Source organism: Klebsiella sp. K5-306, from assembly GCF_051835185.1.
GTDB classification, from domain to species: domain Bacteria; phylum Pseudomonadota; class Gammaproteobacteria; order Enterobacterales; family Enterobacteriaceae; genus Klebsiella; species Klebsiella oxytoca.
This window is the reverse complement of sequence record NZ_JAIFJY010000017.1, coordinates 1-114,667: the sequence shown is the minus strand read 5'-3', so window position 1 is coordinate 114,667 and position 114,667 is coordinate 1. Positions and strand designations below refer to the sequence as shown.

General features: G+C 53.2%; 115 protein-coding genes, 1 tRNA gene, 1 other RNA gene and 4 pseudogenes (1 of these 121 cut by a window edge). 55 read left to right on the top strand and 66 right to left on the bottom strand.

Going from position 1 to position 114,667, the window contains the following annotated elements:
* The 7 genes from K2184_RS22975 to K2184_RS22945 form a co-directional block, all read left to right on the top strand.
* Positions 1-214, top strand: partial view of an MFS transporter gene (locus tag K2184_RS22975; protein ID WP_004105428.1) — the 3' portion only. It extends 1,124 nt beyond the left edge of the window; 214 of the gene's 1,338 nt are visible here — the last part of the coding sequence; its start codon lies off the left edge, out of view; its stop codon occupies positions 212-214.
* A 13-nt stretch (positions 215-227) separates the two neighbouring features.
* Positions 228-1,106 carry an SMP-30/gluconolactonase/LRE family protein gene (locus K2184_RS22970; protein WP_004105431.1) on the top strand — a complete coding sequence of 293 codons (879 nt, stop codon included), beginning with the start codon at positions 228-230 and terminating at the stop codon, positions 1,104-1,106.
* 76 nt (positions 1,107-1,182) lie between these two features.
* On the top strand, positions 1,183-2,553 hold the full coding sequence (locus tag K2184_RS22965; protein ID WP_004105439.1) for an MFS transporter: 1,371 nt from the start codon (positions 1,183-1,185) through the stop codon (positions 2,551-2,553).
* A 13-nt stretch (positions 2,554-2,566) separates the two neighbouring features.
* On the top strand, positions 2,567-3,742 hold the full coding sequence (locus tag K2184_RS22960) for a glycerate kinase (RefSeq protein WP_126489532.1): 1,176 nt from the start codon (positions 2,567-2,569) through the stop codon (positions 3,740-3,742).
* A complete protein-coding gene (locus K2184_RS22955; protein ID WP_163525461.1) occupies positions 3,739-4,896 on the top strand; it encodes a CdaR family transcriptional regulator in 1,158 nt (385 codons plus the stop codon). Before K2184_RS22960 ends, K2184_RS22955 begins: the two co-directional genes overlap by 4 nt.
* Before the next feature lie 367 nt (positions 4,897-5,263).
* Positions 5,264-6,913 carry an OFA family MFS transporter gene (locus tag K2184_RS22950; protein ID WP_047720700.1) on the top strand — a complete coding sequence of 550 codons (1,650 nt, stop codon included), beginning with the start codon at positions 5,264-5,266 and terminating at the stop codon, positions 6,911-6,913.
* Positions 6,914-7,114: 201 nt separating this feature from the next.
* Positions 7,115-7,555 carry a nucleoside 2-deoxyribosyltransferase gene (locus K2184_RS22945; protein WP_024274674.1) on the top strand — a complete coding sequence of 147 codons (441 nt, stop codon included), beginning with the start codon at positions 7,115-7,117 and terminating at the stop codon, positions 7,553-7,555.
* A 57-nt stretch (positions 7,556-7,612) separates the two neighbouring features.
* Here K2184_RS22945 and K2184_RS22940 read toward each other — a convergent pair whose 3' ends face one another.
* Entirely contained in the window at positions 7,613-8,125 is a 513-nt protein-coding gene (locus tag K2184_RS22940; protein WP_047720699.1) for an AAA family ATPase, read from the bottom strand.
* A 214-nt stretch (positions 8,126-8,339) separates the two neighbouring features.
* On the opposite strand from K2184_RS22940, the gene K2184_RS22935 reads away from it, so the two are divergent.
* The gene (locus K2184_RS22935; RefSeq protein ID WP_064370288.1) at positions 8,340-9,599 is read left to right on the top strand and encodes an MFS transporter; all 1,260 of its coding nucleotides are present in this window, start codon (positions 8,340-8,342) and stop codon (positions 9,597-9,599) included.
* Positions 9,600-9,664: 65 nt separating this feature from the next.
* Here the strand turns inward: K2184_RS22935 and K2184_RS22930 are convergent, their stop codons facing one another.
* The 6 genes from K2184_RS22930 to K2184_RS22905 form a co-directional block, all read right to left on the bottom strand.
* Positions 9,665-10,285 carry a hypothetical protein gene (locus tag K2184_RS22930; RefSeq protein ID WP_004105453.1) on the bottom strand — a complete coding sequence of 207 codons (621 nt, stop codon included), beginning with the start codon at positions 10,283-10,285 and terminating at the stop codon, positions 9,665-9,667.
* A gap of 232 nt (positions 10,286-10,517) precedes the next feature.
* Entirely contained in the window at positions 10,518-11,252 is a 735-nt protein-coding gene (locus K2184_RS22925; protein ID WP_004105455.1) for a fimbrial biogenesis chaperone, read from the bottom strand.
* Positions 11,249-12,598, bottom strand: a complete 1,350-nt coding sequence (locus K2184_RS22920) for a fimbrial protein (protein WP_224227114.1) — start codon at positions 12,596-12,598, stop codon at positions 11,249-11,251. Before K2184_RS22920 ends, K2184_RS22925 begins: the two co-directional genes overlap by 4 nt.
* A gap of 11 nt (positions 12,599-12,609) precedes the next feature.
* A complete protein-coding gene (locus tag K2184_RS22915) occupies positions 12,610-15,162 on the bottom strand; it encodes a fimbria/pilus outer membrane usher protein (protein WP_196552858.1) in 2,553 nt (850 codons plus the stop codon).
* Between the two features lie 26 nt (positions 15,163-15,188).
* Complete coding sequence (locus K2184_RS22910) at positions 15,189-15,866, bottom strand: fimbrial biogenesis chaperone (protein WP_016809688.1); 678 nt, start codon at positions 15,864-15,866, stop codon at positions 15,189-15,191.
* 107 nt (positions 15,867-15,973) lie between these two features.
* Positions 15,974-16,522: a fimbrial protein gene (locus K2184_RS22905; protein ID WP_032729050.1), complete on the bottom strand. Its 549-nt coding sequence runs from the start codon at positions 16,520-16,522 to the stop codon at positions 15,974-15,976.
* A gap of 474 nt (positions 16,523-16,996) precedes the next feature.
* Here K2184_RS22905 and K2184_RS22900 point away from each other — a divergent pair, with 474 nt between their 5' ends.
* Together K2184_RS22900 and K2184_RS22895 are read left to right on the top strand one after the other, a co-directional pair.
* The gene (locus tag K2184_RS22900; RefSeq protein ID WP_163525456.1) at positions 16,997-17,854 is read left to right on the top strand and encodes a winged helix-turn-helix domain-containing protein; all 858 of its coding nucleotides are present in this window, start codon (positions 16,997-16,999) and stop codon (positions 17,852-17,854) included.
* A complete protein-coding gene (locus K2184_RS22895) occupies positions 17,841-18,296 on the top strand; it encodes a hypothetical protein (RefSeq protein WP_049591607.1) in 456 nt (151 codons plus the stop codon). The genes K2184_RS22900 and K2184_RS22895 overlap by 14 nt, the downstream gene beginning before the upstream one ends.
* A gap of 432 nt (positions 18,297-18,728) precedes the next feature.
* Here K2184_RS22895 and K2184_RS22890 read toward each other — a convergent pair whose 3' ends face one another.
* Genes K2184_RS22890 through K2184_RS22870 form a run of 5 tightly spaced genes read right to left on the bottom strand, consistent with a single transcriptional unit; the run spans position 18,729 to position 24,662 of the window.
* Positions 18,729-19,463 carry a fimbrial assembly chaperone gene (locus K2184_RS22890; RefSeq protein WP_163525454.1) on the bottom strand — a complete coding sequence of 245 codons (735 nt, stop codon included), beginning with the start codon at positions 19,461-19,463 and terminating at the stop codon, positions 18,729-18,731.
* Positions 19,429-20,763, bottom strand: coding sequence for a fimbrial usher protein StbD (stbD, locus tag K2184_RS22885; RefSeq protein WP_064406954.1), 1,335 nt, complete (start codon positions 20,761-20,763; stop codon positions 19,429-19,431). The genes K2184_RS22890 and stbD overlap by 35 nt, the downstream gene beginning before the upstream one ends.
* A gap of 4 nt (positions 20,764-20,767) precedes the next feature.
* On the bottom strand, positions 20,768-23,323 hold the full coding sequence (locus K2184_RS22880; protein ID WP_163525452.1) for a fimbrial outer membrane usher protein: 2,556 nt from the start codon (positions 23,321-23,323) through the stop codon (positions 20,768-20,770).
* The gene (locus K2184_RS22875) at positions 23,307-24,065 is read right to left on the bottom strand and encodes a fimbria/pilus periplasmic chaperone (RefSeq protein WP_004105474.1); all 759 of its coding nucleotides are present in this window, start codon (positions 24,063-24,065) and stop codon (positions 23,307-23,309) included. The genes K2184_RS22880 and K2184_RS22875 overlap by 17 nt, the downstream gene beginning before the upstream one ends.
* A 60-nt stretch (positions 24,066-24,125) precedes the next feature.
* The gene (locus K2184_RS22870) at positions 24,126-24,662 is read right to left on the bottom strand and encodes a fimbrial protein (protein ID WP_163525450.1); all 537 of its coding nucleotides are present in this window, start codon (positions 24,660-24,662) and stop codon (positions 24,126-24,128) included.
* 484 nt (positions 24,663-25,146) lie between these two features.
* On the opposite strand from K2184_RS22870, the gene K2184_RS22865 reads away from it, so the two are divergent.
* From K2184_RS22865 to K2184_RS22830, 8 genes and pseudogenes are all read left to right on the top strand, one after another.
* Positions 25,147-25,893, top strand: a complete 747-nt coding sequence (locus K2184_RS22865; protein ID WP_004105476.1) for a winged helix-turn-helix domain-containing protein — start codon at positions 25,147-25,149, stop codon at positions 25,891-25,893.
* A gap of 32 nt (positions 25,894-25,925) precedes the next feature.
* Positions 25,926-26,366, top strand: a complete 441-nt coding sequence (locus K2184_RS22860; protein ID WP_023330024.1) for a hypothetical protein — start codon at positions 25,926-25,928, stop codon at positions 26,364-26,366.
* 58 nt (positions 26,367-26,424) lie between these two features.
* Entirely contained in the window at positions 26,425-27,987 is a 1,563-nt protein-coding gene (locus K2184_RS22855; protein ID WP_077268313.1) for an EAL domain-containing protein, read from the top strand.
* Between the two features lie 56 nt (positions 27,988-28,043).
* Entirely contained in the window at positions 28,044-28,781 is a 738-nt protein-coding gene (locus tag K2184_RS22850) for a winged helix-turn-helix domain-containing protein (RefSeq protein WP_163525448.1), read from the top strand.
* The gene (locus K2184_RS22845; protein WP_004105480.1) at positions 28,754-29,242 is read left to right on the top strand and encodes a hypothetical protein; all 489 of its coding nucleotides are present in this window, start codon (positions 28,754-28,756) and stop codon (positions 29,240-29,242) included. Before K2184_RS22850 ends, K2184_RS22845 begins: the two co-directional genes overlap by 28 nt.
* A gap of 209 nt (positions 29,243-29,451) precedes the next feature.
* On the top strand, positions 29,452-29,988 hold the full coding sequence (locus K2184_RS22840) for an Ail/Lom family outer membrane beta-barrel protein (RefSeq protein ID WP_004105482.1): 537 nt from the start codon (positions 29,452-29,454) through the stop codon (positions 29,986-29,988).
* A gap of 242 nt (positions 29,989-30,230) precedes the next feature.
* The gene (locus K2184_RS22835; RefSeq protein ID WP_004105483.1) at positions 30,231-30,590 is read left to right on the top strand and encodes a DUF4156 domain-containing protein; all 360 of its coding nucleotides are present in this window, start codon (positions 30,231-30,233) and stop codon (positions 30,588-30,590) included.
* Positions 30,591-30,865: 275 nt separating this feature from the next.
* Positions 30,866-31,432: pseudogene (locus tag K2184_RS22830) on the top strand (transposase); the annotation flags it as partial.
* Between the two features lie 83 nt (positions 31,433-31,515).
* Here the strand turns inward: K2184_RS22830 and K2184_RS22825 are convergent.
* The 8 genes from K2184_RS22825 to K2184_RS22790 form a co-directional block, all read right to left on the bottom strand.
* Positions 31,516-32,130 carry a DUF2913 family protein gene (locus K2184_RS22825; RefSeq protein WP_024274688.1) on the bottom strand — a complete coding sequence of 205 codons (615 nt, stop codon included), beginning with the start codon at positions 32,128-32,130 and terminating at the stop codon, positions 31,516-31,518.
* Between the two features lie 66 nt (positions 32,131-32,196).
* Complete coding sequence (hxlB, locus tag K2184_RS22820) at positions 32,197-32,757, bottom strand: 6-phospho-3-hexuloisomerase (protein ID WP_004105486.1); 561 nt, start codon at positions 32,755-32,757, stop codon at positions 32,197-32,199.
* Positions 32,758-32,772: 15 nt separating this feature from the next.
* Complete coding sequence (locus tag K2184_RS22815; RefSeq protein WP_108704569.1) at positions 32,773-33,525, bottom strand: SDR family NAD(P)-dependent oxidoreductase; 753 nt, start codon at positions 33,523-33,525, stop codon at positions 32,773-32,775.
* A 122-nt stretch (positions 33,526-33,647) separates the two neighbouring features.
* A complete protein-coding gene (gene rpe, locus K2184_RS22810; protein WP_024274689.1) occupies positions 33,648-34,292 on the bottom strand; it encodes a ribulose-phosphate 3-epimerase in 645 nt (214 codons plus the stop codon).
* Between the two features lie 18 nt (positions 34,293-34,310).
* The gene (locus tag K2184_RS22805; RefSeq protein WP_004105498.1) at positions 34,311-35,564 is read right to left on the bottom strand and encodes a PTS transporter subunit IIC; all 1,254 of its coding nucleotides are present in this window, start codon (positions 35,562-35,564) and stop codon (positions 34,311-34,313) included.
* Between the two features lie 27 nt (positions 35,565-35,591).
* Complete coding sequence (locus tag K2184_RS22800) at positions 35,592-35,885, bottom strand: PTS sugar transporter subunit IIB (RefSeq protein ID WP_004105500.1); 294 nt, start codon at positions 35,883-35,885, stop codon at positions 35,592-35,594.
* Positions 35,886-35,906: 21 nt separating this feature from the next.
* Positions 35,907-36,356: a PTS galactitol transporter subunit IIA gene (gene gatA, locus K2184_RS22795; protein ID WP_163525447.1), complete on the bottom strand. Its 450-nt coding sequence runs from the start codon at positions 36,354-36,356 to the stop codon at positions 35,907-35,909.
* 357 nt (positions 36,357-36,713) lie between these two features.
* Positions 36,714-37,469, bottom strand: coding sequence for a DeoR/GlpR family DNA-binding transcription regulator (locus tag K2184_RS22790; protein ID WP_004105505.1), 756 nt, complete (start codon positions 37,467-37,469; stop codon positions 36,714-36,716).
* A 381-nt stretch (positions 37,470-37,850) separates the two neighbouring features.
* Between K2184_RS22790 and K2184_RS22785 the strand changes: the two genes are divergently transcribed.
* From K2184_RS22785 to hxlB (K2184_RS22765), 5 genes are read left to right on the top strand one after another with little or no spacing between them, the layout of a single operon-like run.
* The gene (locus K2184_RS22785) at positions 37,851-38,387 is read left to right on the top strand and encodes an RpiB/LacA/LacB family sugar-phosphate isomerase (protein ID WP_004105507.1); all 537 of its coding nucleotides are present in this window, start codon (positions 37,851-37,853) and stop codon (positions 38,385-38,387) included.
* A 3-nt stretch (positions 38,388-38,390) separates the two neighbouring features.
* On the top strand, positions 38,391-39,761 hold the full coding sequence (locus K2184_RS22780; protein ID WP_004105509.1) for a PTS galactitol transporter subunit IIC: 1,371 nt from the start codon (positions 38,391-38,393) through the stop codon (positions 39,759-39,761).
* Between the two features lie 21 nt (positions 39,762-39,782).
* Positions 39,783-40,067, top strand: a complete 285-nt coding sequence (locus K2184_RS22775) for a PTS sugar transporter subunit IIB (protein ID WP_000723161.1) — start codon at positions 39,783-39,785, stop codon at positions 40,065-40,067.
* A gap of 7 nt (positions 40,068-40,074) precedes the next feature.
* Positions 40,075-40,533: a PTS sugar transporter subunit IIA gene (locus K2184_RS22770; protein WP_004105511.1), complete on the top strand. Its 459-nt coding sequence runs from the start codon at positions 40,075-40,077 to the stop codon at positions 40,531-40,533.
* Positions 40,534-40,589: 56 nt separating this feature from the next.
* Positions 40,590-41,111 carry a 6-phospho-3-hexuloisomerase gene (gene hxlB, locus K2184_RS22765; protein WP_064406965.1) on the top strand — a complete coding sequence of 174 codons (522 nt, stop codon included), beginning with the start codon at positions 40,590-40,592 and terminating at the stop codon, positions 41,109-41,111.
* A 30-nt stretch (positions 41,112-41,141) separates the two neighbouring features.
* On the opposite strand, the gene K2184_RS22760 is transcribed toward hxlB (K2184_RS22765), so the two are convergent.
* From K2184_RS22760 to K2184_RS22750, 3 genes and pseudogenes are all read right to left on the bottom strand, one after another.
* Entirely contained in the window at positions 41,142-42,107 is a 966-nt protein-coding gene (locus K2184_RS22760) for a sugar-binding transcriptional regulator (protein WP_004105514.1), read from the bottom strand.
* A gap of 322 nt (positions 42,108-42,429) precedes the next feature.
* Positions 42,430-42,597, bottom strand: a pseudogene (locus K2184_RS22755) (arsenate reductase); the annotation flags it as partial.
* 116 nt (positions 42,598-42,713) lie between these two features.
* Positions 42,714-43,367 carry a LysE family translocator gene (locus K2184_RS22750; RefSeq protein WP_004105516.1) on the bottom strand — a complete coding sequence of 218 codons (654 nt, stop codon included), beginning with the start codon at positions 43,365-43,367 and terminating at the stop codon, positions 42,714-42,716.
* A gap of 218 nt (positions 43,368-43,585) precedes the next feature.
* On the opposite strand from K2184_RS22750, the pseudogene K2184_RS22745 reads away from it, so the two are divergent.
* Positions 43,586-44,050, top strand: a pseudogene (locus tag K2184_RS22745) (aldo/keto reductase); the annotation flags it as partial.
* A gap of 165 nt (positions 44,051-44,215) precedes the next feature.
* Here K2184_RS22745 and K2184_RS22740 read toward each other — a convergent pair.
* The 11 genes from K2184_RS22740 to K2184_RS22690 all read right to left on the bottom strand — a co-directional run bounded on the left by K2184_RS22740 (position 44,216) and on the right by K2184_RS22690 (position 53,515).
* The gene (locus K2184_RS22740) at positions 44,216-44,572 is read right to left on the bottom strand and encodes a hypothetical protein (protein WP_148720820.1); all 357 of its coding nucleotides are present in this window, start codon (positions 44,570-44,572) and stop codon (positions 44,216-44,218) included.
* A 56-nt stretch (positions 44,573-44,628) separates the two neighbouring features.
* Positions 44,629-45,687 (bottom strand): galactitol-1-phosphate 5-dehydrogenase, encoded by a 1,059-nt coding sequence (locus tag K2184_RS22735; RefSeq protein WP_196552860.1) that lies wholly within the window; start codon positions 45,685-45,687, stop codon positions 44,629-44,631.
* Positions 45,688-45,741: 54 nt separating this feature from the next.
* Positions 45,742-46,527, bottom strand: a complete 786-nt coding sequence (surE, locus tag K2184_RS22730) for a 5'/3'-nucleotidase SurE (RefSeq protein ID WP_064372019.1) — start codon at positions 46,525-46,527, stop codon at positions 45,742-45,744.
* 70 nt (positions 46,528-46,597) lie between these two features.
* Positions 46,598-46,870, bottom strand: coding sequence for an HPr family phosphocarrier protein (locus tag K2184_RS22725; RefSeq protein ID WP_196551371.1), 273 nt, complete (start codon positions 46,868-46,870; stop codon positions 46,598-46,600).
* 43 nt (positions 46,871-46,913) lie between these two features.
* On the bottom strand, positions 46,914-47,753 hold the full coding sequence (locus K2184_RS22720) for a class II aldolase (protein WP_098067250.1): 840 nt from the start codon (positions 47,751-47,753) through the stop codon (positions 46,914-46,916).
* Between the two features lie 5 nt (positions 47,754-47,758).
* On the bottom strand, positions 47,759-48,502 hold the full coding sequence (locus K2184_RS22715; RefSeq protein ID WP_064372022.1) for a GntR family transcriptional regulator: 744 nt from the start codon (positions 48,500-48,502) through the stop codon (positions 47,759-47,761).
* 180 nt (positions 48,503-48,682) lie between these two features.
* Complete coding sequence (locus K2184_RS22710) at positions 48,683-49,717, bottom strand: zinc-dependent dehydrogenase (RefSeq protein WP_064372023.1); 1,035 nt, start codon at positions 49,715-49,717, stop codon at positions 48,683-48,685.
* Positions 49,717-51,228, bottom strand: coding sequence for an FGGY-family carbohydrate kinase (locus K2184_RS22705; protein WP_064397276.1), 1,512 nt, complete (start codon positions 51,226-51,228; stop codon positions 49,717-49,719). Before K2184_RS22705 ends, K2184_RS22710 begins: the two co-directional genes overlap by 1 nt.
* A gap of 78 nt (positions 51,229-51,306) precedes the next feature.
* Positions 51,307-52,701 (bottom strand): PTS galactitol transporter subunit IIC, encoded by a 1,395-nt coding sequence (locus tag K2184_RS22700; RefSeq protein ID WP_439237776.1) that lies wholly within the window; start codon positions 52,699-52,701, stop codon positions 51,307-51,309.
* 8 nt (positions 52,702-52,709) lie between these two features.
* Positions 52,710-52,991, bottom strand: a complete 282-nt coding sequence (locus K2184_RS22695) for a PTS sugar transporter subunit IIB (protein ID WP_064372026.1) — start codon at positions 52,989-52,991, stop codon at positions 52,710-52,712.
* Positions 52,992-53,050: 59 nt separating this feature from the next.
* Positions 53,051-53,515: a PTS sugar transporter subunit IIA gene (locus K2184_RS22690; RefSeq protein ID WP_163525441.1), complete on the bottom strand. Its 465-nt coding sequence runs from the start codon at positions 53,513-53,515 to the stop codon at positions 53,051-53,053.
* A gap of 426 nt (positions 53,516-53,941) precedes the next feature.
* Here K2184_RS22690 and K2184_RS22685 point away from each other — a divergent pair, with 426 nt between their 5' ends.
* Together K2184_RS22685 and K2184_RS22680 are read left to right on the top strand one after the other, a co-directional pair.
* Positions 53,942-54,793 carry an aldo/keto reductase gene (locus K2184_RS22685; protein ID WP_163525439.1) on the top strand — a complete coding sequence of 284 codons (852 nt, stop codon included), beginning with the start codon at positions 53,942-53,944 and terminating at the stop codon, positions 54,791-54,793.
* Positions 54,794-54,819: 26 nt separating this feature from the next.
* Complete coding sequence (locus K2184_RS22680; protein ID WP_064356295.1) at positions 54,820-55,809, top strand: aldo/keto reductase; 990 nt, start codon at positions 54,820-54,822, stop codon at positions 55,807-55,809.
* A gap of 24 nt (positions 55,810-55,833) precedes the next feature.
* Here K2184_RS22680 and K2184_RS22675 read toward each other — a convergent pair whose 3' ends face one another.
* The 5 genes and pseudogenes from K2184_RS22675 to K2184_RS22655 all read right to left on the bottom strand — a co-directional run bounded on the left by K2184_RS22675 (position 55,834) and on the right by K2184_RS22655 (position 58,847).
* Positions 55,834-56,727 carry a LysR family transcriptional regulator gene (locus K2184_RS22675; protein WP_163525437.1) on the bottom strand — a complete coding sequence of 298 codons (894 nt, stop codon included), beginning with the start codon at positions 56,725-56,727 and terminating at the stop codon, positions 55,834-55,836.
* Between the two features lie 17 nt (positions 56,728-56,744).
* Positions 56,745-56,819, bottom strand: a pseudogene (locus K2184_RS22670) (Arm DNA-binding domain-containing protein); the annotation flags it as partial.
* A 162-nt stretch (positions 56,820-56,981) separates the two neighbouring features.
* Positions 56,982-57,055: transfer RNA gene (locus K2184_RS22665), tRNA-Gly, on the bottom strand.
* 80 nt (positions 57,056-57,135) lie between these two features.
* Positions 57,136-57,861 (bottom strand): amidase activator ActS, encoded by a 726-nt coding sequence (actS, locus tag K2184_RS22660; RefSeq protein ID WP_163525435.1) that lies wholly within the window; start codon positions 57,859-57,861, stop codon positions 57,136-57,138.
* An 89-nt stretch (positions 57,862-57,950) separates the two neighbouring features.
* A complete protein-coding gene (locus tag K2184_RS22655) occupies positions 57,951-58,847 on the bottom strand; it encodes a LysR family transcriptional regulator (protein WP_016809684.1) in 897 nt (298 codons plus the stop codon).
* Positions 58,848-59,062: 215 nt separating this feature from the next.
* On the opposite strand from K2184_RS22655, the gene K2184_RS22650 reads away from it, so the two are divergent.
* Genes K2184_RS22650 through idi form a run of 4 tightly spaced genes read left to right on the top strand, consistent with a single transcriptional unit; the run spans position 59,063 to position 62,479 of the window.
* Positions 59,063-60,556, top strand: a complete 1,494-nt coding sequence (locus K2184_RS22650) for a UbiD family decarboxylase (RefSeq protein WP_163525433.1) — start codon at positions 59,063-59,065, stop codon at positions 60,554-60,556.
* Between the two features lie 12 nt (positions 60,557-60,568).
* A complete protein-coding gene (locus K2184_RS22645; RefSeq protein WP_163525431.1) occupies positions 60,569-61,147 on the top strand; it encodes a UbiX family flavin prenyltransferase in 579 nt (192 codons plus the stop codon).
* 14 nt (positions 61,148-61,161) lie between these two features.
* The gene (locus K2184_RS22640) at positions 61,162-61,878 is read left to right on the top strand and encodes a DUF554 domain-containing protein (protein ID WP_004105549.1); all 717 of its coding nucleotides are present in this window, start codon (positions 61,162-61,164) and stop codon (positions 61,876-61,878) included.
* 52 nt (positions 61,879-61,930) lie between these two features.
* Positions 61,931-62,479, top strand: a complete 549-nt coding sequence (gene idi / locus K2184_RS22635; protein WP_439237775.1) for an isopentenyl-diphosphate Delta-isomerase — start codon at positions 61,931-61,933, stop codon at positions 62,477-62,479.
* 106 nt (positions 62,480-62,585) lie between these two features.
* On the opposite strand, the gene lysS is transcribed toward idi, so the two are convergent.
* From lysS to xerD, 5 genes are all read right to left on the bottom strand, one after another.
* Positions 62,586-64,103, bottom strand: coding sequence for a lysine--tRNA ligase (gene lysS, locus K2184_RS22630; RefSeq protein ID WP_004105551.1), 1,518 nt, complete (start codon positions 64,101-64,103; stop codon positions 62,586-62,588).
* A gap of 9 nt (positions 64,104-64,112) precedes the next feature.
* Positions 64,113-65,211, bottom strand: a protein-coding gene (gene prfB, locus K2184_RS22625) for a peptide chain release factor 2 (RefSeq protein ID WP_097365639.1) whose coding sequence is annotated in 2 segments (ribosomal slippage) — positions 64,113-65,135 and positions 65,137-65,211 — 1,098 coding nt in all. Because the reading frame shifts where the segments join, the coding sequence is not laid out codon by codon here.
* 85 nt (positions 65,212-65,296) lie between these two features.
* Positions 65,297-67,030 carry a single-stranded-DNA-specific exonuclease RecJ gene (gene recJ / locus K2184_RS22620; RefSeq protein ID WP_024274698.1) on the bottom strand — a complete coding sequence of 578 codons (1,734 nt, stop codon included), beginning with the start codon at positions 67,028-67,030 and terminating at the stop codon, positions 65,297-65,299.
* Between the two features lie 5 nt (positions 67,031-67,035).
* Positions 67,036-67,749, bottom strand: coding sequence for a bifunctional protein-disulfide isomerase/oxidoreductase DsbC (dsbC, locus tag K2184_RS22615; RefSeq protein WP_004105554.1), 714 nt, complete (start codon positions 67,747-67,749; stop codon positions 67,036-67,038).
* A gap of 22 nt (positions 67,750-67,771) precedes the next feature.
* The gene (gene xerD, locus K2184_RS22610) at positions 67,772-68,668 is read right to left on the bottom strand and encodes a site-specific tyrosine recombinase XerD (RefSeq protein ID WP_134883792.1); all 897 of its coding nucleotides are present in this window, start codon (positions 68,666-68,668) and stop codon (positions 67,772-67,774) included.
* 121 nt (positions 68,669-68,789) lie between these two features.
* Between xerD and fldB the strand changes: the two genes are divergently transcribed.
* Positions 68,790-69,311 (top strand): flavodoxin FldB, encoded by a 522-nt coding sequence (gene fldB, locus K2184_RS22605; protein WP_004105557.1) that lies wholly within the window; start codon positions 68,790-68,792, stop codon positions 69,309-69,311.
* Between the two features lie 8 nt (positions 69,312-69,319).
* Here the strand turns inward: fldB and K2184_RS22600 are convergent, their stop codons facing one another.
* Both K2184_RS22600 and sdhE read right to left on the bottom strand, forming a co-directional pair.
* A complete protein-coding gene (locus K2184_RS22600; RefSeq protein WP_004105559.1) occupies positions 69,320-69,730 on the bottom strand; it encodes a protein YgfX in 411 nt (136 codons plus the stop codon).
* A complete protein-coding gene (gene sdhE, locus K2184_RS22595; RefSeq protein ID WP_004105561.1) occupies positions 69,711-69,977 on the bottom strand; it encodes an FAD assembly factor SdhE in 267 nt (88 codons plus the stop codon). Before sdhE ends, K2184_RS22600 begins: the two co-directional genes overlap by 20 nt.
* Before the next feature lie 243 nt (positions 69,978-70,220).
* On the opposite strand from sdhE, the gene ygfZ reads away from it, so the two are divergent.
* From ygfZ to dagF, 8 genes are all read left to right on the top strand, one after another.
* The gene (ygfZ, locus tag K2184_RS22590) at positions 70,221-71,204 is read left to right on the top strand and encodes a tRNA-modifying protein YgfZ (protein ID WP_004115279.1); all 984 of its coding nucleotides are present in this window, start codon (positions 70,221-70,223) and stop codon (positions 71,202-71,204) included.
* A 175-nt stretch (positions 71,205-71,379) separates the two neighbouring features.
* On the top strand, positions 71,380-74,178 hold the full coding sequence (gene dagR / locus K2184_RS22585) for a transcriptional regulator DagR (protein ID WP_023321613.1): 2,799 nt from the start codon (positions 71,380-71,382) through the stop codon (positions 74,176-74,178).
* A gap of 120 nt (positions 74,179-74,298) precedes the next feature.
* Positions 74,299-74,724, top strand: coding sequence for a PTS sugar transporter subunit IIA (locus K2184_RS22580; RefSeq protein WP_004854067.1), 426 nt, complete (start codon positions 74,299-74,301; stop codon positions 74,722-74,724).
* Between the two features lie 12 nt (positions 74,725-74,736).
* A complete protein-coding gene (locus tag K2184_RS22575; RefSeq protein WP_004854068.1) occupies positions 74,737-75,222 on the top strand; it encodes a PTS system mannose/fructose/N-acetylgalactosamine-transporter subunit IIB in 486 nt (161 codons plus the stop codon).
* A 25-nt stretch (positions 75,223-75,247) separates the two neighbouring features.
* Positions 75,248-75,997, top strand: a complete 750-nt coding sequence (locus K2184_RS22570) for a PTS mannose/fructose/sorbose/N-acetylgalactosamine transporter subunit IIC (RefSeq protein WP_004124968.1) — start codon at positions 75,248-75,250, stop codon at positions 75,995-75,997.
* A complete protein-coding gene (locus K2184_RS22565) occupies positions 75,994-76,854 on the top strand; it encodes a PTS system mannose/fructose/sorbose family transporter subunit IID (protein ID WP_014839507.1) in 861 nt (286 codons plus the stop codon). Before K2184_RS22570 ends, K2184_RS22565 begins: the two co-directional genes overlap by 4 nt.
* A gap of 3 nt (positions 76,855-76,857) precedes the next feature.
* Positions 76,858-77,967, top strand: a complete 1,110-nt coding sequence (gene dgaE / locus K2184_RS22560; protein ID WP_016809673.1) for a D-glucosaminate-6-phosphate ammonia lyase — start codon at positions 76,858-76,860, stop codon at positions 77,965-77,967.
* Positions 77,954-78,697: a 2-dehydro-3-deoxy-phosphogluconate aldolase gene (dagF, locus tag K2184_RS22555; protein WP_016809672.1), complete on the top strand. Its 744-nt coding sequence runs from the start codon at positions 77,954-77,956 to the stop codon at positions 78,695-78,697. The genes dgaE and dagF overlap by 14 nt, the downstream gene beginning before the upstream one ends.
* Positions 78,698-78,856: 159 nt before the next feature.
* Here the strand turns inward: dagF and trhA are convergent, their stop codons facing one another.
* Both trhA and yqfB read right to left on the bottom strand, forming a co-directional pair.
* Positions 78,857-79,516: a PAQR family membrane homeostasis protein TrhA gene (gene trhA, locus K2184_RS22550; protein ID WP_004105569.1), complete on the bottom strand. Its 660-nt coding sequence runs from the start codon at positions 79,514-79,516 to the stop codon at positions 78,857-78,859.
* 161 nt (positions 79,517-79,677) lie between these two features.
* Positions 79,678-79,989: a N(4)-acetylcytidine aminohydrolase gene (gene yqfB / locus K2184_RS22545; RefSeq protein WP_004105571.1), complete on the bottom strand. Its 312-nt coding sequence runs from the start codon at positions 79,987-79,989 to the stop codon at positions 79,678-79,680.
* A 50-nt stretch (positions 79,990-80,039) separates the two neighbouring features.
* On the opposite strand from yqfB, the gene K2184_RS22540 reads away from it, so the two are divergent.
* From K2184_RS22540 to K2184_RS22530, 3 genes are all read left to right on the top strand, one after another.
* Entirely contained in the window at positions 80,040-80,768 is a 729-nt protein-coding gene (locus tag K2184_RS22540; protein ID WP_032705250.1) for a MurR/RpiR family transcriptional regulator, read from the top strand.
* Between the two features lie 120 nt (positions 80,769-80,888).
* On the top strand, positions 80,889-82,322 hold the full coding sequence (locus K2184_RS22535; RefSeq protein WP_004105576.1) for a 6-phospho-beta-glucosidase: 1,434 nt from the start codon (positions 80,889-80,891) through the stop codon (positions 82,320-82,322).
* 187 nt (positions 82,323-82,509) lie between these two features.
* Positions 82,510-83,001, top strand: coding sequence for a protein disulfide oxidoreductase (locus tag K2184_RS22530; RefSeq protein ID WP_049128111.1), 492 nt, complete (start codon positions 82,510-82,512; stop codon positions 82,999-83,001).
* A gap of 109 nt (positions 83,002-83,110) precedes the next feature.
* On the opposite strand, the gene K2184_RS22525 is transcribed toward K2184_RS22530, so the two are convergent.
* The 8 genes from K2184_RS22525 to K2184_RS22490 form a co-directional block, all read right to left on the bottom strand.
* Positions 83,111-83,854: an SDR family oxidoreductase gene (locus tag K2184_RS22525; protein WP_004105581.1), complete on the bottom strand. Its 744-nt coding sequence runs from the start codon at positions 83,852-83,854 to the stop codon at positions 83,111-83,113.
* A 60-nt stretch (positions 83,855-83,914) separates the two neighbouring features.
* On the bottom strand, positions 83,915-86,788 hold the full coding sequence (gene gcvP, locus K2184_RS22520; RefSeq protein ID WP_023321616.1) for an aminomethyl-transferring glycine dehydrogenase: 2,874 nt from the start codon (positions 86,786-86,788) through the stop codon (positions 83,915-83,917).
* 144 nt (positions 86,789-86,932) lie between these two features.
* Entirely contained in the window at positions 86,933-87,322 is a 390-nt protein-coding gene (gcvH, locus tag K2184_RS22515; protein WP_004105585.1) for a glycine cleavage system protein GcvH, read from the bottom strand.
* 22 nt (positions 87,323-87,344) lie between these two features.
* The gene (gcvT, locus tag K2184_RS22510) at positions 87,345-88,439 is read right to left on the bottom strand and encodes a glycine cleavage system aminomethyltransferase GcvT (protein WP_049128108.1); all 1,095 of its coding nucleotides are present in this window, start codon (positions 88,437-88,439) and stop codon (positions 87,345-87,347) included.
* Between the two features lie 420 nt (positions 88,440-88,859).
* A complete protein-coding gene (gene ubiI / locus K2184_RS22505; RefSeq protein WP_064372035.1) occupies positions 88,860-90,062 on the bottom strand; it encodes an FAD-dependent 2-octaprenylphenol hydroxylase in 1,203 nt (400 codons plus the stop codon).
* A gap of 10 nt (positions 90,063-90,072) precedes the next feature.
* Positions 90,073-91,251: a 2-octaprenyl-6-methoxyphenyl hydroxylase gene (gene ubiH / locus K2184_RS22500; RefSeq protein WP_064372036.1), complete on the bottom strand. Its 1,179-nt coding sequence runs from the start codon at positions 91,249-91,251 to the stop codon at positions 90,073-90,075.
* Positions 91,248-92,564: a Xaa-Pro aminopeptidase gene (gene pepP / locus K2184_RS22495; RefSeq protein WP_004105594.1), complete on the bottom strand. Its 1,317-nt coding sequence runs from the start codon at positions 92,562-92,564 to the stop codon at positions 91,248-91,250. The genes ubiH and pepP overlap by 4 nt, the downstream gene beginning before the upstream one ends.
* Before the next feature lie 28 nt (positions 92,565-92,592).
* Complete coding sequence (locus K2184_RS22490; RefSeq protein WP_016809851.1) at positions 92,593-93,171, bottom strand: YecA/YgfB family protein; 579 nt, start codon at positions 93,169-93,171, stop codon at positions 92,593-92,595.
* A 165-nt stretch (positions 93,172-93,336) separates the two neighbouring features.
* Between K2184_RS22490 and zapA the strand changes: the two genes are divergently transcribed.
* The 3 genes from zapA (at position 93,337) to K2184_RS22475 (ending at position 94,588) form a co-directional block, all read left to right on the top strand.
* The gene (gene zapA, locus K2184_RS22485; protein ID WP_004105598.1) at positions 93,337-93,666 is read left to right on the top strand and encodes a cell division protein ZapA; all 330 of its coding nucleotides are present in this window, start codon (positions 93,337-93,339) and stop codon (positions 93,664-93,666) included.
* Positions 93,667-93,707: 41 nt separating this feature from the next.
* Positions 93,708-93,891, top strand: a non-coding RNA gene (gene ssrS / locus K2184_RS22480) — 6S RNA.
* A 100-nt stretch (positions 93,892-93,991) separates the two neighbouring features.
* Positions 93,992-94,588, top strand: coding sequence for a 5-formyltetrahydrofolate cyclo-ligase (locus K2184_RS22475; protein ID WP_016809852.1), 597 nt, complete (start codon positions 93,992-93,994; stop codon positions 94,586-94,588).
* 375 nt (positions 94,589-94,963) lie between these two features.
* Here the strand turns inward: K2184_RS22475 and serA are convergent, their stop codons facing one another.
* Together serA and rpiA are read right to left on the bottom strand one after the other, a co-directional pair.
* Positions 94,964-96,196, bottom strand: coding sequence for a phosphoglycerate dehydrogenase (gene serA / locus K2184_RS22470; protein ID WP_064370306.1), 1,233 nt, complete (start codon positions 96,194-96,196; stop codon positions 94,964-94,966).
* A gap of 269 nt (positions 96,197-96,465) precedes the next feature.
* Positions 96,466-97,125, bottom strand: a complete 660-nt coding sequence (rpiA, locus tag K2184_RS22465; RefSeq protein WP_004105606.1) for a ribose-5-phosphate isomerase RpiA — start codon at positions 97,123-97,125, stop codon at positions 96,466-96,468.
* 169 nt (positions 97,126-97,294) lie between these two features.
* Here rpiA and argP point away from each other — a divergent pair, with 169 nt between their 5' ends.
* The 5 genes from argP (at position 97,295) to K2184_RS22440 (ending at position 103,805) form a co-directional block, all read left to right on the top strand.
* Positions 97,295-98,188, top strand: coding sequence for a DNA-binding transcriptional regulator ArgP (argP, locus tag K2184_RS22460; RefSeq protein WP_004105608.1), 894 nt, complete (start codon positions 97,295-97,297; stop codon positions 98,186-98,188).
* 198 nt (positions 98,189-98,386) lie between these two features.
* Positions 98,387-100,531 (top strand): methylmalonyl-CoA mutase, encoded by a 2,145-nt coding sequence (scpA, locus tag K2184_RS22455; RefSeq protein ID WP_163525429.1) that lies wholly within the window; start codon positions 98,387-98,389, stop codon positions 100,529-100,531.
* Positions 100,524-101,519, top strand: coding sequence for a methylmalonyl Co-A mutase-associated GTPase MeaB (meaB, locus tag K2184_RS22450; protein WP_004115304.1), 996 nt, complete (start codon positions 100,524-100,526; stop codon positions 101,517-101,519). Before scpA ends, meaB begins: the two co-directional genes overlap by 8 nt.
* Positions 101,520-101,529: 10 nt before the next feature.
* Positions 101,530-102,315 (top strand): methylmalonyl-CoA decarboxylase, encoded by a 786-nt coding sequence (gene scpB, locus K2184_RS22445; protein ID WP_004105613.1) that lies wholly within the window; start codon positions 101,530-101,532, stop codon positions 102,313-102,315.
* Positions 102,316-102,338: 23 nt separating this feature from the next.
* Positions 102,339-103,805 (top strand): acetyl-CoA hydrolase/transferase family protein, encoded by a 1,467-nt coding sequence (locus tag K2184_RS22440; RefSeq protein ID WP_126468290.1) that lies wholly within the window; start codon positions 102,339-102,341, stop codon positions 103,803-103,805.
* Here the strand turns inward: K2184_RS22440 and srsR are convergent.
* The 7 genes from srsR to epd form a co-directional block, all read right to left on the bottom strand.
* A complete protein-coding gene (srsR, locus tag K2184_RS22435; RefSeq protein WP_024274707.1) occupies positions 103,802-104,698 on the bottom strand; it encodes a LysR family transcriptional regulator SrsR in 897 nt (298 codons plus the stop codon). The genes K2184_RS22440 and srsR overlap by 4 nt on opposite strands.
* Before the next feature lie 120 nt (positions 104,699-104,818).
* A complete protein-coding gene (locus K2184_RS22430; protein WP_004105619.1) occupies positions 104,819-105,574 on the bottom strand; it encodes an oxidative stress defense protein in 756 nt (251 codons plus the stop codon).
* A gap of 90 nt (positions 105,575-105,664) precedes the next feature.
* Positions 105,665-106,300, bottom strand: coding sequence for an arginine exporter ArgO (gene argO, locus K2184_RS22425; RefSeq protein WP_016809856.1), 636 nt, complete (start codon positions 106,298-106,300; stop codon positions 105,665-105,667).
* Positions 106,301-106,448: 148 nt separating this feature from the next.
* A complete protein-coding gene (locus tag K2184_RS22420; protein WP_163525428.1) occupies positions 106,449-107,306 on the bottom strand; it encodes a small-conductance mechanosensitive channel MscS in 858 nt (285 codons plus the stop codon).
* A gap of 189 nt (positions 107,307-107,495) precedes the next feature.
* Positions 107,496-108,575 carry a class II fructose-bisphosphate aldolase gene (gene fbaA / locus K2184_RS22415; RefSeq protein ID WP_004105626.1) on the bottom strand — a complete coding sequence of 360 codons (1,080 nt, stop codon included), beginning with the start codon at positions 108,573-108,575 and terminating at the stop codon, positions 107,496-107,498.
* A gap of 97 nt (positions 108,576-108,672) precedes the next feature.
* Positions 108,673-109,836: a phosphoglycerate kinase gene (gene pgk / locus K2184_RS22410; protein ID WP_004105627.1), complete on the bottom strand. Its 1,164-nt coding sequence runs from the start codon at positions 109,834-109,836 to the stop codon at positions 108,673-108,675.
* A gap of 51 nt (positions 109,837-109,887) precedes the next feature.
* Positions 109,888-110,907, bottom strand: coding sequence for an erythrose-4-phosphate dehydrogenase (gene epd, locus K2184_RS22405; protein WP_016809857.1), 1,020 nt, complete (start codon positions 110,905-110,907; stop codon positions 109,888-109,890).
* A 377-nt stretch (positions 110,908-111,284) separates the two neighbouring features.
* On the opposite strand from epd, the gene K2184_RS22400 reads away from it, so the two are divergent.
* Genes K2184_RS22400 through K2184_RS22380 form a run of 5 tightly spaced genes read left to right on the top strand, consistent with a single transcriptional unit; the run spans position 111,285 to position 114,334 of the window.
* The gene (locus K2184_RS22400; RefSeq protein ID WP_004105632.1) at positions 111,285-111,710 is read left to right on the top strand and encodes a PPC domain-containing DNA-binding protein; all 426 of its coding nucleotides are present in this window, start codon (positions 111,285-111,287) and stop codon (positions 111,708-111,710) included.
* Between the two features lie 22 nt (positions 111,711-111,732).
* A complete protein-coding gene (locus K2184_RS22395; protein WP_004115317.1) occupies positions 111,733-112,311 on the top strand; it encodes an ECF transporter S component in 579 nt (192 codons plus the stop codon).
* Entirely contained in the window at positions 112,312-113,019 is a 708-nt protein-coding gene (locus K2184_RS22390; protein WP_016809860.1) for an energy-coupling factor transporter transmembrane component T, read from the top strand.
* Complete coding sequence (locus K2184_RS22385) at positions 113,007-113,684, top strand: ABC transporter ATP-binding protein (protein WP_004115322.1); 678 nt, start codon at positions 113,007-113,009, stop codon at positions 113,682-113,684. Before K2184_RS22390 ends, K2184_RS22385 begins: the two co-directional genes overlap by 13 nt.
* Complete coding sequence (locus tag K2184_RS22380; RefSeq protein WP_047720690.1) at positions 113,678-114,334, top strand: ABC transporter ATP-binding protein; 657 nt, start codon at positions 113,678-113,680, stop codon at positions 114,332-114,334. Before K2184_RS22385 ends, K2184_RS22380 begins: the two co-directional genes overlap by 7 nt.
* 211 nt (positions 114,335-114,545) lie before the next feature.
* On the opposite strand, the gene K2184_RS22375 is transcribed toward K2184_RS22380, so the two are convergent.
* Positions 114,546-114,667 (bottom strand): transketolase-like TK C-terminal-containing protein (locus tag K2184_RS22375; RefSeq protein WP_074177884.1); only part of this gene is annotated, 122 nt, incomplete at its 5' end.

Below are 114,667 nucleotides of genomic sequence, written 5' to 3'. Positions count from 1 at the left end.
CAGCTTCGGCCTGCTTAACTGCCTCGGGCTGTGCGGGGGCTTTCTCGGGCCGTTTATTCTCGGCGCGTTTGAGGATCGCACCGGCGCGGCAACGTCCGGCTTATGGTTCGCCGTCGCGCTACTGATCATCGGCGCGCTGGTGTCTCTGTTCATCAAAAGTTCGTCATCCCCTGGCAGAGCATCGGCAAAACAAGCCGGCGGCGAAAAAGCGTAATCAGGAGGTCCTTATGCGCATCGAAGTCTTACTGGATTTAAAAACTCGACTCGGCGAAAGCCCGGTCTGGGATGTCGAACAGCAGCGTCTTTGGTGGGTGGACAGCCTCGACGGGCGCCTGTTCGCCTGTAACGCGCAGGGCGGCGCGATTAAGAGCTGGGACGTGCGGCAGAAAATTGGCTCGTTCGCCCTGCGCCAGAACGGCGAAGGCGCGGTGGTGGCGCTACAGAATGGCGTGCATCTGCTCGACTTCGCCAGCGGCGAGCTGACGCTGCTGCACCATCCGGAAGCGGACCGGCCCTTTAACCGGCTCAACGACGGCAAAGTCGATCGTCAGGGACGTTTTCTGTTCGGATCGATGGATATGCGTGAAGAGGAGCCGAGCGGCGCGCTATATCGCCTGGACGCCGATCTGTCACTACACGTGCTGAAGAAAAATATCATCGTCTCTAACGCCCCCTGCTGGAGCCCCTCCGGCGAGACGTTCTATTTTGCCGATACCTGGACGGGCGAAATCTGCGCCTGGGACTACAACACCGCGACCGGCGATCTCTCCGGAGAACGAGTCTTTTGCCGTGTCGATAGCAGCGAAGGCGGCGCGGCGGATGGCGCCACCGTGGACAGCGAAGGCTATCTGTGGAACGCGCTGGTCTACGCGGGCAAGCTGGTGCGCTACACGCCGGAGGGCAAGATCGATCGCATCATTGAGATGCCGGTGAAAAAAGTGACCAGCGTTATGTTCGGCGGCGAAAACCTCGACGTGCTGTACGTCACCTCAATGGCGCAGCCGCCCCTCCCGCGCTTCCCGGAAGATAATCAGCTGCGCGGCAGCCTGTTCGCCCTGTACGACCTGGGCGTGACCGGCGTAGCGGAACGGCGTTTTGCCGGCTAAGCGAACCTCCGGCTCGCCGCGATAACAATAATACCCGGCGAACTGACTCTGACCCTGACACCAGGCGGCGCGCATCATGCTGTCGCGACGCCGCGGAGTAAACACGACTATGACAACAATCAATCACACACCTGCCGGCGAACAAGGTGGAAAAAAGCGGCTGATACATCGTTTCTCCTGGGTTTCGCTGCTGGTTTGCTGGCTAATCTGGGTGCTTAACGCCTACGATCGCGAGATGATCCTGCGCCTTGGCCCGGTCATCTCTAAAGAGTTTTCGCTCTCGCCGGAACAGTGGGGCAACGTCGTCGCCCTGATTATGGTTGCCCTCGCGGTGCTGGATATCCCCGGCTCCATCTGGAGCGATCGCTACGGTTCAGGCTGGAAACGAGCGCGCTTTCAGGTACCGCTGGTGCTGGGCTATACCGCCCTCTCTTTTCTTTCCGGTATTAAAGCGATCAGCCACGGGCTGACGGCCTTTGTGCTGCTGCGCGTTGGCGTCAACCTCGGGGCCGGCTGGGGCGAGCCCGTCGGCGTCAGCAACACCGCAGAGTGGTGGCCGAAAGAGAAACGCGGCTTCGCGCTGGGGGTGCATCATACCGGCTATCCGATTGGCGCGCTGCTGAGCGGCGTGGTGGCAAGTCTGGTGCTTTCCGCATTTGGCGAAGGCAGCTGGCGCTACTGCTTCCTGCTGGCGCTGATCGTCGCCATCCCGCTGATGATTTTCTGGGCGAAATATTCCACCGCCGATCGCATCAACACGCTTTATCAGCATATCGATAGCCAGGGGATGACGCGCCCGGCGACCCAGGAAAGCAGCCATGTTGCCAAAGGCGAAGGGATGAAGACCTTTTTACGCACCCTGCGCAACCGCAATATTTCGCTAACGGCGGGCAATACCCTGCTGACGCAAATTGTCTATATGGGCATTAACGTTGTGCTGCCGCCGTATCTTTATCACGTCTCCGGCCTGTCGCTGGCAGCATCCGCCGGGCTAAGTATTATCTTCACGCTTACCGGTACCCTGGGCCAGATAATTTGGCCCTGGCTGTCCGATAGCTTTGGCCGTAAACGTACTCTGATCGTCTGCGGTCTGTGGATGAGTATCGGCATTGCGCTGTTCTATTTCGCCACCAATATGCCGCGTCTTATCGCCATTCAGCTATTTTTTGGCCTGGTGGCCAACGCCGTGTGGCCTATTTACTACGCAATGGCTTCGGACTCCGCCGAAGAACGCGCCACCTCTACCGCCAACGGCATTATCACCACGGCGATGTTTATCGGCGGCGGCATTTCGCCATTGCTTATGGGCTGGCTCATCCAGTTCGGTGGGGGATGGGAAAATCCGGCGGGTTATATCTACGCCTTCTTTACCATGGCGGGATGCGCGCTGCTGGGGATGTTATTGCAGCTCATGACCACCGATAAAACGCCGCGCAAAGCGCATTAACGCAGGAGAACGCATGAAGATTGTTATCGCGCTGGATTCGTTTAAGGGTAGCTGTAGCGCGCAGGCCGCTTGCGCAGCGGTAGCACAGGGGTTGCGCCGGGTTGACGAGGGGCTGGAGCTGGTCGAAATGCCCGTGTCAGACGGCGGAGAGGGGCTGCTCTCGGCCCTTGCGGAAAGTCCGCAGCTGAAGGGCGCAAGGTGGCAGCAGCAGCGTTGCTCCTCGCCTTACGGTCTCTCCGTAGAGGCCGCGTTTCTGATCCTGCCCGGCGAACGGGCCATTATCGAGATGGCGCAAAGCTGTGGGCTGGAGCTCACGCCGAAAGCGCAGCGGGATGTGCGTCTGGCCAGCAGCTTTGGGCTGGGTGAGCAGGTAAAAGCGGCGCTGGATGCCGGATGTCGGCATTTGATTATCGGGCTGGGCGGCAGCGCGACCAACGATGGCGGTATCGGTTTTGCCCAGGCGCTTGGCGCCCGCTTCTGGCGCGAGGACGGCACGCTGCTGCCGGTTCCCGCGGCGGGTCAGGATCTTGCGCATATTCAGCGCATCGATTTAAGCGCCATGGATCCACGCTTACGACAGGCCGAAATACAGGCCTCCTGCGACGTCACGAATCCTCTGCTTGGGGAAGATGGCGCCACCTGGGTGTATGGCGCGCAGAAAGGCGCGGACGAGGCCGCGCTCAGGGAACTGGAGGCGGGTATGGCGCACTACAGTCGGCAGCTTACGCAAACGCTCGGCTACGACGTCAGCGAACGGCCCGGCGCCGGGGCCGCGGGCGGTATGGGGGCCGCGCTGATCGCTTATGCGGGCGCCACGCTGCGCCCGGGCATTGACCTGGTGCTGGAACTGCTTAACGCCGACCGCCATCTTAGCGATGCCGCGCTGACCATCGTCGGGGAAGGCTGGCTCGATCGTCAGAGCGCCTTTGGTAAAGCCCCGGTGGGCGTGGCGGGCAAAGCGGCGCGCCACGGCGTACCGGTTGTGGCCCTTTGCGGCGGACGCGATGAGAGCAGTCGGCAATTGTATCAACACCATATTGACGCGATGTGGTCTATTTGCCAGCGCCCTATGCCGCTGGCGGAGTCGATGAACACATGCGAACAGCTCCTCGCCGACGCAGCGGAGAATGTTCTACGAACCTTTCTGAGCGGGCGGCGCGGAGAGGCACATAAGCGGATAACTGTATGATTATTACGACGGCGCTGGCTAATGAAATTGTCACCCGGGCAATGGCGATAATTCATCATAACGTGAACGTGATTGACCATCATGGACAGATCATTGCCTCAGGTGAACGGCATCGTATCGGCGAGCAGCATGAGATCGCCCGTGAGGTGATACGCACCGGTAAACGCATTTGTATTAACAACACCGCGGAAGCCGCGCGTTTCCAGAATGTGCATCCCGGTATTAATCATCCCATTATCTATGACGATCGCGTGGTGATGGTGGTGGGCATCAGCGGCGATCCCGCAGCGATCAGCCGCTATGCTGAACTGGCGGTACTCACCGCCGAGCTGCTGGTCCGCCAGGCCATAGAGATGCGGGAAACCAACTGGCGACAGCGTCTGCGCGATACCCTGTTTGGTCAATATCTTGATCAAGGCGCTTCGCCCGCCGGACAGGAAGCGCTTCATCGCCTGGTTGAGCTTGGCTTCGCTTTTGATGCGCCGCTGGTGCCGGTCGTGGTGACCGTGCAGGTTGAACAGCATCAGCTAAGCGAAATACTGAGTACGCTGCTGCGAGAATTCTCGCAGTTGGCCGGGGTAAGAGACGTCATTTTGCTGGGCAGCAATGAGATCCTGATCCTCAATACGCTGAGCGAATCCCAGGAAACGCTGCTGCGGGGCATCGAGTTTGTCCTCAGCAATCAGATCAGCCATTACCATATCGGCATTGGCGTGCAGGCTGACAGCGCTCCAGATATTCGCGAGGCCATCCGATTCGCCCGTTCGGTGATTGAGGTGGGGAGCAAAGTGCAGCCGCAGCGGCAGATCTACTACTTTCGCGAAATGGCGATGCTCTGCCTGTTCCGGGTGCTGGAAGACAGCTATATGGTCAATTTTTTTATCAATAACGTACGCCAGCTGCTTGAGCATGATTCCGGCGAAGTGCTGCTGGATACCCTCAGCAGCTTTATTGCCAATAACGCCGAGCCGGGAAAAACGTCGCTGCTGTTGGGGATTCATCGCAATACGCTCACCTACCGGCTGCAGCAGATTAAAAAGCATATTCAGCTCGATCCGATGGTCTTCACCGACCTGACGCAGCTGGCGGTGTCGGTACACTGCTATCGTCGGCAGAACCCGCGCCAGAGCGAATGGATTGATACCTTAAGCTAACGTGCGCCGGGCGAGCAGGCCGGTACGCGCCCTCGCCCGCCCTTCACAGCAAACACCGTGCCGGTCGCGTTCTGCTGGCCAGCAGAGGAGAGCGCTGACGTCAAAGACGCTCAGCGCCATCGCCACCTCGCACCGCGTATCACTCTGAGATCGACATTTATCAAAATAATAGCGCGCCCGGCGATTTTATCCCGACAGGCGCCTTCGTTGCCGAGGGCTGGCTTTTCGCCTCATCCCTTCAGCGAAGCTTGCTCGCTTCAGTCGCCATTTTTGTACACAAATTAATCAAATGGCACCTTTCTTGCCTTTTATCTACGTTCCCCGACCGCAGCATTCGTCGGCCAATGTAGATAAAAAGGACAGGAAAATGGCGCAAATGAATGAAAACATCGCGACCGCACCGGTCTCTCCCCTACGCGATTTTTTCGCGAAACCACGTATCATCGCCAGGCCCGGTTTTAACCGCTGGCTGGTGCCACCGGCCGCACTGGCCGTTCATCTCTGCATAGGTATGGCCTATGGGTTTTCCGTTTACTGGCTGCCTATGTCGCAGCTCATAGGAGGAAGCGAGTCCCTTCAATGCCCCGTCAATATGTCGTTCTGGCAGCAGCTGTTTACCCGCGATTGCGACTGGAAAATCTCCATGCTCGGCTGGACCTACACGCTGTTTTTTGTTTTTCTCGGCTGTTCGGCGGCGCTGTGGGGCAGCTGGCTTGAGAAGGTTGGACCGCGGCTGGTGAGCTTTATTGCCACCTTATGCTGGTGCGGCGGCCTGCTGCTATCCAGCGTCGCCATCTATTTCCATCAGCTATGGTTGCTGTGGCTGGGGGCCGGGGTCATCGGCGGAATCGGTCTCGGACTGGGCTATATTTCACCGGTTTCGACGCTGTTGCGCTGGTTCCCTGACAAGCGCGGAATGGCGGCCGGGATGGCGATCATGGGTTTTGGCGGGGGAGCGCTGGTGGGGGCGCCGCTGGCAAATGGTCTGATGAATTACTTCGCCGGTCCGACCGGCAACGGGGTATGGCAAAGCATTCTGGCGCTGGCGGCGATTTATGCGCTATTTATGCTTGCCGGTACCTTTGGCTATCGCCTGCCGCCCATGGGCTGGCACCCTTCGGGCGAGAAGGCGCAAAAAACGATCCGCAATAATCCCACGATCCAGGTGCACGTCCGCGTCGCCTGCCGTACCCCACAGTTCTGGCTGCTGTGGATGGTGCTATGGCTCAACGTCACCGCGGGGATCGGTATTCTCGGTATGGCTTCGCCGATGCTGCAGGAGATCTTTGCCGGCAAACTGCTGTCGCTCGATCTCAGCTGGCATGAGCTGAACGGCGAGCAGCTGAAACGCATTGCTACCATGGCCGCAGGATTTACCGGCCTGCTCAGCCTGTTTAACATCCTGGGACGGTTTTTCTGGGCATCGGTATCCGATCTGTGCGGGCGAAAAATGACCTTTGCGATCATTTTCTGCCTGGGCGCCGTGCTGTACGGGACGTTGCCGCTGGTGAATCACGGCGGCTATATCGCGCTTTATGTCTGCGCGATGTGCATTATCATTTCGATGTACGGCGGAGGCTTTGCCAGTATTCCCGCCTATCTGGCTGATGTCTTTGGCTCACAAATGGTGGGCGCGATTCATGGACGCTTGTTAACCGCCTGGTCGGCGGCGGGGATCAGCGGCCCGGTTCTGGTGAACTATCTGCGCGAGTATCAGCTGACGCACGGGGTCCCGCCCGAGCGCGTCTACGATATTACGCTGATGGTCCTGACCGGCCTGCTGGTGTTGGGTTTTATCTGTAATCAGCTGGTGCGTCCGCTGACGGAAGAGCATGCGATGACCGCGGAACAGCAGCAGCAGGCGAAAGGTCTGTATACCATCAATAAGGATGCTCAGCTCACGTGGGAGGCCCGCCCGTCCACGCTGCTGTTAACCGTAAGCTGGTTAGCGGTGAGCGTGCCGCTTTTATGGGGCGTCGGCACCACCCTCCAGCAGGCCGTGAAGTTCTTTATGTAAAGTCTTGCCGCCGATGCCGGGCGGCATCGGCCAGACGAGAGAAAACGCACTTTGCCGCACGTAACATAGTCAGCATCCATCGATAAAGTTATTCTAACGACTCAGGTGAATAGACTAACTGCCTATCAGGGAAGATAGACTGTCAGGCGAACTTTTACCGGTCGACTGCAGCCTTCAATGAATCTTCAGGAGAATCGATTGATGGTAAATATTTATATTGCGAGTCCTTTTTTCAGCGACGACCAGGTTGATCGCGTCCAGCGCGTCGAACAGGCGCTGACCGTCAATAAAACGGTAGATAAATTTTTCTCACCGCGCCTGGCCGATGCGGAGAATCTGGAATACGGCACTTTACCCTGGCGCGATTTCATCTTTAAGAACGATATCAAGCATCTCGACGAAGCCACGGTGGTGGTTGCCGTTGTTGATTTCTTTGACGATCACGTCGATAGCGGTACGGCGTACGAAATCGGCTATGCCCACGCGTTTAAAAAGCCGTTGATTATCGTTCAGGAAAAAGGGAATAAGCTAAACCTGATGATTTCAGAAAGTCTGACTTACTATACCCAAAGCGCTGAAGAGCTGGCGACTTACGACTTTACTCAACTGAAAAAGAATATCTTTACCGGCGACGTTTTCTGATACCACGCGGTCGTCTGAGCGACCGCTTTTTCCCTCGCCAGGGGAGTATTCATAGTCTTACCGGCGGTGCGACTCAATATGCGCAACGATCCGCTCTACCGCCTCTTCGGCGCTCAGTACTGAGGTATCCAGCACCAGGCTGGCAGAATGCCAGGGTTCGTAATCACGGGTGATGACCTTTTGCCAGTCCGGCAGGATATGGCCGCGAATGTCCGCTGCGCGGTTTTCCACGCGATCCCGATGCTGCGTTTGGTCGGAGCAGGTCACTTCTATCTCCAGATAAGGCGCGGCATTCTCGGTCGCGACCTCTCTCCAGGCCTGGCGGGTAATGGCGATGGGATTCACCGCATCGGCAATCACCACGTTGCCCAGCCTGAGGTTATCCGCAGCAATGGCGTAGGCCGCCAGATATCCGGCCGGTCCTATATCGTGCCGGGTGACGGTTTCGGCGCGGATCAGCGCCTGCTCAATCGAATCGATTCGTAACCAGACGGCCCCCAGCCTGGCGGCCAGCAGGCGAGCAATGGTTGATTTCCCGGTACCGGGCAGGCCGCCAAAGATCAGTAACATAGATATCCCGTTATTCAAGAGCCTTTAATGAATGACAACTTCCGGACGTTGATGACAATAGAGCGCCGATTGCCTCACGTCCAGCGCTGATGCGCGCACGTGGTATAAGGCCCAAAAACCACACAAAAAACAGGATTATTTTATCTCCGTTTAGGGTCGGTTGAGTTGGTTTACAGATACTAAGATGCAGGATGGCAGATTCCCCGGAGCCCGCATGAATACCCCGCCACGGCGTTTAATCCAGTACGGCAGCGTCATGTTGTTTCCGCTGGCGATGATTATTTATGATTTTTCGGCTTACCTGACCACGGATCTTATTCAGCCAGGCATTATTCATATCATCAACGAGCTTCAGGCTGATGTCACCCTTGCTCCGGCATCGGTCAGCCTGTATATGGCTGGAGGCCTGGCGCTGCAGTGGCTGCTGGGCCCTCTGTCAGATCGTATCGGCCGCCGCCCCGTTCTGCTCACCGGCGCCCTGGTTTTTGCTCTCTCCTGCCTGAGCATGCTGTTTGTCGCTTCGATCGCGCAATACTTCGTCGCCCGCTTTATCCAGGGAACCAGCATCTGTTTTATCTCGACCGTGGGCTATGTGTCGATTCAGGAAGCGTTTGGGGAAACCGATTCAATCAGAATCATGGCTGCGCTGACCTCTATCGTCCTGCTTGCGCCGGTTATCGGACCGCTGGCCGGCGCGGCGCTAATGACGGTGATGCACTGGAAACTGCTGTTTGCCATTATTGGCGCGCTGGGCCTGGTGGCCTGGGCCCTGCTGCTTTTTAAGATGCCGGAAACCGTTATCTCTCAGGGGCGGGGATTTAAACCGGGGGAAGTGCTGGCTGATTTCATCGCGGCGTTTCGTCATCCCGTGGTGCTGACAGGTTCGCTGGCGGTGGCCTTTGGCAACGTGCCGATGATCACCTGGGTGGCGCTCTCTCCGGTGATTCTGATTGAGCACGGCGGCATGTCTCCCGCGGCATATGCCTGGACTCAGGTGCCGGTGTTCAGTGGGCTGATTATCGCCAGCGCGATCGTGGCGAACGTGGTAAAAGACCCCACTTCGCCGCGCTTTATCTGGCGTACCGTTCCGATACAGCTGACCGGCCTGCTGATCCTGCTGGTCGGTAATCTTATGTGGCCGCATGTCTGGTTCTGGTCGGTGCTGGGTACCAGCATTTATGCGCTGGGGATTGGGCTACTTTACCCGGTGCTGTTCCGCTTCACGCTCTTTTCCCATCATCTGCCAAAAGGCACCGTGTCCGCCACGCTGAATATTCTGGCCCTGAGCGCGTTTGCCGCTTCCATTGAGGCAACCCGTTGGATCTACTTCCATGCTGGTGGCAGAATCGCCTTCCACTGCGCGGCGCTGATGGCCGGTCTCGCCGTGGTAATACTGGTTTCCCGGCTGCTGAAACTGCGTAAGCGGTATCAGGATAGTTCTGCGCCGCCGCAGACCGACGCTCAGAAACTGTAGTGCAAACGAGGAGGTCGTATGCCTTCCTGCGAGAGCGGATGCCAGCGATTTGCCGCGCGCAGGCTCTAGGATCTCCTGGCATTCATCGACACAAAGTTCCCGTCTACGATCCTCTTATAGCGCAAGCCTATTTCATTCATTTCTAATAAATCGCGGCAAAGTAAAAAGCCATTCATTTTCGTGGATTTAAAACCAAATTTTTTTATAGTGTGATTCTTAATGGCATAAACAGCTTTTTGGGTGATATTCAAGGTTTCCGCGAGATCCTTCACACTGGCTCCTGCCGACAGTCCTTTAAATATCCTTTTAGACCGCTGCGAGCTTTTTCTATACACGCTTCTCTTTGCTGATTTTATTTTTTGCAAAAACTCTTTTTTCGATAGGAATGAAGGAATGATCATAGGGTCCTTATCATTGTTGCAATCTGATACTTTACAATGCGTAATAACAAACACCTGCAGATTATAAGCCGCAACAAGGCGTAATAACACTCGTCGTTTCCTGATGCAATGAATATATAAAATAACTTTTTGATCGTAGGTAGCAAAAGATCTCACCACCGCTCTCAGTCCCGATGCATTTATGTCATTGTATAACACGGCATGATTTTCTGCCGCCTCATTCAATAAATGCCTGGCCCCCTGCAAAAAATACACATCGTCGGTAATTATGTTGATGATGTTCAAAGCTATTAAACTCCGGTTTAATATTTATTTATAAACAATATAAATCACCGACCACCAGCCTGTTAATCACAGAAGTCAAAAACAAAGTAAAAAACCAATATAAACAAGAGGCTGCATGAGAAACCAAATGGGTAATTCCCTGCAGGTTTAAGAGGTTAAGAAACTTAAATCATATAAAATGGCGGGGGGGACGTCGTTTAAATTTTCAATCGTTCAAGGCCGTGAGCAGACATCATAACCGAGTATGGTCATTTAGAATGGCACCCCGGTCGTCAACATAGTAGAACTGAATCTCGCTGGCGCTCGTCACCGGTATATTCCCCGAAAGAGCATAACGGCGCTGACTAAAAGGCGCGGTCATCATATCCATTTCCCGCTCAACATGCCGTTGCGTTTTTCCGTGACGAACAATAATGTCCGTAAACGATATATGCCAGGGCGTGGGATTGTCGCACTCCACGTACCAGCGCCCGCCTTCTTGTACTGCCCGGAATTTAAGACGTGCGGCCGCACTCTCGGGAGCGGGAGAGAGACCTTGTGGACGATAAAATATTTTTAACTGGGTGTTCATTGCCAGCTGCAGCCGGGATTGCTCCGGCATATTTTTACTGACGGGCGGAATTTCATAGAGGTTAATCCAGAACACGCTCTCGCGGTCTCGTGGCAAAGGCGTCTGGTTATAGACAATCCGCAGCCCCTGTATTCCTTCCGGCTGCAGGCGAAACACGGAAGGCAGCACAATAAAAGGCGCCCCCGTATAGGCCGGATTGCCGCTGCCGTCATCAACCCAGCTCTGCACAATGACCGGCCAGGAATTGGTATTAGCCAGCATCAGGCTGATTTCCCGGGTTCCTTCGGTATAGATGACTCGCGTGCCGCTCGCTATCAGTCCGGCATAAACGCGTAATGGCGCGAGAAACATTATCAACAGCACCGATATCCAGCCAACGCGGCGAAATTTGTTCACTGTATTTTCACCAGAACATAGGCTGTGGCATAAACTTTACCGGGGGTGACCGCCTGGCCGTCCAGTTTCTGCAGGGTGGCTAAAAATGTGCTGCTGTAGTGCGTATATCCCGCCATGGTGCTTCCAGCGTTATCGGCCGCCTCCAGTACCGGATACCATCCGGCATTTTCGCCACCGGGCGTGGTCAGGGATACCGTCCCCGGCTGACCCACGAAGTTCATTCTTTTCCCCTGCGCATTCTGCAGGGTAATTCCCACGCCCCGGGCCATGTTTTCGCCAAAATAATCATCAGAGACCAGATGCGTCACGCCGCCGCTGCCGTTCACCAGCCCCAGCGTGCTGGCCGCGCTGTATGACCCCGGGGAAACCTGAATACCAATCGCCGTCTGGCCTGCAGCCGTACCCGACTCGGCTGAATCACTGCACTCTACCTGCACGGTGAAGCTGGCGCTGGCGCTCCCCCCCTGTTCGAGTTCAGCAATAGAAATTGTGCGAAATAAAACCTGCGGGGTGGCATTGCGCGCCACGCAGGTAGGCAGGGAATAGAGGGTGTTCGCCAGCCGCATGCCGTAGCCAAAGCCGTTATCCGCTCCCCAGAAATCGTAGTTATAGGCGCTGTCCTCACCCGGGAAATCGCGTGCGAAACTGAAGCTGACGCTGCTGTCGCCGGACAGCTGGATGTAGGCGTTGGGCTGAGTCATGACGGAATTTTGACAGTAATAGTTACGCCCCGTCGCGGAAGCATAGCCAATACCAACCCCATCATCATTGTTGTTACCACAATAGGCCGATGCGGCGGAGGTTCCCGGCAGGCTGCTGATCCGGTACAGCTCGGCGACCAGAGGCGGGATATCCTGCAGGCGGATCTGAATCCTCCCCGTTGAGCTTGTGGCGTATGATGTGATGGGAACCTTCTGCCAGTGGCGGGTCAGCGTGACGCCGGACATGGTCTGTCTGATCCCGACGTAGGCGAACCAGGTGGCATAGACGTCGCTCAGGCCGTCGACCGTGCCGATATCATAAAAACCGCCGACGCGATCGTCGCCATTCGTGGCGACCAGAAAATAGATATTGGGAAGATCCGCGGCATCACATTCCCAGAGTACCGAAGCGCCGTTAGCCCCGCCGTGAGTGTAATTCGTTGGCGGCACCACGATGCTGGCCAGCATGGTACCGACCGGCTGCAGATAAGTATCCGTCAGGTTAATTTTCCCGAACGGTATCTGCGCGACATAGGAGTCTTCGGTCTGGGTAACCAGGGTCAGGGAACAGCTGGCGCCGGCCCGGAGGCTGAAAAGCGTCAGGCAGGCAAACAGCAAGTTAAGCAGGAAAGTTCGTCTTTTCATCATCATTATCTTCATCGCTGCGCATCAGGCGTCTGTCGGCAGACTGCGCTGAGTTTTGTCAGGTGCCGGGTGGTTTCTTTGGGGTTTATGCGGTAGGCCAGACGGCAGCGATCCCGCTCGTCGTCACCCCAGCGAACGATCAGCTCTCCCTCAGCGTGCTCCGTACGTAAATAGAGCTGTCCGTTCTGTCCGGCCATACCGATAATCGTCCCGTCCGGTTCAGTGACATCCGCCCCGAGCGGGACCGGCTCTCCGTCTGGCAGACGAGCATTAATCAGCATGGCATGGCCCGTCCTGGTGCGGAATACCACCCTGACGGCAGCGCCGGCCACCGGCGCGACCCGCCGCTCGCTGTCAACCAGTTCTGCGTTGCCATCAATTCCCTGGGGATCGAGCGTTACCCTGCTGTAACGATAGGGTGTGACGGAGGGCACCAGGGCGTAGCCCTGGCTGTCAATAATCGACTGGCCGGAGTTATATACGCTTGCCCCTGAAGCGCCTTTAGCCTCAACCAGCGCGAAGGTGTCGCTCAGATAAGGTCCGAACGTCACGCCGCCAGAATGAATGGCGAGCGCCCCCTGCGCATTACCCGACGCCTGCCAGTACCCCTCACCCCGGGAGGCATTGAGCCCCACGCTGACGTTGGGCAGCCGTTTTTGCAGGCCGCCGCTTATCGTTGTCTGATGATACTGCTGGTCGCGCATCACCCCCAGGTTATAACTCAGCGTCCGGGCATCATCGATCATGCCAGAGGTATTGCTCTGAAACTGGTCGCCGCCGCCGGAGGCGTGGGTCCAGGAGTTGCTGACAATCTGGGTGTTATTTTTATCGCTGAATCCCAGCGGAAAGGAGACGGATACTGCGGTCACGGTTTCCTTTCTGCCGGCCTCATAGCTCCCGCCTGCGTGCTGGCGGGAAAGGGAAATGTTGAAGCTCATACCGTTATGAAAACTGTTGCTGTAACCCGCCTGCAGCTGCGTATCCCGGCTCCGGCCGTCCCGGTAATTCTGCGTGGAGCCTGAGAGATAAATATTGCCGAAGGAACCAAACCCCTGGTTAAGGGAGATATCAAACCGGGATTGTTGCTGCCAGGAGGTGGAGGTCCAGCGATCGTGGTCGCGCATGGCTTTTCTTACGCCCAGGACGTCACCAAGTTCGCGATAGCCTGAGGTCGAATAGCGGTAGCCCGCCAGCGTCACGGTGGTTGCTGTCGGCTGGAATGTTTTACTCCAGGAAATGTGGGCCATGTAGCCCTTCACGTCATCGCCCTCCGGCATCCCCGCACGGGAGGCGGTGATGTCCAGGCCCAGAGCGCCTACAGAAGAGGCGTAGACCCCACCGCCAATGACCGCCTGATAGTCATCCGCGATCCGCAGTCCCGTATTGAGCGTCAGGGCATTGCTCAGCCCGTACTGCCAGGTCAAGTCGCTGAACAGAGAGTTATCGCCAGCGTCAACGGTACGCCCGACAGCCAGTCCATAGCGTGAGATCCTCGGACGCATGGACTCCGGTACGGCGGAGAACGGCACGCTGAACCGGCTTACGCTGCCGTCGGCCCCAGTGACTTCAACATCCAGATCGCCGCTGTAGCTGGTCGGATAGAGATCGTTAATATCAAACGGGCCGGGAGCGACCGTGGTCTGGTAAATCTGTCGCCCGTTCTGGGAGACCGTCACCTTCGACGTACTGCCTGCCACTCCGCGAATGGCCGGGGCATACCCTCGCATGGAATCCGGCAACATTCTCTCATCGGTGGCCAGGCTTATCCCCTTATAGCTCAGACCTGAAAACAGACGCCCGGTCGTGCTCAGTTCACCGGCGGTAAGCTGGCTGTTGAATGCCGGCAACGGGCGCTGCAGATACCGGCGGAGGGTATTCCAGTTTGCGCCCGAGTCACGATTCCACTGTACATTTGATAACTGGCGGAACTGCCACATCCCCAGATTTATCCCGCCGTTCATGGACAGCCAGCCGGAGTCCAGGTCCCGGGCGTTATTACCGGAGTAAGAGACGTGATAATAGTTTGTGATGTAGTTAATAAATCCCAGAGAACTGCCGGCTTCCAGTTCGCCGGGATCAACATAGCCGCGCGGCCGGATATTCATGTCAGCCTGCGGTATACTCAGCTCGAGCCGCAACCGGGATGTGTCAAAATGGCTGCTGCTGCCTTCAATCAGCGAGCTGAGGGAGAGACAGGTGTTGTTCTCTTTTGCGCCGGCAGGCAGACCGTTGCGGGGCGCAATCCCGGCTGCCGCAAGCTGACCGGGCGTCAGGCACGGCCGCACCTGCCCGCTTTCTGTTTCACTGAAGGTAATATTATCGCTGCTGACGAATCCACCATTCACGTAAACATCTACTTTGAAGTTGCCGGGGGCAATATTTCCCGGTTTGCTCAGCCGCATCAGCGCGGTTTCACTGAAACGACCGCCGCGAAACAGAGCAGGGTCAAAAGTATAATCATTTTCTTCAGCTATCCCTGCCGCTCCGGTAATACTCGTGCCGGAAGCAAACGTTACGGAAGCGGGGATTAAAAGGGTCAGGAGAAATAACCTGATACCTGCCATGGGATATTCGCTCAAATAAAAACGCATTACAATCGACGCTCAGTCACAATATCCACCCCATAGTCGTTAACAAGCACAAGACGTAAAAGAAGGCCTCTGAGGCTGGTTATTTCTGACGACGGGGTAACGACCAGTCCGGATTTAGGTGAAATCATCACCCCTTCCGCGAGGCGAATATCCTTTCCGTTGCGGACAAGCGTGGCCCGACGAACAGAGGCGTGATATTCGCTCTGGTTTACTATCCTGATCTGCTTACCTTCCATGCTGAGATGGATATGCTCTGACGTTTTTTCCGGATGCCCCGAAAGCGACGCCGGGCGGTAGAAAACTTTCACCCGATTAGTGATGGCGAAAATTAACTTATTTTGTTGCGTCGTTCCGGCTTTTAACGACGGCAGCTGGCTGAAATTAAAATAGAAGACAGATTCCCGATCGCCCGGCAACGGCTCTCCGGAATAGGTCAAACGGACAGACTGACCGCTATGAGGCTCCATACGAAAAACCGGCGGAGTGACTATAAACGGGGCAAAACCCTCCGGCGTTCCATTGTCAATCTGTACCTGTACAATATAAGACTGAGACTCCTGGTTGGTTAACTGGAGCGTTTTATCTTTGGCGCCTTCCGGATAAATAATTCGCGTACCCGTTAATATCACGCCTGCATTTGCATAGCCGGTAAAACCGAATATCAACAGAACAAACAATCGCAGTATCAATCGCATCGGGAAAATATTCCGCAAGATTATTTTAATATTAATATCATTTACTTTTTAAAACACAGGCCGGGTATACGGCCTGTGTTTTTATAAACTCAGAGGTAGCTCAGGGTATATTCCGCTACGGCAGTAATCGCACCCGGCGTAGCAGAAGCGGCATCAATAACATAATATTGTGCCCCAAAGGAGTGACTGGTGGAGGTATCTCCCTCGGGTAAAGAGAGGCCTGCAACATCGGTTACTCCTGACAGCACGACAGGCGTCGTTCCGGCATCGGTGGTGGTCAGCTGGATACCATAACCGACCGCAGCATCAGTGACTGCGCGGTTACCCAGCGTACCGCTGGCGCTGTCGACATCAAACCCCAGGAAACGGGTTTTAATCAACTGAGGGCCCTCGCCTGCCGCCGGGGCAGTACAGCCGCTCACCGTCACGGTAAATGGCGTCAGCCCGGCGGTCTGTCCATTCGCCAGGTTTCCGCCAAAGTCAGCGGTAGAGACTGTCGGTAACAGAACAACGGAGTTTGTCTCACCATTGATGCTGACCGAGCAGGTCTGGCTGGTGACTTCGCCCTGGAATGTGACCGTCGGCGTTACCGCAAATGCAGACCCGGATAATGCTGCAAATGAAAATAAAGCCAGCATTGTTTTAATAGAAGTTTTTGTGTTCACTTTTTCCTGTCCTTTGTTTATTGATTGTTTATTGAAATATTTTATGTAGTGCCTAGAATCAATCGTTTCCATGCACTCTGGATTTAGAGTGCCCCCTGGTAGTGACGCCATACTGATGTGATAAAAGTGACTTAAAATTCATAAATCATCTATAATATTTCCTCGTGAAAATCATCAAGAACCCACAATTACCATGGCTGTTCAGGCCTGTGCGCTGGAAGATTCTTATGATGCGGGAAGATTCCTGGTCGGGGTAGTTTATTAACTAAAAATGAATTCAAAATACAATTAAAACAATGAGTTAAAAACCATAACAAAATTTCATCATTAGTTGTCAAAATTATTTTTTTGGCGAATTTTCATATTTTTCCGGGCTCCAGTGAGAGAAAATATTTAAGGTTAAAGGTTTGGAATTTGTTTCATAAATTTTAGTTTTTGGTGATTTTTATGGTTAAATACATCTTGAATAAGCAAGTTATTTTCCTTCCTGGTGAGAAACAATTGTTATCGATAAAGGATGGAACCCGATTTACGATACTTAAGAGTAGTGCCCATTGCCTGGAGTTACTTCTGGAACGGCAGGGACAGCTGGTATCGCACTCTGATTTAATGGTTGCAGGTTGGGGTGAGGATGCTAAGCGTACGGTATCAAATTCGGCTTACTATCAGTCCTTTGTTAATTTACGCAACGTATTAAAAAAACTGGGTTGCCCGGATAACATTCTGTTGACTATTCGTGGCAAGGGTGTGCGGCTGAATGCCTACATTGCCGTGGAAAAGTATGAGGATAATCCACAAAATTCGATAGAGCGTATCCACTCAATCTCAGACGATCGTAATATCTTTCCCGTTACAGATAACCGGTATCAGGATGACCAGCTAGCGGATAAAAAAGGCATACAAACCGGTGAAATTTTCGCGCAGCCTGACACAGTAGCACCGCTTACGCCTGAAAATAAAAAACCCATCAAAATGATCTCGTATTGTCTGGCAATTTTCCTTCCATTGATAGGTTTGTTCGCCTTTTTTTTATATCGTTTCCCTTTTCATCAGGAATTCATTATCGAAGGTTACTCGCATATCAACGGCACGCCACCTTGCTACTTTGCCAATGCCAGAAATATAAATAACGATTTTGCCATTAACTTTATTCATGACGAAGGGTTAGTGTGTAATAAAGACATTAAATATTTCATTTCATATTTTTCAACGTCACCACGGTTAACCGTGTTTACGTGCGGAAAGGAAGCGTCTTTAAAATGTGACTCAACAACTTACATTGTGGCAAAAAATGAAAAAAATTAAATGGCTCGCTTTCTTATTGTTCTTTACAGGGTTACCTCAACAGGTTAACGCCAATGCTAATAACAAAATCGTTTGCGAAGCGAAACACTCTTTATATCATGGTCAATTTGCAATTAAAGCAACTTACCGGTTTATCATGAATGATAACAGCGGCGTTATTTTGATTAATGGTACCGCGCACCTTGGTCCGGAACGATATGCGATAAGTCGCGAAGTCTACTTTAATTATAAAAGACAAAGTGGTGATGACTATCTTCTCACCAGCCAAAGAGTCTATACCAATCCGATTGATACGTTGCCGGAGTTATTAGCGCAACAACACTACCCCTCTTTTTTCCTTAAAGAAAATAAAAAGTTAAACTTCCTCATTAATTCCGTTAATCAAACAGACTATATCATCAGCTTTGTCAGCACGCCTTTGTTTTATTGCAATGGGGAATAATACAGACGGAAACTCAACGATTTTTTTAAGTTATAGCAGGTTCTTACTATTAGATAACCTGGAGTAAACCCAAATATAATTTTATAAAAAACCATATTTGGGTTCGCATCACTCCGAAATGCTCACTCTTGCGCTAACAATGTTGTGCTGGCAGGCTTGATCTGCGGCAGTTTCATCACAGTACACCGCGTCATCCCCCCTGCGGCATGCTGCTCTGCCTGCTTCGTCGCTATTTATTTCTTCCGCCCCCGCCCCCGCCCCGGCGACGTCACCAGAATCATGCGGGTTAGCCCGCTCAAGTGATGCCCGGGTCAATCCTGGTCAATGTTCAACCACAGCCGTCACGCTTATGCAGCCCGGCGTGAGGAAGGGATGCGCGACGGAAACATCCGTTACTGCGGCGCGGGGAGGGATGGGGTAAAAAAACAGGGTTCAACTCTCTTTCGCCATAATGGTTGCGGTATAGGTTCGCCAGTTTCCGGAATCATTGATCACCGCATAGTTTACCGTCGTTCCCACGGCCGGTGCCTGAGAGAGCACCACATCCCGCCGCTCATACGGCGCGAGCATGATGTAACCGCTCCTGATTCCTTTTGTTGCCGTTACTGTCAGGCTCATATACCACGGCGTTGGGTTGGTTATCGTGATGCCCTGCGAAGCGATGCTGAAGCGCAGTTTCTGTTCATCATTGGCGGTGGGCGCCTTTAAACCGGTCGGACGAATAAATACCTTCAACCGCAGCCGTAGGGGTAACACTAGCTTGCGGGTAGAGCTTTTCGTCGCGCTCAGTTCGGGCGGTATCTGGTAAATGTTGAGCCAGAACAGGCTCTCCCGATCCTCTGGCAGACTGCGCCGCGAGCTCAGCATCACGCGAAGTGTTCTCAACTCATCCGGCTGCATTTTAAAGACGGGCGGCAATACCACCAGCGGCGTACGGCTATTATCGGGTGAAGAGGCGGTCTCTCCGGCGTCGGTCCAGACTTGTAACAGCATTGGCGTTACGCTGTCGTTTGCGAGCGTCAGCGACTGGGCAATATCGCTAGCGGCGAATACGAGCCGGGTTCGGTCAACGTTAACCGCAGCAAACGGCGCGGAATTGACGCCTGCCAGCAACAGCAGCGCTAACACCGCCTTACTGAAAACTAACCACTGCCTGTAACTGCGCATTCACGCTCCCTACCGTTACCGGTTGTCCACCGAGCGCCTCAAGGGAGGCGGTAAAATCACCATGCCAGACCTCTACCGAACCACGGTCTTTTTTGCTCGTTAGTACGGTGAGCTCTTTATATCCATACCAGCCACGGGAGTTGCCCGTCCCGGTACTCACTTTGTCCGGCAAAAGGTTAAGCGGCACACCGCCCTGATCGTAAATCCGTATTCCTACTCCGGAAGCCACGCCCTTTCCGCCATAATGCGTGTCCAGTAACCAGGTCAACCCACCGCCGGTGGTCGTCAGGCCAAGGCGGCGCGCGGCGGCCACGGCGCCGGGCTGATTGACTAAAAAACCCAAGGCTACGTTAGCGACACTAGTGGTGGGATGAGTCGAGGACATCGCGCCAGCTTCGCACTCCAGCGTTATGCTGAAAGGCGCTTCGCTGCTTTCGCCAGAAGAGAGCGCCTCCGCTGTAATGGTAGGAAGCAGCACCGTCGCGGGATAATCTTCAATGGAGCAGGCCGCGCCGCGAATATAGGTGACCTGATTGTAGCTACTCCACGCACCGGGCCAGGATTCGGGCCAACCATAATAACTTGAAGCATGATCCATACCGGGTTGAATAGCGGAGGTCAGTAAGCCAGGCCCCTTGAATGCGATATAACCGCGCGGCTGGTTATAGGTGTCTTTGTTAATTCTGTCGTTAAAAATATATTGATCCGAGGCGGCGATTTTAAGCATCTCATACAGGACATTACTAAATGCGCCTGCGGGAATATAAATTGCGCGATCGTCCTGAAACCAACTATCCGCAGTGAGCTGGCGCTGCTTCCAGAAGCGGCTATAGTATTCGCCGGTACTCAGATTCGTCATGCGTACCGCGACGTTACGTTCCGCGTCATAGTAGGCTCCCTCCACTTCTTTCGCCCGACGCCCGCCAACAAAGTAGTTATCGCCGTTGGTTGAATACAGTTCATACAGCTTCCCGGCGTCCTGCAAATCACAGCGGTAAAGCACCTGCTTTGCCGTATAGGGCGTCTGAACGCCTGCAGTGAGGAAATTACCCACCGTACTGGCAAGCACGGTGCCGGAAGGCTGAAACTTATTATTCGCGCTAACGCTAATGACTGACGGCAGACCAAGATGACCGATATTGTCATCAAAGGCGCCGCGCCAGAAGCGCGCGGTATAGCCTGCTTTAATCGCCGCCTCCGAAAGGAAACTATTATCCGTCACTTTAACGCAGTTAGCCCAGGACGCGGTGCTGAAAAGCAGGGTAGCAGCAAGTAGCAGCGTTTGGCGAAGATAACACATGAGACTATTCCCTCTCGCAGGTCGTTGTAAGATAAATCACGTTTTCAGGCGAATGTAGATCGAACTGGTAGGGCACATGGCAACGTCGATCGGTCCCTTTTCCCCAACGCACCAGCAATGAGCCTGAGGGAGTGCTGATACGGGCATAAACCTGCCCACCCTGCCCGACCATCCCAATGACGGCCCCTTCGCTGTTAATGACCTCGGCCCCCATCGGCGGGATGCCGCCATCCGCCATTTTCACCGCGATAAGCACCGCTTTGCCGGTAATCGTGGAGAAGTTCACCCGCGCGATCGCGCCGGCATAGGGAACAACTTGTTGGCTTCCCCCCGTCAGTTCAGCATCGCTGCGCATCTGGCGAGTATCGAGTGAGACGTTGTTGCGACGATACGGAGATAGCGCAGGTAAAATGGCGTAACCGAAACTGTCGATTACCGCCCCCTGACCGTTCTGGACGACTGCGCCCTGCGCGCCATCGGCGTGAATTAATGCAAAAGTGTCGCTGGCGTAAGGACCGAGCGTCACGCCACCGGAATGCAGCACCAGGGTCCCGGAGGAGCCCAGCGCCACCTGCCGATAGTCCTTTCCCTGGTCGTAGCCCGCACGCAGCGCGCCAAAACGGGTGTTTTGCTGGAGATTACCGCCGAAAGTCGTCGATGCCCCTTCGTCCCCATTGCGATAGCGCTCATAGCCGCCATAAACAGACCAGGAGAGTTCGCTCTGCTCGCCACGGGTCCCGGTCATCGACAGGGTTGAAGAGTGATTCGCGCGCGACTGGTTATAGTTCATCGCTACGGATGTCGGGCTATCGCCCCAGTCAAATGGAATGGAGAGAGTAAAAGACAGCGTCGTCTCGGTATATTTTTGCCGCTGGCTCAGATCCTGCGGTTCGTTAACGCTGCGGTAGAAGCGGCCATAGTCCCAGGTGGAACGCTGCCTGGCGAGGTTAAATCCATAACTCACTTTTCGCCACTGGTTGCTGTAGCCTAGCTGCAGCTGCGTGATCCGCGACTGATTATTGTAGTAATCGGCGGTACTGGCGCTGAGATTGAGCGTACCTGAATGGCCTAAGGGCTGGCTGACGGTCGCCGAAAGGCGTTGACGTTGATGCAGCGTATCGGAGTAGTAATCAATGCCGTTTTGCGCCTGTCGACGTACGCCAAATACATCCTCCAAATCGCGGAATCCACCGGTTGAGTAGCGATAGGCCGCCAGCACCAGATTCGTGCCTGTGGAAAAGGTCTTGCTATAGCTCAGCTCCGCTCGCCAGCCCTGCTGACGGTCATTATGCTCCACTCGCGCGCCAGACCAGGTGGCGTTCATGCCGAATGCGCCAAGGCGGGTCGCCCATACGCCGCCGATCAGCCAGGCCTGATAATCATGCGCCAACCGCGATCCGAGGTTAAGAGTGAGATTATTATTTACCCCGTGCTGCAGCGTCCCCTCAAGGAAGCGGTTGTCGATGCGGTAGTACTGGCGGACCTTGCCAACAGCAAAAGAGTAGTGCCAGTTGCCTGGTCGCACCGAGTCGGGAACCGCAGAATAGGGCACGGTAAAGCGCGATACTTTTCCGTTAGCCTCAATCACTTCAACCTGCAAATCACCCTGATAGCGGGTGTTGTAAAGATCGTCAATAGCGAACGGTCCGGGCGGAAGATGGGTTTCATAGATAACTTTGCCCAGCTGTTTGACGACCACCCGCGCGCTGCTTGCCGCCACGCCGCGTACCTCTGGCGCATAGCCGCGTTTGCCCTGCGGCCACATGCGCTCATCCGTGGCGAGTTTCATACCATTAAACGACAGGCTGCCGAATAAACTGGAGTCAGTGTAGTTATCGCCAAACGTCAGGATGCTGTCGATTGCGGCGAGTGGTCGCTGCACCCAACTGCGTACGCGATTGTAATGCCAGTCGCTACCGCTCTGGTTGCTGTCGGCATAGCGCAGGTTACCCTGATGGCGGAGCTGCCACAGTCCAATGTTGCTGCCAGCGTTGATCCCGCTCCACAAATACTGGTAGCGGAAGTGCTGGTGGGTGTTGTCCGTGTGGGTCCAGTTGGTGTTATGGCGTAAAAACAGAGCCAGCGCGCCGCTGTCCCACTGCGAAGGCGGAAGATAGCCGCGCGGCTTGTGTATCAGCTCGCTCATCGGCAGCGTAAGCCGGAGCTGTAGCATCGCGCTATCAAATTGCCATTCGCCCTGGGATACCCATTCCCTGAGCGGACGACAGCTATTTTGAGGCGCTTTGTCCGGGAGCGATTTTACCCGAGCGGCCTGCATCAGCGATAACGGAAGGCAGGGCTCCGTGCGTTGTTCGCCATTAGCTGGAGTAAAGCGGATCTTTACGCCGGATTTTAGCAGCGAGCCATTGACCATAACGTCAACCAGATACTCTCCGGCGGGCGTACCGGGTCCGTTAACGCTCGCCATACCTTGCCCGTAAGCCGTCCCCTGCAGCAGAGAAGGATCAAAATAGTATTCTTCGCCAAAAGCCTGACCGGAGCAGGCTACGGCTAAGAAAACGAAGATGTTTTTGCGACAGAACTTAACCTTCGGCGACATGATAACGCTCGCTTATCCTTGCACCCTGGTCGTTAACCAACGTCACAGTGACGGTACCGTTAAGCGAGTTGGCGCTGAATTTTCCAGGTATCCAGAAAGTACGGCTGGAGAAAGGTGGAACCATTTCGACATTAAGCTGACGTGATACGCCGCTTGCCGTCACGCTCAGGTTGCTGAGGGATGCATACCAGGGCTGCGGGTTGCTGATAACAATACCGGCACCTTTTCGGGCATTACGCACTACGGTAACGTGCAGCTTTTTAGCCAGATTGCCCGGTGAACCAATCCCTTCCGGCCTGTAAAAAAGTTTGATCCGCGTCCGTAACATCACCAGCACTTTATTCTGCTGACGGCCGCCGATATTGGCCGGCGGTACCTGCAATGCATTGAACCAGAAGACAGATTCACGATCGGGCGGCAGCGCTTTACGCTGGCTATACACCACGCGCACCACCTGGCCTGCTTTTGGCTGGATACGAAATACCGGCGGCGTCGAGATAAAAGGAATGCCGCTCGCGTTCTCTGGCCCAATACGCATATCGCCATCGTCAAACCAGGTTTGTACGACATAGGGAAAGTCATCGTTATTTTTTAGCTGTACATCGACAGAGGGTACGGTCGACGGGTAGATAATCCGACTGCCTACAATGGTGACGCTGGCCCATACCGCGGCAGCGGGAAGAAACAGGAGTAGCAGCGCCATCAGATAGCGCAGCCCTGAACGGGTAGCATCCTTTTTCATTGCAACAACTCCATTGCTATCAAAAGGGTCCGACGACAAGCACCGGACCAGGAAGCGTTTTTACAGGTAGGAAACGGCGTACTGGAGAGTGGCTTCGACCGTACCAGCCGATGCCGCGCCGTTGGCGTAATACTGCGCGGCATAAGTGGCGCTGGCTTCCGTCTCTCCCGGCTTCAGCTGCAGATCGCCTTCACCTTTGAAACCGTTGGTCAGATTGATAACTTTCTCAGCCGTATCGAGAATCTGGACTTCTACGTTGGCGGCGTCCCCGGTATTTCCAAGATTACCGTTGCTGGTCACCTGGTTACCGACAAAAACGGTAGAGATTTTGGTCGGTTTATCGGCATTACCCGTACAGCCGGTGAGACCAATATCGAATGTCACCTGACCTGCGGTATCGCCGCCTTTCGCCAGTTCTTTGGCACTCACCGTCGGCAGAATAACTACCGGTTTTGCCTGATTACCGTTAATGGCTACAGAACAGGTTTCATCGGAAACTTCACCACGAAAGGTAATGGTATTATTGGACATCGCAAATGTACTGGTAGAAATAAAAAGTGAGGCTGTAAGCAAAGCCAGTGTCGTTTTCTTGAACATGGTCGTTTATTCCTTTATTGCTGTTTGTTTTCAACTAACGCTACTCGCTCTGCTAATAAAGCAGATAAAGCAAACGTCCTTTGGTTGAGGCCAAACAAAATAGCTTGTCGCCGGGCAAGTTTTATTGTGCGCCCCTCTGAAACAGGGCGTATAGCAACTGGCGTTATAGCCCCGCGGCGCTATCATGTTTAAGGCCAATCTTAGAAATAATTTTCGGAAAAGAGCTTCCTGACGTGCTGAATAACCCTTAAATTTTCCTTACTTACCTGGCATGCGGAAATTCATAAATTCAAATACCGGTAAGAAAAATTCACAAAAACCAAATAACCACATGATTTAAAAGGAAGTAAACTAAATAAAAAACATTTTTAGCATCAGTATGAATGTCGTCACAGAAGACTACTGATGCAAAGAGGGATGAAATCCTCCTGCCCCATGTTAATATAGCAAGCGACAGCAAAACGTATTAAAGATCGGGTTTACCATGGATGAGAAATCGTTACTAATAGCTAAAAAGGTGATATTTGATAGCGCTAAAATGACATTAACCAACGGTGATAAAATCATTAAAATTTCAGAATCGGAGACAAATTTACTCCTTGCCTTCTATCGCGGAATATATAAAAAGGAAGATATTATTAATTTTGTCTGGAAGAACCGTGCGGGTTGTGTTTCCGAATCGAGTTATTACAAGCTCATTAACCAGATGCGGAATAACTTTGTTCTTGTTGGCCTGAATGCGGCCGATATTGTTACGCGACCACGAATTGGCGTCTCGTTATCATTGGCGTTAGAACCCATCAAAAAAGAACCTACGCCACGATGCGAAAACGTCAGGGATGCAGGGTGCGAAAAAGATAGCCAACGGGCTCTCACGCCGGACGTTAAAAAGATTTCAGCCAAAATACGCCCTCTCGTCCTGACCATTACACTGTTGTTGTTAACGGGTGTTGCGATGCTATTTCAGCATGCGCCAGCGCAAAATAAACACAACAGTAGCTTCAGGATGCTCGGTAATGAGGATGACTATATCTTCTTTAAGATGGCTACCGATAAAGTGACATTTAAGGAGGTGGTTTCGGCTTATCACACCCTGACGCTGCCGCTATCTCGCCAGAACGGACATTATCTTTATTATCTCCGCGAACCGAATATGAATCTTTTTTTGCAGTGTCTGAACCCTGTTGAAACGGCGGTACCTAAATGCATTACCATCAAAGAACGCTACTAGTCATCCTGTGCGGTCTGCTCTGCGGATGTATCATGCTGGCAACGCTGGTATATCAAGGAGCCAGGCGCGATGCAGACGAAATACATAATCTTATTTGCACTGCCAAATCAACTATTTATATAAAGCCGAGAGAGCTCATACTGAACGGAACTTTGGTGCTGGATCTTAAGTCGAACCGCATTGCTATTCATTATTCCGTGCAGGATCAACGGCGAGAGCAGCGGTTATTCTTTCAGGATGTTGCAATCACCCCGCTTAACCGCACCGGCATGAAAACCTACACCTTTCGGGTTAAAGCCGTGCACAAATTTAATTCTGATACGACGGGTGAGATGTTTTCCTGGCTGCGTCTCCTGCAGCCGGCAACCGAGAATGAGCTGACGATAAATAAAATCGGTCCGAGGGCCTATCTTTTTTCACTGAACCGGCAGATCTATAATTTCTGCACCACCAGCGGCAGCGCTAAAGCATAATGAGTATAGCGACCATCGAGACAGCCGCGCATCCCTTCGTGAATGAGAGACAAAGCCAGTGAAACTAAAGCTATCTTTTGTGATTTGTTCAGTGCTTGTGCCGCTGGTCGTGATGATTATATTAGCGCTGCTGGTCAGCGTACTACAGTTTAAACAGGACGTCGCCCTGAGCGCGAATACCTTATTACGTTTCAGTAACGATGTATCAACCGCCTCATGGCGGGTCACCGCAAAAACCGTAAAAATAGCGGACAGACCCTGCGCTGAAATGCTGTCGGAGCTTAACCGAACCCGCGCCTTTACCCCCTATATCCGCGATATCGGTCTGCTGGAAAACGGCAACCTGCTCTGTTCCTTTGTTACCAGGGAGCAGGCGCACCCTTTTCCTTTGCCGCCGGGTAAAACGCTCCCGACGCCGTTACCTGCCAGATGGGTCCGTTCATTTGACTTGATGGCCGGAGGACCAGGCAGACCCGCGGTGGTTTACACGGAGCAGGTGACGGCGCAAAAATCAGCGTTTGTCATCGTCGATTCTCGCTATATTCAGGAACTGATGGATGTCCTCGCAGAGGAAAGAGCCGCCGTATTCAGCCTGCGGTTTGGCGAGGGCGATAGGATTATCAGCCAACCAGCGCAGCGTGACAGAATAGTGATGACCCAGCATTTCGTCACCGCCGACGGTAAGATTTCGCTTACCGTCGGCGCGCCTCTCGCGGCATTGATGGCTCTGTGGATGAAATCTCTGCTTATCTTTATCCCTCTCTCGCTTTGCTTCTCATTTATGACCCTTTTTCTTTACCGACATTGGGCCCAGAAACGGCTATCCATGGCCCGAGAAATCACCCGCGGTATGAAAAACGGGCAGTTCACAGTGCATTATCAACCTGTATTTAACGTCAGCCGCGCTCATTGCGGCGGCGTGGAGGCATTAATGCGCTGGCCCCTTCCGGATGGGAGTTTTATTACTCCCGACATCTTCATCACCGCGGCAGAAAACGAAGGGATGATCGTTCCGCTTTCGCGTCACTTATTTAAGCTCATCGCCCAGGATGTCGAACGGTGGCAGGTTGCCGGGGATTTTTATATCAGCGTAAATATTTCACCTGAACATCTGGTGCATGAGAGTTTTATTGCCGATGTTGAATCGCTACTGGCAAGCTTAGGGAAACTGCGCCTCATGCTGGAGCTCACCGAACGCAGCCTCATTGTCCAACCGGCTTTAGTGTCAGATAAGCTCATGCAGCTGCGTGAGAAAGGCGTACTGATAGCGATTGACGATTTTGGTACCGGCTACTGCTCGCTTTCTTACCTTCAGCAGCTTCCGGCTGATTATCTGAAAATCGATCGTACTTTTGTCGATACGATTGATACCAGCGGCAGCGACGTGCCCATTCTGGATACCATTATTATGCTTAGTCAAAGGCTGGGACTTAATATCGTTGCGGAAGGCGTCAGTTCAGAGCATCAGCTACGCTATATCCTCGATCATAACGTAGGTTTTATACAGGGCTATCTTTACGCAAAGCCGATGAATTCAGATGATTTTACGGTCTGGCTTGATACACGGGGCAATGAGCAAAATGAAAGGATTAAAAGTAAAAACCTTTCAATAGATCGGTAGGCGCTGAGGTAACATAATGGTTAAACCAGAACGACTCATTCTTAGCAGAAGGCCCTATGAGTAAGAATAAGTACCTAATTGATAAGAAAGTCATTCTTGATTGCGAGCGGATGACCTTATCACGCGATCGCGAAAGCTTAAAAATTTCTGAATCTGAATGCAATTTGCTCCTTGCTTTTCATCAGGGACTCTTTAAAAAAGATGATTTAATCGCCTGGGTGTGGGGACGAAAAGGTGTGGTGGTTTCCAGTGCCAGCTATTACAAATTAATCAATCAATTACGCGGTTCGTTTGAAAAAATCGGCCTTCCCAGTTCTGCGGTATTAACGCGCCCTAAGGTTGGTGTGACGCTCTCGGTAACTATCGAACCACTGCCAGATGAATCAACACCCGCAACGCAAAATAGAGCCAGCGACACCGTTGCGCCAGTTGCAGAATCGTTGCCTGAGCCAACGCAGTCTTCGCAGGCAGTTTCAAACCGAAAAGAGTGGCTATTTTTAATCTGCGCAACGCTGTTCCTGCTGATGGTCATTTATCTCTACAGCAAACGCCATCCAGACTACTTTTCTGAGCTGGGAATCTATAACGGATATACCTTTTATGGTGTCACTGAAGATAATCGGTCTCTCGAGGATGCGGTGGGGGCTTTTTCCGAACTGAGTCAGCAAGTCTATAAGCAAAACGGCAATTTCATTTATTATATTCGCGTTCCTGACACCAATATTTTTGTTCAGTGTCTGAATCAACTGAATGTTTCGGAGCCCAAATGCATCACTATCAAAGAACGGTATTAAGAGGCATTACGCTACTTATTCTGGCAGCATCTTTTGTGCTGCTGATTTTACAGGCACGCCAGCAGCGCTATCCTCTGTCAGATGCGGATTCATTTCTATGCACCACTAAAACGGTAACTTCAGTCCTGCCTGGCAATTTTCTCGCTAATGGCAATATCGTCCTCGATTTCAAAAACAAACGCATTACATTGCAGTATGACATCACCACTAAAGAGCAAATCAAAAAAGTGTTGTATCGCGATGTGTATATGAAGAACCTGCAAATGCCTGGCCCCGGCATTTATACATTTGATGTCGATTCGGTAAAAGTTTTTTCTACCGACACCGCCGGTGATTTTTTAGCACATTTTCGCGTATTGCACCCCGATGCCGCCAATGAAATTCGCATCACCAGGGTCGGTAACAGCACTTATTTGTACTCAATCAATCGGCAGATATATAACGTATGCACCGCGCAATAAACCAACGCCGCCGTGAAAATTGACATAAAAAACCAATTATATCAATGATTTATAAAATCTTACTTTTTCTGAAAACGTCGGTAAAATACATGTAAGACTAATTTCATAACTTTTACTCGCTTTTTCTGGTTATATGGCTGCCGCAATCATCCTTCTACGGTTATTGCTTATACATAAGCATTGTTCTTTTCACCAACAAGGAGCTTTACATGCAGCGTGCTTTTTCACCATGGATTATGGCAGCACTATTATTTTCGCCCTCATTAGCGTTGGCGATGGAAAACCATACCCTCTCCCTTGGCTATGCCCAAACGCATCTTAGCGCGTTAAAGAAATCTGCAAGTAAGGATCTTCGCGGGCTCAATCTAAAATATCGCTATGAGTTCAATTCTGACTGGGGTGTATTGACCTCTCTCACGGCAACTCGTCATGAAGTACAACATTACCGTTGGGACGCAGGAAAACTACATAAAGATGGCGATAATACCACTAGCTATAGTTCGTTAATGGTAGGACCGACCTACCGGATTAATGACTATGTTAGTTTATATGGTAATGTAGGTATGGCTGGTATGAAGGTCAAAAACCGTGACAATCAATCTTCCTCAGAAGATGCTTTTGCCTATGGTGCAGGTCTTATTTTTAATCCATTCACTAACCTTTCCCTGGATGTATCATGGGAAACAGCTAAATTACTTTACGTTGATACAAACACATTTGGCGTGAGCGTAGGTTATCGTTTCTAATAAATAAAGACGCCTCTGTTTATGGCAAGGAATTCATCATCTCTGACAAAAAAAAGAATATCATCACTACGGTAAGAGACGTTATAGCCCTTTTAAGTATTTATATAAAATTATTCTTATAAGCTATACACCCCTTAAATCCTCCGGGTAGAACATTTTATTGCCAGCACGATGCGCCTCAACATCCGACTGGCTTCGCACCCTATTTGATTATTTTTAGCGATTTTGATTAAGGATTTTACATGAACAAAAAATTAGTCTTTCTCTCCGCTCTTATGCTCACAGCTTGCAGCGCTAATTCCCTCCAGCACGGTGCTGAAGGCGTGCGGGTAACGCATAATGAACCGGACACTTCGTGCACCTATTTAGGCGATGTCACCGGTAGCCAGGGGAATTTTTTCACGGGAGGCTGGACGTCAAACAGCAATCTGGAGACGGGTGCCCGTAACGATCTAAAAAATAAAGCGTGGAAAATGGGGGGGAACGTGGTGGTACTGTTAACCCAAAGGGCTGGCCAAACCGGAAGCGCCTATCATGGCACAGGCTCAAGCCAGCAAACCAATGTGACATTGAGCGGAACCGTATACCGCTGCCCACGATAAAATACACTATTCTGGCTCACCATCCGGCGGCCCTGCCCAAGATATCCCTAACGCAGTTGAGATGCTCATCGACCCGTGAGCATCTCAACTGCGATTCTCGCATTGGAGAACGCATCTTGATCCAGCCTGGCTGAAGAATATGCCTAACCCCATAGCAGAAAAGGGATTTTCTCTTACAATTGCACTCCTGCCAAACTACAGATTCTGCGCTTCATATTGTTTTATGTACGGGTTACGCATCCCTCGGGCCTGACGGGACAATAAGGTAGATGGCAGAAATAGCCCATCTCGTGATTGATTCCACAGGATGGAAGGTCTCCGGTGAAGGTGAGTGTAAAGTCAAAAAACACGGCAAAGAATACCGTCGCATCTGACGAAAGTTGCACATTGCTGTAGATGCAAAAACACATGAAATTATCTGCACCGAACGTCATTGAACAACGTCACGGACGCAGCAGCCTTCTCTGGGCTTAATCTGGCAGACACACCGAAAAATCAGATCAGCCGCAGCGGACGGCGCTGATTATACGCGGTTATATCGTGATGAACTGCGCCGAAAGAAAATCAGCACCCTATACCTTCCCGAAAGGGAGCGGGTTACTGGCCGGGGGAGTATGCAGACCGGAACCATACGGTTGCAAATCAGCGGCTAAGCGGGAGCAATGCCCGTTGAAAATACGCAACAGATTTTAACCGCCATTCGATAGCGGAATCGGTGATGTAGAGAGTAAAACAACTGTTCGGTGGTGCGCTGAAGTCAGGTTGCAGAGGCTCTGGCCATAGTACGTGCGCTGAACAAAATGACGAAGGCAGGAATGCCTGAAAGTGGGCGTATTGCCTGACAACATCCTCGTTTACGGGGATGCTTACCCACAATCTGTTTTTCAACAAAGCCTGACTAAATATACCGTGTTGTGTATCTCCGTCAGGCCATCACTGGCTGTAGCAAAAAAATCGAAGATTTGGTTACAGAGAATTCATTTGAATACGATTCGATTACGTCAAGTTTAAGTCCAAAGCAGTCCAGAAGTGACAGCAGTTTCTCAACTTGACCAAAAACGCGGACATAAAGTGGGGCTATTTGCTTCCCGTTAGCATCAAATCCTTCCTCGACAGCTGTTCTTTCCAGGCAAAACGAATCCATATTCTGGAATTTGCTGATACCAGCCGCCATCTTCTTCTCATCAACAAGGTCATACTGCCAACCGCCGGCTTTTGCCATTTCGATAGCATAGGTCAATCGAAGTAGATCCGGCATATTGTGAAGATCGTCGCTGCTCATAAGCCATAAATAATGCAGTTTCTGATTCAGACGCGCCCGAACGCCAAGTCGACGCCCCTGAGCAAGTAGCCAGTCTATATGCCCAGTTAAATTTCTGGGGAATCTCTTCTGTTTTCTGGCATCGGCCAACCAGCGGATCAGAAATATGTTTTCCTGCGCCTCGGTAACAACAAGCCGATCGTGCCGCTGAAGGCCGAGAGCCACCAAAGCGCACCAGGCTAAATGTCCAATATTGACGAAAGAAGAATCTTTGTTCATGCGCAAAAGAACCAACGACATTAATGCTAAAAAGGAAACGTCCCTTCAAGGGACGTTTTCTGCCGATTACTCAAGGTCAGCGTGTCTCTTAAACATCGTTTCGCTGGTTTCGCCGAGCTGGGCCATCAGCTCAAGCACGATTGCGTCATAGGCGATAAAGCAGAGCTGCTCAAAAGCCGATCCCATAGGCTGTGAAAAAGCATCGTCTTCACGCTCGTTGTCTTCTTTCACGGTTCCAGGCAACACAAGCGTGCTTTTGGCCAGTTTGCCGATTGTGGACTCCGCTTTCATTGTGACAAGCGCCACATCCACGCCACAGGCTACGGCCTTCTGCGCCAGGCTCACCAGACTGCCGGTCTCACCGCTGCCGGAACCAATAATGACCAGATCGCCCGGTTTCGTATGAGGAGAAGAAATTTCGCCGACAACGCTTACTGAAAAACCGAGGTGGAGAAGACGGTTTGCAAAACCGCGGATGGCGATGCCGCTACGACCCGCCCCCTGCAGAAAGATATGTTTAGCATTCTTAATCTGTGCGACGAATTGCGCAGCCTGGGCATCATCAATCTTCATCGCATTTTGCTGCAATTCGCTCAGGATATTTAAAGTGTTTTGTTGAACGCTCATGTGATTCTCTCCCTTTTAAGCGATGGTACGACCACCATCCATCAGAATGGTTTGCCCCTGGATGTACGAATTGTCTTTATCAGCCAAAAAGATTGCCAGGTTAGCCACATCGTCAATGGTGCCAAGGCGGCGTACCGGAATTTTTTCCAGAACAGCATCAAGATCGGCCTGGGTAGGATAATTGACACGCATCATTTCACCGGTATCAATCAGACGTGGAGCGATAGCATTAACGTTGACCCCCTTCGGCCCTAATTCTTTTGCCAGGCCGCGAATCAATCCCTCACCGCCAGCTTTACTGGCCGGGTAACTCACACCGCCGCCGGTGCCGGAAAGCGCAGAGCCGGATGAAATATAAACGATAGATCCATGATTAGTGGTGAAGTCGTCGTAGAACGCCTTGACGGTGTTGAACAGTCCGGTAAGGTTAATGGCGATTGTTTTATTCCACTCTTCAAAAGTGATGTTATTGACCTTATTAGCAAACGCCACGCCTGCGTTTAATACCAGAATATCAATGCGTCCAAAGGTTTGAAAAACCTGCTCGCGAACGTTTTCCAGAGCTTTCGGATCGGATACATCGGTTTTAACGAATAAGGATTTAACATTAGCGAAAGTTAACTCTTCGGCCGTCTTTTTACCATTTTCTTCGTTGTAATCGACAATAACAGTATGAGCCCCACGGTCAGCGAATTGCTTAGCAATACCTTTACCGATGCCATGTGCCCCACCGGTTACTAGCGCGACTTTACCTTCAAAATTACTCATTTCACTATACTCCTCAAAATCTCATGACAAAGGGGAGGACAACTCCCCTTTCAGGTAATTGGTAATTTAATTAATGCTAATAATAGCTTGTAGGGTTACTGGGTTTATTTGGTAGCAAACTGTTATTGGATCGCTGCCCTTAATGCCTGATAGCTTTCTTTCGGAGAACCGTTAAATAGCGCACCACCAACGACAATTAAATCAGCACCCGCATCCTTTACCTTTTTCGCTATTTCAACGTTGACGCCGCCATCGACCTCGATCTGAATATTACGACCGGCAACCATTTTTTTAGTATTCCTGATTTTCTCCAGACTTTTTTCAATAAAAGTCTGGCCTGGCTGTCCTGGATTAATGGTCATAATTAAAATGTAATCAATATCATCCAGAAGATACTCAATTACGTTTTCTGGCGTCCCCGGATTAAGCACTACGCCAGCTTTGCGCCCGGCTTTCTTGATCTTCTGGATAATATAATGCACGTGCGGCGTTGATTCATAATGAACCGAGATCATTTCCGCACCGGTTTTAATAACATCATCAATATGTCTTTCCGGGTTTGCCAGCATCATATGCACGTCAAATGTCATTGAGCTGGCTTTTTTCATTGCCGCGATTTGGTTCGGACCGAATGCGATATTACTTACATAAGTACCATCCATTAAATCAACATGCAGAATTTCTGTTTTTTCTGTTTCCAGAAACTGAATCTCTTCCTGCAAACGTAATATGTTTGCACCAAATACTGATGGTAAAATTTGTGCCATTTTAGTCAACTCCGTAAATTAATGAGTAACTGTGCTCAACCAGTAGGTCAGAAGTTCCCATGGGCCGGTTAATACGAAGTCCGTACCCTGGCCATTCAGGCCGACGCCAGCACCGTTGAGGAACTGAGTTGCACCGGGCGCGACATATCCCCCCAGGTACATAACCACCACACAGAACAGTAAGGTTGAGATAATCGATCGAATAACGTTGCCGTTACTGACCATAACCGTCATGGTCGTCATGTAGATGATTGACATCAGCACGCCGATTGGGAATATCTGAATACCCGGTAAAACCAGCGCGCAAAGCATCGTCAGAGGGATAGTAATAACGGTGACAGTCACCGTTGCTGGATCGCCAAGCGCCAGGGCGCAGTCCATCCCGATATTCAGTTCAGCATCTTTACCCATCTGCTTTTGCATGATTTCTTTAGCACTCTTACCTATCGGGTTAAGCCCTTCCATAAGGACCCCAACCACTTTTGGCAACAGCACCATGACGCCTGCCACGCCCATCGCCATTGGCACGATGGTTGTAATGGGTTGTTTGGTTAACAATCCCAGGAGACAACCGACGATCACGCCGATGATGGCGGGTTCACCGAATACACCCAGTCGCTTCTGAACGCTCTCTAAATCCACATCCAGCTTGTTTAAACCCGGAATGAAATCGATAATTTTGTTAACCACCCATGCAAATGGAAGTGTCCATCCGATGTGGATCATTGTGGTACAGGTCGTTCCCTCGAGGCCGTAGTATTTCTGCCATCTTGGCGCAATAAGATCGCCAATAAACAGTGCGGCTACGCTCAGAGCCACGGCAACACCCAACCCGAGGAAAAAGCTGTCAAAGACGAAGTACGCAAGAGCACCAGGAACCAGGAAATGCATATAGTTCCAGATGTCAACGTTCAGCGTTTTAGTCAGTTTCAGGCGAACCAGGATCAGGTTCAGAATGATACCAATTGGGATAACCATTGCCGCAAACGGTGCAACCCACGCAGCTGCGCCAACGGCAGGCCATCCAATATCAGCCACGGTGAACCCGCTGCCAATTTTTGAGTAATACGCAATTGCTGGCTGCAGGGCTGTGTTTAGCAGCCCAACAACCAGTCCCAGGCCGATGAAACCGATACCTACGGTGATGCCAGATTTAATGGCAGCACCAACTTTCATTCGAAAAACCAGACCTAAAAGGAAAATAACAAGCGGCAATATTGCTGTAGCGCCCATGCTTGTAATAGTAAACATGATGCTTTTTAACATTTCCATTTAACCATCCCCCGTCTTTTTTAGACTTTAGCCTTTGGAAATTTCGCTTAACAGTTCACCTAATTTTTTACGCAGCGCGGCTTCGTTAATACCGGTAATAAAACCTGCGACGCTCATGTGCGGCTTACCAATATCACCTTTATAATTATTCGTTGTCAGAACCACATCAGCACTTTGCATTTCGGAGGCCAGTTCGGACATACTACATTTATTAATTTTTACGTTGGCAATGCCGTATTCAGCACAAACCGATTTAACTTCATCAGCGGCAAGTGTGGAGGTTGCTACACCGCTTCCGCAGGCTACGAGGATAGTAATCATGGTAAAATCTCCGGGTAATTGTTATTTAATTATCGTGTTAATAAACAATGCTCTTGCTTCTTCAGCAGGAAGTTCCAGTATCTGGTGGTAAAAATCAGCTAGCTGAAGATGGTTAAACAACGCCTTCAACAACTGCAATTGATCTGCTGGTTGAGTAACAACCAGGTTAACAACCAGGCGAACCCACAATTTCTCGTCACCATCTGCCTGATTAACTTCAATTTCCTGTGGCAAACGGATGATGTAAATCGCCGGGCTGACAGCATGCTGGCTATCGCAATGTGGGATAGCGACAGCATAGCCATCAAGTAAAATTCCGGTTGGGTAGTCGGCTTCACGTTCACGCAGCGCCTGGAGGTAAGTGTCTCTTACTATCCCATCAGCCAGATGTTTCTGGTGAATATGCTCCAGCACTTCATCATAATTTTTGTATGCCGCACCATCCGCGACATTGATAGAAATTGTGCCCACTGGCTTCTCCTCATTCCGTTAAATGCTCATGTGAGCACCTATGTAATCACATGAGCAGTTATAGCACATCAGTGATTTGCTGAAATGGGAAGCTTGCAAAAGTTATATCTTGATCACACAAAATCACATAAGCGCATTACGAAAAATACTCATATGAGCAAAACTGACGATTAATTAATGCGCCACGAATGATTAACTGATTGATTTTTAATAAATTGAATTAAATTGGCTTATTCTGGGGACTTTTACAATGGCAATACTTCAAACGCTCTTATGAGCGGAGTGTTCTGATTGCAATTGTTTCTACAGGACAACGGCACATGAGAAGTACCGTTATTGAAATTATTAATTTTAAAATCAACAAGTTACCACTGTTGTATATTTCGAAACTTCGGCAATACCGTCTTTATCCGCAATATCATTAGTGATCAGCGCGGTAATCTCAGACCAGTCGCAGATCTTAAACAAGCTGCTTCGCTGGAACTTAGTGTAATCGCCCAGGATATATTTCTTCTCGGAATGGGCAATGATCGTTCGATCCAGAAAGGCATCCGAGGAGGACGGCGTGGAGGGACCTGTCATATTGTTGAAGCCATCGGTGCCGATAAAGCAGAGATCAACGTTAATATCATTAATCATTGACACAGCCCACCCGCCAAAGACAGAAGAGCTTTTCTTCCTCAGTTCTCCGCCGAACAAAAAGACCTGGTTATCAGATTCGATCAGCACACTGGCCACCGGCAAAGAATCGGTAAAAATTTTAAAGCCAGATTTCATGCACAACAGATTAGCCAGTTCATAGTTAGAACTCCCAGTGCCAATGATCATTGAGCTGTTGGGGGGGATAAAGTCCAGCGCTTTTCTGGCGATAGCTTGTTTGAAGGTACTATTTTCTTTTTCCCTGACCTGGAAAGGATGTTCGACAGCCCCCTGCTTTAAGGTTGCCCCTCCATGGCTTTTAACCAACAGTCCTTTTTTTTCCAGATGAGTGAGATCTTTGCGGATAGTTTCATAAGTGACCTCGTACTTTTTCGCAAGGTCACTAACGTAAACGGTACCAGCCGAGATAATCTCTTCCAGGATCAATTTTCTCCTCTCTTCAACCAGGTACATCCTTCCCCCTATCAACATTCTTCATATTGCAATGAAGCGAATCATAGCACAGAAGATGCAAACTAAAACAAACCCAAAGAGAAGTCAGAAGAGTACGTCCCTGGTAACGCTCAACTATAAGAACAAAGGCCAAATAGCAATAATTCATTAATAATCAATATATTAAATACATATAATACAGATTATCCACTTCAGTTTACTAATACTCTCTCCTCTTTCCATCATCAAAAAATTGGCATACATTAGCTTTTATTTGTTTTTGTTGGTTTTTAATACCTTTAAAATCAACAGCATACTAATTTTGTGACATTGATCTCAGTTGACAACCAACATTTACCAACCCCATACTTGGCTTAAGTTCTTTATGACAGGTTGGATAAGATGAAAACGAAAATTGCAATCGCATGTGATGATGTGGGATTTGATCGTAAGGAGGAGATTAAAAAGTACCTCGAAGAAGAGAAAAATGCCGAGGTCGTGTACGATCCCGTTAAACGAAAAGAAGATGGTTTCAACAACTTCGCTCGTCTTGCGGATGAAATGGCAGGTGTTATTCAGCGGGACGAATGCCGCCTCGGTATCTACATTTGCGGAACCGGTATTGGCTTTACTTGCCAGATAAATAAGCACTGGGGGATTCGTGCTGTCGCCGTCACTAATCCTTACTCGGCCAAGCGAGCAAGACTCAGTAACAATGCGCAGGTGATTGGACTTGGCTGCAGAGTTAATGATCTTGAATACACAAAAATGATCGTTGATGCCTGGTATGACAACGCGTTCGACTTTGCCACTGCAAGGGAAAATTCCAAAAAGAATCTACTGGAAGCAGAACGCAGTGACAACGCATTGCTGACGAAACCTGAAGATGTTCGATGGAATATGGGTTTCAGACCAGATGATGAGAAATCTGAGGGCTAATAAATGGAACTGATCACACAGTTTATCAATGACCTGGGTAACTTTATTTTTATACCGGTCATCTTCCTTATACTGATGAAACTTTTGGGGCGTCCCCTGTCGGAGTGTATTTCATCAGCCATTAAAGTCGGCATTGGTTTTATCGCATTAACCATGACCATCAAGCTGATGCTTGAAAAAATGCAGCCAGCGGTGACGGGGCTTGCTGAGGCCACCGGCTCCTCGCTGAGCGCCATTGATGTTGGCGGCGCAGCCACAGCCGTAATGGGTTTTGGCTCAAGTATGGGGGCAATTATTATCCCTCTGTGCGTCGCGGTGAATATTGCCATGCTGGTGGCGCGTCTCACGGACTGCGTAAACGTTGACGTGTTTAACCTTCATCAGAATGCCTCTATGGGGGCAATTGTTGGCGCTTACTCCGGCAGCTTCCTCTACGGTGTTCTTACTGCTGCATTGTTCCATGTCTGGGCACTTATTGCGGCTGACCTGGGTGCCAAAAACAACGAAAAATTCTTCAACCTGCCAAAAGGCGTTGCCATCTCCCACCCGGTTGCAAACACCTATTTGCTGTTCGCTTATCCGTTTAACTGGATTTACGATCGCATCCCTGGGTTCCGTAATCTGAACGTTACGGCGGAAAGTATTCAGAAACGATTTGGTATCCTTGGCGATCCGACCATGGTTGGTTTCATTATTGGTATTCTTCTTGGCTTCTGTGGTTATGGTTGGGAATCGCCGTATCACACCATTATTGCCAGCCTGCAACTGGGTATGTACCTTGCCGCCGTGATGCTCCTGCTGCCGCGCATGACCTCCATCATGATGGAAGGTCTGGTTCCGCTGTCCAACGTAGCACGTAAGAAGCTGGTTAAACGTTTCCCGGACCGTGAGATCACTGTCGGGATGGATACCGCGCTGATTGTTGGTCATCCTTCAGTTATCGCGCCTGCACTGCTGCTGATCCCGGTCATTGTTATCCTCGCCGTTGTCCTTCCCGGCAACCGAGTGATGCCGCTGGGGGACCTCTCGCAGTTCGTATTCTTTATTGCGTGCATGGTGCCGGTTTTTAATGGCAACATTATTCGTACCTGGGTGACTTCCATCATCCTGTTTGGCGGCGGCTTATACATCGCATCCTGGATGGCTCCAGCAACAAATGAAGTGTTCCAGAAATTCGGTACTAATCCTGATGCCAGCGTAATGTACTCATCGCTAAACCCGTCAGCTAACCCGTTCACCGGTCTCTTTGCTGGACTCAGCCATGTTGGCATCGCAGGTTATGCTCTCGCCGCTGTGTTGCTACTGTCCGTAGGCTATTTACTCAAACAGAAAGCGCGCCGTCAGTTAAAAACTGAGGCAGAAAAAACGGCTTAAAACTTCATAAGGTAATTGATAATGAAAAAGATTTTAGTTGTATGTGGGAACGGTATTGCCTCCTCTTCCATTATGGTTTCTGTCCTACAGGACTACCTGAAAGAACAGAATATCGAAGCGCAGGTCGATAAATCCTCTTTAATGGCCTGCACCACGGACACGTTTAACAGCTATGACCTGATTGTTTCTTCAACCAAGCTGGATAACCCAGGGATCACCACTCGTGTGATTGTGGGTGCAGGCCTGTTAACGGGCCTGGGCGAAGATGAAATTTTTGATGCTGTTAAAGAAGAAATGCTTAAGTAGGTGAATAATGAAACTTGAGATTCTGGTAAATGATGTCGAGGGTACGATCGCTGACTGGCATGCGGCAATTGAGTTTGCCGGCCAGAAGCTGTTGGAAAAAGGCTATATCACTCCCGAATATATTCAGGCCTGCCTGGAGCGTGAGAAGACTTATCCAACTGGTTTATTGATGGCGAACGGTCAGGGCATTGCCATCCCGCATGCAGACTATACGCTGGTAAAAACCAACAGCATAAGCATCGTGCGTTTTGATAAAGGAGTCGTGTTTGGTCAGATGGAAGATGCTGACCTCACCGTGGAATGCGGCATTATGTTTAATCTCGCATTCGCCACCAGCGATCAGCATATGTCTGTGCTGCGCCGCCTCTTTACGCTCTTCCAGGATATTTCGTTCATCGAGTCGTGCCGTAACCTTAAAACGCACGAAGTCGGGAAATATGTTGAAGAGATGCTTGTAGCATCCTGATAAACAAAAGGCAGATATCCCCTATCTGCCTTTTTTTCAATAAAAGAATGACCATCATGAAAAAGTACGCCCTCGTTTTAAACGAGTTATCTTCGCTTTTGGATAAAATCGATGAGCAAGAATTTAACACACTGGTTGATTCTATTATCACTGCCGGACATGTATTTCTTGCCGGTGCTGGTCGCTCAGGACAAATGATAAATGCTTTTGCTAACCGACTGATGCACCTTGGTCTGTCCGTCAGCGTGGTAGGAGAAATTAGCTCTCCACATTCTCGCAAAAACGACTTGATGATCGTTGGTTCAGGCTCCGGAGAGACCCAACGCCTGATCAACCAGGTGAAAATAGCAAAGAATAATGGCGTGTATATCGCTCTCATCACTACCGAACCAGATTCAACTTTGGCAACTCTGGCAGATTACATACTCACTATCCCGGCAGGTCACAGCGCCCAACCGATGGGTTCTCTGTTCGAACAGGCTTCCCTACTGACCTATGACACTATTGTGCAGTCATTAATGGCCAATCTTAATGAAACAAGCCAGACGATGAAGGAACGCCACGCCGATATTGAATAATACCGGCGTGGCGTAAAGCGCTAGCGGCTATTAATCCAGCAGTTTGATAGCCGTATCAAAATCAGTGATCAGCACATTCAGAAGGCCTGATTTGAGAGAGGCAACAATGCCTTCATATTTTTCGTCCCCCCCAGCAACCCCAATCAGTTTCTTTGTGGCCCGCAATTGTTCTGTCGTAATGCCGAACCCCAGGCGGTTTAGCGGGCTATCGAGTATTTCCCCTTTACTATTTACCAGGGTTACGCATACATCAGCGGTAATGTCCTGGCTCATTAAAGTCTCACGCCATGCTTCAGGGAATATATCGCACAGACTGGAAGAACCGGTTTTCCAGGCCCCAATGCCCGTAATAACGACATCCATACTTGAGTAAAACTTTTGCGTATCCTGAACAGCCTGATCGTCTGCGAGTTTCTGGGCTAAACTTTCGTCATCCACCCACATAGGGACATACATTGGGTGCGCTCTTCCGTGGGAAATAGCAGCAACTTTGTGAATCAAATCAATGGGCCCCTGACTAAATTCAATGCCTGGATGAACGCCAGAAAGCTGAACCACATCCAGAACAGGTAATGTCGTCAGTTGACTCACCGTACTTGAGAGTACGCGCCCCCAGGCGAGACCAAACTTCATTCCCTCTTTGAGAATTTCACTCAAGTAGGTCGCCGTTATCCCTCCCAGCTTGACGTTTAATTGTTCCTGCGAAGACCAGGATTCAGAAACAGAGAGCACAACGGCATCCTGCAATCCGTATTTTTTACACAAATTTTGCGCTATTTCCTCGTCCAGAGCCTGCTGTTTAGGAAAAGTAAATTTTACATACTCTTGCGCAATGGCTTCATCAATCAGGCGTGCAACTTTGAAGCGAGACAGACCGAGCTCCTCAGCAATTTCTATTTTTGTCTTCATTTCAGAGAAGTAACGCTTAACAACAAGAGAGTAGATAAAACGAGGATCGTAGTTACGTAGCTTCGGATTTTTGTTCTCTTTTGGCATAGCGGTTATCCATATATAACAAGAGGCATCATAAGTCATTCGAGCGACACGCTCAGATGCAATACTCAAAAGAGTACACTTTTACTCGCTCATCAGATACCTGTACAGGAGTGGATTTTGAATTTTGTGATGTAAAGCGCCCCGCCAAAGTACGAATAGGATCACGGAAAAGACTCAGCGCAAACAATGTAACATGGCTGCCTAAAGCGTTTTTATTGCAAGCTTTTGCTCATGCCAGTTCTTGTTGGGAGAGTTCATTTCGTATAAATCAGCCATTGTTTTTGGTCGTCAATTAAACAGGGGGATATTCGCCTCGTGATGCTTAATTCACTCTTTGGCCTGCATCATCAATAACTTTCTCTCCGTCTTTCTGAGTGTAAGCCCCCTTTCTGAGCGTCAGGAAGGAACTCTATAACAACTGTAGAAGGAGGGTATAGGTTGGTTCCTTGGGGATTATCACAACGACAGGACGGGTAATCAGGATCGGATGGAGGCTCAATATAAACGTCAGCTTCATCAAAATTAAAATTGTCTCATGTTGGCGCAAAGCTAATGAGCGTGAATGTCTGTGCTGTGAGTTCACTGGGTTGACCGTTTCGGTAAAACTTAACTGGCAGATTTCGATACTACGCCAGACCCACTAAACAACATGCGGATACCGAGGCCTATCATGACAACTCCTGTAAATCGTTCCTGCCATTTGATAAAGCCTGGGTGTTTACCCAGCCAGTTTCCAAATGTTCCCGATGCCATCGCGACTGAGCCCAGGGAAACAATTCCTGCCAGCTTTTGGATACTGCCCAGAACAAGCAATTGCAGCCAGACAGGACCCGCGGTGGGATCGACAAACTGAGGAAGAAAAGCAAACATGAACAGCAGGGATTTTGGATTAGTCAGGCTGTTCAGAGCGCCTTCCTTTACGGCATTCCAGTCAGAAATTTTTGCCGTTTTTCGCAGCCGCGTATCAGTACCTGAAGTCGCAATCATTTTTATGCCCAGCCACATCAGATAAGCCGCACCAACCCACCTTAGCAGATCCAGCGCAACCGGCCAGGCATGTACAACGGTTACCAGCCCCAGAACAAGAAAAGAAACTTGCACAAATCCTGCTACAAATACATTGCCCACAACCGTAAGCAGCGCGATACGTCTTCCCTGCCCGACTCCTCTGGCGATAGTCAGCATCATGTCTGGCCCCGGAGAAATCTCCAGAAGCGTCAGCGCGAAAAGGAAAGTAATAAACGTTTCGATGGCAGGCATTTTGGTTGAGTCCGGATAAATATTTCTGCTACGTTACCTCAGTCAGCTTCGAGCCGAAAGCGCAATATTCTGCAGCGTCCGCGCATGGCACGCAGCTGAGCGCCTGCCCTTCACAAAATTAATGAAGACATCTAATAAGCCCTAGCTAATTACCCCATCTAATCGAATAAATTACTTTACGTTATGCTTTTCCAACACAACAGCTGAAGGATAACGTCTTGCCAACTGTAAAACTGAACAACGGTATTGAAATGCCCCTGCTGGGCTTTGGTGTCTTCCAGATGACGGATGCTGCTGAATGCGAAAGAGCCGTTATTGATGCTATCGATACGGGATACCGCCTGATCGATACCGCCGCGTCTTACCAGAATGAAACCCAGGTCGGGAACGCGCTGAAACAGAGCGGTATCGCCCGTAACGAGCTCTTTGTCACGACCAAACTGTGGCTGCAGGATACGAATTACGAAGGCGCTAAAGCCCAGTTCGAACGCTCTCTGAATCGGCTGCAACTTGATTACGTCGACCTGTATCTGATTCACCAGCCTTATGGCGATGTCCATGGGGCATGGCGTGCTATGGAAGAATTGCAGCAGGCAGGCAAAATTCGCGCCATTGGCGTCAGCAACTTCCATCCTGACCGACTGGCCGATCTTATCGCCTTCAACAAAGTGACTCCTGCGGTACCCGATTGAACTTATATTGAGGGCTCAGAGCCGATATCTTATTTATAAGGGCGGTCTCAAATATAATTAATTGAACCGTCACCTAAATGGCATGATGCCTTCAGTATGTATGAACAGTGGCCGAAAGTAGCTTGTTACCAGAGAAAGTGCAGAGACTTATCAATTTTATGAAGGTAAAAATGGCAACTCCGTTCGGTTAGCACTAATACAACTAACAGAGGGCACCATAACTTCCTTTTCTTTAATCATTTCGAAAGAGCGATGGTAAATCAGCTCAATATTAAACTCGAATTGTTGAAGGGTTGTTGCCTTATCCGAAAGGATTTCAAGTAACCACTGAATTTCTTCATAGACCAATTTGTCAAATAGTCTTTTTTTCTGCGCAGAGCAAAGCCACTGTTTTATAAATACTTTCTGATTGATACTATTCACAGAGGGAAGATTGCATTTGTTAAGTTTAATAGCCAGAAGAAAGCAGTAATAAAAATGATTCAGAATAAGAAGTTCATGCAACGATTTCATGATACTCCCAGGTAAAACAAGAGTGATGATAAGAAACACAATCTTCCATACATTCCTCAGGGCAACGCTTCGACGTTGATCAGAACCTTAACGAAAAACGCTTTTCGGTTATAAAGATCTGGCAAAAGCGACGGAACATCTTCCATTCGAACCTGCCGGGTTATCAGTGGAGAGACATCAATCTTTCCAGAACTGAGATAATGGATGGATGTCTGCCATTCTTTTCCAGGAAACGGTGCAGAAATCGAGTTCCAGGAACCAATGACGTTCAATTCATTACGAACAATTTTTTCAAAATTCAACCGGGGTAAAGCGACATCACCGTACGGGATACCCATGAGAACCACCGCGCCGCCTTTCGCCGCCAGAAGCAGGGATGAGCCGATCCCTGCAGCATTACCAGATGATTCAAAAACGATATCGACACCTTTGTCATAGGTGATTTCATGGAACCGGGATAAATAGTTTTCATCTTTGACGCAGAAGGTTGCCGTTGCCCCTGTTTTCGTCGCTACTGCGAGTTTATCTTCGTCGGTATCAAAAGCAAATACGTCCCCCGCTCCGCAGATTTTTGCCCATTGAACGGCAAGTAAGCCAATAGTACCGCACCCAACAATGGCCACACTGCTACCAGGCTTGATATCAACTTGCCGCATGCCATGCACAACCACGCTGGATGGCTCAATAAAGCTTGCTGTCGCAAAGTCCATAGAGTCGGGTAACTTGAGGACATTCTCAACTGGCATCCGAATGTATTCAGCAAAAGCACCGTTGACCTGGCCTCCCAGCACCTTCATATGCGTACATCGGGCATAATTTCCCTGTTTACAGTAGTCACAATGAAAACAGGGGAAGCAGTTACAGGCCGTGACGCGATCGCCTTTACTTACCGAGGTGCCCCCACTCCCCGTATTCTCTACGGTGCCGGAAAACTCGTGCCCCCAGGTCAGACCGGGGTTATATGATCCAATTTTACCAAAGCGCGATATATCCGACCCACATATACCCGCAGTATGTACTTTAATCAGAACATCATTTGCATTTTCAATTTCAGGCTTCTGCACATCTTCATAGCGGACATCCTGTACACCATACAAATTCAGTGCCTTCATCATAACCTCACTCTTCGGCATCTGGGTTGAAAATTCGAATGTGAAAAAATGTCGCCCTCACATGGGCGACGCACTCAAATCCACGGAAAGTTGATGCCAGCTTTCCATGGCCGTTCTTTCAAACATTAAAGGTGTGACAGAGATATATCCTGCTGTAACCGCACCTGCCTCACTATGCTCAGGAAACTCGGCGACTCCATGCTCCACGCGGATCCAGTAATAATCTTCTCCGTATGGGTCTATTGTTGGAATAACCTGTAATCCCTTCACTTTGCCAATACCCTGACGCGTGGCTTTAATTCCCTTAATCTTGTCCGCAGGCAAGTCAGGAAAATTAATGCTAAGGCAGCAATCAGTTGGTAATCCTCGACTGATTAACGAGTCCAGGACGGGCAGGCAAAATGTTTCTGCGGTACGCCAGTTCACCGCATCTTCAGGTCGCTTGTCCTGACTCAGGGCGACCGACGGAACGCCAAGCAAGAGGCCGGTGATGGCCGCTCCGACAGTTCCAGAAAGAACGGTTTCAAAACCGATATTGGAACCATTGTTAATGCCTGACAGTATCAGTTGCGGAAGTTGCTCCTTCATCAAATGCTGGACAGCCATCGTGACACAATCAGCCGGAGTACCATGCACGGCATATCGGCGCTCACCCCGCGGTTCCACTCGAACCGGTTCTCTGAGGCTAACAGAGTTAGCCACGCCGCTTTTATCAGTTGCAGGCGCCACGACCCAGACTTCATCGGCAAGCTGTTGTGCCACATCCTCAAGCAATTTAATTCCCGGCGCGTCAATACCGTCATCATTGACAAGTAAGATTCGTTGTAACCATTTTTGAGCCACAGGATTACCTCCCTTTCAGGGATAAATAAAGACCAGTCCAGAATATATAACTTACCGGGAATAAAATGGATTATTCTTCTTTCTCGCCAAAGCCGCTGGCAAATAACCCTTTAATCTCATCCATCAGAGCCTGTTCATCAGGGCCTTCACAGATGATTTCAATACTGGACTTACCTTTAACGCCGGCTCCCAATACACTCATCAGGCCTTTAATAGCAGTCTCTTTGCCATTATTGATAAGCGTAACAGAAGACTCATATTTTTTTAGCGTTTTAATAAACGTGGCTGCAGGACGTGCGTGCAGGCCTGTGCTATTTACAACACGAATATTTTCTCGAATCATTTTTATATCCAACTCTGAATACTGAATAAAAGTAAAAGATATATCAGGATGCCTTGTTCATCATCAGAATTTTACTATAGACGTCAGCTTCCACCGCATCTTTCGCTCCCGACATTACTTTTGCCAGGTTTGCTTCATTGTTATTTTTAGTCCATGCCTGGCCGACAGTAGTAATAAATGCCTTACGCAAGTCGCTGGCAATATTAAGTTTCACGACGTTATAGTTCACAAAACTGCGGATGATAGCTTCATCGATCCCGGACCCTCCATGAATAACCAGCGGACACGGACATACTTTAGCGATCTCTTGTAATAAAGGGATGTCAATGCGCGGAATATCTTCAAGGCCGTGAACGTTGCCGACGGAAACTGCCAGCATGCTACATCCAGTCTCTTCCACAAAACGACGCACCTGATTGACATCCGTCTTACAGTCAGCCTCACTGACGTGGTCATCTTCTTTACCCAGAATCGCGCCAAGTTCCGCTTCTACAGGTACGCCAAACGATTTACAGAAATCTACAGCTTCTTTAGTAAACGCAATATTTTCTTCATACGGCAACTCTGCACCGTCAATCATCACTGAGGTGAAGCCTGCACGAACAGCTCGCTTAACATCATCCAGCTCTTTACCATGATCAAGATGGAGACTGACCGGCACATCCATGGTCGCAGCGCGTTTACGCACGATTTCATAGATATAGTCATAACCCGACAGTTTTGCGTTTGTCGGTGCTATCTGAATAAAGTTAGGCAATCCTGAACGCTCAATCGCGTCCAGAATCGAAATAGTGGTTTCCAGGTTAGTGGTGTTGAAGGCACCAGCCAGGACACGTTTTTCACGGATACGATCGAGCAGGATATTACCGTTTACTAATGGCATGATATTTACCTCTTTCTTCGTTGAAGTACTGTACCCAAATAATATTTATCTGATTTCAGCCAGACATTGCCAAAATCAAATGGCATATGATTATCGAGGAAAACCAGTTGTTCCAGATGAAGCACCGGTGCTTCTTCATTTACTTCCAGATAGTGTCCCCGTTCACTACCCACAATTTTCGCGGCATAGCGACTTTCAGAGTATTCAATTGTTCTTCCCGTCATGGTTTCGACGGTCTGAAACAGGTTATGCTTATTAAAATCAACCTCGGTTATTCCCGGACACAGCGCCATATTGATTCTATTTTCAATTAACATGACCCTTTCCCCATCCACACTACGGATCCGTTTAAGGAAAAAAATGGGTGTACCGGGATCGATCTGCAACTTTTCCGCCACTCCTTTTGAGGCCTTCTCGATATAGGAGTCAATCACCTCGGTTGTAAAAGATAAGTGCTGACTTTCAAGCGACTCTGCGAAAGAAAGCAATCCTTCCCCCAGTGAGTAAGAGATATTCTCTTTTTTCACAAAGGTCCCCTTTCCCTGAACCTGAACCAGCAAACCCTCATTTACCAGCATGGTGACACCTTTCTTTACCGTGCCACGACTGACCTGTAGGATTTCCATGATCTGATTTTCAGAGGGAATCCTGTCTCCTTTACTCAGTTCACCTTTATAAATTTTTCCGCGAACCCACTCAGAAACTTGCATATATAAAGGAATTTCAGAGTCTTGCAGTATGGTACTCATGTGATGCTTCTCCTGTGTAGATCATCTGTATACAAGTATGAACAACTCTTGATAATACAGCGTTTTCAAAAATTAAACTATATGACCAACTTCACAGTTTCAGCCCCACATACTGATGCTCGTACGGCACCGCTCCCCATGCTGCAGACGGCCCCCGCACAGATAACAGGGGCACAACATTTATACGTCAGATTTAATGATAACTTTCAGTACGTCATTATCTGGATTGGAAGCAAAATCAATCGCTTCAGCCATCCGAGACAGCGGCCAGGTATGAGTGATCATGTCCTTCGTATTGATTTTGTCTTTTTCCACAATCTCAATCGCTTCCTTCATGTCATAGGGGGTCAATGAGTAGGTGCCAACGATTGAAATTTCATCCCGGAACAGTCTGCCTGCATCAATTTCCACCACCGGGTTTTTATCAAATGGCGAGAACACAACAATTCTCCCCCCACGACGTACAACATTGACGGCTTGAGAAACCAGGGACGAGACCCCTGCGGCAATGATCACCACATCAGGCCCTTTCCCCTGCGTGATTTCTGCCACGCGGGTTTCAACATCTTCGTTTGCCGGGTCGATTGCGTGGGTTACCCCTACCTTCAGCGCCAGTTCACGCTTGAACCGGGAAAGGTCGGAAACAATCACCGTTGAAGCACCTTTTAGCGCCGCCAACTGTGCACTAACCAGACCAATAGTTCCGGAACCCAGAACCAGTACCGTATCTTTTGGGTGAATATTGGATGATTTCAGTCCATGTAAACAGCAGGCGACAGGCTCAATCATTGCCGCTCGGTCCCAATCAAGACTGTCAATAATTCGGTGCGTCAGATGTTCAACATGCTGGCGAGGGATACGAATAAACTCACTGAACCCGCCGGGTTCCAGATTTGTTTTCTTGAACTGATCGCACAGGGTGAAGAACCCCCGGTCACAGTAATGGCAGTTAAAGCAGGGAACATGAATAGCGGTTACCACACGCTCACCAACCCGGTAGCGGGTAACATCCTTGCCAACTTTCACCACTTCCCCCGACACTTCATGGCCGAGGATTATCGGGCCGGTCACCGTCTGGTGCTGCGCTTTATGAATGTCAGTACCGCACAGGCCACAGGAATGCATTTTGATGAGCATGTCACCGTCGCCAATTTCTGGCTCCTCAACATCTTCATATCGGATATCATTTTTACTGTAGTAAACGCTGGCTTTCATTAGTTAACTCCATTGCAGAGACGCTCTGTACGCATCTTGGATTCATAAAGCGGTTTGTAGACCTGAGTGTAAATTGCCTGATAGTGAGTCACGGCATCACTCTCCGGCAGGTAGCGTCGGGTCTGTTCTTCACTTGTTCCGGACAGACACTCCACTTCCACACCGGCAGCTTTCGCAGCCAGCATGGCGGCCCCTTTGCTCACGGCCTCATTGACATTACATGCCACGATTTCCCGGTTAAGAATATTGGCCTTAAGCTGTAACCAGTATGGGTTTTTGCAGGCAGCACCAATCACATTCACAACCGGATAATTATTCCCTGTCAGCGTTTCGTATAAATCCAGCAGATTGCGAAGTTCGAAACACAATCCCTGGAACACAAAGCGCAGAACATCCTCCGGTCGTGACTTATCATCAAGACCGTAAATTAATGCACGGGACCAGGTATTTCTGTCCGGAGGGCCACTACCCCGCAGATGGGGAATGAAGATGCCGTCAAGCTCACTGGCCACTGCCATGTCTCGCTCGTTACGCAGGGTATCCACCATTCGCAGAAATGCAGGCATATCGAGTTCAAAGAGGTTTCTGAACCATTCGATGGCATACCCGGCAGAAGGCAGTGAGGCATAAAGGGAATGAAGCCCCGGAAGCACATGCACGCCATTTGACACTCTGGCCCGGAAAAAACGCCCGGTGTTATTGACCGCTTCGGTCACTACCAGTAATCCTTCGGTCGTTCCTGTGGAATTCAGGATCTGATCTTCACGGGTCAGACCGACAGCCACGGAACCGCACATATGATCATGCCCAGCAATGGCGACACGGGTATCCTTTGTCAATCCGGTCCGTTCAGAAACATCAGACGTAACGGTACCAATCGCAACACCGGCCTGAACCAGCGGACTGAACAAAGATGGAGAAAGCTCAGCCGCATGTATGAGCTGTTCATCCCAGTCCATCTCAGCGATGTTTAATGCCATCGTCCGTGATGCCAGAGAATATTCTGAGCGTTTCACGCCGGATAATTTGAAGGCAATGAATTCCGCAAGGCATAACCATTTACAACCTTCACGGGCATTACTGTTATTATCCTGCAACCACTTAATTTTATTGACGCTGTAATTAGAATGAGCAGGAATACCGGTTATTTCATAGATATGTTCAATATCCATTGCGGAAATAATATTTTCCAACTGCTGTTTGGGGCGCGTGTCATACCAGGTTAGAACTGGGCCAACGACATTATCATTATTATCAAGCAGGACACCAGATTCTCCCACGCTGGCAACCGCCACTGCGCTGATTTGCTCAGCATTATCCAGATTATTTGTTATCGTTCTGAGTCCATGGAGAACCCCGTCCCAGATGAGGCGAACATCAAAATCAGTATTTTCTCCGTCCACAATTTTGGGCGTTCTGAAACTATACTGATTAATTAATTCCAGAGAAGGAATTGCGAACAAACACACCTTACAATTAGTCGTGCCAATATCGATTCCGATCGTATACATCACTCTCCCCTTTTTTTTGCAAGGGACAACGTTTGTTTTTATTCAGAAGCAGTTCCCTCTGCTTCTGAATAGACAGGATTATTTTGCTACCGGAATATCAGCCGAGGCTGCTTCGTTTTCTGCTGCCTCTTCCGCTTTCAGCTGTTTTTTAGTTACACGATATAACCACAGGCACAGAAGGAAGATGACAGGAATAAGAACCAGAGCAATGGTATTGCCTTCAAAGATTTTGACTGCCCAGAAACGATACGGGTTACCACCATCCAGCAGGCTGGAAATTTCACCGTCCGTTTTCATCGGGAAATTCATATCCCTTGCAATTTTGGTCAGGATTGGTGCTGCGGCCGAAGCCACATACAGGTTCACAGCCAGGCATGGAATGCCAATGATGAACGCCCTGACAATATTGCCTCGACAGGCCAGTACCACCATGGAAATCGGTACCCAGATGTTCGCCAGGTCACCCAGTGGCAGCAAACGGTTACCTGGTAGTACCACCGCCAACAATACCCCGACGGGGATAAGCAGCAGCGCAGTAGACAGTACTGACGGATGCCCCACCGCAACCGCGATATCCAGACCGATATACAGATCGTGACGGTCAGGGTAACGTTTTTTGAGAAAGCTACGCACGGCGTCAGACAGCGGCAGCAGGCCTTCCATCAGCAGCTTAACCATGCGGGGCATAATCAGCATTACCGCACCGAGGCTCATCGCCAGGTTGAGGACACCTTTGACATCATATTCTGCAAGCAGGCCAATCCCTGCCCCCAGAATCACCCCCAGCATCATCGGCTCACCAAAGACGCCAAAGCGCTTTTGGATCTGATCCGGATCGGCATTCAGTTTGTTAATGCCCGGGATTTTATCGAGCACCATATTCCCCAGCACGCCGATCGGGAAGAAAATAACCGATGACAGTGTGGGTAACGAAATCCCAGGCAGGTTGAAGTACTTCTGGATCATCGGAGCACACCAGTCAGCCATCACAAAGGTAATCGCTGCGGTGACACCGGCAATCAGCAGGCCAAAGAAGAAGTTGCCCGTCACCCCGTAAACCATGGCGCCGACCATCGAAAAATGCCAGAAGTTCCAGACATCGATATCGACCGTCTTGGTCCAGTTCAGGGTTAGCATCAGTACGTTAATACCGATCGTCATCGGTACAACAAATGGTGCGACCTGCGAGGCCCATGCAATGGCAGCCAGCGGAGTCCAGCCCAGGTCAACAACCGGTAAATCGATCCCGGTGTGGCTGATCATTTCTTTGGCAGCCGGCCCCAGGCTGTCGACCAGTAAACCAAAGACCAGAAAGATGCCGATGAAACCCATACCGATGGTCAGTGCCGAGCGTAATGCCCGGCTGAAACCTGTCTGAAGACACATTGCCATGATAAATATAATTATCGGCAACATGATCGTCGGTCCGAGCCCCAGAATGTACTGGACGGCGGCAAATACTTTATCCATCATGCTCACCTTTATTGTTTAAGGATGGCTACGATTTTTTCCAGTAATTCTTCTTCGCCAAATCCGGTCAGCAAAGGAAGGCCATTCAGGACCGGGGTTTTCAGTTCCGTCTTAACCGCTGATGTCACGATAATTAAATCAGCCATGCCATCCTGTTTGCCAATGGTGCCGATATTGGACTGAATGGGTTCAACGTTAATACCCTGGCTTTTGCAATACTGAACTACTTTTTCAGTTGCTACCGCAGAAGTTGCAATACCACTGGTACAGGCGAAGATAATTTTTTTGTTCATTTCAGACTCCAGATATTTATTAGGATAATGAAGTAATACAATACTCATGCTTAGGGTTTTTAATAAAGATTCTTTGCCAGAAGTTCCATAACGTCATCCTTTGATTTCGCCCAAAGGATTTGGTCCATTTCATTGCTACGCTGAAAAAGCGAAATGAGCTTCATCAGAAATTCAAGATGCGCATCTTTTTCCTTCAGCAGTAAAAAGAAAATGACATTCACTTTCATGGTGGAGTCGGGATCTTCAGCTTGATTAAATACGATCCCTTCAGGGCAGGTGACCACAACCAGTTTCTCTTCCCGGACATGCTCAACATCGACATGAGGGATCGCGACCCCCATTTTTTCCAACTGCATTGCCGTGGGATGATTTTCTTCGCGGGCGATCAATGCCTCCGGGTAGCTCTGTTCTACATAGTTTTTTGAAAGCAATAACTTACTGACAGAATTGAAAAGAATTTTTCTATCCAGGGGGGGCTCATTCAGGAGAACGAGTTCAGGTTCAAGTCTAGAATTCAAAGACATAACAGTTGGCCTCATAATGGCTGTCAATGTTTAAATTTGCAAACAGATGACAGGTATACTTGTCTATGTACAACTATATTCAACTTGCCTGGAAGTTACTCCTAACCACATAAATAACGCAACCTGTGTCGTTAAAATTTGAGCCTGAGTTCACAAAAAAGTATCTACCTGTTTTCTAACATGGATGGCCAAAACAAAAAATACTAAATAAAAATCAATAAGTTACCTTATGTTGGTAACCTTATCCATTCTCCATGGACTTGAGTCCATACAAAGAGTCTAAATTCCGTTCTTTGCACAAAGCCGACCATCAACCTCCCTCCAAATTAATGAGCACATCTAATAAACCCTAGCTAATTACCCCATCTAATCGAATAAATCAGTTTGCGTTATGCTTTTCCAACACAACAGCTGAAGGATAACGTCATGCAAACTGTAAAACTGAACAACGGTATTGAAATGCCCCTGCTGGGCTTTGGTGTCTTCCAGATGACGGATGCTGCTGAATGCGAAAGAGCGGTTATTGATGCGATCGATACGGGATACCGCCTGATCGATACCGCCGCGTCTTATCAGAATGAAACCCAGGTCGGGAATGCACTGAAACAGAGCGGTATCGCCCGTAACGAGCTCTTTGTTACAACCAAACTTTGGCTACAGGATACAAATTACGAAGGCGCTAAAGCCCAGTTCGAACGCTCCCTGAATCGGCTGCAACTTGATTACGTCGACCTGTATCTGATTCACCAGCCTTACGGCGATGTCCATGGAGCCTGGCGTGCCATGGAAGAACTGCATCATGCAGGAAAAATTCGCGCCATTGGCGTCAGCAATTTCCATCCTGACAGACTGGCCGACCTTATCGCATTCAACAAAGTGGTCCCTGCGGTAAACCAGATCGAAGTTAACCCCTTCAACCAGCAGCTGCATGCCGTTCCATGGAATCAGAGCCATGGCATTCAACCGGAAGCCTGGGCTCCGTTTGCTGAGGGTAAAAATGGCCTGTTCCAGCATCCCGTGTTAACGGCGATTGGCCAGAAGTACGGCAAAAGCGTGGGCCAGGTTGTGCTGCGTTGGATCTTCCAGCGTGGCATCGTTTCGCTGGCGAAATCGGTGCGCAAAGAACGCATGGAAGAGAACATCAACATTCTCGATTTTGAACTCAGCCCTGAAGATATGCTGCAGATTGCTGCCCTCGACACTGCAACCAGCGCCTTCTTCTCTCACCGCGACCCGGCGATGGTGGAATGGCTGACGGGCCGCAAACTTGATGTTTAAGTCGCGATAAAAGAGGTATTCATTCAATGCAAAAACGTTATCTGGGTAAATCCCGACTCGAAGTATCCGCGCTTGGGCTCGGTTGCATGGGCTTAAGCCACGGCTACGGCCCGGCGACCGATACCCGTCAGGCTATCGAGCTCATTCGCGCAGCGGTTGAACGTGGCGTCACCTTCTTCGATACCGCTGAAGTGTATGGCCCCTTCCTCAATGAAGAAGTTGTCGGCGAAGCCTTAAAACCATTCCGTGACCGCGTGGTCATCGCCACCAAGTTTGGATTTACTTTTGGCGACGACAACAAGCAGCAGATTTTAAACAGCCGTCCGAAGCATATCCGTGAAGCGGTGGAAGGATCATTACGCCGTCTTAAGACTGATGTCATTGATCTGCTGTACCAACACCGTGTCGACCCGGATGTCCCTATTGAAGATGTTGCGGGAACAGTGAAGGACCTGATCGCTGAAGGCAAAGTTAAACATTTCGGTCTGTCCGAAGCGGGTGCGCAAACTATTCGTCGTGCGCATGCCGTACAACCTGTCACTGCCCTACAAAGCGAATACTCAATGTGGTGGCGCGAGCCTGAGCGGGAGATCCTGCCGTTGCTGGAGGAATTGGGTATTGGTTTTGTACCCTTCAGTCCATTAGGTAAGGGCTTCCTGACAGGATCGATTAGGCCAGGAACCACTTTTGGCAAGGATGACTACCGCAGCACAGTACCGCGTTTCGCCGGGCAGGCGATTGAAGCCAATGAAAAGCTGGTTTCATTGCTGGGTGAACTGGCGGCAGAGAAAGGTGTGACGTCTGCACAAATCGCGCTGGCGTGGCTGCTGGCACAAAAGCCGTGGATTGTTCCTATCCCTGGTACCACCAAACTGCATCGACTGGAAGAAAACCTTGGGGCTGCCGACATCATCCTTTCTCAGGATGACTCACGGCAGATAACCCAGGCGCTTGAAACCATTAAAATCGTCGGCGAACGTTACTCCCCTGAGCATCAGGCTCGCGTGGGCCGTTAATACCCGGACGGGTCTACGGACCCGTTATTCCTGGTAACGAAGTGCATCGATCATCAGCGCAAAAGCGGGCGGATGCTGCTTACGGCTCGGGTAGTAAAGATAGTATCCGGGGAAAGATGGGCACCAGTCCTGCAGAACCTGAATAAGCTCTCCTGACTTTATATAATCCTGCACCCTGTCTTCAGGTATGCAGGCAATGCCAAAACCAGATAACGCCGCATCAATCCTTTCTGCCTGCAGATTAAACGTGACCTGCCCTTCTACTCTGACCCGTAACGGCTTCCCATCCTTCTCAAACTCCCAGTGGTAAAGCCCACCGGCTGTCGGCAGGCGCATATTGATACACCTGTGATTTTGTAGCTCGTGCGGCGTTTCAGGTGCAGGATTTGCAACGAAATAAGACGGCGCTCCCACCACAGCCATTCTCATGTCCGGGCCAATTCTTACCGCAATCATATCCTTATCCACGCTTTCGCCCAGGCGGATCCCGGCATCAAAACGCCCCTCAACAATATCGACAAAGCCGTTATCCACCACCAGTTCGAGATTAATTTCCGGGTATTCCCTGAGGAAGGGTTTTAGCTTCGGCCACACCAGACTTCGCGCGGCATGCTCCCCGGCAGATAAACGGATATTGCCGGAGGCGGTGCCGTTCAGTTGAACCAGCGATTCCAGCTCCTGCTCGAGATCGGCAATACGCGGTTCAAGGCAGGCAATAATTCTCTCACCGGCTTCTGTAGGGGCAACGCTTCGGGTCGTACGGGTCAGAAGGCGGATATTCAGCCTTTCCTCCAGGGCCTTCATCGCGTGGCTGAGTGCAGACTGAGAAACGCCCAGTTTACCCGCCGCTTTGGTGAAACTTCGCTCCCTTGCTACTACAAGAAAGATTTGCAGTTCGTTGAAATTTTCTTTGAGCATCGGCGATTTCCTTAAAAACCAACGCTATCGGCCAGTTTCCAGGGGTTCTCTTTGGGTTTAGCAGTTTCAACCTGACGAGCAGTCAGCTTCATTGGGGTACCTCTCAGCAGGGGGTACAATTATACCCCATCCATACCCCCACATTGAGCTTGACCCTGGGGGAGTACAATTGAGTTCAATAGACTAATAGAATGCTATAACTGCTGATTTATCAAGGGAAAATTGAGTTGAGTGGACTTCAGGAGACTTGAGTCTGGAGCGGGCGAAGGGAATCGAACCCTCGTATAGAGCTTGGGAAGCTCTCGTTCTACCATTGAACTACGCCCGCGAGGAGGTGCGAGGGTCATTATAGACCTTACGCACCCGCTGACAAGCCCATAACAGGCTAACTGTCGATAAAATAACCTTTTAGCACTTAGGCTTACTGCCCTGCGGCGGCAAATAGCGCAGCGGGTCGATCGCCGTCGCCCGGTAGCGAATCTGGAAGTGCAGGCGTACGGAATCCGCATCCGAGCTGCCCATGGTGGCAATCTGCTGGCCGCTCTTCACGCTCTGGCCGTTATTCACCATCAGCTTGTCGTTGTGTGCATAGGCGCTGATATAGTCCTCATTATGTTTAATCATAATCAGGTTGCCGTAGCCGCGCAGCTGGTTACCCACGTACACCACTTTGCCCGCCCCTGCCGCATACACCGGCTGGCCGCGCTTACCGGCAATATCGATACCTTTATTGCCGCCATCGCTGGTGGAGTACGGCAGTATAACTTTGCCGCTGGTCGGCCAGCGCCAGCAGCGTTGCCCGACCGGCGGCCAGGAGGATTGCGGCACCGCCGAAGATGGCGTCACGGCAGCGGTGCGCTTCGCGGAGGATTTCTTGCCGGATGCCCCCGCCTTCGCCGTGGCCCCTGAACCACTGTTCAGCTTCAGCTTTTGCCCAACCTCGATGGTATAGGGAGGTGAAATATTATTGAGACGGGCGAGATCCCTGACGCTGGTGCCAGTGGAACGTGAAATAGCGTACAGCGTGTCGCCGCGCTTCACTGTGTAGGTGGACCCGGAATCGGATGAGCTGGAACACCCCGCGACGATCAGGCTGCTCAGCAACATTATTGCAATAACAAAGCGTTTTCTCATCAGGCGTCCTGCGCTTAACACGTACATTCACCTCTCAACCAGAGGCGATTATCATACCAGTCCCTAAGGCAATCCCCAATCGCTACCCTTCATACAGAAGTATTAAACGGATAGCCATGCGTAATAATATCCATCAACGCGGGCAGATAAGGCATAGACGGCAATTTTACCAGCGCCGGGTAGAATATTTGCGGCGAGGGGAAAACATCGACCACGTAGCACTGGTTAAGCTTATCAGCATCCACTTCAGAAGAAGGTAGCAGCGTCGCAGCCTGCAGTCCGGACTCCAGCCAGTCGAGAATTACGCCCGGCTGCGTAATGTGCATAATCACCTTCGCGTTGACCCCGGACTTACGAAACAGCTCCATTAGCATCTCGTAAGTCCCTGAATCTTTTGCTCTATGAAGTAATACCAGCGGCAGCGCCGCCAGCGATGTGTAGCTATACGGATTAGACGGCGGCTCCGGCAGGCAGCTTTTATTGATCACCGCGACCAGCTTAATCGGGTCAAAAGAGACATAATCAAAGCCTTCGCTACGGTAGGGGCGCTGGATTAAGGCTAAATCAATTGCGCCCTCGGTTAATAACGTTTCGAGATGGCTGGAGTCAGTAACGGAAATATTTATGGAAGTGTCGGGATGACGTCGATATACCTCCATCAGCAATGCTTTAAAATAATTCTGATAGAGATGAGTTAAGCCGATTCTCAATTCAGTTCTGTTTTTGTGCGCAATATCCGTCGTTTCCCGCGCCGTATCCTCTACCTGGCGTAATATTTCACACGCTTTTCGATAGAGAAAAAAACCGGCTTCCGTAGGCTCAATGCGGTTTCCCCGGCGAACAAAAAGCGATACCTGAAGCTCCTCTTCCAGCTCCTGAATTCGCTTGCTGAGCGGCGGCTGCGCCATGTTCAGCGACTTCGCCGCCTGGCTCACCGAACCTTGTTCCACCACCCGACAAAAATAGCGTAAGCGCTTTAAATCCATCATCATTATCCGCAGTGTAATTTATCACCAGTATCACACTTAGCCGGAGAAATAAAAAGCCGCAGCGTTGCTCCTCATATTAATTAATCATTATTTAACACCTTGTTAAAATAAACTTTTTTGATCTACTGACCATCCGGTAAACGGTATTTGTTTATCCGCGCCAGGGAAAATATTGTGCCGGGAGCAAAGTTTTTTTTCCGAAGGAACATCCCATGGCAAATAGTGATAACAAAACACCCTTATCGGTACATGATTTACGCTCCGCGCTGGATCTGCTGAAAACGCTTCCCGGCGAGTATGTTGAAACCAATACCGAAGTCGACCCGCACGCCGAACTCTCCGGCGTCTATCGTTACGTAGGCGCCGGCGGGACCTGCCAGCGTCCGACCCGCAAGAATGGCCCGGTCATGGTCTTCAATAAAATCAAAGGCTTTGAAAATATCAGCGTGGCGATTGGCCTGAATGGCTCCCGCCAGCGCGTCAGCCATTTTCTCCAGTGTGAACCGGCTAAACTGGGGCATCTGCTGAAGGATTCAGTAAAAAACGCAATAGCCCCGGTGATGACCCAGGGCGCAGCGGTATGCCAGCAAGTGGTCCATCTGGCAAGCGATGCCGATTTCGATCTGCGCAAGCTGCTGCCGGCACCGACGAATACCGAAGAAGACGCCGGCCCCTATATTACGATGGGCCTGTGCTACGCCTCCGATCCAGAAACGCATGAGTCCGATATCACCATTCATCGCCTGTGCGTCCAGAGCCGCGACGAACTCTCCATGTGGCTAACGCCCGGCCGCCATATCGATGCTTTTCGCATGAAGGCTGAAGCGGCAGGCCAGCCGCTGCCGATTTCAATCAGTATCGGCGTCGATCCGGCCATTGAAATTGCCGCCTGTTTCGAGCCGCCGACCACCCCGCTGGGCTTCAACGAGTTAAGCATCGCCGGCGCGCTGCGCGGCAAAGCGGTGGAGATGACGCAGTGTAAAACCATTAACGAGAAAGCGATCGCCCACGCTGAGATCGTGATTGAAGGCGAACTGCTGCCCAACGCGCGCGTACGAGAAGATCAGAACACCCATACCGGCCGCGCGATGCCTGAGTTTCCGGGCTATACCGGCGAAGCTAAAGAGGCGATCCCGGTCATCAAAGTGAAAGCCGTCACTCACCGTATCAATCCTATCTGGCGCACCACCGTAGGACCAGGCGAAGAACACGTCAATATGGCCGGTATCCCGACCGAAGCCAGCATTCTGGATATGGTCGAACGCGCGATGCCTGGCAAGCTGCTGAACGTCTTTGCCCATTCGGCTGGCGGCGGCAAGCTGCTGGCGGTGCTGCAGTTCAAAAAATCCTCCCCGGCGGACGAAGGGCGCCAGCGTCAGGCTGCTCTGCTGGCGTTCTCAGCCTTCCCGGAACTGAAGCACGTCATTCTGGTCGATGAAGACGTCGATATTTTCGACAGCGACGACGTGCTTTGGGCCATGCAAACCCGCTACCAGGGCGATGTCGATACAATCACTATTCCCGGCGTTCGCTGCCATCCGCTCGATCCGTCGCAGGTACCGGAATACAGCCCGAGCATCCTGCAGCAGGGAATGTCCTGCAAAACGATATTCGACTGCACGGTGCCGTTCCATCTGAAGCACAACTTCCAGCGCTCCAGATTTAAAGAAGTGGACGTGAAGCGCTTCCTGCCGGATTTCGAATAAAAGGAGAACCTCATGACGGCACGCATCATCATTGGTATCAGCGGCGCATCCGGGTTTCAGTACGGCGTTAAGGCGCTGGAGCTACTGCGCCCGCATCCCGTTGAAGTCCACCTGGTCGTCTCTAAAGGCGCGGAAAAAACCTGCGAGCTGGAGACGAATTACCGCCTGGACGAGGTGATGGCGCTGGCCGACGTGGTGCATCCCATCGCCAATCTTGGCGCAGCTATCTCCAGCGGTTCATTTAAAACGCTGGGGATGCTAGTCGCGCCGTGTTCAATGCGTTCTTTAGGCGCCATCGCCCACTGCCTGACCGACAACCTGCTCACCCGCGCGGCAGACGTGGTGCTGAAAGAACGTCGCCGCCTGGTGCTGCTGGTCCGGGAAACGCCGCTGAACCTCGGCCACATCCGCAATATGGCCGCCGTAACCGAAATGGGCGGAATTATCTTTCCGCCGGTCCCGGCGCTTTACCAGCGTCCGCAAACGGCGGACGACATCGTTACCCATAGCGTCAATCGCGCGCTCGATCTGTTTGACCTGCAGGTCAACAACATCCCCCGCTGGGGTGAAGGCGAGCTACGTTTTAATTAACCGGAAATTATTCAATGTTAATCGGCCCATATGTAAACGGAGCCGCCGTGATTATCGGCGGACTCATCGGCGCTGCGGCGGGCGGCAAGCTCCCCGAGCGCGTCAAAACGGCGCTGCCGATGACCTTCGGCCTGTGCTCCGTTGGTCTTGGTATTACGCTGGTGCTCAAAGTGAAATATATGCCCGCCGTCGTGCTGGCAATGGTGATTGGCGCCATCCTCGGCGAATTGCTGCATCTGGAAAAGGGCATCGGTAAAGCCGCAGGTTCCACCCGCGGTTTGATCAACAAAGTGCTGCCGCCGGTCAATGGCCTCGGCCATGAAGAGTTTACCGAGAAATTTGTCGCCATCCTGGTTCTGTTTTGCGCCAGCGGCACCGGTATTTTCGGCGCGATGACCGAAGGCATGAGCGGCGATCCGTCAATTCTGTATATCAAAACGATTCTCGATCTATTTACCGCCGGGATTTTCGCGACGCTGCTGGGCTACGCGGTGATGACCATTGCTATCCCGCAGGTCATTATTCAGGTGGCGCTGGCGATGCTGGCGGTGGTTATTCTGCCGTCGATCTCGCCTGATATGATGGCGGATTTCTCCTGCGCCGGCGGGCTGCTGATGGTGGCTACCGGGTTGCGTATCTGTAACATTAAGCTCTTTCCGGTAGCCAACATGTTGCCAGGGCTTGTTTTGGTAATGCCTTTGTCCCATTTATGGGCTACCCTAGTGGCCTGAGTACATGACCCGGCGGGTTTGTGCCGGGTCATTTTCTATTTCAGGAGTTGTCATGGCCGGGGAACATGTCATTTTGCTGGACGAGCAAGATAAGCCTACAGGTATGCTGGAGAAGTATGCCGCCCACACCCTCAATACCCCTCTGCATCTCGAGTTTTCCAGCTGGCTGTTCAATGAACAAGGCCAACTGCTGGTCACGCGCCGCTCGCTGGGCAAAAAAGCCTGGCCAGGCGTATGGACGAACTCAGTCTGCGGGCATCCGCAAACCGGCGAAACCTTTGAACAGGCCGTTGAGCGCCGCTGCCGCTTTGAGCTCGGCGTCGAGATAACCCGTATCGTCCCGGTCTTTCCGGGGTTCCGTTACCGGGCCGTCGCGCCGAATGGCATTGTCGAAAACGAGGTCTGTCCGGTCTATGCGGCACGAGTAGCCAGCGCGTTACGGATAAATCCTGACGAAGTGATGGATTTTCAGTGGAGCCATCTTGAGGATGTTTTAAGCGCAATTCGCGCGACGCCCTGGGCTTTTAGCCCGTGGATGGTCATGCAGGCTGCGGATGATAATGCGCGTAATGCCTTAATAAGCTTTAGCCGCCAGGCATAAAAAACCCCAGCAGCGCTGGGGTTTCGTTTATTACAGTCTACCCGCCATACTTCAGGTTGCATGTGCGTTGGCTTTCATGCAACTCGAATGATTCAGGGTTCAGAACTTATTTTACCGGACGCATCGCCGGGAACAGGATCACGTCGCGGATAGTGTGGCTGTTGGTAAACAGCATCACCATACGGTCGATACCGATACCGAGGCCCGCGGTCGGCGGCAGGCCGTGCTCCAGCGCGGTGACGTAGTCTTCGTCATAGAACATGGCTTCGTCGTCACCGGCAGCTTTCGCGTTAACCTGATCGAGGAAACGCTGCGCCTGGTCTTCCGCATCGTTCAGCTCGCTAAAGCCGTTACCGATTTCACGCCCGCCGATGAAGAATTCAAAACGATCGGTGATTTCCGGGTTCTCGTCGTTACGACGCGCCAGCGGAGAGACTTCTGCCGGATATTCGGTGATGAAGGTAGGCTGAATCAGATGCGCTTCCGCCACTTCTTCGAAGATCTCGGTCACGATGCGGCCCAGACCCCAGCTCTTCTCAACGTGAATGCCGATGCTTTCCGCAATGGCTTTTGCAGAATCGAAGTTATCCAGATCGGCCATCTCGGTTTCCGGACGGTACTTCTTGATCGCTTCGCGCATCGTCAGTTTTTCAAACGGCTTGCCGAAATCAAAGGTCTGATCGCCGTAAGGCACTTCGGTATGGCCGAGAACGTCCTGCGCCAGGGTGCGGAACAGGGATTCGGTCAGCTCGATCAGGTCTTTATAGTCCGCATAGGCCATATAGAGTTCCATCATGGTGAACTCTGGGTTATGACGAACGGAGATACCTTCGTTACGGAAGTTACGGTTGATTTCGAACACGCGCTCGAAGCCGCCAACCACCAGACGCTTCAGGTACAGTTCCGGCGCGATGCGCAGGTACATATCCAGATCCAGCGCGTTGTGATGGGTGATGAACGGACGGGCGGAAGCGCCACCGGGGATCACCTGCATCATCGGGGTTTCCACTTCCATAAAGCCGCGGCCGACCATGAACTGACGAATGCCGGCCAGGATCTGCGAACGCACTTTAAAGGTGTTGCGCGATTCATCGTTGGAGATCAGATCCAGGTAGCGCTGACGATAGCGCGCTTCCTGATCCTGCAGGCCGTGGAATTTGTCCGGCAGCGGGCGCAGGGCTTTGGTCAGCAGGCGCAGCTCGGTGCAATGGATGGAGAGTTCACCGGTCTTGGTTTTGAACAGCTTACCGCGCGCCGCGATGATGTCCCCGAGGTCCCATTTTTTGAACTGCTCGTTGTAGACGCCTTCCGCCAGATCGTCGCGGGCGACGTACAGCTGAATGCGGCCGCCAACGTCCTGCAGCGTAACGAAGGAGGCTTTACCCATGATACGGCGGGTCATCATGCGGCCAGCAACGGCGACTTCAACGTTCAGCGCTTCCAGCTCTTCGTTTTCTTTGGCATCGAATTCAGCGTGCAGTTGGTCAGAGGTGTGGTCACGACGGAAATCATTCGGGAACGGGATACCCTGCTCACGCAGCGCAGCCAGCTTCTCACGACGGGCTTTCAGTTCATTATTAAGGTCAATTGCCGCGTCAGCGCCCTGTGCTTGTTGTTCAGACATGTTGGTTCCTCATAACCCTGCTTTCAAACTTGCTTCGATAAATTGATCCAGGCTGCCGTCCAGCACCGCCTGAGTGTTGCGGGTTTCCACCCCGGTACGCAGATCTTTAATGCGGGAGTCATCCAGCACGTAAGAACGGATCTGGCTGCCCCAGCCGATGTCGGATTTGGTATCTTCCATCGCCTGCTTCTCGGCATTTTTCTTCTGCATTTCCAGCTCATAAAGCTTCGCTTTCATCTGCTTCATGGCCTGGTCTTTGTTCTTGTGCTGCGAACGGTCGTTCTGGCACTGGGTCACTAAGCCGGTCGGAATATGGGTGATACGCACCGCGGATTCCGTACGGTTAACGTGCTGACCGCCCGCGCCGGATGCGCGATAAACGTCAATGCGCAGATCCGCCGGGTTGATTTCGATATCAATATCGTCATCCACTTCCGGATAAACGAACGCGGAGCTGAAAGAGGTATGGCGGCGGCCGCCGGAATCGAACGGGCTCTTACGTACCAGACGATGAACGCCGGTTTCGGTACGCAGCCAGCCGTAAGCGTAGTCGCCAATAATCTTGATGGTCACGGACTTAATGCCCGCCACTTCGCCTTCAGACTCTTCGATGATCTCGGTCTTGAAGCCGCGCGCTTCGGCCCAGCGCAGATACATGCGCATCAGCATGCTCGCCCAGTCCTGCGCTTCCGTACCGCCGGAACCGGCCTGGATGTCGAGGTAGCAATCGGCGCTGTCGTATTCACCGGAGAACATGCGGCGGAACTCAAGCTGCGCCAGCTTCTCTTCCAGCACATCAAGCTCAGCAACGGCTTCGTTAAAGGTCTCTTCGTCGTCGGCTTCAACGGCCAGCTCCAGCAGACCGGAAACATCCTCCAGCCCCTGAGACATCTGATCCAGCGTATCAACGATGGCTTCCAGCGAGGAACGCTCTTTGCCCAGCGCCTGCGCACGTTCTGGTTCGTTCCAGACGTCAGGCTGCTCCAGCTCGGCGTTTACTTCTTCAAGACGCTCTTTCTTAGCATCGTAGTCAAAGATACCCCCTAAGAACGTCCGAGCGCTCCGTGAGGTCCTGAATACGGTTTTTTACCGGATTTATTTCAAACATGGTCGGTTTCTTTTAATGGATTCGTCAAAATGCGGTGATAAGAGCGGAATTCTACCGGATTCGCGCTCTCATTAATATACTGTTCTCAATTTGGCCAGAGGTGGTCAATGATCAGCTGCAGGCTGCGGTTGCCGCGGAACTCATTGATATCCAGCTTATAGGCAAGCTGAACTTCGCGAACGCCGTTATCCGGCCAAATGGAAGTATCCACATTGAACGCAATACCGTCCAGCAGCGGGCCGCCGCCGACCGGCTCAACCATCACCTTCAGGTGACGCTCGCCGACCAGACGCTGTTGTAGCAGACGAAAACGGCCATCGAACAGCGGCTCAGGGAACATCTGCCCCCATGGCCCGGCGTCGCGCAGCATTTGTGCGACCTCCATGCTCATCTCTGCCGCCGCCAGCGGGCCGTCGGAGACCACTTCGCCCTGCAGTAGCGCAGGATCGAGCCACTCGGTCACCAGTTCGCCGAAACGCTGCTGAAACTCCTCAAAACGCGCCTCTTCTAACGACAAACCCGCCGCCATGGCATGACCACCGAACTTCAGAATCAGCCCGGGATAGAGGGTATCCAGACGCTCCAGCGCATCGCGCATATGCAGCCCCTGAATCGACCGACCTGAGCCTTTGAGCGTACCGTCACCGGTGGGCGCAAAGGCGATAACCGGGCGATGGAAGCGCTCTTTAATACGCGAGGCCAGAATGCCGACGACGCCCTGATGCCACTGCGGGTGGTACATCGCCAGGCCGCCGGGCAGCGTCTCGCTGCTGCGTTCCAGCTTTTCACACAGGGTCAGCGCTTCCGCCTGCATCCCCTGTTCTATCTCTTTACGCGTCTGGTTTAACGCGTCCAGCTCATTGGCCAGCACCCGCGCTTCGCCGGTGTTGTCGCACAGCAGCAGCGCCACGCCGACGGACATGTCGTCCAGCCGCCCTGCCGCATTAAGGCGCGGGCCAAGCGCGAAGCCGAGATCGCTTGCCGCCAGCTTTTGCGGATCGCGGTTGGCGATTTCCAGCAGCGCCTTGATGCCCGGACGGCATTTACCTGCCCGAATGCGGCTCAGCCCCTGCCAGGTCAGAATACGGTTGTTGGCATCCAGCGGTACGACGTCCGCCACGGTGCCAAGCGCCACCAGATCGAGTAAATCCGCCAGATTCGGCGGCGCAATGCCGCGCTCATCAAACCAACCTTTATCACGCAGAAAAGTGCGCAGCGCCAGCATCAGATAAAAGGCCACGCCAACCCCGGCCAGCGATTTTGACGGGAACTCGCAGTCCCGCAGGTTCGGGTTAATAATCGCTTCGGCGGCAGGCAGCGTATCCCCCGGCAGATGGTGATCGGTCACCAGCACCGGAATACCCAGCGCATGGGCGCGCTCGACGCCGGCGTGGGAGGAAATGCCGTTATCCACGGTCATTATCATCTGCGCGCCGCGGGCGTGAGCCTGATCGACCACTTCCGGACTCAGGCCATAGCCATCCTCAAAACGGTTTGGCACCAGGTACGAGACGTTGCCGTAGCCCAGCCCCCGCAGGGCCAGAACGCTAAGCGCAGTGCTGGTAGCGCCGTCGGCGTCAAAATCGCCGACCACCACAATGTGCAGCTCCTGCTTAAATGCGCCGTAGAGCATCTCTACCGCTTTTTCGACGCCGGTCAGCTGCGACCATGGCAGCATACCTTTTACACCGCGTTCCAGCTCCTGCGCGCTACGCACGCCGCGGCTGGCGTACAGCCGCTGCAGCAGCGGAGGGAGATCGGCAGGTAAATCGACGCCGTCAGCCGCCTCGCGGCGGCGTAGTTGTATCTGTTGTTTCACGCGAATCAGTTACCGCTTATCTGTTTTTGATGCTCATCAAGGAGCGCTTTCAGGTCTTTAGGATCGCGATAGCCAGGCATCAGCGTACCGTCGCTCAGCACCATCGCCGGCGTGCCGTTAACGCCAAGCTGCACGCCGAGCGTGTAGTGTTTAGCGATATCAACATCGCAGCTCGCTGGCTGCACGCCTTTGCCGCTCATCGCGTTATCCAGCGCTTTGTTGCGATCTTTGGCGCACCAGATAGCCTTCATATTCTGCTCGGCTTCGCTTTGCAGCCCCTGGCGCGGGAAGGCCAGATAGCGCACGGTAATCCCCAGCGCGTTATAGTCGCTCATCTGCTCATGCAGCTTGTGGCAGTAACCGCAGGTAATATCGGTGAAGACGGTGATGACATGTTTTTCCTGCGGCGCTTTGTAGACGATCATCTCTTTTTCCAGGGCGTTTAGCTTCCCCCCCAGCAGCGCATTGGTAACGTTTACCGGCTGCGCGCCGCTGACATCGTACATCGGCCCCTGGATAATGTGTTTACCATCATCGGTGACGTACAGCACGCCGCTGTCCGTCAACACGGTGCTGATGCCTTTGACCGGCGAAGGCTGCACGTCCGAGCTCTGCACGCCAAGCTTCGCCAGCAGTTGCTTGATCGCCGCGCTATCGGCATGCGCCGCACCGGATAAGGTGGTCGCCAGCAGAGTGAACATCAGTAAACCTTTTTTCATACTCAGTCCTTTTTTTCAGCACTCACGCACGCGGGTGATGCTGTTGATGGAGTTGTCGCAGACGCTCGGTCGCCACGTGGGTATAGATCTGCGTCGTGGAGAGATCGCTGTGTCCTAACAGCATCTGCACCACGCGTAAGTCAGCGCCGTGATTAAGTAAATGGGTAGCGAACGCATGGCGCAGCACGTGCGGAGATAGCTTTTCGCTGTCAATTCCCGCCAGTAAGGCATAGTGCTTAATTCGATGCCAGAACGTCTGGCGCGTCATCTGCTGCGCGCGCTGGCTGGGAAAAAGCACATCGGAAGCCACGCCGTTCAGCAGCCAGGGACGCCCGTACTCCAGGTAATTCTCAACCCACAGTACCGCCTCTTCGCCTAACGGCACCAGACGTTCTTTATTTCCTTTACCGATCACGCGCAGCACGCCCTGACGCAGGCTGATATCGCTCATGGTCAGGCCCACCAGTTCAGAAACGCGCAGACCGGTGGCGTACAGCACTTCCAGCATCGCTTTATCACGCAGTTCCAGCGGTTGTTCAACCAAAGGGGCCTGAAGCAGGCGCTCAACCTGCGCCTCGCTCAGATCCTTCGGCAGCCGCTGCGGCAGCTTTGGCGATGCGAGCAGCGCGCTGGGGTCATCGGGGCGAATTTTTTCCCGGTACAGATGCTGGAAGAAGCGACGCACGGCGCTTAGCAGGCGCGCGGTGCTGGTGGCTTTATAACCGCCGGTTTGCCGCTCCGCCAGCAGCGACTGGAGATCTTCGCCGCTGACGCTAGCAAGCGACAGGCCACGATGATGCAGCCATTCCACGACCATCGTCAGATCCCGGCGGTAGGCGCTCAGCGTGTTTTCCGCCAGATTCCGCTCCAGCCACAAGGCATCAAGAAACTGCTCGATTTGTGCGAGATCCTGTTCCACTCCGGCCTCTTTGTATATTAAAACGGCGCCATTATACCCTAAATAATTCGAGTTGCAGGCGGGCGCGGCCTTTCTGGTACACTAAGCGCAAAGTCACAGCAAGAATTGAGACGTTTCCGCGATGAACATAGGTCTTTTTTACGGCTCCAGCACCTGCTACACAGAAATGGCGGCGGAAAAAATCCGCGATATCATCGGCCCTGAACTGGTGACGCTGCATAACCTGAAAGATGATTCCCCTGCCCTGATGACGCAATATGATGTGCTGATCCTCGGCATTCCAACCTGGGATTTTGGCGAGATCCAGGAGGACTGGGAGGCGGTCTGGCAGCAGCTTGATACGCTGGATCTGCAGGGTAAAATCGTCGCGCTCTATGGCATGGGCGACCAGCTAGGCTACGGCGAATGGTTCCTTGACGCGCTCGGCATGCTGCACGATAAGCTGGCAACAAAAGGGGTTAAGTTCATCGGCTACTGGCCAACCGAAGGCTATGAATTTACCAGCCCGAAACCGGTCATCGCCGACGGCCAGCTGTTCGTTGGTCTGGCGCTCGATGAAACCAACCAGTATGACCTGAGCGATGAGCGTATTCAGAACTGGTGCGAGCAAATCCTCGGCGAAATGGCTGAGCAGTTCGCCTGAGTCCAGGCTTAATCTTGCGTCGGTTTCTGTAACACCAGCCGACGCAGATCGCGCCACTCGCCCGCGTCCATGCTATCCGCCGCCACCCATAGATGCTGAGTGCGTTGGTTTTCCGTATTTCGCAGACGCAGCAGCATTCCGCTATTGATTACCCACGGGGTGCCGACGATATCCCACTCCGCTTTTTGCCAGCGCAGGCGAGAGTCAATCAGCAGCTTTATTTCCCCCTGTCGGGCATGGATCCGCCGCTGGCTGCGCACGCAGTCGAACACCACCAGCGACAGCAGTATCAGCCACAGCGGGGTATAGCTCAGCGGCCAGGGCAACACCAGCACCAGCGCCGCCACCACGCCGTGCATCAACAGTGAGAACCATTGCGCTCGCCACGAGATGCGTAAATCAGATTGCCACAGGACCACGTTCCCGATTCCGTGTCTGAATTAATTTTACCATCCGCTGCAGTTCTGCATCAGCCGGTTCGCCATGGTTCATCAACCAGTTGAACAGGTCCGGATCGTCATTTTCCAGCAGGCGGATGAACAACCGCTTATCGTCATCACTGAGCGTATCGTACTCATGCTCAAAAAACGGCATGATGGAGATATCGAGTTCACGCATTCCCCGGCGGCATGCCCAGTGGATGCGAGCTTTATTGTTAATATCCATGTTTTACTTCCTGCTTATAAATATTGCTTAGTTTAACCCGTTTTCGCCGCTGACTTCACTGGAATATCAAGATTCACGAGCGCTATTCCATGAAATCTCTAAAATAATCAGGTTATTGATAATTTCGTTCGCGTTAGCGCCCAGTTTTGAGGGCACGAATGGCCTGGCAAAAGCGCTTGCATTGCACCATAGCTCTTTTACCATTAGTCACACACTCTGCGTTAAGCTATTCAGGATATGACTATGGCTTTTACACCTTTTCCTCCGCGTCAGCCCTCCTCTTCCGCTCGTCTGCCGTTAACGCTGATGACGCTGGATGACTGGGCGCTGGCGACGATTACCGGGCCGGATGGCGAGAAATATCTGCAGGGGCAGATCACCGCTGACGTCAGCCACCTGACCGACGAGCAGCATCTGCTTGCCGCGCATTGTGACGCCAAGGGCAAGATGTGGAGCAATCTGCGCGTTTTCCGTCGCAACGAGGGTTTTGCGTGGATTGAGCGCCGCAGCCTGCGCGATGCGCAGCTGACTGAACTGAAAAAGTATGCGGTGTTCTCTAAAGTGACCATCGCCGCCGACGATGAATCCGTGCTGCTGGGCGTTGCCGGGTTCCAGGCACGCGCTGCGCTGACGCCGCTGTTTAACGAGCTGCCAAATGCCGATAAACAGGTTGTCAGCGAAGGTGCCACCAGCGTGCTGTGGTTTGAGCATCCCGCCGAGCGCTTCCTGCTGGTGACCGATGTGGCAACCGCCACCCGCATCACCGACGCGCTGCGCGGCGAAGCACAGCTAAACAATAGCCAGCAGTGGCTGGCGCTGAATATTGAAGCTGGCCTGCCGGTCATCGACAGCGCCAACAGCGCGCAGTTTATTCCGCAGGCCACCAACCTGCAGGCGCTGGGCGGCATCAGCTTCAAAAAAGGCTGCTATACCGGTCAGGAGATGGTTGCCCGCGCTAAATTCCGCGGTGCCAATAAGCGCGCCCTGTGGTATCTGGCCGGGACCGCCAGCCGCGTGCCTGAAGCCGGGGAAGACCTGGAAATGAAGATGGGTGACAACTGGCGTCGTACCGGTACCGTTTTAGCGGCCGTGCAGCTGGATGATGGTCGCCTGCTGGTGCAGGTAGTGATGAATAACGATATGGAGCCGGGCAGCGTATTCCGCGTGCGCGACGATGCCGGCAGCCTGAGCATTGAGCCGCTGCCGTATTCGCTGGAAGAGAGTTAAAGCGATATTCCCCGCCGCCTTCTTCCTGGAGGCGGCGCTACCCCACCCGCAAACCACGAAACACCCGCGACCGCGCGCTTTGCGCAAATGCGCCATCTCTGGCCCAGGCCACTTTCATGCGTAGAAGAATAGTGTATGTTCTGAACAATCATTTATTTCTTAAGCGGTAAAAGAGATGAGACGGATTGAGGTCATACTGGGGGAACTGGAGCGATTAACTCGCGGGCTGAATCTTGCGGATCTGGAACAGGAAACGGCATTTACGGCGGAAGCCATCGGCTTTAACCTCGGGCTTGCGCGCAACTCGGTCAGCAAAGATCTCAATCAATTATGGAACGACGGCCTGGTGATTAAGAGCAAAGGACGCCCCGTGTTCTTTTGGCACCGCCAGGCAATGGAAACGCTGCTGGGGCGCAGACTGAATGATACCGAATGTGAAGTGCGTACGGTTGCCGACCTTCTGCCGCATCAGGAAGGTTGCTCAACGGATGATCCCTTCAGCAGCCTGATTGGCTACGATCGCAGCCTCCGTGATGCGGTAGAAAAAGGCCGCGCAGCGGTGCTTTATCCTCACGGGCTCCATGTATTGCTGACCGGCCCCTCCGGGGTAGGTAAAACTTTCTTTGCCGAACTGATGCACCGTTTTGCCTGCGAGCATGCGGCGGGTTCCCCCCCGCCGCTGGTCTACTTTAACTGCGCCGAGTATGCGCATAACCCGGAGCTGCTCTCTTCGCATTTGTTCGGCCATCGACAGGGCGCATTTACCGGCGCCAGTGAGAATAAAGCCGGTCTGGTGGAGCAGGCGGACGGCGGATATCTGCTGCTTGATGAGGTGCACCGTCTGCCGTATGAAGGACAGGAAAAACTCTTCTCCATTCTCGACAAAGGCCAATATCGCCCGCTCGGTTCAAGCGCCACGGCGCGGTCGATCACGGTACGCTTGATTTGCGCCACCACCGAACCGGTCAGCTCAGCGCTGCTGCGAACCTTCCAGAGGCGCATCCAGGTCTGTATCGATCTCCCCGGGATCCGTCAGCGCTCGGTGGAAGAACAGGTGGAACTTATTGTCGGTTTTCTCCAGCGCGAGAGCCGCAAAATTGAGCGTACGGTCAGTATCGACAAAACGCTGTTGCTCTGGCTGCTGAATAAACCGCTGGAAGGCAATATCGGCCAGCTCAAAAGCGATATCCAGTTTCTTTGCGCCCAGGCGTGGGCTGCGGGAATGACCGAGCATAACGACACGCTCCGGCTGGATAAACGGCTGGTAGAAGTGCCGTTCAACGCCACCCCGGAACAGCGTCTGCTGATCGATACCTTGTTTGACGGCCAGGATCGGCTAAGCGTTGATGCGCGCACGTTACCCGCATTGAAAACCTCTCTGGCGACAGGAGCGGAGATCGAAGAAAGCGATCTGTTTTACAGCTTCCTGACCCGCGAATACGTCAACCTGCGCAACAGCAACGTCCCACCGGCTGAAACGCTGGCGATCCTCAAAAACAAACTCAGTTCCATCTTCGAATATGGCCTCTACAGCCGCGACAGCGTGGCCCATCCGCCGCGCTATGGCGATCGGATTGAAGAGCGGGTGACCCTGCTGATTGGCTGTGTGGAACAGGTGCTGGGCTTTACGCTGCCAGAAAACCTGATGAATCCGCTGCGTAAACACTTTCTGGCGCTAATTGGCTACGTGCAGCGCGGGCTGATCCCGCAGCTCTACTCCTCCAGCCTGATCCTCGACCGCTGCAAAGACGAGTATGAAAACGCGACTCTACTGTGCCGGAAAATCAACGAACTGCTGCATATTCAGTGCCCGGCGACGGAGGTCGTCTGGCTCTGTCTGTTCCTGAAAGAGTGTCGCCATTATCGCCAGCGGATCGACGCCAGTCCCGACTGCGGCGTCATTTTAATCGCCCACGGCGCGACGACGGCGACCAGTCAGGCGCAGTACGTCAACCGGGTACTGGAGCGCGAGCTGTTCAGCGCCATCGATATGCCCTTTGAGCAGTCGGTGCATGACACGCTGGAAACGCTAACCCAGCGGATCCAGACCCAACGCTACCGGCGGCTGATTCTGATGGTGGATATCGGCTCGCTGGTGCATTTTGGCAGCACCATCAGCAAGCTATTCAAGATTGACGTCCTGTTAATGCCCAATATTACGCTGACCAGTCTGCTGGAGCTGGGTCTGGATTTAAGCTATGAAACCAGCGAGCTACCGCAGCTGGCGGAATTACTGCAGAGTAAAAATATCCCCTGTCAGCTCTGTACTCCGCAGCAGGAGAACGGCGGTAAGGTGCTGGTGATCTCCTGCATTACCGGCATGGGAACCGCAGAGAAAATCAAAAAAGTGCTGGAGGAAAGTTTTGGCGAGCTGATGTCGCAGGATACGCGAATGGTGATCCTTGATTACAACGAGGTTCGCAGCCTGGAGCGCGTTCAGCAGTCGCTGCTGGCCGGTGAGCGACTGGCGGGGATTGTCGGCACCTTCCAGCCGGGGCTGCCGGACATTCCGTTTATCTCACTTGAAGAGCTGTTCTCCGAGCAGGGGCCGGAACTGGTGCTCAGCCTGCTCACGCCGGACCTATCAAGCAGTGAGCGCCGTCTGGAGATGGAGCGCAGCGCGATGCGCTTCATCAGCGCGCTGACCATGGAAAGTATCATCAACCATATTTCGGTACTCAATCCCCAGCGCATTCTCAAAGAAATGGAGGGCGTGTTTAACCATTTAACCACCTCGCTTTCGCTGAAACCCAGCCGCCAGGTGACACTGCGCTTCCTGATCCACTGCTGTTGCATGGTCGAGCGTATCGTGATTAACCGGAAACCGTTACAGATGTCGCTGGAGAGCCAGCCCGCGCTGGACGTCCGCGCGTTTAGTGTCATTAAATCCGCCTTCCAGCCGATCGAAGAGGCTTATGCCATTCGTTTATCCGACGCGGAATATTTTTATATCTACGAACTGCTATATCGCTGATCCCTTAACTGGCGTGGCTTTACGCCGCGCCTGCCCCTCTTCTCCCCCCATGTGACACAAATTCTGGCACAGCCTTTGCTCTTATTACGTATGTCAACGTAATAGCGCCAGGAGGCCATTTTGATTACCACTGAACCTTTGTCCCAGATCCTGCTGCTGACCCATGGCGGCTGGGGACAACAACTCTGCAACAGCCTGTGCATGGTGACGGGCGAAATTAAAGGCGTAACGGAAATCGCCCTGATGCCCGTCGATACATTGGGCGAGTTTTATCAGCGCGTAGAAGCTGTCGTGAAAACCCTGCCCGAAGGCTCGCTTATTCTGACCGATTTTATTGGCGGGACCACCTCTAACGTGGCCGCGCGGCTAAGCGCCGATTATCCGGTGGCGGTGATTTCCGGACTGAATGCCTCGCTGCTGCTGGAGGCCCTGGACAAGCGGGAACAGGGGCCGCTATCCGCCTGCGTAGCTGAATTGGTCGAAGCCGCGCGCAGCAGCTGTCTGGACGTTGTCGCCCACGTGCGTCAATTACAACAATCACAATAAGGAAAAAATATCATGGCTAACATCGTGTTATGTCGCATCGACAGCCGCCTCATTCATGGACAAGTGGTGACGAAGTGGGTCGGACAATCCCAGGCCAACCGGATTGCGGTAGTGAGTGATGAGCTGGATGCCGATCCGTTTATGAAAAATATCTATCTGATGGCGGCACCGCCAAACATCAAAGTGGATTGCTACAGCAATCAGAGCTTTGCCGCATCGTGGAAAGAAAACCAGCTTGGCGACGGCAGCGTGCTGGTGCTGTTCCCCTCTCTCGCGGCGATTCAGGAGGCCGTACAGCTCGGGTTTGATGTTTCCGCCATTCAGGTTGGCGGCTTAGGCGGCGGGCCGAACCGCAAGGTCGTTTTCCAGAACATCACGTTGGATGAAAAAGACGTTGGCATTCTTCACGACCTGAAAAGTCGAGGGATTAAGGCGGTCTTCCAGACTATCCCGGAAGATAAGCCGCAGTCGCTGGACGATATCCTGAAAAAATTCTAATCCTCTGATAACAGGGTAAATAATTATGGATACTTTAGTCTTTGCAAGCCTGATGGGATTGTATTACTGGTTTGCCCGCTTACGCCTTGGCTACACCTTCTCCGCCATGCTGCTTCAACCCGTGGTGATCGCCGTTTTTGTCGGCCTGCTGTTGGGCAACATGGAAACAGCGATGATTATTGGCGCTGGCATGCAGCTGGTTTACCTCGGCGTGACCTCAACGCCCGGCGGTAACGTGCCGTCAGATCCGGCGCTGGCCGCCTGCATCTCGATTCCTATTGCCGTAAAAGCCGGAATGGATCCGAACCTGGCCATCGCGCTGGCCATCCCGTTTGGCGTGATCGGCGTATTCCTTGACCAGCTCAGACGCACGCTGAACGCCGCGTGGGTCCATATGGCGGATAAACACGCGGAAACGGCCAACATGGGCGGCATTATGCGCTGCGCGTTCCTCTACCCGGCGTTGCTCGGCCTGGTGCTGCGTTTCCCGGTAGTGTTTGCTGCCAACTATTTTGGCCAGGACGTGGTGGAAAGTTTCCTCAAGCTGATGCCGCACTGGTTGACTCACTCCTTTGAAATTATGGGCGGCATTCTGCCGGCGCTGGGCTTTGCCATCACCATCATGGTGATCGGTAAGAAGAGCCTGCTGCCGTGGTTTATCGGCGGATTCTTTGCGGTGCTTTACCTGAAGGTGGACATCATGGCGATGGCAATCTTTGGTACCTGCGTGGCCTTCCTGATTAAGGGCCTGGCGAAAAATGAAGGAGCAGCATGATGAGCAGCGATGTAATGCAGCATGAACTGGTGGAGCGCGCGCGGGAGAACGGCACGCTGACCAAAGCGGACATCACCAAAGCCTGGTTTATTTACTGGCTGGGCGCGGAAGTTTCCAGCTCCTATGAGCGTTTACAAAGCCTGATTTTCTGCGCCTCAATGACGCCGATTATCAAAAAACTCTACCCGCAAAAAGAAGAGCAGGTGGAGGCGCTAAAACGCCATCTGAACTTCTTCAACTCTGAGCAGACCTTTGGCGCGGTGATTCAGGGGATCTCGATTGCGATGGAGGAGCAGAAAACCCGCGGTGAACCGATTAGCGACGCGTCTATCACCGGGATTAAGACCGGGCTGATGGGGCCGCTGGCCGGAATGGGGGACTCGATCATCTGGGCGGCCGTCATGCCGTTGCTGATTGCAATTTTCATCCCGTTCGCCGCCAGCGGCAGCGCGATGGGCGGTATTGTGCCTTTAATTCTCTATCCGGCCATTACGCTGGCGATCAGCTACGGCATGGTGCACAAAGGCTACACCCTGGGACGCGACTCAATCATCGGCCTGCTCCAGGGAGGGCGAATTAAGGAGCTTATCTATGGCGCGAACGTGCTGGGCCTGATTATGATGGGCGCGCTCTCCGCAAGCTACGTCAAAATAACGACTCCCTTAAAGCTCAGCGCGCTGAAGGGCTCGGAGGTGGTGGTCCAGCAAATCCTCGACTCTATCGCGCCCGGCCTGTTGCCGCTGGCGGCGGTGTTTGCCATCTACTTCTATCTGGTGAAGAAAGGGCCGCGCTACACCACCATTCTGCTGTCAATTGTCGCGCTCAGCGTGGTCTGTTCGCTGCTGGGAGTGTTGTAAACCATGACGCAGAATATCTATCAACAGTTGGGTTTAAAACAGGTGATTAACGCCTGCGGCAAAATGACAATTCTGGGCGTTTCCAGCGTGGCGCCGGAGGTGATGCAGGCAACGGCGCGGGCGGCATCGGCCTTTGTGGAAATCGACAGGCTGGTAGACCGCACCGGCGAGCGGGTCTCCCGCTTTACCGGTGCGGAGGACAGCTATATCACCTCCTGCGCCTCGGCGGGAATCGCCATCGCCGTGGCCGCCGCGATTACCCATGGCGACCAGGCGCGAGTGATGCAGATGCCGGACAGTCGCGGTATGGCCAACGAAGTCGTCATGCTCCGCGGGCATAACGTCGATTACGGCGCGCCCATCACCAGCGCGATTCGCTTAGGCGGTGGGCGCGTCGTGGAGGTCGGTTCAAGCAATCTGGCGGCGCGCTGGCAGCTGGAGAGCGCGATCTCTACCAGTACTGCCGCCCTGCTGTATGTGAAATCACACCACTGCGTGCAAAAAGGGATGTTGAGTATCGAGGATTTCGTGCAGGTCGCACAGACTCACAACCTGCCGCTGATTGTTGATGCCGCCGCCGAGGAGGATTTACGCGTCTGGGCGGCAAGCGGAGCGGACATGGTTATCTATAGCGGGGCAAAAGCGTTTAACGCGCCCACCTCCGGATTCATCACCGGGAAAAAACAGTGGATAGCGGCGTGTAAGGCGCAGCATCACGGTATTGCCCGGGCGATGAAAATCGGCAAGGAGAATATGGTCGGTCTGGTTTATGCGCTGGAACACTATCATCAGGGGCAGAAGGTGGTCACTGCCGAGGAACTCCTGCCCGTCGCGAAAGCGATCTCAGCGATAAACGGCTTACAAGCCGATATTGAGCAGGATGAAGCCGGACGCGCTATCTGGCGTATCCGCATTCAGGTGAATGCCCAGGCGCTGGGCCTGGATGCCCGCGAAGTCGAAGCACAGCTGCGCAATGGCGATATCGCCATTTACGCCCGGCGCTATAACCTCCATCAGGGGGTTTTTAGTCTGGACCCACGAACGGTGGCTGAAGGGGAGATGGCCCTGATCGTGGCGCGCTTAAAGGAGATTGCAAACCATGCAGCAAATTAATTTTTATCGCCAACGAGTGGCAATTAACGTACTGGCGAAAGATATCGCTAACGCCCGGGAAATTTATGATGCCGCCGAAGGCCATGCGGCGATTGGCGTCCTCTCTGCACAATTTGCCTCCGTAGAAGAAGGTGTTCAGGAGGTAAAACGCTGGATGGCGGAGATACCCTCCATCTCCGTAGGCCTGGGCGCCGGCGATCCTGCGCAGTATTACAAAGCGGCGATGATCGCGTCAGCGCTTCACCCGGCGCATGTTAATCAGACCTTTACCGGCTGCGGGTTTGCCGCAGGGGCGCTGGCAGCTACGGGCGGGCAGCAGACCTGCATTAACGCGCTGGTCAGCCCAACGGGAACCCCTGGCGAGGTTCTTATCTCCACCGGCGTCAGCAGCTGTCAGGGTACGCCGGCACGCGTCTCCTGCGATGCGGCGGTACGCATGATGCAGGACATGGGGGCCCATGCGGCGAAGTTTTTCCCCATGGGCGGCGAAAAGTCGTTACCGGAGCTGTATATGCTGGCGACCACGGCAGCTCGTAACGGGATGACGTTAATCGAACCAACCGGCGGAATCGATCTCGATAACTTTGGCATTATTTTGCAAAGCTGCCTGGAAGCAGGCGTACCTCGCGTGATGCCTCATGTTTACAGCTCGATAATCGACCCGCAAACCGGCAATACCCGGCCAGAAGATATCCGCAGATTAATGGATATCGTGAAAGCCGTGGTCTGAATAAAAAACACCAGGCCGTAGCCCAGGCAGGCAAGCCATCACCAACGGAGAATGTCCCGGAGGCGGCGCTGGCGCGCCATGTCCGGGCTACCAGCCCTCAGACGACGGTGAACCTGTAGCCCGGCTAAGCGTAGCGCGAGCCGGGAGATTTCTCAAAATTTAAGCCTGCCCGACGTACAAATAAATCGCCAGGAAGTGGCACACGCTGCCGCCCAGCACAAAGCCGTGCCAGATAGCGTGGTTGTACGGAATACGCTTACAAACGTAGAAAATAACCCCCAGCGAATAGACGACCCCGCCCACCGCAAGCAGCGTCACGCCGCCAATCGCCAGCTTAATCGCCAGCTGATAAACGACGATCAGCGACAGCCAGCCCATAGTCAGATAGGTCACTAAAGAGAGGATCTTAAAACGATGCGCAATCGTCAGCTTAAACAGGATCCCCAGCAGCGCCAGGCTCCAGATGACGATCATCAGCCCGCGCGAGAGCGGCGAATTTAGCCCCACCAGCAGAAACGGCGTGTAGGTTCCGGCAATCAGCAGGTAGATGGCGCAGTGGTCGAATTTTTTTAGCCACAGCTTAGCCCGCTGATGCGGAATCGCGTGATAGAGGGTCGAGGCGAGGAACAGCAAAATCATGCTGCCGCCGTACAGACTGTAGCTGGTGATAGCCGTTGCGCCGGCGTTGCTATCTACCGCCTGCACCAACAACAGCACCAGACCAACGATACCGAACACCAGCCCGATCCCGTGACTGATGCTGTTGGCAACTTCCTCTGCCAGAGAATATCCCTGTGTGATTAACGATTTGCGAACCATATTTGACTCCGAAAACCCGTACGCTTTCAATGCACACTTAGGTTAACTGAGAATGATTCCAGTGAACACCTGTTCGCTAAAATAAAAAGGTGAATATTTATGAACAGTATAAAATCAAAAGCTTACATAAAAATTTCAACTAACAGACGTTCACTATTTTATTAAAGCTTTTCGAATTCAATAACATAAAACTGCTTTTCTTCAGGATAGATCTCCGCAATCACCTCACGCAGCTGCGCCAGCGTCATGTTTTCCTGCTGCGCATGCAGTTCGGTCAGCGTATCCAGCGTTACCGTTGAGGTGGCCACCACGCGAATAGTGCAAAAATAGCCGTCATCTTCATAGCGGCCAACGCGCAGCACATCGCCCATTTTAAAGTGCGATTCAGCAGCATCGCGGATGGTAATCGTTTTGCGTCCGGCGAGAATGTCGTCCTGAAAACGCTGAAAAAAGGTTATGTCATTTGGCTGCATGATATCATTCCGTCCTGGTCATTATGAATTGTGAGTTTGCCACTGTGAGTATCTTCTCCCACGCCGCTATCGCCAGTCTCAATAATCTTGAGATTATGGTCTATCACTACGTCATTAAAAATCGCGACAAAGTGATGTACATGACCATCCGCGAGCTGGCGGAAGCGGCCGGAGTCTCCACGACTACCGTTCTGCGCTTCTGCCGCAAGCTGCAGTGCGAAGGCTACTCGGAGTTTCGCGTACGCTTTAAATTATATCTGGAGCAGAATGAGCCTCAACAGGCAAATATCGGCGCCAGCGAAATAATGAGCTTTTTTAAAAGCATCAATAACGATGAATTTGACCAACTGCTCGAGCAGGCGGTTGATATTATACTCGCTTCGGAAAGAATTATTTTCGTCGGCGCCGGCACCTCCGGCGCGCTGGCAAAATATGGCGCACGTTTCTTTTCTAACGTCGGAAAATTCAGCAATCATATCGACGATCCTTATTTTCCGGTGACCAATGATATGGCGCGTAATGCTCTGGCTATTGTGCTGTCGGTCTCCGGTGAAACCGAAGAAATCCTGCGCTTTGCCAGCCAGTTCAGCCTGCATCGCTGTAAAGTGATGTCCATCACCAGCCACGAGCACTCGCGGCTGGCAAAGCTCGCCGACTTCAATCTCTCCTGGCACGTTCCGCAAACGCGCATCGGCGGCGTCTACGATATTACCACGCAGATCCCGGTTATTTATATTCTGGAAACGTTAGGCCGTAAATTAGCGCGCAAACTCGTCTGAAAATAACAGGGTGTTTTTCCGATGTAACAAATTCCATTTCAGGCAAATTGTTATATCGTGACATTTATATTCCCTTTGTTAGACTCGCAGCCAACAGCCATTATGACGAGATGAGCAAAGATGAAAAAAATCCCTTTACCAAAAGACTTTTTATGGGGCGGTGCGGTCGCCGCACATCAGGTTGAAGGCGGCTGGAATAAAGACGGCAAAGGCCCGAGCATCTGCGACGTGCTAACCGGCGGCGCGCACGGCGTACCGCGTGAGATAACCCAGCAGGTCGAGCCGGGTAAATACTACCCCAACCACGAAGCCATCGACTTCCACGGCCGCTATAAAGAAGACATCAAGCTGTTCGCCGAGATGGGCTTCAAGTGCTTCCGTACTTCCATCGCCTGGACGCGCATCTTTCCGCAAGGCGACGAAACCCAGCCAAATGAAGAAGGGCTAAAATTTTACGATGACATGTTCGATGAACTGCTGAAGTACAACATCGAGCCGGTTATCACCCTCTCCCACTTTGAGATGCCGCTGCATCTTGTTCAGCAGTACGGCGGCTGGACCAACCGCAAAGTGGTCGATTTCTTTGTGCGTTTTGCCGAAACGGTCTTCGAGCGCTATAAGCACAAAGTGAAATACTGGATGACCTTCAACGAGATCAACAACCAGCGTAACTGGCGCGCGCCGCTGTTTGGCTACTGCTGCTCCGGCGTAGTCTATACCGAACATGAAAACCCGGAAGAGACCATGTACCAGGTGCTGCATCATCAATTCGTCGCCAGCGCGCTGGCGGTGAAAGCGGCGCGTCAAATCAACCCGGAAATGCAGGTTGGCTGCATGCTGGCGATGGTTCCTCTCTATCCGTACTCCTGTAAGCCGGAAGATGTGATGTTTGCGCAGGAATCGATGCGTGAACGCTACGTCTTTACCGACGTACAGCTGCGCGGCTACTACCCGAGCTACGTCCTGAACGAGTGGGAACGCCGCGGTTTCAATATCAAAATGGATGAAGGCGATGCGCAAATCCTGCGTGAAGGCACCTGTGCGTATCTCGGTTTCAGCTACTACATGACCAACGCGGTGAGAGCGGAAGGCGGCACCGGCGACGCAATTTCCGGCTTTGAAGGCAGCGTGCCCAATCCGCATGTCAAAGCCTCCGACTGGGGATGGCAAATTGACCCGGTTGGCCTGCGCTATGCGCTGTGCGAACTGTATGAACGCTATCAGAAACCGCTGTTCATCGTCGAAAACGGCTTTGGCGCGTACGATAAAGTAGAAGAAGACGGCAGCATCAACGACGACTACCGCATCGACTATCTTCGCGCTCACGTTGAAGAGATGATCAAAGCGGTGACCTACGATGGCGTTGAACTCATGGGCTACACCCCGTGGGGCTGCATCGACTGCGTCTCCTTCACAACCGGTCAGTACAGCAAGCGCTACGGCTTCATCTACGTCAACAAGCATGACGACGGCACCGGGGATATGTCCCGCTCGCGCAAAAAGAGCTTTAACTGGTACAAAGAGGTTATCGCCAGCAACGGCGAGAAACTGTAATCATCTTGCCCCTCCCCTCGGGAGGGGCAAAACTTCCCACAAAACAGACACTTCTTTACAGCATTAGCGTTGCTTACGCGCCCTCAACCGATAAGATAAACCGCAACAATCGTTGAGCTGCTGACGTTTACTCAGTGAATCAACGCCGCACGCTGCCGGCCGTTACGGCGCATTACAATGTAGAAAAATGATGCTTAAAGTCTTCAGACAGCTCCTGACATGGATCCTGATTGTTGCCGCCGTCAGTCTGACGGTGGATTATCTACGCAGGCCCGCACTGCCGCAGAATTTCTCCAGCATGCCGCTGCAAACGCTTGATGGCCGAACGGTCGATCTGGCGGCAATGAGCCAGGAGCGTCCCTTATTGCTATACGTCTGGGCAACCTGGTGCAGCGTATGCCGCTATACCACCCCGTCGGTGGCTGCTTTAGCCGACGATGGCGGTAATGTTATGACGGTAGCGTTACGTTCGGGCGATAAGGCCACCCTGGCGCGCTGGCTGGCGCATAAAAAAATAGCGCTGCCGACGATCAATGACGCCAGCGGTCAGCTATCCCAAGGGTGGGAGGTACAGGTCACGCCGACCCTTATCGTTATCTCGCGCGGCGAGGTGAAGTCAGTCACCACCGGCTGGACCAGCAACTGGGGAATGCGCCTGCGGCTATGGCTGGCGTCATAGCGTATTTCCCTGCTCGCGCTGCGCTTAGCAGGGCTACCCGTTCGCTGCGATATACCGATTTTGTTCCCTGGGCAAGGCGTTAGCCGCGCCCCGGGAAATGGATTGCCTGCTATCTCCCGCCCGCCAGCTCGAGGAAGCTGCCGGTAACGTAGGAGGCCTTATCACTCAGTAGCCAGACGATCGCCTGCGCCACCTCTTCCGGCTGCCCGCCGCGCTGCATGGGCAGCATCGACTTGACGCGATCCACGCGTCCCGGCTCGCCGCCGCTGGCGTGCATATCGGTATAGATTAATCCGGGGCGCACGCCGTTAACCCGAATGCCCTGCGCCGCGACCTCCAGCGACAATCCGGTGGTCAGGGAATCAACCGCGCCTTTTGAAGCGGCATAATCCACGTACTCTCCCGGCGCCCCGAGGCGCGATGCTGCGGATGAAACATTCACAATCGCCCCACCTTTACCGCCATGCTTGTGCGACATCCGCTTTACCGCCTCCCGGCAGCAAAGGAAGTAGCCGGTAACATTGGTGGCCAGCACCCGGTTAATTCGCTCGGCGCAAAGGCTTTCAATCGTCCCCTGGGTAAATAAAATCCCGGCGTTATTGACCAGCGCGGAAAGCGGTTCACCGAGGCGGTCGATAGCGGCGAACATCTCCATCACCTGCGCTTCATCGCTGACGTCCGCCCGGAGCGCAACGGCGTTGCCGCCGCAGGCGCGAATCTCATTCACCACGTCGGTCGCGGCAGCGCTATTCTGATGGTAATTCACTACCACGGTATAGCCTTCCTGCGCCAGCAGCAGCGCCGTTGCTTTACCTATTCCGCGGCTACCGCCCGTCACCAATGCTATCGTCATACCATTCTCCCAAAAAATAAAGGCGCCGCAGCGCCTTTAAAAAATAGCCTAATCAGCAGATTACTGATATTCACTCATCGGTACGCAGGAGCAGAACAGATTGCGGTCGCCGTAAACATCGTCCAGACGCTTAACGGTCGGCCAGTATTTATTGTTCAGCCCGGCCGGGAACACCGCCAGTTCACGAGCGTACGGATGGTTCCACTCGCTCACCAGTTCACCCTGAGTATGCGGCGCATTCACCAGCGGGTTATCCTCCAGCGGCCACTCGCCGGCTTTCACGCGGTCGATCTCGCCGCGAATCGCCAGCATCGCATCGATAAAGCGGTCCAGCTCCACTTTGCTTTCCGATTCGGTCGGTTCCACCATCAGCGTGCCGGCGACCGGGAAGGACATGGTAGGGGCGTGGAAACCATAATCGATCAGTCGCTTAGCGATATCCAGCTCGCTGATGCCGGTCTCTTCTTTCAGCGGACGAATATCCAGAATGCATTCGTGCGCCACGCGACCGTCACGGCCAGTATACAGCACCGGGAACGCGTTTTTCAGACGGGTAGCAATGTAGTTGGCGTTCAGAATCGCCATCTGGCTTGCCTGTTTTAGCCCTTCTGCGCCCATCATCCGGATATACATCCAGCTGATCGGCAGAATGGAGGCGCTGCCGAACGGCGCGGCGGAAACTGCGCCCTGACGGGTCAGCATGCCTTCAATTTGCACCACGCTGTGGCCCGGTACAAACGGCGCCAGGTGCGATTTGACGCCGATAGGTCCCATCCCCGGACCGCCGCCGCCGTGCGGAATGCAGAAGGTTTTATGCAGGTTAAGGTGCGAGACGTCCGCGCCGATAAAGCCCGGAGAGGTAATGCCGACCTGGGCGTTCATATTGGCGCCGTCAAGGTAAACCTGGCCGCCAAACTGATGCACCACTTCACACACTTCGCGGATGGTCTCTTCGTAGACGCCGTGGGTGGAAGGATAGGTGACCATGATGCAGGAGAGGTTCGCCGCATACTGCTCGGCTTTGGCCCGCAGATCCGCCAGGTCGATATTGCCGTTTTTATCGCAGGCGACCACCACCACCTGCATCCCCGCCATCTGCGCGGAAGCCGGGTTAGTACCGTGTGCGGAGCTTGGGATCAGGCAAATATCGCGATGCCCTTCGTTACGGCTCTCGTGGTAATGGCGAATCGCCAGCAGGCCCGCGTATTCACCCTGCGCGCCGGAGTTCGGCTGCATGCATACCGCATCATAGCCGGTCAGCTTAACCAGCCAGTCGGAGAGCTGAGCGATCATCTGGTGATAGCCTTCGGCCTGATCGACCGGGCAGAACGGATGCAGTTCGGCAAATTCCGGCCAGGTGATAGGGATCATCTCGGCGGCGGCATTCAGCTTCATCGTGCAGGAGCCCAGCGGGATCATCGCCTGGTTCAGCGCCAGATCCTTACGCTCCAGCGCGTGCATATAGCGCATCATCTCGGTTTCGCTGTGATAGCGGTTGAACACCGGATGAGTGAGGATCGCATCGTCGCGCAGCATGCTGGCCGGGATTGAACGGCTGTCCAGAGCCACGTCTTTATCCAGAGCGTCGATATCCAGGCCACGATCGTCGCCAACGATAGCGTGGAACAGGTTCAGAACGTCTTCACGAGTGGTGGCTTCGTCGAGCGTGATCCCGACGGCGTGATGAATATCGCTACGCAGGTTGATCTGCAGCGCTTCCGCCCGCGCCAGCACAGCCGCTTTATCAGCCACTTCCACGCACAGGGTGTCAAAGTAGTGCGCATGGCGGAGCTTGAGGCCTTTTTTCTGCAGACCTGCGGCCAGAATATCGGTCAGGCGATGAATGCGGCTGGCGATACGCTTCAGGCCGGCCGGGCCGTGGAACACGGCGTACAGGCTGGCAATATTAGCCAGCAGTACCTGGGAGGTACAGATATTGGAGTTCGCTTTCTCGCGGCGGATATGCTGCTCGCGGGTCTGCATCGCCATGCGGAGCGCGGTATTGCCCGCCGCATCTTTCGATACGCCGATAATACGGCCCGGCATGGAACGTTTGAATTCATCTTTTGCGGCAAAAAACGCCGCGTGCGGGCCGCCGTAGCCCATAGGTACGCCGAAGCGCTGGGCGGAGCCAAACACAATGTCCGCGCCCTGCTTGCCCGGAGCCGTCAGCAGAACCAGCGCCATAAAATCGGCTGCGACGCTGACAATCACTTTGCGCGCTTTCAGATCAGCAATCAGTTTGCTGTAATCATGAACCTCGCCGGTCGTCCCTACCTGCTGCAGCAGCACGCCGAAGACGTCCTGATGGTCGAGGGCTTTCTCCGCATCATCGACAATCACATCGAAACCAAAGGTTTCCGCGCGGGTGCGCACCACGTCCAGCGTCTGCGGATGAACATCGGCGGCAACAAAGAAACGGTTAGCGTTTTTCAGTTTGCTCACGCGTTTGGCCATTGCCATCGCTTCCGCGGCGGCAGTGGCTTCGTCCAGCAGCGAGGCCGAAGCAATATCCAGACCGGTCAGGTCGAGCGTTACCTGCTGAAAGTTCAGCAGTGATTCCAGGCGACCCTGGGAAACCTCCGGCTGATAAGGCGTGTAGGCGGTATACCAGCCCGGGTTCTCCAGCATATTGCGCTGAATAACCGGAGGCAGCTGCACGGCGGTGTAACCCATGCCAATGTACGACTTGAAGCGCTTGTTACGACCGGCAATCGCCTTCAGCTCCGCCAGCGCGGCGAATTCTGTGGTTGCTTCACCCACCTGCGGCGGCGTCGCCAGCTGAATATCCTGCGGCACAATCTGGCCAATCAGGTCGTTAAGCGAATCGGCGCCAACGGTATTCAGCATCTCCTGCTGCTGTCGGGCGTCCGGGCCGATGTGACGTTCAATAAAGGCGTCACGGTTTTCAAGCTGGCCTAAAGTCTGGGTCATGAGCGATGGTTCCTGAACGTGCGGTGAATCGTGATTGTCTGACTGGTTTGCCCGGCGAGCACTGATGCTTACCGGGCCAGAATATGCAAAATCATTCGCGTTGCAGGAAGCCAACGCCACTGCTACGTGAAGGAAGATGCGTATTTATTCGTCTTCTAACAGAGCTTCGTATGCGGTCGCATCCAGCAGCGCGGCAACCTGAGCTTCATCGCTGGCTTTAATTTTAAAAATCCAGCCGCCGGTGTACGGCTCGCTGTTGACCAGCTCAGGTGAGTCGTTCAGCTCTTCATTGACGGCAACGATTTCGCCGCTAATTGGCGCGTAGATATCGGAAGCCGCCTTGACGGATTCGGCCACCGCGCAGTCGGCGCCCGCTTCAACGGCGGCGCCCACTTCAGGCAGGTCAACGAAAACCATATCGCCAAGCAGCTCCTGCGCGTGCTCGGTGATTCCGACGGTATAGGTACCGTCCGCTTCTTTACGCAGCCATTCGTGTTCTTTGCTGTATTTCAGTTCTGCTGGTACGTTGCTCATTAATTCATCTCCAAATGGGAAATCACACCACGGCTTTGCCGTTGCGTACAAAAACGGGTTTCGTCACTTTGACCGGCATTTCGCGGTTGCGAATCTGCACCACGGCGGTTTCACCGATGCCTTCCGGTACGCGCGCCAGGGCAATACTGTAGCCCAGCGTCGGGGAGAAGGTCCCGCTGGTGATAATGCCTTCTTTCTGATTGCCCTCGGCATCGCTGAAGCGTACCGGCAGGCCGCCGCGCAGAACGCCTTTCTCGGTCATCACCAGACCGACCAGCTGTTCGGAGCCTTTTTCACGCTGGAGTTCCAGCGCCTCACGCCCGATAAAGTCACGGTCAGCAGGCTCCCAGGCAATGGTCCAGCCCATGTTAGCCGCCAGCGGAGAGACGCCTTCGTCCATCTCCTGGCCATAAAGATTCATTCCCGCTTCCAGACGCAGCGTATCGCGCGCGCCAAGGCCGCACGGCTTAACGCCCGCGTCCAGCAGGCCGCGCCAGAAATCCACCGCCTGCTCGTTCGGCAGCGCGATTTCATAACCCGCTTCGCCGGTATAGCCGGTGGTTGCAATAAACAGATCGCCCGCCTGCACGCCAAAGAAAGGCTTCATGCCTTCTACAGCCTGGCGCTGCGCGTCGGTAAACAGCGTCGCCGCTTTCTCTTTTGCCTTTGGACCTTGTACAGCGATCAGGGAAAGATCGTCACGCACGGTCATTTCAAGACCATAGGATTCAGACTGCTGGGTGATCCAGGCGAGGTCTTTTTCACGGGTGGCGGAGTTAACAACGAGGCGGAAATAATCTTCAGAAAGGAAATAAACAATCAGGTCGTCAATGACGCCGCCAGAGGCGGTCAGCATGCCGCTATAGAGCGCTTTGCCCGGGACGGTGAGCTTCGCCACGTCGTTAGCCAGCAAATAGCGCAGGAACTCGCGAATTCGGCTGCCGTGAAAATCAACGATGGTCATGTGCGACACATCGAACATTCCGGCATCACCGCGCACCGCATGGTGCTCATCGATCTGGGATCCGTAATGCAGCGGCATCATCCAGCCATGGAAATCCACCATGCGCGCGCCGCATAGCGTGTGTTGTTCAAACAACGGAGTCTGTTGAGCCATCTTTTCCTCATCGAATAAAACGGAACCAGCCACTATTTTTGCCAATATTGCGCCACGAAACGCGCCGCCAGCATCGCAAACGGATGCCGACGCAAACGTTCTCTTTGGCCTGAACTTACCACCGATATCCGCACTAAACCATAAGCCCGGTCAGGACATCACATTAGCTTATGACCAAAATCACCCGAAGAGGCTACAGAATTTTTACCTACAAAAAAGCGATTAAGCCCGCACAAAAACAAACAACAGCGTTAAAAAAGCAGAGCATGATGATATTTTCTGCGAAAAGATGAGCCTAATTTCTATAACAAAAAAAAGGTGACATTAATAAAACTAATGCGAAAAAAGAGGTGAAATTAGATTATTTCAAATGAGAGGGAAAACCCGGCGCGCAGGCCGGGAGAGAGAAGTGTGACGTACTTAACGTAACCAGGCCGGGAGATCGTTTAGCCCCATTGCTTGTCGAATAAGCTGCGGCTTCACGCCAGGGAGAGTATCCGCCAGCTTGAGTCCAATATCGCGCAGCAGCTTTTTCGCCGGATGGCTGCCGGAGAACATGTCGCGGAAGCCCTGCATCCCCGCGAGCATCACCGCAGCGCTGTGCTTGCGGCTGCGCTCATAGCGACGCAGATAGAGATGCTGGCCGATGTCCTTGCCCTGCGCATGCAGGCGCTTCAGCTCATCAATCAGTTCGGCGGCATCCATAAAGCCAAGATTAACGCCCTGCCCCGCCAGCGGATGAATGGTATGGGCGGCATCGCCAACCAGCGCCAGACGGTGGGCGGCAAACTGCCGCGCGTAGCGGCCGGTGAGCGGAAAAACCTGACGTTCGCTCTCTACGGAACACAAACCCAGACGGTTATCGAAGGCAATATTCAGCGCCTGATTAAAAGCGGCCTCGTCTGCCTGCCGCATTCGTTCCGCCTCTTCAGGAGACAACGACCAGACAATAGAACAGAGATGAGGATCGCTTAACGGCAGGAACGCCAGAATACCATCGCCGTGAAATACCTGACGCGCCACCGCTTCGTGCGGCTCTTCGGTGCGAATAGTGGCAACCAGCGCATGATGTTGATAATCCCAAAAGGTCAGCGGGATATCGGCTTTATTACGCAACCACGAATTGGCGCCATCGGCGCCAACCACCAGCCGGGCGGTTAACATGCTGCCGTCCTGCAGGCTAAGAAAGGCCTCATTCTCGCCCCACGCGACCTGCTGCAGCTGCGCCGGGGCCAGTAGCGTGACGTCAGCACAGCGCTGCGCTTTTTGCCACAGAGCATGATGCACCACGGCGTTTTCAATAATATGCCCAAGGTGGCTAAAGCCCATGCTCTGGTCATCAAAGCTGATACGGCCAAAACTGTCTTTGTCCCACACTTCCATACCGTGGTAGCAGCTGGCGCGCCGGGCGACTATGTCCTCCCAGACGCCCAGTTTGTTCAGCAGCTTCTCGCTGGCGGCATTAATTGCCGACACCCGCAGCGCCGGCGGCGCATCCGCGCTTAACGGCTGCGGCGCGGCCTGCTCCAGCACGGCGACGCGCAATCCACTGCCCTGCAAACCACAGGCAACCGCCAGCCCCACCATTCCACCGCCAACAATAGCGACATCAACACTTTGCACGTTTCACTCCTTAACGGGGGACCCAACCGAGGGTACGCTGCGCCAGCGCATCGCGCGCCGGGGTAAATAATTCCATCGCCATCAGGCCTGCATTGCGCCCCGCCACCAGCGGCGCCCAGCGATTGGCGAACAGATGCACCAGCCCATCGGTCACACCGACGGTGGCGGCTTTATCTGCGGCGCGGCGGGCCTGATAGCGACTCAGTAGCGAATAGCCACCCGGATCCTCTCCTTCGGCATGCGTCTGCGCCAGCATTTCCGCCAGGCTCATCACGTCGCGCAGGCCAAGGTTAAAACCCTGTCCGGCAATAGGATGCAGCGTTTGCGCCGCATTGCCGACCAGCGCCAGACGATGGGCAATGGTGCGGGTAGCTCGGGTGAGCGAGAGCGGATACGCGCTGCGCTTGCCTGCCTGGACGATCCGGCCAAGACGCCAGCCGAATGCCTGCTGAAGTTCATGACAGAAGCGTTCGTCCGACCAGCTCAGGACCTCTTCTTGCCGCGACTGCGGATGACACCACACCAGGGAGCAGCGGCCCTGCGACATGGGCAGCATCGCCAGCGGACCGTGTTGGGTAAAACGCTCGAAGGCGCGCCCGTTGTGCGGCACAGCGGTACTGACGTTGGCAATAATCGCCAGCTGTTCATAGGGCTCTTGCTGCCAGCTGATACCGCAGCGGGCCCCGAGCGTTGAGCGCGAGCCATCGGCCGCGACCAGGAGTTTGCCACTCAGCGTATTACCGTTGTCCAGAACCAGGCTTACGCTCTCTTCGCTGCGGCTAACATTTTCCACTTTTGCCGGACAGTGTAGCGTCACGCCCGGTGCTTTACGCAGCTGGGCAAACAAGCGTTGGCCGACGTCGTGCAGCTCAACCACCTGACCCAGCGCCGCCAGCCCATAGTCCTTAGCCTCGAGCGTCACAAACCCCGCGTGACCGCGATCGCTGACGTGAACGCGCTGAATAGCCGTGGCGCGGTCGGCAATTTCCTGCCAGATATCAACGCGAGCCAGCTGCTGACAGGTGCCGGCAGCAAGTGCGATTGCCCGGGCGTCAAAGCCCGGATGCCGGGCAGATTCCGGCGCTGTTGCTTCAATCAGGTGCACCGGCAGCTTACCGCCGGTCAGACGAGATATTGCCAGCGCCAGCGTCGCGCCGGTCATTCCGCCGCCAACGATCAGTACGCTCATAGCTGGCGCGCCGCCGCCATCAGCGCCTCGATATCATCCGCTTTTTTCACTACGCCAGCGGTGAGGTTTTCATTACCGTCTTCGGTAATGACGATGTCGTCTTCAATACGAATGCCGATGCCGCGGTACTGGGCCGGGACGTCGGCATCCATCGCGATATACAGCCCCGGTTCCACGGTCAGCACCATTCCCGGTTCGAGAATACGCGAGCGGTCGACGTCATAGTTGCCGACATCATGTACGTCGAGCCCCAGCCAGTGGCTCAGGCCATGCATAAAGAAAGGACGATGAGCGTTATTAGCAATTAGCTCATCAATTTCACCTTTCAGGATCCCCAAACGCACCAGGCCGGTAATCATGATCCGCACTACCTGCTGATTAACCTCGTTAATGGAGGTGCCGGGGCGATAAAGCTTCAGCGAGGTTTCCAGAGACTCAAGAACGATATCGTAAATCTCGCGCTGCGCCGGGCTAAACTTGCCGTTTACCGGGAAGGTTCGGGTGATATCGCCCGCATAGCCGCGGTATTCGCAGCCTGCGTCAATCAGCACCAGATCGCCATCGCGCAGTTCGCTTTCGTTTTCGGTGTAGTGCAGGATGCAGCCATTTTCGCCGCTGCCCACGATGGTGTTGTAAGAGGGATAGCGCGCGCCGTGACGGTTGAACTCGTGGAGGATCTCGCCTTCCAGATGATATTCAAACATCCCCGGACGACATTTTTCCATGGCGCGGGTATGCGCAAGGGCGGAGATCTCGCCTGCGCGGCGCATCACCTCCAGCTCTTCCGCCGACTTAAACAGGCGCATCTCATGCACCATCGGCCGCCAGTCAATGACCGAGTTTGGCGCCTGCAGATTCTGCCGCACGCCTTTGCGCAGTTTTTCCAGCGCGTTGAACACGATTTCGTCGGCGTAGGCATATTCGCCCTGCGCAAAATAGATAGCATCGAGGCCGTTAAGGAGCTGGAACAGCTGCTGATTGATTTCACTAAATGCCAGCGCGCGATCGACGCCCAGCTTCTCAGGCGCGGCATCCTGCCCAAGGCGTCGGCCAAACCAGATTTCAGCAGTCAGATCGCGCACGCGGTTAAACAACACGCTGTGGTTATGCGTCTCATCGCTTTTAATCAATACCAGCAGCGCTTCAGGCTCATTAAAGCCGGTGAAGTACCAAAAATCGCTGCTCTGGCGGTAGGGATATTCCGAATCTGCGCTGCGTACCGCTTCCGGCGCGGCAAAAATTAACGCGGCGCTGCCTGGCTGCATCTGCGCCAGTAGAGCCTGGCGACGAGAGAGAAATTCCTGCTGAGTCATGACGCCCCCTGAACGATTTAATGATTAATTAGTGTAGCGTCGGTTTTTGCACTTCCGGCGCAGTGGGTTTCTGGAGAGAGAAAGTGTCGTGACACAGCAACGCGGCAACGCGTACGTATTCGATAATCTCTTCCAGAGACATTTCGAGCTCTTCCTGATCCTCGTCTTCGTCATACCCGAGCTGAGCAATATTGCGCAGATCGTCGATGGCTTCACCCGTTTCGTCTTTGACTTTATCCAACTTGGGCTGCGTTACGCCCAGCCCAAGCAGAAAATGGTTCACCCAACCCGCCAGCGCATCGGCGCGATCGAACACGCTCACCTCATCGCCATCCGGGAGGTAGAGCTGGAATAAGAAGCCGTCGTCCTCCAGCGAATCACTGGTGGCGGAATGCATGTTACGCAGCGACTGCGCCAGCTCATGCCCAAAAGCCAGGCCTTCGTTGGTCAGGTCGTGCACCAACGGCTGCCAGCTGCTGTCTTTATTGCCGCCGCACAGGATCCCGCTGATCAGACCGTGCATTTCGGCAGGGGTTAATCCTACCCCTTGTTGGTTCAGTAACTGGTCTACAGCGTTGTAACCAGGCATTTCGTTCTGTATAGACATGCGCATTCGTCATCGTTGGGAGGAATATTCATGATATGCTACCACTTTGGACCCTGGTGAACCAGAATAGGGCTTGTATCTTAGAACCAGGGTAGCTATAGTGTCGCCCCTTCGCAGACCCTCCCAGGGCGTGAAGGCCGCGCAGTCAATCAGCAGGAAGGTGGCATGTCTGCACAACCCGTAGATCTCCAAATTTTTGGCCGTTCACTGCGAGTGAATTGCCCGCCTGAACAAAGGGATGCCCTGAACCAGGCAGCTGACGACCTGAATCAGCGGTTGCAAGATTTAAAAGAACGCACTAGAGTCACAAATACTGAGCAGCTGGTCTTCATCGCCGCGTTGAACATCAGCTATGAGTTGACTCAGGAAAAAGCGAAAACCCGCGACTACGCCGCCAGCATGGAACAGCGTATTCGGATGCTTCAGCAGACCATCGAGCAAGCATTGCTTGAGCAAGGTCGCATAAGCGAAAGACCCGGGCAGAAGTTTGAATAACACTTTGCATTTAACTGTGTTAGAGTAATCGCAAGAACAAAATTTCTCTGAGATGTTTGCAAGCGGGCCAGTCCCCTGAGCCGATATTTCATACCACAAGAATGTGGCGCTCCACGGTTGGTGAGCATGCTCGGTCCGTCCGAGAAGCCTTAAAACTGTGACGACACATTCACCTTGAACCAAGGGTTCAAGGGTTACAGCCTGCGGCGGCATCTCGGAGATTCCCTTCCTTTCGTTTTATCCCCCATAAGTTAATTTTCGGCTTTTACCGTCGTGTATTAGACTACGCCTGTTTGTATCGTTTGCTCACCGATGAGACTCAGGTATGACCCTATTGCCAGATGCCCCCTATACCAGACAGCAAATTCGCCAGCAGATCCGCCAGCGCCGACGCGCGTTAACGCCGGAGCAGCAAACGCAGTTCGCCCTCCAGGCGGCGGACAGAATGATGGCTTATCCGCCGGTTCTGCTCGCGCAGACGGTCGCGGTATTTCTTTCGTTTGATGGCGAGCTGGATACGCTGCCGCTTATTGACCAGCTCTGGCGGGCAGGCAAACGGGTTTATCTCCCCGTGCTTCATCCGTTCAGCCCCGGCAATCTTCTGTTTCTGCACTACCACCCAAGCAGCGAGCTGGTGGTGAATCGTCTGAAAATCCGCGAACCGAAACTCGACGTGCGCGATGTCCTCCCACTTAGCCAGCTGGATGTGCTGGTAACGCCGCTGGTAGCATTTGATGCCGCCGGACAGCGCCTGGGTATGGGCGGCGGATTTTACGACCGGACGCTGCAAAACTGGCGGCAGCATCGCCTGCAGCCGGTCGGCTACGCGCATGATTGCCAGCAGGTCGACGCGCTGCCAACGGAGCAGTGGGATATCCCGCTGCCAGCGGTCATCACGCCGTCAAAAACCTGGCTCTGGTAAAACGCCCGAACAATTGACATTGCTGTTTTTTTCACCTAAATTCCTGGGTAAAGGGTGAGGGAGGCGAACCTCCCTCCTGCATTCTCTCTGTTAATATGCTGGCCAGGCGATGATTAACAGGATAAGCAGCATGATGAAGAGTCTCATCATCGTCCCTTTCCTTTTAGAGCCCCTGCCTCGGTAGGGGCTTTCCCGTTTCAGCCCCACGCTGAGTCTTTATCGTAAATCCCTTTCTTTTAGGCACAACGACATCCGACGTTTTTAATCGCCGTTTGCGGCAAGACTCGCAAGCTTTGGGTGGCGACGGGAAATTGCAGAAGGGTCTAGCAGGAGAAAAGGGGCAGGTCGATGACCTGCCCGCTGGCATAAAAGGAGTTAGAACAGCAGACGGGCGCGGATGGTACCAGGAATAGCCTTCATCGCCTGCAGCGCAGCCTGCGCCACATCTTCTTCGGCTTCAATATCAATGACCACGTAGCCCATTTGCGGAGTGGTCTGCAGATACTGCGCCGCAATGTTAATGCCCTGCGCGGCGAAAATCTGGTTAATCGCGGTCAGAACGCCCGGACGGTTTTCATGGATATGCAGCAGACGGCGCCCGCCGTGCAGCGGCAGCGACACTTCCGGGAAGTTCACCGCAGAGAGCGTAGAACCGTTATCGGAGTATTTCGCCAGCTTGCCCGCCACTTCCAGACCGATGTTTTCCTGCGCTTCCTGAGTTGAGCCGCCAATATGCGGGGTCAGGATAACGTTGTCGAACTCACACAGCGGAGAGTTGAACGGATCGCTGTTGGTCGCCGGTTCGGTCGGGAACACGTCGATCGCCGCGCCCGCCAGGTGCTTGCTCGCCAGCGCATCGCACAGCGCCGGAATATCTACCACGGTACCGCGTGAGGCGTTGATCAGCAGCGCACCCGGTTTCATCAGCGCCAGCTCTTCCGCGCCAATCATATTCTTCGTTGAGGCATTTTCCGGAACGTGCAGGCTTACCACATCGCTCATGTTCAACAGATCGGAGAGATGCTGTACCTGAGTCGCGTTACCCAACGGCAGTTTGCTTTCAATATCGTAGAAATAGACGTGCATCCCCAACGATTCGGCAAGAATGCCCAGCTGCGTACCGATGTGACCATAGCCGATAATACCCAGCTTTTTGCCGCGTGCTTCAAAGCTGCCAACCGCCAGCTTGTTCCATACGCCGCGGTGCGCTTTGGCGTTTGCCGCCGGCACGCCGCGTAGCATGAGCAGCAGCTCGCCGATCACCAGCTCCGCAACGGAACGGGTATTAGAGAACGGGGCGTTAAATACCGGAATACCGCGTTTTGCCGCCGCATTTAAGTCAACCTGATTAGTACCGATACAGAAGCAGCCAACCGCAACCAGTTTTTCCGCCGCCGCGAAGATCTCTTCAGTCAGATGAGTACGGGAACGCAGGCCGATGAAATGGGCATCACAAATGGACGCTTTCAGCTCTTCGCTGTCCAGCGCGCCTTTGTGAAATTCGATATTGGTGTAGCCTGCTGCGCGGAGGCTGTCCACCGCTTTTTGATGCACACCTTCAACCAGCAGAAATTTAATTTTGTCTTTTTCCAGTGATACCTTAGCCATTTCCCCGTCCTGTTTTTGTCTTAACTGATGTCGTGCGGAACGAAAGTTCTTCTCAGCAACATATCAAAAAAAACTATTGCGGCAATATGAACGTTTGCGTCGACAACCTGAAGAAATATCAATCAGCGGGAAATAGCAGGACAAAACACCAGAAAGTAAAAGAAAGGTAGATTGTTACTAAGACAAGGCGCATAAATGTGACAGAAGTCACCAAAATAGGCCTGGAGAAAAAATATTTGCGAGGGAGCAATTCGCTCCCTCGGTTCAGACTATTTAGTGATAGTTTTTACACCATCAGCGGTGCCAATCAGCGCGACGTCCGCACCGCGATTCGCAAACAGGCCGACGGTCACGACGCCCGGAATACCGTTAATGGTATTTTCCAGCGCAATAGCGTCCAGGATTTCCAGACCATACACATCGAGGATCACGTTGCCGTTATCGGTCACGACGCCCTGGCGGTACTCCGGACGGCCGCCCAGCTTAACCAGCTGACGCGCCACGGCGCTGCGCGCCATCGGGATCACTTCCACCGGCAGCGGGAATTTACCCAGGATGTCCACCTGCTTGGAAGCATCAGCGATACAGATAAATTTGTCAGCGACCGAAGCGATAATCTTCTCGCGCGTCAGCGCCGCGCCGCCGCCTTTAATCATTTGCATATGGCCGTTGATTTCATCAGCGCCGTCGACATAGATGCCAAGACGGTCAACGCTGTTAAGATCAAAAACCGTAATACCGAGGCTTTTCAGTTTTTCAGTAGAGGCATCAGAGCTGGAAACCGCGCCTTCAATCTGACCTTTCATGGTGCCCAGCGCATCAATAAAATGCGCCGCCGTGGAGCCCGTGCCGACCCCAACGATGGTGCCCGGTTGTACATACTGCAATGCCGCCCAGCCTACTGCTTTTTTCAGTTCATCTTGCGTCATGATTATGGTCCGAGATGTGAATTCCTGTGGCGCATTATAGAACATCAGGGGGGTCATTGTCCCTGCGACGGCGATCACACAACGCAGTCGCCATTTTTTCATCTTCATCAAAAACAAATTTATGTCATAGTGCGAGTTAACGAAAAGTATTAGGGGGCACGCCAGAGCAATGAAACGACCGGACTACAGAACACTACAGGCGCTGGACGCGGTAATCAGGGAACGAGGGTTTGAGCGCGCCGCGCAGAAGCTTTGTATTACGCAGTCCGCCGTCTCTCAGCGCATCAAACAGCTGGAAAACATGTTTGGACAACCGCTGCTGGTACGCACCGTACCGCCGCGTCCCACCGAACAGGGGCAAAAGCTGCTGGCCCTGCTGCGCCAGGTTGAACTGCTGGAAGAGGAGTGGCTGGGCGATGAACAAACCGGCTCAACGCCGCTGCTGCTGTCGCTGGCGGTCAACGCCGACAGTCTCGCCACCTGGCTGTTGCCCGCGCTCTCCAGCGTGCTTTCCGACTCCCCTATTCGCCTGAACCTACAGGTGGAGGACGAGACCCGAACCCAGGAACGCCTGCGCCGCGGTGAAGTCGTCGGCGCGGTCAGTATCCAGCCGCAGGCGCTGCCAAGCTGCCTGGTCGATCAGCTCGGCGCCCTCGACTATCTGTTCGTCGCCTCAAAAGAGTTTGCCCAGCGCTATTTCCCCAATGGGGTGACCCGCTCGGCGCTGCTCAAAGCGCCGGTGGTGGCATTCGATCATCTCGATGATATGCACCAGGCCTTTTTACAGCAGAACTTCGATTTGCCGCCGGGCAGCGTTCCCTGCCATATCGTGAACTCTTCGGAAGCCTTTGTGCAGCTGGCCCGCCAGGGGACAACCTGCTGTATGATTCCGCATCTGCAAATTGAGCGAGAGCTGAACAGCGGCGAACTTATTAATCTCACGCCGGGCCTGTTCCAGCGTCGGATGCTCTACTGGCACCGTTTTGCGCCGGAAAGCCGTATGATGCGCCGGGTGACCGATGCGCTGATCGATTATGGCCATAAAGTGTTGAGACAAGATTAAGCCTCCCAGGCAGGTCGGCGCCGTCCGGCCTGCATGACCCACCTTCTTCTATTCATATCTTTGAAATTCATCACAAAATAGAACATTTCATGCGGCAAAAAACGACGCGCTGATGGCTATTTTTTGCTGGCGACAGAGCGTCTTAAAAGGCTCACCGTATTTGCAACACCCTATTTTATTGCGCATACGGAGCACAAAATGTCAGAGTTACGAGAGTGGCAAACGCTCGCCAACAAGGAGCTTAGCCGGCGGGGAAAAACCGTCGATGCTCTGGTAAAACAGACGGCAGAAGGGATTGCCGTTAAACCGCTGTATACCGAAGCCGATATTGATAATCTGGAAGTGACCGGCACCCTGCCCGGCCTGCCGCCTTACGTCCGCGGCCCCCGCGCCACCATGTATACCGCCCAGCCGTGGACCATCCGCCAGTACGCTGGTTTCTCAACCGCGAAAGAGTCCAACGCCTTCTATCGCCGCAACCTCGCTGCCGGGCAGAAAGGGCTTTCCGTCGCCTTCGATCTCGCGACCCATCGGGGCTATGACTCCGACAATCCTCGCGTGGCGGGCGACGTGGGGAAAGCGGGGGTAGCGATCGATACCGTCGAAGATATGAAGATTCTGTTCGATCGCATCCCGCTGGATGAAATGTCCGTGTCGATGACCATGAACGGCGCGGTGCTGCCGGTAATGGCGTTTTATATCGTCGCGGCGGAAGAGCAAGGCGTTGCGCCGGAACGGCTCACCGGCACGATCCAGAACGATATTCTGAAAGAGTATCTGTGCCGGAATACCTATATTTACCCGCCGAAGCCCTCAATGCGCATTATTGCCGACATCATCGCCTGGTGTTCGGGCAATATGCCGCGCTTTAATACCATCAGCATCAGCGGCTATCACATGGGCGAAGCCGGAGCCAACTGCGTGCAGCAGGTGGCCTTTACCCTGGCCGACGGCATCGAATACATTAAGGCCGCGCTCTCCGCCGGCCTGAAAATCGATGACTTCGCCCCGCGCCTGTCGTTCTTCTTCGGCATCGGCATGGATCTGTTTATGAACGTCGCGATGCTGCGCGCCGCTCGCTATCTGTGGAGCGAAGCGGTGAGCGGCTTCGGCGCCACCAATCCAAAATCGTTAGCCCTGCGCACCCACTGCCAGACTTCCGGCTGGAGCCTCACCGAGCAGGATCCGTTTAACAACGTGATCCGCACCACCATCGAAGCGCTCGGCGCCACGCTCGGCGGCACCCAGTCGCTGCATACTAACGCCTTTGATGAGGCGCTCGGCCTGCCCACCGACTTTTCCGCACGTATCGCGCGTAATACGCAGATCATCATTCAGGAGGAGTCGGAGATCTGCCGCACCGTGGATCCGCTGGGGGGATCGTATTACGTCGAGTCGCTGACCGATCAAATCGTTAAGCAGGCGCGAGCCATTATGCAGCAGATCGACGAAGCGGGAGGGATGGCGAAGGCGATCGAAGCCGGACTGCCGAAACGGATGATCGAAGAGGCCTCCGCCCGCGAGCAATCGCTGATCGACCAGGGCAAGCGCGTCATCGTCGGCGTCAATAAGTACAAGCTGGAAAAAGAAGATGAAACGGCAGTGCTGGAGATCGACAACGTCAAGGTACGCAACGAGCAGATCGCCTCGCTGAAAAAAATACGGGCCAGTCGGGACGATGTGACGGTAAAAGCCGCGCTGAACGCCCTCACCCACGCCGCGCAGCATAATGAAAATCTGCTGGCCGCCGCCATCAACGCCGCCCGCGTGCGCGCCACGCTGGGCGAAATCTCCGACGCACTGGAGGTGGCTTTTGACCGCTATCTGGTGCCCAGCCAGTGCGTCACCGGCGTGATTGCGCAAAGCTACCATCAGTCAGATAAAGCCGCCTGCGAGTTTGACGCCATTGTTGCGCAAACCGAAAAATTCCTCGCGGATCGCGGCCGTCGCCCGCGCATTCTGATCGCCAAAATGGGTCAGGACGGTCACGATCGCGGCGCCAAAGTGATCGCCAGCGCCTATTCCGATCTTGGCTTCGATGTTGACCTGAGCCCGATGTTTTCTACCCCGGAGGAGATCGCCCGCCTCGCCGTGGAGAACGACGTACACGTGGTTGGCGCCTCATCGCTGGCGGCAGGCCACAAAACGCTGATCCCCGAGCTGGTCGATGCGTTGAAAAAATGGGGACGGGAAGATATCTGCGTCATCGCCGGCGGCGTCATTCCGCCGCAGGATTACGCGTTTCTGCAGGCGCGCGGCGTGGCCGCTATTTATGGCCCCGGCACGCCGATGCTGGAGAGCGTACGCGACGTCCTGATGAGGATTAGCCAGCATCATGATTAACTCATCCACCCTGAGCGACGCCATTCGGCGATTACGTTTGGGCGAGCGGGCCACGCTCGCCCAGGCCATGACGCTGGTAGAGAGTCAGCATCCCCGCCACCAGGCGCTGAGCGCCCAGCTGGTCGATGCGATTATGCCCTTCACCGGCAACGCCCTGCGCCTCGGCGTCACCGGCACGCCGGGAGCCGGAAAGAGTACCTTTCTGGAAGCCGTCGGCATGCTGCTGATTCGCCATGGCCTGCGGGTCGCGGTGATAGCGGTCGATCCAAGCAGCCCAATCGGCGGCGGCAGCATTCTTGGCGACAAGACGCGCATGATCGAACTGGCGCGCTCGGACTCGGCATTTATCCGCCCGGTGCCCTCGAGCGGCCATCTGGGCGGCACCAGCCTGCGCACGCGGGAGCTGATACTGCTGTGCGAAGCAGCGGGCTATGACGTGGTCATTGTCGAAACCGTCGGCGTCGGCCAGTCGGAAACGGAGGTCTCCCGCCTGGTGGACTGCTTCATCTCACTGCAGATCGCCGGCGGCGGTGACGATCTGCAGGGCATTAAAAAAGGGATCATGGAGATGGCGGATATCGTGGTTATCAATAAAGATGATGGCGAGAACCGCGCCAGCGTGGCTATCACCCGCCATATGTATGAATCCGCCCTGCATATTCTGCGCCGCAAGCACGCCGCGTGGCAGCCGCGTGTTTTGAGCTGTAGCGCGCTGGAGCAGCGCGGTATCGAAGCCGTCTGGCTCGCTATCCTTGACTTCAAAACCACCCTCACCGACAGCGGCGATCTTGAAAAGCTGCGCCAGCGTCAGGCGCTGGAGTGGCTGCAAAAGCAGACCGAAACCGAGGCGCTGCATCTGCTGTTTGCCCGAGCGGACTTTGATCGCTACTTCCAGCAAACGCTACAGGCGGTGAAAAACAATGGCCTCTCGCCGCGCACCGGCCTGCGGCAGATTAGCGAATTCCTCCAGAATCATTACTTTGCATAAAGGGATAGTTATGTCTTATCAATATGTTAACGTCGAAATTATCCAGAAGGTTGCGGTGATTGAGTTCAACTATAGCCGCAAGCTTAACGCCTTAAGCAAGGTGTTTATCGACGACCTGATGCAGGCGTTGAGCGACCTCAACAGGCCGGAAATTCGCTGCGTCATTTTACGCGCGCCTGGCGGATCAAAAGTTTTCTCCGCCGGCCATGACATCCACGAATTACCCGGCGGACGCCGCGATCCGCTTTCGTATGACGATCCGCTGCGCCAGATTACCCGCATGATCCAAAAATATCCGAAACCGGTGATCTCCATGGTCGAAGGGAGCGTCTGGGGCGGCGCGTTTGAGATGATCATGAGCTCCGATCTGATTATCGCCGCCAGTACGTCAACGTTCTCCATGACGCCGGTGAATCTCGGCGTGCCCTACAACCTGGTCGGCATTCACAATCTGACCCGTGACGCTGGCTTTCATATCGTGAAAGAGCTGATTTTCACCGCCCTGCCGATTACCGCCCAGCGCGCACTGGCGGTCGGTATTCTCAATCACGTGGTGGACGCTGGCGAACTGGAAGATTTTACCTTACAGATGGCGCACCACATTGCCGAGAAAGCGCCGCTGGCGATAGCGGTCATTAAGGAAGAGCTGCGCGTGCTTGGCGAGGCGCACACCATGAATTCCGATGAGTTCGAACGTATTCAGGGAATGCGCCGCGCCGTCTACGACAGTGAGGATTATCGGGAAGGCATGAGCGCGTTTATGGAAAAGCGTAAACCTGAATTCGTCGGCCATTAATCATCCCGGTTAAGGAGTGCAAAATGAAACGGATGAGCGCCGATGAAGCGGCGGAGATTATCCAGCACGACCAGATGGTGGCGTTCAGCGGCTTCACTCCCGCCGGTTCGCCCAAAGCGCTGCCCGCGGCTATCGCTCGCCGCGCCGGTGAGTTACATCGGGCGCAGAAGCCTTTCCAGATCCGCCTGCTGACCGGCGCGTCAATTAGCGCCGCCGCCGATGATGCATTATCGGCAGCCGATGCCGTCTCGTGGCGCGCGCCGTATCAGACCGCGTCGGGCCTGCGGCAAAAAATCAATCAGGGGAAAGTGAAGTTTGTCGATCTGCACCTGAGCGAAGTGGCGCAAATGGTTAACTACGGCTTCTTTGGTGAGATTGATGTCGCGGTGATCGAAGCCTCGGCTATCGCGCCGGACGGGCGGGTCTGGCTCACCAGCGGTATCGGCAACGCGCCCACCTGGCTGCTACGGGCGAAGAAAGTGATCATCGAACTCAATCATTATCACAGCCCTCGGGTTGCCGAGCTGGCCGATATCGTGCTCCCCGGCGCCCCGCCGCGGCGCAACAGCATCGCCATCTTTCATGCGATGGATCGCGTGGGTAGCCGGTACGTGCAAATCGATCCGAAAAAAATTGTCGCGGTCGTGGAGACCGAACTGCCCGACGCCGGAAACCTGCTCGATAAAAATAATCCGGTTTGTCAGAAAATTGCCGATAACGTGGTCACCTTTCTGCTGGAAGAGATGGCTCACGGGCGCATCCCGCCTGAATTTTTGCCGCTGCAAAGCGGCGTGGGTAATATCAATAACGCGGTCATGGCGCGGCTGGGTGAGAATCCGGATATTCCCTCTTTTATGATGTACTCCGAGGTCTTACAGGAGTCGGTAGTCCATCTACTGGAAACAGGGAAAGTCACCGGCGTCAGCGCCTCCAGCCTGACAATATCCGCCGATTCGTTGCGCAAGATTTACGCCAATATGGATTTCTTCGCCAGCCGCATTGTCCTGCGCCCGCAGGAGATCTCCAATCATCCGGAAATTATCCGCCGTCTGGGGGTTATCGCCCTCAACGTGGGGCTGGAGTTTGACATCTACGGACACGCCAATTCCACGCACGTAGCCGGGGTGAATCTGATGAACGGCATCGGCGGTAGCGGCGATTTTGAACGCAACGCCTGGCTCTCTATCTTTATGGCGCCGTCCATCGCCAAAGACGGGAAGATCTCCACTATCGTGCCGATGTGCAGCCATGTCGATCACAGCGAGCACAGCGTGAAGGCGATCGTTACCGAGCAGGGTATCGCCGATCTGCGCGGGCTGTCGCCGCTGCAGCGCGCCCGCGCTATCATTGATAACTGCGCGCATCCGCTCTACCGGGACTATTTACATCGCTATCTACAGAGCGCTCCCGGCGGGCATATTCACCACGACCTCACCCACGCCTTCGACCTGCATCGTAATCTGCTTGAGCACGGTTCAATGCTCGGTTAGCCCTCCGTACCGTCGCGATCTTCAGTTATGTGCTGAAGCATCGTGGCGGTATAGCGATGGTTTTTCAGCGAATAGAGATACTCCTGCATATACATGGCGCTACCGGGCGCGTCGAAGTACTTCAGCTTCGCCGGATTTACCAGACGCCAGGCGAAGTAAGGAATAACCGTTAAAAACTGCCCCCGCTCTACGGCGCTAATTTTCGCCATAAAGCTATAGGGGCGATAGATAACCGTCGGGTTGATTCCGCAGGGGCGCATATAGGCGTCCAGCATCGCCTCAAAATTGGCCCGATTCTGGAAACGCATCTGCAGCCAGGGCAGTTCACGTAACAGATCCTGCGACGGCTTATCTTCATAACGGCGGGAAACAAGAAACCCCAGACGCAGCGGCGCCAGCTCGCTGATGGTCAGATTTTCCAGCTCCTGCACGCGGGGCGAAACATGCTGCGGCGAAATAATAAAATCCAGCTGACGGTCGAAAAGATTATCAATCACGCCATTCTCGCTGAACTCCACGGCTTGGGTGGTCACGCCATCGTATTTATCGCCCAGGCTGATGAGCTGGTCGAAAATTATCGTCGGATAGGTGTTGTCGATGCCGATAACAACGTTGCGCGAGCGGCGCGCGGAATAGTGTATTTCGTTATCGATGGCCGATAAGCGCTGGTAAATAGGAAACAGCTTCTGATAGAGCTCCTGCCCCGCTTTATTGAGACTGATGCTGTTATCTTTGCGGGTAAATAACGTATAGCCGATCTGATCCTCAAGCGCAGCAATGCTTTTGCCAAAGGGCGATGCGGTCATATGGATTTTTTCCGCCGCTCTGGCGATGTTATTGGTCTGCGCCAACAGAATGAAATTGCGCATCTTTTTAGAAATAAAGATATCCATGCTCACCTCACAGGAAAACAGGGATCTATCCTTACCTCATTCAGGGAAAAGACTTGTGCTGCGCTCTCATTTTTACAGATAGTCACAGAAAAAGCCCGGCGCGAAGGCCGGGCGGGAGGATTACTGCGCTGCTTTTGGCTCTTCAGCCGGTTTCGCTGGCGACGCAGGCTGGGTCGGCTGCAGCTCAAACACCACGTCCACCTGGTCATCAAACTGAATGGTCGCCTGCTCGTAGCTTTCCTGAGCAGATACCGGCGCCGCATCGGCTTTCATCATCCGCACCATCGGGCTCGGCTGGTAGTTGGAGACATGATAGCGAACGCTATAAACCGGCCCCAGTTTGCCGTGGAATCCGCTAGCCAGCTCCTGAGCCTGATGAATCGCATCGTCAATCGCCGCTTTTCGCGCCTTATCTTTGTAAGCGTCCGGCTGCGCCACGCCCAGTGAGACCGAACGGATCTCGTTCAGACCGGCTTTTAATGCCCCATCTAACAACCCGTTGAGCTTATCCAGCTGGCGCAGCGTGACTTCAACGCTACGCACCGCGCGATAGCCCTTAAGAATGCTTTTGCCGTTCTGATAATCATAATCAGGCTGGGTACGCAGGTTGGCAGAGTTAATGTCTTTCTTCGCAATGCCGCTCTTCTCCAGGAAGGAGAGATACTGGGCCACGCGTTCATCTGCCTGTTTTTTAGCGGATGCCGCATCTTTCGCGGAGACGTTAACTTCAATCGCCAGCGTGGCGATATCAGGAACCGCAGCGACGCTGGCGGTACCTGAAGTAACAATATGTGGGCCGTTTGGCAATTCATTGGCCTGAACTGCCATTGCGCTAAATCCGAGTGCCGCCGCCAGGGCCATGACTTTTAACTTCACTGTCGTTTCTCCATCTTACATTGGTCGTCTATACGCAGACGCATGCCTGCAAGCTTAGCGCTTACGCGGAGAAAGTCCATCGGACAAGGCTTAGTTAAGCAGCGCCTGCACATGAGCGAAGCCGTCTTTCGCCAGCTCCAGCGCGATGATCCACATGACCAGACCGACCAGCACGTTGATAATTCGCTGCGCTTTTGCCGTGCGCAGGCGCGGGGCCAGCCAGGCGGCCAGCAGTGCCAGACCAAAGAACCATAAGAATGAGGCGCTGATGGTGCCCAGGGCAAACCAGCGCTTTGGCTCCATCTCCAGCTGTCCGCCGAGGCTTCCGAGCACCACAAACGTATCCAGATAAACGTGAGGATTCAGCCAGGTCACCGCCAGCATGGTGACGATGATTTTCCAGCGCCCCTGCTTCATCACCTCCGCGCTGGCCAGCTCCAGATTGCTACTAAAGGCCGTTTTCAGCGCGCCAAAACCGTACCACAATAAAAAAGCGACGCCGCCCCAGGTCACCAGCGCCAGCAGCCACGGGGACTGCATCAGCAGCGCGCTGCCGCCAAAAATTCCGGCGCAGATAAGCAGCAGATCGCTGATGGCGCATAGCAAAGCAATCATCAGATGGTACTGACGACGAATACCTTGATTCATCACAAAAGCGTTTTGCGGACCGAGCGGCAAAATCATAGCCGCTCCCAGGGCAAGGCCCTGAAAGTAATACGATAACATCGAGAGGAATTTCCACTGAAAGAGTCAATGCCGGGGAATATAGCGTGCGGAAATCATTAGAGGAAATTGAAAATTTTAATCGCTAATAAGGACGACTAATACTGGGTACAAAAAAGGCCGGATATACCGGCCTGTATTAAAAGGGAAATTATTCTGCTTTTTCCTGCGGACGAATGACATGAACGTCCATCTGCGGATAAGGGAAGCTGATGCCGTTGGCGTCAAAATCGCGCTTAATACGCTCCAGGACGTCCCAGTACACGCTTTGCAGATCGCTGCTCTTACTCCATACGCGCACCACGTAGTTCACAGATGAAGCGCCCAGTTCATTCATGCGAACGGTCATTTCACGATCTTTGAGAATACGTTCATCCGATTCGATGATGTTGGTGAGCAGCTGCTTCACCTGGTCGATATCCGCATCGTAGGCCACGCCGATAATAAACTCGTTGCGACGTACCGGCTCGCGAGAGAAGTTGATGATATTCCCGGCAATGATTTTACCGTTCGGTACCACCACAATTTTGCCATCTGCGCTGCGCAGGGTCGTGGAGAAAATCTGCACGTTCAGCACGGTACCCGCGATACCGCCAAGGTCAACGTATTCACCAGCGCGGAATGGGCGGAAAACGACCAGCAGGACCCCAGCAGCAAGGTTAGACAGCGACCCCTGCAGCGCCAGACCGACGGCTAAGCCCGCGGCGCCAAGTACCGCGATAACCGAAGCGGTTTGCACACCCACGCGGCCGAGGGCGGCGATCAGCGTGAAAGCAATGACGGCGTAGCGTACCAGCGCAGAAAGAAAATCGGCAACGGTGGCGTCAATATGTCGAGCCCGCATCAGGCGATTGACGGTGTTGGAAACAATCCGCGCCACGATCAGACCAACAATAATAATCGCGATGGCCGCGACAATGTTGACGGCATAGCTCAGCAGTAATGCCTGATTGCGCACCAGCCATGAACCGGCGTTATTTATGCTATCGACAACGTTCAAATCTTCCATTCAACTTTCCTTATGGATACCCGGACGGGAAATAAAATAACCAAACCTGATAATTGCAAACAGGTTAAGGGTAAACAAAAAGAGTCCGTTTTGCCAAATTGATCACATTTATTTAGCAACATTTCATGTCGTTGAGATAATAAAAAAGCCCGCATTTCTGCGGGCTTCCGGGTAAGAAACGAAACTTTCTTACAGAACGTCGATCGCGTTCAGCTCTTTAAATGCCTGCTCCAGACGAGTCACCATGGACGTCTGTGCAGCGCGCAGCCATACGCGCGGATCGTAGTATTTCTTGTTCGGCTGGTCTTCGCCTTTCGGGTTGCCCAGCTGACCCTGCAGGTAAGCTTCGTTAGCTTTGTAGTACTGCAGGATACCGTCCCAGGTTGCCCATTGGGTATCGGTATCGATGTTCATTTTGATCACGCCGTAGCTTACGGAGTCTTTGATTTCCTGAGCGGAAGAACCGGAACCGCCGTGGAAGACGAAGTTCAGGCTGTTGTGCGGCAGGTTATGTTTCTTAGAAACGTATTCCTGAGAGTCGCGCAGGATAGTCGGGGTCAGCACCACGTTGCCCGGCTTGTAAACGCCGTGTACGTTACCGAAGGAAGCGGCGATGGTGAAACGCGGGCTGATTTTGCTCAGCTCAGTGTAGGCGTAATCAACGTCTTCCGGCTGGGTATACAGAGCGGAAGCGTCCATGTGGCTGTTGTCCACGCCGTCTTCTTCGCCGCCGGTGCAGCCCAGTTCGATTTCCAGAGTCATGTCCATTTTGGCCATACGCGCCAGGTACTTAGAACAGATCTCGATGTTTTCGTGCAGGGACTCTTCAGACAGGTCAATCATGTGAGAAGAGAACAGCGGTTTACCGGTCGCGGCGAAGTGTTTTTCACCCGCGTCCAGCAGACCGTCGATCCACGGCAGCAGTTTCTTAGCGCAGTGGTCAGTGTGCAGGATAACCGGAACACCGTAGTGTTCAGCCATCTGATGAACGTGATGCGCGCCAGAGATAGCGCCCAGGATGGCTGCGCCCTGAGGAACGTCAGTTTTCACGCCTTTGCCCGCGATGAACGCTGCGCCGCCGTTAGAGAACTGAACGATAACCGGAGAACGAACTTTTGCAGCTGCTTCCAGAACGGCGTTGATGGAATCAGTACCCACGCAGTTTACCGCTGGCAGAGCAAAGTTGTTTTCTTTAGCTACCTGGAACACTTTCTGAACGTCGTCGCCAGTGATGACGCCCGGTTTTACGAAATCAAAAATTTTAGACATGTTACGTAGTCCTGTATCTGTATCTTCGACCGTTGAAGAAGGTTCGCGAGCTTTTACGCGCGCTGAAAAACAGGCGGGTCTCCCCGCCTGAACTGAATTACTGCTTAGCGCGCTCTTCGAGCATGGCTACTGCCGGCAGAACTTTACCTTCCACGAATTCGAGGAATGCGCCGCCGCCGGTGGAGATGTAGGAGATTTTGTCAGCAATGCCGAACAGGTCGATTGCTGCCAGGGTGTCGCCGCCGCCTGCGATGGAGAACGCTTCGCTATCTGCGATGGCGTTAGCCACGATTTCAGTCCCTTTGCGGAAGTTCGGGAATTCGAACACGCCGACCGGGCCATTCCACAGGATGGTTTTGGCGTTTTTCAGGATTTCAGCCAGTTTCTCTGCGGAAGCATCGCCCAGGTCCAGAATCTGCTCGTCATCTTTAATGTCGTTAACAGATTTCAGGGTAGCGGTTGCGGTTTCAGAGAACTCGGTCGCTACGCGAACGTCAGTCGGAACCGGGATATCGCAGGTCGTCAGGAGGCGTTTAGCTTCGTCAACCAGATCGGCTTCGTACAGGGATTTACCCACGTTGTGGCCCTGAGCGGCAACGAAGGTGTTGGCGATGCCGCCGCCGACGATCAGCTGGTCAGCGATTTTAGACAGGGAGTCCAGAACGGTCAGTTTAGTGGAAACTTTAGAACCACCGACGATAGCCACCATCGGACGAGCCGGTTCTTTCAGCGCTTTACCCAGGGCGTCCAGCTCAGCGGCCAGCAGCGGACCTGCACAAGCGACGTCAGCGAATTTGCCGATACCGTGAGTAGAAGCCTGCGCGCGGTGAGCAGTACCGAACGCATCCATAACGAAGACATCGCACAGCGCAGCGTATTTTTTCGACAGCGCTTCGTCATCTTTTTTCTCGCCTTTGTTAAAGCGAACGTTTTCCAGAACCACCAGCTCGCCGGCAGCGACTTCAACGCCGTCCAGGTAATCTTTAACCAGACGTACCGGGTTAGACAGTTTGTCTTTCAGGTAGTTAACAACCGGCAGCAGAGAGAATTCTTCGTTGTACTCGCCTTCGGTAGGACGACCCAGGTGGGAAGTGACCATCACTTTCGCACCCTGTTTCAGGGCCAGTTCGATGGTCGGCAGAGAAGCACGGATACGCGCATCGCTGGTTACTTTCCCTTCTTTAACCGGTACGTTCAGATCCGCACGGATAAAAACGCGTTTACCAGCCAGATCCAGATCGGTCATCTTAATTACAGACATGGTGAATCCTCTCGTTGATTCTTGATAAAGTTTTGCAGGCGCCTGAGCGCCTTACCTGAAACCTTGTGCGGCCATCGCTAACGTGGTGTCGAGCATCCGGTTAGCAAAGCCCCATTCGTTATCGCACCAGACCAGCGTTTTGATCAAATGCGCGCCACTTACCCGCGTTTGCGTGCCATCGACGATGGCGCTATGCGGATCGTGGTTGAAATCTATCGAGACTAACGGCAATTCCGTATAGTCAACTATACCATGAAATGCACCCTGTGCTGCTTTTTGCAGCAACTGGTTGACTTCACTCGCTTTTACCGGTTTTTTCACCGTGACGCTAAGGTCGATCGCCGTCACATTAATCGTCGGTACACGGACCGCGATAGCTTCAAAGCGATCGTTAAACTGAGGGAAAATACGCGTGATCCCCGCAGCAAGCTTAGTATCAACCGGGATGATCGACTGACTGGCCGCTCGCGTCCGGCGCAAATCCGGATGGTAAGCATCGATAACCTGCTGATCGTGCATCGCGGAGTGAATCGTGGTTACCGTTCCTGACTCTATGCCGTAGGCATCATCTAACAGCTTAATGACCGGAATAATGCAGTTGGTGGTGCAGGAGGCGTTGGAGACGATACGGTGCTCAGCGCGCAGCTCATCATGGTTGACGCCAAACACGATCGTCGCGTCGAGATCGTTGCCGCCAGGATGTGAAAAGAGCACTTTCTTCGCGCCGGCCCGCAGATGGGCTTCGCCATGCTCGCGGCTGCCATAAGCGCCGGTGCAGTCAAGCACCACATCAACCGCCAGTTCCCGCCAGGGCAACGCCTCAAGGGAAGATTCATGCAGCAGACGGATGGCGTCATCGCCGACAAACAGCTGCTCTCTCTCCTGGCGCACATCCCAGGCAAAGCGTCCATGGCTGGTGTCATATTTCAATAAATGCGCGATGCCGGCAGCATCCGCCAGTTCATTGATTGCCACCACGGTGATTTCCGCACGACGTCCGGATTCATACAAAGCACGAACCACGTTACGCCCGATGCGACCGAAGCCATTAATCGCAATGCGTATGGTCATAGGTCTCCTGCAAGGCTATCCATGATATGAGGTGGCTGACAGAGTAATGCAGCGACGCTCTAAGGGGAACCTTACCTGTCGCAAACTGCGACTGATTGATTAATTGTCGAACATTTAGACGACTGAAACGCTTCAGCTAGAATAAGCCAAACGAGGAATAAAAGGAATGATTGTCCAGCTGGAGAAACCATTTATCTGACTTACATCACACTTTTACCCCTTCTGGGGCGGCATTTATTCCATATTCCAGAATTACGAATAAGCGTAGCAAGATCTTTTCGTTGTCGTGCCGCAATTACTGATTTATATCAGAAACCATACTGAACAGCGGCGATATTATTGCCGCTACGTCCGAGTCTCGGAGTCCCTCGAAAAAGATGACCATTCCCCACTTGCAGCCCTCTGCGGCACGTTACTATGCGCTTCGCTTACTTCCGGGCGAGGAGGTTTTTTCACGCCTGCGCGCCTTCCTGCAACTGCACCATATTCAGGCAGCCTGGATCGCCGGCTGTACCGGTAGCTTAAGCAATGCGGCACTACGTTTTGCCGGCCAGGATGAGACCACCTTACTGAACGGAACCTACGAGGTTATCTCGCTGAATGGCACGCTGGAATTGAAAGGAGAACATCTTCATTTAGCGATATCCGATCCGCAAGGCGCGATGCTCGGCGGCCATATGATGCCCGGCTGTACCGTCCGCACCACCCTTGAGCTGGTGATAGGCGAACTGACCTCCCTGGCATTTAGCCGTCAGCCTTGCGCGCTTTCCGGCTATGACGAACTGGTCATCTCATCCCGATAACTTTTCCCTTAAAGAGGTTTCTATGGCTCGTCGCCAATTTACCAGCCAGTCCCTGGTGCTGATTGCGATCGCCGTCGCCATCAACATGATCGGCGGACAGCTCATCAGTATGTTAAAACTTCCCATTTTTCTCGATTCAATCGGCACCTTAATCAGCGCGGTTCTACTCGGACCGGTCATTGGCATGTTGACCGGTTTACTGACCAATCTTCTGTGGGGTCTGCTGACCGATCCGATTGCCGCCGCCTTCGCGCCAGTGGCTATGGTGATTGGCCTGGTTGCCGGATGGCTGGCGAGAGCGGGATGGTTCCGCACTTTACCTAAGGTGATCGTTAGCGGGGTTGTCATTACCCTCGCCGTGACCGTGGTTGCCGTGCCGCTGCGGACGGCGCTGTTTGGCGGCGTGACGGGAAGCGGTGCGGATCTGTTCGTCGCCTGGATGCATTCGGTAGGTCAGAATCTGCTGGAGTCGGTGGCGATTACCGTCTTAGGCGCCAATCTGGTGGATAAAATTCTTACCGCGATTATCGTCTGGACCCTGTTGCGCCAGCTGCCGCTGCGTACGTTGCGCCATTTTCCTGCTATGTCCGCCGTACGCTAAATGCACCCTTTTACCTCCTTAACGCTCTGGGCGCTGGCGGCAGTGACCACGCTGCTGCTACCGACGGATACGGTGCTGCCGGTGTATAGCGCCGCGGCTTTTCTCAGTTTAGTGCTGCTAAAAGCAACGCGACGGCGGGCAAAATATGTCGCCTGGCTACTACTCTCGCTGGGCATTGGCCTGTGGCTGGTCCACGGCGGCTGGTTTACCCAGTGGCTGAGCGGCCAGCCCCGCGACCCGCAGCGCTGGGCGAACGCCATCACGCTGTGGCTGAGAATTCTGGCGATTGTTTCCACGTCACAGCTCTGGATGGAGTACGTACCGGTACAGCGCTTTATTCGCGCCCTGTTTGCCTCACGCCTGCCGCCGGGCGTCGCTTATCTGTTCGCTGGCCCGCTGCTGGTTGTCGAACAGCTAAAGCGCCAGTTGACGATTATCCACGAAGCCCAACGCGCCCGCGGCGTACCGCTGGACGAGAATGGATATCAGCGGCTGCGCGCAATGCCTGCGCTCATTATCCCTCTGACCCATAACGCGCTTAACGATCTGGCGATACGCGGGGCGGCGCTGGATATGCGGGCATTTCGTTTACATCGTCGGCGCACTACGCTTTGGGCGCCGAAAGACAGCACCTTACAACGTCTGGCGCGTTACGGCATGCTGCTGGCGATGGTCGCTGAAGCGGGAGCCTGGCTATGGTTACGTTAGAACAGTTCCGTTATCACCCGACCCGGGCAACGGGTCCTTCATCATGCTTTGATTTCCATTATTCGCAGCCCGGCATGGTGGCGATTTTTGGCGATAACGGCAGCGGGAAAAGCACTCTGGCGCAGATCATGGCGGGCTGGTATCCGGATTTTCTGCCCGGCGATATCGAAGGTCATGGCACTCTGCTTGGCATCCCTATTGGACAGCAATCGCTGGTCGAACGGGCGCAGACCATCCAGCTGGTCCAGCAATCCCCCTATCTCCAGCTTTCCGGTTGTACCTTCAGCGTCGAAGAAGAGGTCGCTTTTGGCCCTGAAAATCTTTGCCTTCACGAAGACGAGATTATGCGTCGTGTTGACGCGGCGCTCTCGCTGATGGAGTGCCAGGAGTTACGTCACCGCCATCCGTCCACGCTCTCCGGTGGAGAAACCCAGCGCGTGGCGATCGCCTGCGCGCTGGCTATGCAGCCAACGCTACTGATCCTTGATGAAGCCTTTAGCCGCCTGACGGCGCAAGCTACCGCCATGCTTCTGACACGTCTGCGGGACTGGGCGCTGGAGCAGCATTCACTGATCATCCTTTTTGAACGCACCCCTTCGCCTTTTCTTGCCTGGTGTCAGCAGGGATGGCGACTACATGATGGAGCGCTTTCCCCGCTATGTTGACGTTGAATCAGGTAACCTGGCGCTGGCCCGGCGCGGCGGATGATTGTTTGCAAAACATCTCCCTGACGCTCGGCCAGGGCGAATGGCTGGCGCTTACCGGCGATAACGGCGCGGGAAAATCCACCCTGCTGCGGGTAATGGCCGGGCTGCTGTCGGCAACGTCCGGTAGCGTCAATCTGTTGAATAAGCCGATGGCGCAGTATAAAAATCGTCAGCGCGCCAAAATTATCGGCGTCCTGTTTCAGGAGGCCGAAAACCAGCTCTTCCACAGCAAAGTCTCTGAAGAGGTCGCCTATGGGCTGCGGTTACAGAAATTACCGGCAGTGGAAGTTGCGCAACGCACCGCGGCGGCGCTGCGTTTATGCAGTCTGGAGAGCGTAGCTGATGCGCATCCGCTGGATTTGCATACCGCCCAGCGCCGTATGGTCGCCGTCGCCTGTCTGGAAGCCATGGCGCCAGAGATCCTGCTGCTCGACGAACCCAGCCGCGATTTTGATCGGCACTGGCTGGCAATATTTGAAGCGTGGCTGACGGTTTGCCGCAAAAGAGGAACCAGCGTAGTGGCTATTAGCCATGACGCGGCTTTTACACAGCGGCACTTTTCCCGCCAGGTGCGCCTGGAAAAAGGCAGACTGCTGCGAGTGGTTTAAAAAAAACGGGCCGCCTGAGCGACCCGTTTTATCAGGCTGTGAGAATAATCACACCTGCGCTTCCGCTCTGGCAACCGCGTTTTTCACGGTGATACCAGATGCTTTTCCCGCTGGCGGTGCCGCGCACCGGTCCGGACTACCCGACCGCGCTGGCCCCGTAGCCCGGGCAAGGCGCGGCTTTACCGCGCCGCCCCCCGGGAAGGGGGAAGGACTACAGCAGCGCTTTCGCTTTCGCGACAACGTTGTCCACGGTGAAGCCAAACTCTTCAAACAGCTGCTCCGCCGGCGCTGACTCACCGAAGGTGGTCATGCCAACGATCGCGCCGTTCAGGC

Bases quoted from the DNA above. Each gene is read 5' to 3' on its own strand.
- K2184_RS22835 (WP_004105483.1), top strand. From the start codon at position 30,231: ATGAACAAAAAATTAGTCTTTCTCTCCGCTCTTATGCTCACAGCTTGC.
- ubiH (WP_064372036.1), bottom strand. From the start codon at position 91,251: ATGAGCGTACTGATCGTTGGCGGCGGAATGACCGGCGCGACGCTGGCG.
- K2184_RS22535 (WP_004105576.1), top strand. From the start codon at position 80,889: ATGAAAAAAATCCCTTTACCAAAAGACTTTTTATGGGGCGGTGCGGTC.
- K2184_RS22940 (WP_047720699.1), bottom strand. From the start codon at position 8,125: ATGTTACTGATCTTTGGCGGCCTGCCCGGTACCGGGAAATCAACCATT.
- sdhE (WP_004105561.1), bottom strand. From the start codon at position 69,977: ATGGATATTAACAATAAAGCTCGCATCCACTGGGCATGCCGCCGGGGA.
- K2184_RS22680 (WP_064356295.1), top strand. From the start codon at position 54,820: ATGCAAAAACGTTATCTGGGTAAATCCCGACTCGAAGTATCCGCGCTT.
- K2184_RS22380 (WP_047720690.1), top strand. From the start codon at position 113,678: ATGTTGACGTTGAATCAGGTAACCTGGCGCTGGCCCGGCGCGGCGGAT.
- K2184_RS22825 (WP_024274688.1), bottom strand. From the start codon at position 32,130: ATGAACAAAGATTCTTCTTTCGTCAATATTGGACATTTAGCCTGGTGC.
- K2184_RS22875 (WP_004105474.1), bottom strand. From the start codon at position 24,065: ATGAAAAAGGATGCTACCCGTTCAGGGCTGCGCTATCTGATGGCGCTG.
- K2184_RS22685 (WP_163525439.1), top strand. From the start codon at position 53,942: ATGCAAACTGTAAAACTGAACAACGGTATTGAAATGCCCCTGCTGGGC.
- K2184_RS22390 (WP_016809860.1), top strand. From the start codon at position 112,312: ATGCACCCTTTTACCTCCTTAACGCTCTGGGCGCTGGCGGCAGTGACC.
- K2184_RS22850 (WP_163525448.1), top strand. From the start codon at position 28,044: ATGAGTAAGAATAAGTACCTAATTGATAAGAAAGTCATTCTTGATTGC.
- K2184_RS22720 (WP_098067250.1), bottom strand. From the start codon at position 47,753: ATGCCATTAGTAAACGGTAATATCCTGCTCGATCGTATCCGTGAAAAA.
- K2184_RS22865 (WP_004105476.1), top strand. From the start codon at position 25,147: ATGGATGAGAAATCGTTACTAATAGCTAAAAAGGTGATATTTGATAGC.
- K2184_RS22645 (WP_163525431.1), top strand. From the start codon at position 60,569: ATGACGGCACGCATCATCATTGGTATCAGCGGCGCATCCGGGTTTCAG.
- gcvT (WP_049128108.1), bottom strand. From the start codon at position 88,439: ATGGCTCAACAGACTCCGTTGTTTGAACAACACACGCTATGCGGCGCG.
- K2184_RS22800 (WP_004105500.1), bottom strand. From the start codon at position 35,885: ATGATTACTATCCTCGTAGCCTGCGGAAGCGGTGTAGCAACCTCCACA.
- K2184_RS22565 (WP_014839507.1), top strand. From the start codon at position 75,994: ATGATGAGCAGCGATGTAATGCAGCATGAACTGGTGGAGCGCGCGCGG.
- K2184_RS22895 (WP_049591607.1), top strand. From the start codon at position 17,841: ATGAAAAAAATTAAATGGCTCGCTTTCTTATTGTTCTTTACAGGGTTA.
- K2184_RS22490 (WP_016809851.1), bottom strand. From the start codon at position 93,171: ATGTCTATACAGAACGAAATGCCTGGTTACAACGCTGTAGACCAGTTA.
- fldB (WP_004105557.1), top strand. From the start codon at position 68,790: ATGAACATAGGTCTTTTTTACGGCTCCAGCACCTGCTACACAGAAATG.
- ygfZ (WP_004115279.1), top strand. From the start codon at position 70,221: ATGGCTTTTACACCTTTTCCTCCGCGTCAGCCCTCCTCTTCCGCTCGT.
- K2184_RS22960 (WP_126489532.1), top strand. From the start codon at position 2,567: ATGAAGATTGTTATCGCGCTGGATTCGTTTAAGGGTAGCTGTAGCGCG.
- K2184_RS22715 (WP_064372022.1), bottom strand. From the start codon at position 48,502: ATGAGTACCATACTGCAAGACTCTGAAATTCCTTTATATATGCAAGTT.
- K2184_RS22970 (WP_004105431.1), top strand. From the start codon at position 228: ATGCGCATCGAAGTCTTACTGGATTTAAAAACTCGACTCGGCGAAAGC.
- argO (WP_016809856.1), bottom strand. From the start codon at position 106,300: ATGTTATCGTATTACTTTCAGGGCCTTGCCCTGGGAGCGGCTATGATT.
- gcvP (WP_023321616.1), bottom strand. From the start codon at position 86,788: ATGACCCAGACTTTAGGCCAGCTTGAAAACCGTGACGCCTTTATTGAA.
- K2184_RS22915 (WP_196552858.1), bottom strand. From the start codon at position 15,162: ATGGCAGGTATCAGGTTATTTCTCCTGACCCTTTTAATCCCCGCTTCC.
- idi (WP_439237775.1), top strand. From the start codon at position 61,931: ATGGCCGGGGAACATGTCATTTTGCTGGACGAGCAAGATAAGCCTACA.
- K2184_RS22920 (WP_224227114.1), bottom strand. From the start codon at position 12,598: ATGAAAAGACGAACTTTCCTGCTTAACTTGCTGTTTGCCTGCCTGACG.
- K2184_RS22750 (WP_004105516.1), bottom strand. From the start codon at position 43,367: ATGCCTGCCATCGAAACGTTTATTACTTTCCTTTTCGCGCTGACGCTT.
- K2184_RS22650 (WP_163525433.1), top strand. From the start codon at position 59,063: ATGGCAAATAGTGATAACAAAACACCCTTATCGGTACATGATTTACGC.
- meaB (WP_004115304.1), top strand. From the start codon at position 100,524: ATGATTAACTCATCCACCCTGAGCGACGCCATTCGGCGATTACGTTTG.
- dagF (WP_016809672.1), top strand. From the start codon at position 77,954: ATGCAGCAAATTAATTTTTATCGCCAACGAGTGGCAATTAACGTACTG.
- K2184_RS22570 (WP_004124968.1), top strand. From the start codon at position 75,248: ATGGATACTTTAGTCTTTGCAAGCCTGATGGGATTGTATTACTGGTTT.
- dagR (WP_023321613.1), top strand. From the start codon at position 71,380: ATGAGACGGATTGAGGTCATACTGGGGGAACTGGAGCGATTAACTCGC.
- rpiA (WP_004105606.1), bottom strand. From the start codon at position 97,125: ATGACGCAAGATGAACTGAAAAAAGCAGTAGGCTGGGCGGCATTGCAG.
- K2184_RS22760 (WP_004105514.1), bottom strand. From the start codon at position 42,107: ATGCCAAAAGAGAACAAAAATCCGAAGCTACGTAACTACGATCCTCGT.
- epd (WP_016809857.1), bottom strand. From the start codon at position 110,907: ATGACCATACGCATTGCGATTAATGGCTTCGGTCGCATCGGGCGTAAC.
- argP (WP_004105608.1), top strand. From the start codon at position 97,295: ATGAAACGACCGGACTACAGAACACTACAGGCGCTGGACGCGGTAATC.
- dgaE (WP_016809673.1), top strand. From the start codon at position 76,858: ATGACGCAGAATATCTATCAACAGTTGGGTTTAAAACAGGTGATTAAC.
- K2184_RS22880 (WP_163525452.1), bottom strand. From the start codon at position 23,323: ATGTCGCCGAAGGTTAAGTTCTGTCGCAAAAACATCTTCGTTTTCTTA.
- pepP (WP_004105594.1), bottom strand. From the start codon at position 92,564: ATGACTCAGCAGGAATTTCTCTCTCGTCGCCAGGCTCTACTGGCGCAG.
- K2184_RS22655 (WP_016809684.1), bottom strand. From the start codon at position 58,847: ATGGATTTAAAGCGCTTACGCTATTTTTGTCGGGTGGTGGAACAAGGT.
- scpB (WP_004105613.1), top strand. From the start codon at position 101,530: ATGTCTTATCAATATGTTAACGTCGAAATTATCCAGAAGGTTGCGGTG.
- K2184_RS22385 (WP_004115322.1), top strand. From the start codon at position 113,007: ATGGTTACGTTAGAACAGTTCCGTTATCACCCGACCCGGGCAACGGGT.
- K2184_RS22965 (WP_004105439.1), top strand. From the start codon at position 1,183: ATGCTGTCGCGACGCCGCGGAGTAAACACGACTATGACAACAATCAAT.
- stbD (WP_064406954.1), bottom strand. From the start codon at position 20,763: ATGTGTTATCTTCGCCAAACGCTGCTACTTGCTGCTACCCTGCTTTTC.
- K2184_RS22890 (WP_163525454.1), bottom strand. From the start codon at position 19,463: ATGCGCAGTTACAGGCAGTGGTTAGTTTTCAGTAAGGCGGTGTTAGCG.
- dsbC (WP_004105554.1), bottom strand. From the start codon at position 67,749: ATGAAAAAAGGTTTACTGATGTTCACTCTGCTGGCGACCACCTTATCC.
- K2184_RS22675 (WP_163525437.1), bottom strand. From the start codon at position 56,727: ATGCTCAAAGAAAATTTCAACGAACTGCAAATCTTTCTTGTAGTAGCA.
- K2184_RS22440 (WP_126468290.1), top strand. From the start codon at position 102,339: ATGAAACGGATGAGCGCCGATGAAGCGGCGGAGATTATCCAGCACGAC.
- K2184_RS22640 (WP_004105549.1), top strand. From the start codon at position 61,162: ATGTTAATCGGCCCATATGTAAACGGAGCCGCCGTGATTATCGGCGGA.
- K2184_RS22725 (WP_196551371.1), bottom strand. From the start codon at position 46,870: ATGATTCGAGAAAATATTCGTGTTGTAAATAGCACAGGCCTGCACGCA.
- K2184_RS22805 (WP_004105498.1), bottom strand. From the start codon at position 35,564: ATGGAAATGTTAAAAAGCATCATGTTTACTATTACAAGCATGGGCGCT.
- K2184_RS22945 (WP_024274674.1), top strand. From the start codon at position 7,115: ATGGTAAATATTTATATTGCGAGTCCTTTTTTCAGCGACGACCAGGTT.
- serA (WP_064370306.1), bottom strand. From the start codon at position 96,196: ATGGCTAAGGTATCACTGGAAAAAGACAAAATTAAATTTCTGCTGGTT.
- K2184_RS22400 (WP_004105632.1), top strand. From the start codon at position 111,285: ATGACCATTCCCCACTTGCAGCCCTCTGCGGCACGTTACTATGCGCTT.
- K2184_RS22955 (WP_163525461.1), top strand. From the start codon at position 3,739: ATGATTATTACGACGGCGCTGGCTAATGAAATTGTCACCCGGGCAATG.
- hxlB (WP_064406965.1), top strand. From the start codon at position 40,590: ATGAAAAAGTACGCCCTCGTTTTAAACGAGTTATCTTCGCTTTTGGAT.
- K2184_RS22950 (WP_047720700.1), top strand. From the start codon at position 5,264: ATGGCGCAAATGAATGAAAACATCGCGACCGCACCGGTCTCTCCCCTA.
- K2184_RS22905 (WP_032729050.1), bottom strand. From the start codon at position 16,522: ATGCTGGCTTTATTTTCATTTGCAGCATTATCCGGGTCTGCATTTGCG.
- fbaA (WP_004105626.1), bottom strand. From the start codon at position 108,575: ATGTCTAAAATTTTTGATTTCGTAAAACCGGGCGTCATCACTGGCGAC.
- gcvH (WP_004105585.1), bottom strand. From the start codon at position 87,322: ATGAGCAACGTACCAGCAGAACTGAAATACAGCAAAGAACACGAATGG.
- zapA (WP_004105598.1), top strand. From the start codon at position 93,337: ATGTCTGCACAACCCGTAGATCTCCAAATTTTTGGCCGTTCACTGCGA.
- K2184_RS22735 (WP_196552860.1), bottom strand. From the start codon at position 45,687: ATGATGAAGGCACTGAATTTGTATGGTGTACAGGATGTCCGCTATGAA.
- lysS (WP_004105551.1), bottom strand. From the start codon at position 64,103: ATGTCTGAACAACAAGCACAGGGCGCTGACGCGGCAATTGACCTTAAT.
- trhA (WP_004105569.1), bottom strand. From the start codon at position 79,516: ATGGTTCGCAAATCGTTAATCACACAGGGATATTCTCTGGCAGAGGAA.
- K2184_RS22530 (WP_049128111.1), top strand. From the start codon at position 82,510: ATGATGCTTAAAGTCTTCAGACAGCTCCTGACATGGATCCTGATTGTT.
- K2184_RS22935 (WP_064370288.1), top strand. From the start codon at position 8,340: ATGAATACCCCGCCACGGCGTTTAATCCAGTACGGCAGCGTCATGTTG.
- K2184_RS22695 (WP_064372026.1), bottom strand. From the start codon at position 52,991: ATGAACAAAAAAATTATCTTCGCCTGTACCAGTGGTATTGCAACTTCT.
- K2184_RS22525 (WP_004105581.1), bottom strand. From the start codon at position 83,854: ATGACGATAGCATTGGTGACGGGCGGTAGCCGCGGAATAGGTAAAGCA.
- scpA (WP_163525429.1), top strand. From the start codon at position 98,387: ATGTCAGAGTTACGAGAGTGGCAAACGCTCGCCAACAAGGAGCTTAGC.
- actS (WP_163525435.1), bottom strand. From the start codon at position 57,861: ATGAGAAAACGCTTTGTTATTGCAATAATGTTGCTGAGCAGCCTGATC.
- K2184_RS22815 (WP_108704569.1), bottom strand. From the start codon at position 33,525: ATGAGTAATTTTGAAGGTAAAGTCGCGCTAGTAACCGGTGGGGCACAT.
- K2184_RS22785 (WP_004105507.1), top strand. From the start codon at position 37,851: ATGAAAACGAAAATTGCAATCGCATGTGATGATGTGGGATTTGATCGT.
- K2184_RS22790 (WP_004105505.1), bottom strand. From the start codon at position 37,469: ATGTACCTGGTTGAAGAGAGGAGAAAATTGATCCTGGAAGAGATTATC.
- K2184_RS22420 (WP_163525428.1), bottom strand. From the start codon at position 107,306: ATGGAAGATTTGAACGTTGTCGATAGCATAAATAACGCCGGTTCATGG.
- K2184_RS22475 (WP_016809852.1), top strand. From the start codon at position 93,992: ATGACCCTATTGCCAGATGCCCCCTATACCAGACAGCAAATTCGCCAG.
- K2184_RS22845 (WP_004105480.1), top strand. From the start codon at position 28,754: ATGCATCACTATCAAAGAACGGTATTAAGAGGCATTACGCTACTTATT.
- yqfB (WP_004105571.1), bottom strand. From the start codon at position 79,989: ATGCAGCCAAATGACATAACCTTTTTTCAGCGTTTTCAGGACGACATT.
- K2184_RS22770 (WP_004105511.1), top strand. From the start codon at position 40,075: ATGAAACTTGAGATTCTGGTAAATGATGTCGAGGGTACGATCGCTGAC.
- hxlB (WP_004105486.1), bottom strand. From the start codon at position 32,757: ATGAGCGTTCAACAAAACACTTTAAATATCCTGAGCGAATTGCAGCAA.
- K2184_RS22740 (WP_148720820.1), bottom strand. From the start codon at position 44,572: ATGAAATCGTTGCATGAACTTCTTATTCTGAATCATTTTTATTACTGC.
- pgk (WP_004105627.1), bottom strand. From the start codon at position 109,836: ATGTCTGTAATTAAGATGACCGATCTGGATCTGGCTGGTAAACGCGTT.
- K2184_RS22395 (WP_004115317.1), top strand. From the start codon at position 111,733: ATGGCTCGTCGCCAATTTACCAGCCAGTCCCTGGTGCTGATTGCGATC.
- K2184_RS22690 (WP_163525441.1), bottom strand. From the start codon at position 53,515: ATGTCTTTGAATTCTAGACTTGAACCTGAACTCGTTCTCCTGAATGAG.
- srsR (WP_024274707.1), bottom strand. From the start codon at position 104,698: ATGGATATCTTTATTTCTAAAAAGATGCGCAATTTCATTCTGTTGGCG.
- rpe (WP_024274689.1), bottom strand. From the start codon at position 34,292: ATGGCACAAATTTTACCATCAGTATTTGGTGCAAACATATTACGTTTG.
- K2184_RS22700 (WP_439237776.1), bottom strand. From the start codon at position 52,701: ATGATGGATAAAGTATTTGCCGCCGTCCAGTACATTCTGGGGCTCGGA.
- K2184_RS22710 (WP_064372023.1), bottom strand. From the start codon at position 49,717: ATGAAAGCCAGCGTTTACTACAGTAAAAATGATATCCGATATGAAGAT.
- K2184_RS22775 (WP_000723161.1), top strand. From the start codon at position 39,783: ATGAAAAAGATTTTAGTTGTATGTGGGAACGGTATTGCCTCCTCTTCC.
- K2184_RS22900 (WP_163525456.1), top strand. From the start codon at position 16,997: ATGGTTAAATACATCTTGAATAAGCAAGTTATTTTCCTTCCTGGTGAG.
- K2184_RS22870 (WP_163525450.1), bottom strand. From the start codon at position 24,662: ATGTTCAAGAAAACGACACTGGCTTTGCTTACAGCCTCACTTTTTATT.
- K2184_RS22860 (WP_023330024.1), top strand. From the start codon at position 25,926: ATGCTGGCAACGCTGGTATATCAAGGAGCCAGGCGCGATGCAGACGAA.
- K2184_RS22705 (WP_064397276.1), bottom strand. From the start codon at position 51,228: ATGTATACGATCGGAATCGATATTGGCACGACTAATTGTAAGGTGTGT.
- K2184_RS22840 (WP_004105482.1), top strand. From the start codon at position 29,452: ATGCAGCGTGCTTTTTCACCATGGATTATGGCAGCACTATTATTTTCG.
- K2184_RS22575 (WP_004854068.1), top strand. From the start codon at position 74,737: ATGGCTAACATCGTGTTATGTCGCATCGACAGCCGCCTCATTCATGGA.
- K2184_RS22780 (WP_004105509.1), top strand. From the start codon at position 38,391: ATGGAACTGATCACACAGTTTATCAATGACCTGGGTAACTTTATTTTT.